This is a genomic window from Hoeflea phototrophica DFL-43 (assembly GCF_000154705.2).
Lineage (GTDB): Bacteria > Pseudomonadota > Alphaproteobacteria > Rhizobiales > Rhizobiaceae > Hoeflea > Hoeflea phototrophica.
The window spans coordinates 396,514-509,929 of the sequence record NZ_CM002917.1 but is presented as its reverse complement, the minus strand read 5'-3'; the positions used below and the strand labels follow the sequence as shown (position 1 = coordinate 509,929).

At 60.0% G+C, this 113,416-nt stretch carries 108 protein-coding genes, 1 tRNA gene and 1 pseudogene (2 of these 110 running past the window's edge); 62 read left to right on the top strand and 48 right to left on the bottom strand.

The features are described 5' to 3' along the window. From HPDFL43_RS02435 to scpA, 6 genes are all read left to right on the top strand, one after another. Positions 1-777: the 3' portion of an Abi-alpha family protein gene (locus HPDFL43_RS02435; RefSeq protein WP_007199975.1), read on the top strand. Its footprint begins 141 nt before the window's first position; the window shows 777 of its 918 coding nt (coding positions 142-918); the start codon falls outside the window, past its left edge; it ends in the stop codon at positions 775-777. A 31-nt stretch (positions 778-808) separates the two neighbouring features. Continuing rightward, positions 809-1,204, top strand: a complete 396-nt coding sequence (locus HPDFL43_RS02430) for a (R)-mandelonitrile lyase (protein WP_040448956.1) — start codon at positions 809-811, stop codon at positions 1,202-1,204. 295 nt (positions 1,205-1,499) lie between these two features. Beyond that, entirely contained in the window at positions 1,500-2,417 is a 918-nt protein-coding gene (gene yghU, locus HPDFL43_RS02425) for a glutathione-dependent disulfide-bond oxidoreductase (RefSeq protein ID WP_007199974.1), read from the top strand. Further along, on the top strand, positions 2,418-2,795 hold the full coding sequence (locus tag HPDFL43_RS02420) for a hypothetical protein (RefSeq protein ID WP_007199973.1): 378 nt from the start codon (positions 2,418-2,420) through the stop codon (positions 2,793-2,795). It abuts the gene before it with no gap. Between the two features lie 170 nt (positions 2,796-2,965). Then, positions 2,966-4,972: an acetyl-CoA carboxylase biotin carboxylase subunit gene (locus HPDFL43_RS02415; protein WP_007199972.1), complete on the top strand. Its 2,007-nt coding sequence runs from the start codon at positions 2,966-2,968 to the stop codon at positions 4,970-4,972. 372 nt (positions 4,973-5,344) lie between these two features. After that, a complete protein-coding gene (gene scpA / locus HPDFL43_RS02410) occupies positions 5,345-7,483 on the top strand; it encodes a methylmalonyl-CoA mutase (protein WP_007199971.1) in 2,139 nt (712 codons plus the stop codon). Positions 7,484-7,501: 18 nt separating this feature from the next. Here scpA and HPDFL43_RS02405 read toward each other — a convergent pair whose 3' ends face one another. Together HPDFL43_RS02405 and HPDFL43_RS02400 are read right to left on the bottom strand one after the other, a co-directional pair. Then, positions 7,502-8,566 carry a dipeptidase gene (locus HPDFL43_RS02405; protein WP_040449539.1) on the bottom strand — a complete coding sequence of 355 codons (1,065 nt, stop codon included), beginning with the start codon at positions 8,564-8,566 and terminating at the stop codon, positions 7,502-7,504. 161 nt (positions 8,567-8,727) lie between these two features. After that, positions 8,728-9,282, bottom strand: coding sequence for a CIA30 family protein (locus HPDFL43_RS02400; protein ID WP_052093143.1), 555 nt, complete (start codon positions 9,280-9,282; stop codon positions 8,728-8,730). Positions 9,283-9,482: 200 nt separating this feature from the next. On the opposite strand from HPDFL43_RS02400, the gene HPDFL43_RS02395 reads away from it, so the two are divergent. Further along, positions 9,483-10,019, top strand: coding sequence for a histidine phosphatase family protein (locus HPDFL43_RS02395; RefSeq protein WP_007199968.1), 537 nt, complete (start codon positions 9,483-9,485; stop codon positions 10,017-10,019). Positions 10,020-10,090: 71 nt separating this feature from the next. Further along, positions 10,091-11,509, top strand: a complete 1,419-nt coding sequence (locus tag HPDFL43_RS02390; protein ID WP_007199967.1) for a 1-acyl-sn-glycerol-3-phosphate acyltransferase — start codon at positions 10,091-10,093, stop codon at positions 11,507-11,509. Between the two features lie 15 nt (positions 11,510-11,524). Here the strand turns inward: HPDFL43_RS02390 and HPDFL43_RS02385 are convergent, their stop codons facing one another. Then, complete coding sequence (locus tag HPDFL43_RS02385; RefSeq protein WP_007199966.1) at positions 11,525-12,475, bottom strand: LysR family transcriptional regulator; 951 nt, start codon at positions 12,473-12,475, stop codon at positions 11,525-11,527. 115 nt (positions 12,476-12,590) lie between these two features. Here HPDFL43_RS02385 and HPDFL43_RS02380 point away from each other — a divergent pair, with 115 nt between their 5' ends. From HPDFL43_RS02380 to HPDFL43_RS02340, 9 genes are all read left to right on the top strand, one after another. Then, positions 12,591-13,664 carry a maleylacetate reductase gene (locus HPDFL43_RS02380; protein ID WP_007199965.1) on the top strand — a complete coding sequence of 358 codons (1,074 nt, stop codon included), beginning with the start codon at positions 12,591-12,593 and terminating at the stop codon, positions 13,662-13,664. A gap of 37 nt (positions 13,665-13,701) precedes the next feature. Then, positions 13,702-14,976 (top strand): ABC transporter substrate-binding protein, encoded by a 1,275-nt coding sequence (locus tag HPDFL43_RS02375; protein ID WP_040449538.1) that lies wholly within the window; start codon positions 13,702-13,704, stop codon positions 14,974-14,976. A gap of 71 nt (positions 14,977-15,047) precedes the next feature. Continuing rightward, the gene (locus tag HPDFL43_RS02370) at positions 15,048-15,767 is read left to right on the top strand and encodes an ABC transporter ATP-binding protein (protein ID WP_007199963.1); all 720 of its coding nucleotides are present in this window, start codon (positions 15,048-15,050) and stop codon (positions 15,765-15,767) included. After that, positions 15,764-16,474 carry an ABC transporter ATP-binding protein gene (locus HPDFL43_RS02365; protein ID WP_007199962.1) on the top strand — a complete coding sequence of 237 codons (711 nt, stop codon included), beginning with the start codon at positions 15,764-15,766 and terminating at the stop codon, positions 16,472-16,474. Before HPDFL43_RS02370 ends, HPDFL43_RS02365 begins: the two co-directional genes overlap by 4 nt. Beyond that, complete coding sequence (locus HPDFL43_RS02360; protein ID WP_007199961.1) at positions 16,471-17,334, top strand: branched-chain amino acid ABC transporter permease; 864 nt, start codon at positions 16,471-16,473, stop codon at positions 17,332-17,334. Before HPDFL43_RS02365 ends, HPDFL43_RS02360 begins: the two co-directional genes overlap by 4 nt. 2 nt (positions 17,335-17,336) lie before the next feature. Continuing rightward, complete coding sequence (locus HPDFL43_RS02355) at positions 17,337-18,422, top strand: branched-chain amino acid ABC transporter permease (protein WP_040448952.1); 1,086 nt, start codon at positions 17,337-17,339, stop codon at positions 18,420-18,422. 3 nt (positions 18,423-18,425) lie between these two features. After that, on the top strand, positions 18,426-20,210 hold the full coding sequence (locus HPDFL43_RS02350; RefSeq protein ID WP_007199959.1) for an FAD-dependent monooxygenase: 1,785 nt from the start codon (positions 18,426-18,428) through the stop codon (positions 20,208-20,210). A 10-nt stretch (positions 20,211-20,220) separates the two neighbouring features. Beyond that, positions 20,221-21,111 carry an intradiol ring-cleavage dioxygenase gene (locus HPDFL43_RS02345; RefSeq protein WP_007199958.1) on the top strand — a complete coding sequence of 297 codons (891 nt, stop codon included), beginning with the start codon at positions 20,221-20,223 and terminating at the stop codon, positions 21,109-21,111. 152 nt (positions 21,112-21,263) lie between these two features. After that, complete coding sequence (locus HPDFL43_RS02340; RefSeq protein WP_007199957.1) at positions 21,264-22,397, top strand: aminotransferase class V-fold PLP-dependent enzyme; 1,134 nt, start codon at positions 21,264-21,266, stop codon at positions 22,395-22,397. A 70-nt stretch (positions 22,398-22,467) separates the two neighbouring features. Here HPDFL43_RS02340 and HPDFL43_RS21570 read toward each other — a convergent pair. The 11 genes and pseudogenes from HPDFL43_RS21570 to HPDFL43_RS02280 all read right to left on the bottom strand — a co-directional run bounded on the left by HPDFL43_RS21570 (position 22,468) and on the right by HPDFL43_RS02280 (position 32,326). Continuing rightward, a pseudogene (locus HPDFL43_RS21570) lies at positions 22,468-23,225 on the bottom strand (IS5 family transposase). Positions 23,226-23,293: 68 nt separating this feature from the next. Then, on the bottom strand, positions 23,294-24,301 hold the full coding sequence (locus tag HPDFL43_RS02325; RefSeq protein ID WP_007199956.1) for a YeiH family protein: 1,008 nt from the start codon (positions 24,299-24,301) through the stop codon (positions 23,294-23,296). 80 nt (positions 24,302-24,381) lie between these two features. Next, positions 24,382-25,563, bottom strand: coding sequence for a UxaA family hydrolase (locus HPDFL43_RS02320; protein WP_007199955.1), 1,182 nt, complete (start codon positions 25,561-25,563; stop codon positions 24,382-24,384). A gap of 11 nt (positions 25,564-25,574) precedes the next feature. After that, a complete protein-coding gene (locus tag HPDFL43_RS02315; RefSeq protein ID WP_007199954.1) occupies positions 25,575-25,862 on the bottom strand; it encodes a UxaA family hydrolase in 288 nt (95 codons plus the stop codon). Positions 25,863-25,902: 40 nt separating this feature from the next. Continuing rightward, positions 25,903-26,898, bottom strand: a complete 996-nt coding sequence (locus tag HPDFL43_RS02310) for an alcohol dehydrogenase catalytic domain-containing protein (protein WP_007199953.1) — start codon at positions 26,896-26,898, stop codon at positions 25,903-25,905. Continuing rightward, the gene (locus HPDFL43_RS02305) at positions 26,895-27,653 is read right to left on the bottom strand and encodes an SDR family NAD(P)-dependent oxidoreductase (RefSeq protein ID WP_007199952.1); all 759 of its coding nucleotides are present in this window, start codon (positions 27,651-27,653) and stop codon (positions 26,895-26,897) included. The genes HPDFL43_RS02310 and HPDFL43_RS02305 overlap by 4 nt, the downstream gene beginning before the upstream one ends. Before the next feature lies 1 nt (position 27,654). After that, positions 27,655-28,971 carry a histidinol dehydrogenase gene (hisD, locus tag HPDFL43_RS02300; RefSeq protein WP_007199951.1) on the bottom strand — a complete coding sequence of 439 codons (1,317 nt, stop codon included), beginning with the start codon at positions 28,969-28,971 and terminating at the stop codon, positions 27,655-27,657. Positions 28,972-28,984: 13 nt separating this feature from the next. Beyond that, a complete protein-coding gene (locus tag HPDFL43_RS02295; protein ID WP_007199950.1) occupies positions 28,985-30,313 on the bottom strand; it encodes a TRAP transporter large permease in 1,329 nt (442 codons plus the stop codon). A gap of 9 nt (positions 30,314-30,322) precedes the next feature. Beyond that, positions 30,323-30,790, bottom strand: coding sequence for a TRAP transporter small permease (locus HPDFL43_RS02290; protein ID WP_007199949.1), 468 nt, complete (start codon positions 30,788-30,790; stop codon positions 30,323-30,325). 157 nt (positions 30,791-30,947) lie between these two features. After that, positions 30,948-32,099, bottom strand: coding sequence for a TRAP transporter substrate-binding protein DctP (gene dctP / locus HPDFL43_RS02285; RefSeq protein WP_007199948.1), 1,152 nt, complete (start codon positions 32,097-32,099; stop codon positions 30,948-30,950). Beyond that, the gene (locus tag HPDFL43_RS02280) at positions 32,096-32,326 is read right to left on the bottom strand and encodes a hypothetical protein (RefSeq protein WP_007199947.1); all 231 of its coding nucleotides are present in this window, start codon (positions 32,324-32,326) and stop codon (positions 32,096-32,098) included. Before HPDFL43_RS02280 ends, dctP begins: the two co-directional genes overlap by 4 nt. Positions 32,327-32,436: 110 nt before the next feature. Between HPDFL43_RS02280 and HPDFL43_RS02275 the strand changes: the two genes are divergently transcribed. Beyond that, positions 32,437-33,456 (top strand): LacI family DNA-binding transcriptional regulator, encoded by a 1,020-nt coding sequence (locus tag HPDFL43_RS02275; protein WP_007199946.1) that lies wholly within the window; start codon positions 32,437-32,439, stop codon positions 33,454-33,456. A 42-nt stretch (positions 33,457-33,498) separates the two neighbouring features. Here the strand turns inward: HPDFL43_RS02275 and HPDFL43_RS02270 are convergent, their stop codons facing one another. Genes HPDFL43_RS02270 through HPDFL43_RS22190 form a run of 3 tightly spaced genes read right to left on the bottom strand, consistent with a single transcriptional unit; the run spans position 33,499 to position 39,324 of the window. After that, entirely contained in the window at positions 33,499-36,870 is a 3,372-nt protein-coding gene (locus HPDFL43_RS02270) for an error-prone DNA polymerase (RefSeq protein ID WP_007199945.1), read from the bottom strand. 29 nt (positions 36,871-36,899) lie between these two features. Beyond that, on the bottom strand, positions 36,900-38,537 hold the full coding sequence (locus HPDFL43_RS02265; protein WP_425348849.1) for a Y-family DNA polymerase: 1,638 nt from the start codon (positions 38,535-38,537) through the stop codon (positions 36,900-36,902). Further along, positions 38,446-39,324: an ImuA family protein gene (locus tag HPDFL43_RS22190; RefSeq protein WP_007199943.1), complete on the bottom strand. Its 879-nt coding sequence runs from the start codon at positions 39,322-39,324 to the stop codon at positions 38,446-38,448. Before HPDFL43_RS22190 ends, HPDFL43_RS02265 begins: the two co-directional genes overlap by 92 nt. A 201-nt stretch (positions 39,325-39,525) precedes the next feature. On the opposite strand from HPDFL43_RS22190, the gene HPDFL43_RS02255 reads away from it, so the two are divergent. The 4 genes from HPDFL43_RS02255 to HPDFL43_RS02240 all read left to right on the top strand — a co-directional run bounded on the left by HPDFL43_RS02255 (position 39,526) and on the right by HPDFL43_RS02240 (position 42,504). Then, the gene (locus HPDFL43_RS02255) at positions 39,526-39,819 is read left to right on the top strand and encodes a ribbon-helix-helix domain-containing protein (RefSeq protein ID WP_040449535.1); all 294 of its coding nucleotides are present in this window, start codon (positions 39,526-39,528) and stop codon (positions 39,817-39,819) included. Between the two features lie 86 nt (positions 39,820-39,905). Beyond that, positions 39,906-40,301: a VOC family protein gene (locus HPDFL43_RS02250; protein ID WP_007199941.1), complete on the top strand. Its 396-nt coding sequence runs from the start codon at positions 39,906-39,908 to the stop codon at positions 40,299-40,301. A gap of 92 nt (positions 40,302-40,393) precedes the next feature. Continuing rightward, complete coding sequence (locus HPDFL43_RS02245; protein WP_040448938.1) at positions 40,394-40,918, top strand: twin-arginine translocation pathway signal; 525 nt, start codon at positions 40,394-40,396, stop codon at positions 40,916-40,918. 14 nt (positions 40,919-40,932) lie between these two features. Further along, complete coding sequence (locus HPDFL43_RS02240; protein ID WP_007199939.1) at positions 40,933-42,504, top strand: GMC family oxidoreductase; 1,572 nt, start codon at positions 40,933-40,935, stop codon at positions 42,502-42,504. An 88-nt stretch (positions 42,505-42,592) separates the two neighbouring features. Here the strand turns inward: HPDFL43_RS02240 and HPDFL43_RS02235 are convergent, their stop codons facing one another. Next, positions 42,593-44,119, bottom strand: a complete 1,527-nt coding sequence (locus tag HPDFL43_RS02235; RefSeq protein WP_007199938.1) for a UxaA family hydrolase — start codon at positions 44,117-44,119, stop codon at positions 42,593-42,595. Positions 44,120-44,238: 119 nt separating this feature from the next. Here HPDFL43_RS02235 and HPDFL43_RS02230 point away from each other — a divergent pair, with 119 nt between their 5' ends. The 3 genes from HPDFL43_RS02230 to HPDFL43_RS02220 are packed head-to-tail and all read left to right on the top strand — an operon-like array spanning position 44,239 to position 46,861. Beyond that, complete coding sequence (locus HPDFL43_RS02230; RefSeq protein WP_007199937.1) at positions 44,239-44,937, top strand: GntR family transcriptional regulator; 699 nt, start codon at positions 44,239-44,241, stop codon at positions 44,935-44,937. 38 nt (positions 44,938-44,975) lie between these two features. Further along, positions 44,976-45,959 (top strand): TIM barrel protein, encoded by a 984-nt coding sequence (locus HPDFL43_RS02225; protein ID WP_007199936.1) that lies wholly within the window; start codon positions 44,976-44,978, stop codon positions 45,957-45,959. Continuing rightward, positions 45,956-46,861 (top strand): ribokinase, encoded by a 906-nt coding sequence (locus tag HPDFL43_RS02220; protein ID WP_007199935.1) that lies wholly within the window; start codon positions 45,956-45,958, stop codon positions 46,859-46,861. The genes HPDFL43_RS02225 and HPDFL43_RS02220 overlap by 4 nt, the downstream gene beginning before the upstream one ends. Here the strand turns inward: HPDFL43_RS02220 and HPDFL43_RS02215 are convergent. Both HPDFL43_RS02215 and HPDFL43_RS02210 read right to left on the bottom strand, forming a co-directional pair. Further along, the gene (locus HPDFL43_RS02215; protein WP_007199934.1) at positions 46,843-47,682 is read right to left on the bottom strand and encodes an amidohydrolase family protein; all 840 of its coding nucleotides are present in this window, start codon (positions 47,680-47,682) and stop codon (positions 46,843-46,845) included. The two genes, HPDFL43_RS02220 and HPDFL43_RS02215, sit on opposite strands and share 19 nt — an antisense overlap. A gap of 13 nt (positions 47,683-47,695) precedes the next feature. After that, a complete protein-coding gene (locus HPDFL43_RS02210; protein ID WP_040449534.1) occupies positions 47,696-48,724 on the bottom strand; it encodes an aldo/keto reductase in 1,029 nt (342 codons plus the stop codon). Between the two features lie 96 nt (positions 48,725-48,820). Between HPDFL43_RS02210 and HPDFL43_RS02205 the strand changes: the two genes are divergently transcribed. The 3 genes from HPDFL43_RS02205 to HPDFL43_RS02195 are packed head-to-tail and all read left to right on the top strand — an operon-like array spanning position 48,821 to position 52,225. Further along, complete coding sequence (locus tag HPDFL43_RS02205; RefSeq protein ID WP_007199932.1) at positions 48,821-49,633, top strand: BtpA/SgcQ family protein; 813 nt, start codon at positions 48,821-48,823, stop codon at positions 49,631-49,633. Further along, positions 49,633-50,730, top strand: coding sequence for a M42 family metallopeptidase (locus HPDFL43_RS02200; protein WP_007199931.1), 1,098 nt, complete (start codon positions 49,633-49,635; stop codon positions 50,728-50,730). Before HPDFL43_RS02205 ends, HPDFL43_RS02200 begins: the two co-directional genes overlap by 1 nt. A gap of 1 nt (position 50,731) precedes the next feature. Continuing rightward, entirely contained in the window at positions 50,732-52,225 is a 1,494-nt protein-coding gene (locus HPDFL43_RS02195; RefSeq protein ID WP_007199930.1) for an FGGY-family carbohydrate kinase, read from the top strand. A gap of 31 nt (positions 52,226-52,256) precedes the next feature. Here HPDFL43_RS02195 and HPDFL43_RS02190 read toward each other — a convergent pair whose 3' ends face one another. From HPDFL43_RS02190 to HPDFL43_RS02180, 3 genes are all read right to left on the bottom strand, one after another. Beyond that, on the bottom strand, positions 52,257-53,162 hold the full coding sequence (locus HPDFL43_RS02190; RefSeq protein WP_040449533.1) for a carbohydrate ABC transporter permease: 906 nt from the start codon (positions 53,160-53,162) through the stop codon (positions 52,257-52,259). 28 nt (positions 53,163-53,190) lie between these two features. Then, positions 53,191-54,297 (bottom strand): carbohydrate ABC transporter permease, encoded by a 1,107-nt coding sequence (locus HPDFL43_RS02185; protein ID WP_007199928.1) that lies wholly within the window; start codon positions 54,295-54,297, stop codon positions 53,191-53,193. 71 nt (positions 54,298-54,368) lie between these two features. Next, positions 54,369-56,000: a substrate-binding domain-containing protein gene (locus HPDFL43_RS02180; RefSeq protein ID WP_040448935.1), complete on the bottom strand. Its 1,632-nt coding sequence runs from the start codon at positions 55,998-56,000 to the stop codon at positions 54,369-54,371. A gap of 252 nt (positions 56,001-56,252) precedes the next feature. Here HPDFL43_RS02180 and HPDFL43_RS02175 point away from each other — a divergent pair, with 252 nt between their 5' ends. From HPDFL43_RS02175 to HPDFL43_RS02140, 8 genes are all read left to right on the top strand, one after another. Then, on the top strand, positions 56,253-57,317 hold the full coding sequence (locus tag HPDFL43_RS02175) for an ABC transporter ATP-binding protein (protein WP_007199926.1): 1,065 nt from the start codon (positions 56,253-56,255) through the stop codon (positions 57,315-57,317). An 80-nt stretch (positions 57,318-57,397) separates the two neighbouring features. After that, positions 57,398-57,850 carry an RbsD/FucU family protein gene (locus HPDFL43_RS02170; protein ID WP_007199925.1) on the top strand — a complete coding sequence of 151 codons (453 nt, stop codon included), beginning with the start codon at positions 57,398-57,400 and terminating at the stop codon, positions 57,848-57,850. 19 nt (positions 57,851-57,869) lie between these two features. Further along, on the top strand, positions 57,870-58,790 hold the full coding sequence (rbsK, locus tag HPDFL43_RS02165; RefSeq protein ID WP_007199924.1) for a ribokinase: 921 nt from the start codon (positions 57,870-57,872) through the stop codon (positions 58,788-58,790). Positions 58,791-59,083: 293 nt separating this feature from the next. After that, positions 59,084-59,944, top strand: a complete 861-nt coding sequence (locus HPDFL43_RS02160) for an FkbM family methyltransferase (protein WP_169743215.1) — start codon at positions 59,084-59,086, stop codon at positions 59,942-59,944. Continuing rightward, on the top strand, positions 59,937-60,842 hold the full coding sequence (locus tag HPDFL43_RS02155; RefSeq protein ID WP_040448931.1) for a glycosyltransferase family 10 domain-containing protein: 906 nt from the start codon (positions 59,937-59,939) through the stop codon (positions 60,840-60,842). Before HPDFL43_RS02160 ends, HPDFL43_RS02155 begins: the two co-directional genes overlap by 8 nt. After that, entirely contained in the window at positions 60,839-61,897 is a 1,059-nt protein-coding gene (gene gmd / locus HPDFL43_RS02150) for a GDP-mannose 4,6-dehydratase (protein WP_007199921.1), read from the top strand. Before HPDFL43_RS02155 ends, gmd begins: the two co-directional genes overlap by 4 nt. Then, the gene (fcl, locus tag HPDFL43_RS02145; RefSeq protein WP_007199920.1) at positions 61,890-62,834 is read left to right on the top strand and encodes a GDP-L-fucose synthase; all 945 of its coding nucleotides are present in this window, start codon (positions 61,890-61,892) and stop codon (positions 62,832-62,834) included. The genes gmd and fcl overlap by 8 nt, the downstream gene beginning before the upstream one ends. Continuing rightward, positions 62,831-63,511, top strand: coding sequence for an FkbM family methyltransferase (locus HPDFL43_RS02140; protein ID WP_007199919.1), 681 nt, complete (start codon positions 62,831-62,833; stop codon positions 63,509-63,511). Before fcl ends, HPDFL43_RS02140 begins: the two co-directional genes overlap by 4 nt. 3 nt (positions 63,512-63,514) lie before the next feature. Here the strand turns inward: HPDFL43_RS02140 and HPDFL43_RS02135 are convergent, their stop codons facing one another. From HPDFL43_RS02135 to HPDFL43_RS02120, 4 genes are all read right to left on the bottom strand, one after another. Then, positions 63,515-64,327: an FkbM family methyltransferase gene (locus tag HPDFL43_RS02135; protein WP_007199918.1), complete on the bottom strand. Its 813-nt coding sequence runs from the start codon at positions 64,325-64,327 to the stop codon at positions 63,515-63,517. Positions 64,328-64,383: 56 nt separating this feature from the next. After that, complete coding sequence (locus HPDFL43_RS02130) at positions 64,384-65,259, bottom strand: alpha-1,2-fucosyltransferase (protein ID WP_040448929.1); 876 nt, start codon at positions 65,257-65,259, stop codon at positions 64,384-64,386. 6 nt (positions 65,260-65,265) lie between these two features. Next, a complete protein-coding gene (locus tag HPDFL43_RS02125) occupies positions 65,266-66,057 on the bottom strand; it encodes an FkbM family methyltransferase (protein ID WP_007199916.1) in 792 nt (263 codons plus the stop codon). Positions 66,058-66,120: 63 nt separating this feature from the next. Then, a complete protein-coding gene (locus tag HPDFL43_RS02120; RefSeq protein WP_040449527.1) occupies positions 66,121-66,873 on the bottom strand; it encodes a glycosyltransferase family 25 protein in 753 nt (250 codons plus the stop codon). 334 nt (positions 66,874-67,207) lie between these two features. On the opposite strand from HPDFL43_RS02120, the gene rfbF reads away from it, so the two are divergent. Genes rfbF through HPDFL43_RS02100 form a run of 4 tightly spaced genes read left to right on the top strand, consistent with a single transcriptional unit; the run spans position 67,208 to position 70,792 of the window. Continuing rightward, on the top strand, positions 67,208-67,975 hold the full coding sequence (gene rfbF / locus HPDFL43_RS02115; protein WP_040448927.1) for a glucose-1-phosphate cytidylyltransferase: 768 nt from the start codon (positions 67,208-67,210) through the stop codon (positions 67,973-67,975). Next, on the top strand, positions 67,972-69,027 hold the full coding sequence (rfbG, locus tag HPDFL43_RS02110) for a CDP-glucose 4,6-dehydratase (RefSeq protein ID WP_040449525.1): 1,056 nt from the start codon (positions 67,972-67,974) through the stop codon (positions 69,025-69,027). Before rfbF ends, rfbG begins: the two co-directional genes overlap by 4 nt. After that, positions 69,024-69,572 carry a dTDP-4-dehydrorhamnose 3,5-epimerase gene (gene rfbC, locus HPDFL43_RS02105; protein ID WP_007199912.1) on the top strand — a complete coding sequence of 183 codons (549 nt, stop codon included), beginning with the start codon at positions 69,024-69,026 and terminating at the stop codon, positions 69,570-69,572. Before rfbG ends, rfbC begins: the two co-directional genes overlap by 4 nt. Further along, on the top strand, positions 69,569-70,792 hold the full coding sequence (locus HPDFL43_RS02100; RefSeq protein WP_040448925.1) for a class I SAM-dependent methyltransferase: 1,224 nt from the start codon (positions 69,569-69,571) through the stop codon (positions 70,790-70,792). Before rfbC ends, HPDFL43_RS02100 begins: the two co-directional genes overlap by 4 nt. Before the next feature lie 71 nt (positions 70,793-70,863). On the opposite strand, the gene HPDFL43_RS02095 is transcribed toward HPDFL43_RS02100, so the two are convergent. Beyond that, positions 70,864-71,625 carry an SDR family NAD(P)-dependent oxidoreductase gene (locus HPDFL43_RS02095; protein ID WP_040449524.1) on the bottom strand — a complete coding sequence of 254 codons (762 nt, stop codon included), beginning with the start codon at positions 71,623-71,625 and terminating at the stop codon, positions 70,864-70,866. 328 nt (positions 71,626-71,953) lie between these two features. Here HPDFL43_RS02095 and glpD point away from each other — a divergent pair, with 328 nt between their 5' ends. From glpD to HPDFL43_RS02060, 7 genes are all read left to right on the top strand, one after another. Continuing rightward, complete coding sequence (gene glpD, locus HPDFL43_RS02090) at positions 71,954-73,471, top strand: glycerol-3-phosphate dehydrogenase (RefSeq protein ID WP_007199908.1); 1,518 nt, start codon at positions 71,954-71,956, stop codon at positions 73,469-73,471. 9 nt (positions 73,472-73,480) lie between these two features. Continuing rightward, a complete protein-coding gene (locus tag HPDFL43_RS02085; protein WP_007199907.1) occupies positions 73,481-74,563 on the top strand; it encodes an ABC transporter ATP-binding protein in 1,083 nt (360 codons plus the stop codon). 9 nt (positions 74,564-74,572) lie between these two features. Next, a complete protein-coding gene (locus tag HPDFL43_RS02080) occupies positions 74,573-75,646 on the top strand; it encodes an ABC transporter ATP-binding protein (protein WP_007199906.1) in 1,074 nt (357 codons plus the stop codon). 2 nt (positions 75,647-75,648) lie between these two features. Continuing rightward, the gene (locus HPDFL43_RS02075; RefSeq protein ID WP_007199905.1) at positions 75,649-76,536 is read left to right on the top strand and encodes a carbohydrate ABC transporter permease; all 888 of its coding nucleotides are present in this window, start codon (positions 75,649-75,651) and stop codon (positions 76,534-76,536) included. Continuing rightward, the gene (locus tag HPDFL43_RS02070) at positions 76,536-77,441 is read left to right on the top strand and encodes a carbohydrate ABC transporter permease (RefSeq protein ID WP_007199904.1); all 906 of its coding nucleotides are present in this window, start codon (positions 76,536-76,538) and stop codon (positions 77,439-77,441) included. Before HPDFL43_RS02075 ends, HPDFL43_RS02070 begins: the two co-directional genes overlap by 1 nt. A gap of 10 nt (positions 77,442-77,451) precedes the next feature. Further along, positions 77,452-77,733 (top strand): DUF2160 domain-containing protein, encoded by a 282-nt coding sequence (locus tag HPDFL43_RS02065; protein WP_040448922.1) that lies wholly within the window; start codon positions 77,452-77,454, stop codon positions 77,731-77,733. A gap of 70 nt (positions 77,734-77,803) precedes the next feature. Beyond that, a complete protein-coding gene (locus HPDFL43_RS02060) occupies positions 77,804-79,522 on the top strand; it encodes an ABC transporter substrate-binding protein (protein ID WP_040448920.1) in 1,719 nt (572 codons plus the stop codon). Between the two features lie 213 nt (positions 79,523-79,735). Here HPDFL43_RS02060 and uxuA read toward each other — a convergent pair whose 3' ends face one another. Beyond that, a complete protein-coding gene (gene uxuA / locus HPDFL43_RS02055; protein WP_007199901.1) occupies positions 79,736-80,965 on the bottom strand; it encodes a mannonate dehydratase in 1,230 nt (409 codons plus the stop codon). Between the two features lie 106 nt (positions 80,966-81,071). On the opposite strand from uxuA, the gene HPDFL43_RS02050 reads away from it, so the two are divergent. From HPDFL43_RS02050 to HPDFL43_RS02030, 5 genes are all read left to right on the top strand, one after another. After that, positions 81,072-81,824, top strand: a complete 753-nt coding sequence (locus HPDFL43_RS02050) for a GntR family transcriptional regulator (RefSeq protein ID WP_007199900.1) — start codon at positions 81,072-81,074, stop codon at positions 81,822-81,824. Next, positions 81,814-82,785, top strand: a complete 972-nt coding sequence (locus HPDFL43_RS02045; protein ID WP_245271089.1) for a TRAP transporter substrate-binding protein — start codon at positions 81,814-81,816, stop codon at positions 82,783-82,785. Before HPDFL43_RS02050 ends, HPDFL43_RS02045 begins: the two co-directional genes overlap by 11 nt. A gap of 68 nt (positions 82,786-82,853) precedes the next feature. Beyond that, the gene (locus tag HPDFL43_RS02040) at positions 82,854-83,360 is read left to right on the top strand and encodes a TRAP transporter small permease (RefSeq protein WP_007199898.1); all 507 of its coding nucleotides are present in this window, start codon (positions 82,854-82,856) and stop codon (positions 83,358-83,360) included. Positions 83,361-83,363: 3 nt separating this feature from the next. Further along, positions 83,364-84,641 carry a TRAP transporter large permease gene (locus HPDFL43_RS02035; RefSeq protein WP_007199897.1) on the top strand — a complete coding sequence of 426 codons (1,278 nt, stop codon included), beginning with the start codon at positions 83,364-83,366 and terminating at the stop codon, positions 84,639-84,641. 7 nt (positions 84,642-84,648) lie between these two features. After that, positions 84,649-85,704 carry an L-idonate 5-dehydrogenase gene (locus tag HPDFL43_RS02030; RefSeq protein WP_007199896.1) on the top strand — a complete coding sequence of 352 codons (1,056 nt, stop codon included), beginning with the start codon at positions 84,649-84,651 and terminating at the stop codon, positions 85,702-85,704. 152 nt (positions 85,705-85,856) lie between these two features. Here HPDFL43_RS02030 and HPDFL43_RS02025 read toward each other — a convergent pair whose 3' ends face one another. The 9 genes from HPDFL43_RS02025 to HPDFL43_RS01990 all read right to left on the bottom strand — a co-directional run bounded on the left by HPDFL43_RS02025 (position 85,857) and on the right by HPDFL43_RS01990 (position 95,196). After that, a complete protein-coding gene (locus HPDFL43_RS02025; RefSeq protein ID WP_007199895.1) occupies positions 85,857-87,410 on the bottom strand; it encodes a malonate--CoA ligase in 1,554 nt (517 codons plus the stop codon). Further along, the gene (locus tag HPDFL43_RS22405) at positions 87,397-87,636 is read right to left on the bottom strand and encodes a hypothetical protein (protein ID WP_210165613.1); all 240 of its coding nucleotides are present in this window, start codon (positions 87,634-87,636) and stop codon (positions 87,397-87,399) included. The genes HPDFL43_RS02025 and HPDFL43_RS22405 overlap by 14 nt, the downstream gene beginning before the upstream one ends. Before the next feature lie 281 nt (positions 87,637-87,917). Continuing rightward, positions 87,918-89,537, bottom strand: a complete 1,620-nt coding sequence (locus HPDFL43_RS02020) for a dihydroxyacetone kinase subunit DhaK (RefSeq protein WP_007199893.1) — start codon at positions 89,535-89,537, stop codon at positions 87,918-87,920. A 72-nt stretch (positions 89,538-89,609) separates the two neighbouring features. Further along, positions 89,610-90,605 (bottom strand): ABC transporter ATP-binding protein, encoded by a 996-nt coding sequence (locus tag HPDFL43_RS02015; protein WP_007199892.1) that lies wholly within the window; start codon positions 90,603-90,605, stop codon positions 89,610-89,612. Next, entirely contained in the window at positions 90,598-91,695 is a 1,098-nt protein-coding gene (locus HPDFL43_RS02010; protein ID WP_007199891.1) for an ABC transporter ATP-binding protein, read from the bottom strand. Before HPDFL43_RS02010 ends, HPDFL43_RS02015 begins: the two co-directional genes overlap by 8 nt. Before the next feature lie 3 nt (positions 91,696-91,698). Further along, the gene (locus HPDFL43_RS02005; RefSeq protein ID WP_007199890.1) at positions 91,699-91,887 is read right to left on the bottom strand and encodes a hypothetical protein; all 189 of its coding nucleotides are present in this window, start codon (positions 91,885-91,887) and stop codon (positions 91,699-91,701) included. Continuing rightward, a complete protein-coding gene (locus tag HPDFL43_RS02000) occupies positions 91,884-92,822 on the bottom strand; it encodes a carbohydrate ABC transporter permease (RefSeq protein WP_007199889.1) in 939 nt (312 codons plus the stop codon). The genes HPDFL43_RS02005 and HPDFL43_RS02000 overlap by 4 nt, the downstream gene beginning before the upstream one ends. Then, complete coding sequence (locus HPDFL43_RS01995; RefSeq protein WP_040448916.1) at positions 92,819-93,766, bottom strand: carbohydrate ABC transporter permease; 948 nt, start codon at positions 93,764-93,766, stop codon at positions 92,819-92,821. Before HPDFL43_RS01995 ends, HPDFL43_RS02000 begins: the two co-directional genes overlap by 4 nt. A gap of 86 nt (positions 93,767-93,852) precedes the next feature. Further along, positions 93,853-95,196 carry an ABC transporter substrate-binding protein gene (locus HPDFL43_RS01990; RefSeq protein WP_007199887.1) on the bottom strand — a complete coding sequence of 448 codons (1,344 nt, stop codon included), beginning with the start codon at positions 95,194-95,196 and terminating at the stop codon, positions 93,853-93,855. A gap of 196 nt (positions 95,197-95,392) precedes the next feature. Between HPDFL43_RS01990 and HPDFL43_RS01985 the strand changes: the two genes are divergently transcribed. Next, on the top strand, positions 95,393-96,412 hold the full coding sequence (locus HPDFL43_RS01985; RefSeq protein ID WP_040448914.1) for a LacI family DNA-binding transcriptional regulator: 1,020 nt from the start codon (positions 95,393-95,395) through the stop codon (positions 96,410-96,412). Between the two features lie 108 nt (positions 96,413-96,520). On the opposite strand, the gene HPDFL43_RS01980 is transcribed toward HPDFL43_RS01985, so the two are convergent. From HPDFL43_RS01980 to HPDFL43_RS01960, 5 genes are all read right to left on the bottom strand, one after another. Beyond that, a tRNA-Arg gene (locus HPDFL43_RS01980) sits at positions 96,521-96,597 on the bottom strand. Between the two features lie 213 nt (positions 96,598-96,810). Then, entirely contained in the window at positions 96,811-98,280 is a 1,470-nt protein-coding gene (locus tag HPDFL43_RS01975) for an ATP-binding protein (RefSeq protein WP_007199885.1), read from the bottom strand. Between the two features lie 22 nt (positions 98,281-98,302). After that, positions 98,303-99,733: a dihydrolipoyl dehydrogenase family protein gene (locus tag HPDFL43_RS01970; protein WP_007199884.1), complete on the bottom strand. Its 1,431-nt coding sequence runs from the start codon at positions 99,731-99,733 to the stop codon at positions 98,303-98,305. Between the two features lie 96 nt (positions 99,734-99,829). Then, positions 99,830-100,582 (bottom strand): TVP38/TMEM64 family protein, encoded by a 753-nt coding sequence (locus HPDFL43_RS01965; RefSeq protein ID WP_007199883.1) that lies wholly within the window; start codon positions 100,580-100,582, stop codon positions 99,830-99,832. A gap of 206 nt (positions 100,583-100,788) precedes the next feature. Further along, the gene (locus HPDFL43_RS01960; protein WP_007199881.1) at positions 100,789-101,598 is read right to left on the bottom strand and encodes a DUF547 domain-containing protein; all 810 of its coding nucleotides are present in this window, start codon (positions 101,596-101,598) and stop codon (positions 100,789-100,791) included. 316 nt (positions 101,599-101,914) lie between these two features. On the opposite strand from HPDFL43_RS01960, the gene rpmH reads away from it, so the two are divergent. From rpmH to yihA, 4 genes are all read left to right on the top strand, one after another. Then, complete coding sequence (gene rpmH / locus HPDFL43_RS21565; RefSeq protein ID WP_007199880.1) at positions 101,915-102,052, top strand: 50S ribosomal protein L34; 138 nt, start codon at positions 101,915-101,917, stop codon at positions 102,050-102,052. 35 nt (positions 102,053-102,087) lie between these two features. Then, a complete protein-coding gene (gene rnpA, locus HPDFL43_RS01955) occupies positions 102,088-102,516 on the top strand; it encodes a ribonuclease P protein component (protein WP_007199879.1) in 429 nt (142 codons plus the stop codon). A 21-nt stretch (positions 102,517-102,537) separates the two neighbouring features. Beyond that, positions 102,538-104,355: a membrane protein insertase YidC gene (gene yidC / locus HPDFL43_RS01950; protein ID WP_007199878.1), complete on the top strand. Its 1,818-nt coding sequence runs from the start codon at positions 102,538-102,540 to the stop codon at positions 104,353-104,355. An 84-nt stretch (positions 104,356-104,439) separates the two neighbouring features. Further along, positions 104,440-105,090, top strand: coding sequence for a ribosome biogenesis GTP-binding protein YihA/YsxC (yihA, locus tag HPDFL43_RS01945; protein WP_040449517.1), 651 nt, complete (start codon positions 104,440-104,442; stop codon positions 105,088-105,090). A 14-nt stretch (positions 105,091-105,104) separates the two neighbouring features. Here yihA and msrB read toward each other — a convergent pair whose 3' ends face one another. Beyond that, a complete protein-coding gene (gene msrB / locus HPDFL43_RS01940; protein WP_007199876.1) occupies positions 105,105-105,614 on the bottom strand; it encodes a peptide-methionine (R)-S-oxide reductase MsrB in 510 nt (169 codons plus the stop codon). Positions 105,615-105,864: 250 nt separating this feature from the next. Here msrB and argB point away from each other — a divergent pair, with 250 nt between their 5' ends. Next, positions 105,865-106,761, top strand: coding sequence for an acetylglutamate kinase (gene argB, locus HPDFL43_RS01935; protein ID WP_007199875.1), 897 nt, complete (start codon positions 105,865-105,867; stop codon positions 106,759-106,761). Positions 106,762-106,927: 166 nt separating this feature from the next. Here argB and HPDFL43_RS01930 read toward each other — a convergent pair whose 3' ends face one another. The 3 genes from HPDFL43_RS01930 to HPDFL43_RS01920 all read right to left on the bottom strand — a co-directional run bounded on the left by HPDFL43_RS01930 (position 106,928) and on the right by HPDFL43_RS01920 (position 109,828). Next, complete coding sequence (locus HPDFL43_RS01930) at positions 106,928-108,244, bottom strand: alpha/beta hydrolase (RefSeq protein ID WP_156970158.1); 1,317 nt, start codon at positions 108,242-108,244, stop codon at positions 106,928-106,930. 72 nt (positions 108,245-108,316) lie between these two features. After that, positions 108,317-109,219, bottom strand: coding sequence for a DMT family transporter (locus HPDFL43_RS01925; RefSeq protein WP_040449514.1), 903 nt, complete (start codon positions 109,217-109,219; stop codon positions 108,317-108,319). Positions 109,220-109,444: 225 nt separating this feature from the next. Then, entirely contained in the window at positions 109,445-109,828 is a 384-nt protein-coding gene (locus tag HPDFL43_RS01920; RefSeq protein ID WP_007199872.1) for a hypothetical protein, read from the bottom strand. 169 nt (positions 109,829-109,997) lie between these two features. Here HPDFL43_RS01920 and HPDFL43_RS01915 point away from each other — a divergent pair, with 169 nt between their 5' ends. Further along, complete coding sequence (locus HPDFL43_RS01915; protein WP_007199871.1) at positions 109,998-110,693, top strand: pyrimidine 5'-nucleotidase; 696 nt, start codon at positions 109,998-110,000, stop codon at positions 110,691-110,693. A gap of 137 nt (positions 110,694-110,830) precedes the next feature. Further along, entirely contained in the window at positions 110,831-111,421 is a 591-nt protein-coding gene (locus tag HPDFL43_RS01910; RefSeq protein ID WP_007199870.1) for an EF-hand domain-containing protein, read from the top strand. A 94-nt stretch (positions 111,422-111,515) separates the two neighbouring features. Here the strand turns inward: HPDFL43_RS01910 and HPDFL43_RS01905 are convergent, their stop codons facing one another. Further along, positions 111,516-112,358 (bottom strand): LOG family protein, encoded by an 843-nt coding sequence (locus tag HPDFL43_RS01905; protein WP_007199869.1) that lies wholly within the window; start codon positions 112,356-112,358, stop codon positions 111,516-111,518. 148 nt (positions 112,359-112,506) lie between these two features. Here HPDFL43_RS01905 and dapD point away from each other — a divergent pair, with 148 nt between their 5' ends. Further along, positions 112,507-113,361, top strand: a complete 855-nt coding sequence (gene dapD, locus HPDFL43_RS01900) for a 2,3,4,5-tetrahydropyridine-2,6-dicarboxylate N-succinyltransferase (RefSeq protein WP_040448911.1) — start codon at positions 112,507-112,509, stop codon at positions 113,359-113,361. A 6-nt stretch (positions 113,362-113,367) separates the two neighbouring features. Further along, positions 113,368-113,416 carry the 5' portion of a DUF805 domain-containing protein gene (locus HPDFL43_RS01895; protein ID WP_084594551.1) on the top strand. It continues 332 nt past the right edge of the window, so only the first 49 of its 381 coding nucleotides appear in the window; it begins with the start codon at positions 113,368-113,370; its stop codon lies beyond the right edge, outside the window.

The following is a 113,416-nucleotide window of genomic DNA, read 5'->3' as shown; positions in this document are numbered from 1 at the left end:
GCTCGAGGCTTGAAAGCAGATCAAATACGCCTTCAACGTGAAGATGTGTTGCTGCAAATAGCCTCAAAAGCGCAATCTAGGCTTGCGCTTGAGGGCCAGCAATCCAAACCGGTCCCCTTAAAATTTCTCGCAAACTTTATGGAGAAAGCGTCCCAAGAAGATATTACTAATGAAGTTTTGGTTGATGCCTGGGCCAACCTGCTAGCAAGCTCTTCATTAAACAACAAAGAAAACCACCTAATTTTTCTAGATATACTGTCTCGACTGGATTCCAAACACGTAGAATTGCTAAATTTTATTTGCTTTGATCCGACCCGCCCTTTGCATTTTGCGGATGCGCCTTATGAGAAACGAGAAACATCATGCTTATATAATTTGAAATTGAAGCTCAAAGAGATTGAAGACAAAAAGGCGTCAGGTGAGATTCTGCTGCATAGCGATTTGGAATCACTAATTGGCGTAGGAGTAGATTTTTTTGATTTTCCAGGAGCAAAAATATCCAACATAGAGATGTATTCTGATGAAGCCGCGGATGGTTCATACTATAAGCCAGAATTAGAATATAAAATAATATTAGACGAATTCCCTGAAAGCATAATTTTTGCTTTGAAATCAATCGGCCTAATAGATGTCGTATCAATCGATATGGACAACCTGCATTCTGACACGCTGGAGTTTGGCTTTTTCCTCCACGCTGCTGTTGTGACACACTTGGGTGCCGAGATGTATGCAACTTGCATAGCTGGGCCGAATTCCTTTGAAAAGAACCAAGAATGACAATCGATTTCCCCACCCAAAGGACCACGCCATGAAGATCACACGCGCCGGAGCGACGGCATCGGACAAAGGGCCGGATGATTACTTCACCGGCGCAGTGCGCCTCGACAAGCTGTTTGCGGCAGAGGCGCCGGGGCGGGTTCAGGGCGCATCGGTGACATTCGAGCCGGGCGCGCGGACGGCCTGGCACACGCATCCGCTGGGGCAGACGATCATCGTGACGTCGGGTCTCGGCCGGGCGCAGCGCGAGGGTGGACCGATCGAGGAGATCCGGCCGGGCGATGTGGTCTGGTTCGAACCCGGCGAGAAACACTGGCATGGCGCCTCGCCCGATGTGGCGATGACGCATCTGGCCATCCAGGAAGCTCTGGACGGTGTTGCGGTGGTCTGGCTCGAGCATGTGAGCGACGCGGATTATGCGGGCTGATATGATGATGTCTGAGATGAGTGCAGTGGCGAACGTATGCGCCACCTCCCCCTTGAGGGGAGGTCGGAGAAGCAAGGCGGACGCGAAGCGGGCGGCGCAGCTGATCCGGGTGGGGGTATGGGCGCGACGTGGGCTCAATGACCCCCCACCCGGATCGCCTGCGCTGCGCTTGTCTCTCCGACCTCCCCTCAAGGGGGAGGTTGACACACCGTACAGCCAATTCCCCTGCTGCAATCGCCTGCAAACTACCTATATTCCGAGGTGAACCTTATCTCACCAACAAGGACCAGATTTCATGACTGATGACACAAAATTCCCGCCCGAGAACAATTTCCCCGCTGGTTATCAGCCGGCGAAAGTATGGGAATGGCAGAAGGGCAATGGCGGCCAGTTTGCCAATATCAACCGGCCGATCGCCGGTGCAACGCATGACAAGGAGCGGCCGGTCGGCAAGCATCCGCTGCAGCTTTATTCGCTGGCAACACCCAATGGCGTGAAGGTGACCGTGATGCTCGAGGAGCTTCTGGCTGCCGGGCATTCGGGCGCGGAATATGACGCCTGGCTGATCAATATCGGCGATGGTGATCAGTTCGGCTCGGGCTTTGTCGAGGCCAATCCGAACTCGAAGATCCCTGCCCTGATGGATCACTCCACACCGGAGCCGACACGGGTGTTCGAAAGCGGCTCGATCCTGATCTATCTCGCGGAGAAATTCGGGGCATTCCTGCCCACCGATCACAAGGCGCGTACGGAAGCCATCAGCTGGCTGATGTGGCAGATGGGCTCAGGCCCGTATCTCGGTGGCGGCTTCGGGCACTTCTATGCCTATGCGCCGATGAAGATCCAGTATGCCATCGACCGCTTCGCCATGGAGGTCAAGCGCCAGCTCGACGTGCTCGACCGGCATCTGGCTGACAATGAATATATGGCTGGCATGGAGTACTCGATTGCCGATATGGCGATCTGGCCCTGGTATGGCCGACTGATCAAAGGCGGAGCCTATGAGGCTGGCGATTACCTCGATGTGACATCCTACAAGAACGTCACCCGCTGGACCGACCAGATCGCTGAGCGCCCGGCCGTTGAGCGTGGCCGCATCGTCAACAAGTCTTTCGGCGAGTTGTCCGAGCAGTTGCATGAGCGCCATGACGCATCGGACTTCGAGCTTCGCACGCAAGACAAGCTCGAAGCCGCAAAAGAAGGTGGGGCATGAATGGCAAAACTGCCTGAAATGACCAAGCATCGTGGGATCCCGTCCGGCCTGCCCGGCACGGGGTTCCAGTTCACCATCCGCCGCGCGAATCCGCGCGGCGTGACGGCGATCATCAAGCGCCAGCGTATGGCGGACCGGACGCCGACGGAGAAGCTCGCCGACACCGCGTTCCTCCACGCGTTGTGGCACAAGTTCGGCGATGAGCCGTTTGAGCGCGGCAATCTCGATGCCGGTCGCATCAGCTGGCTGTTCGGCCGTGAAATCGTGCCGGCCGAAGAGTCTTTTGATCCGCAGTCCTACACGGCGATGCTCCGGATCGACGAGCGCGTGGGGCGGGTGAGTATGCCCGACGCATTCGAGGATGTGCTGGAGGTTTAGGTCGAGCCTCAAGCATCTCGTCATCCTCGAGCTTGACCCGAGGATCCATAACCAGACGAGGCTGTGAGTGGCCGGTGCTGCAGGCACTGAAGTATTGGGTCCTCGGGTCAAGCCCGAGGATGACGACGGTTAGTAACGGGCCGCCGGCCCATCAGCGGGGGAAGAAGTGCATGTTTTCCAAAATCCTCATCGCCAATCGTGGTGAAATCGCCTGCCGGGTGATCAAGACCGCGAAGAAGATGGGCATCAAGACGGTCGCCATCTATTCCGATGCCGACCGCAACGCGATGCATGTGGAGATGGCCGATGAGGCCGTGCATATCGGTCCGCCGCCCGCCAACCAGTCCTATCTGATTGCTGACAAGATCATTGCCGCGTGCAAGCAGACCGGCGCGCAGGCGGTGCACCCCGGTTACGGTTTCCTGTCCGAGCGGGCCTCGTTCTGCGATGCACTGGAGAAGGAGGGGATCGCCTTCATTGGCCCCAAGGTCAAAGCCATCGAGGCGATGGGCGACAAGATCACCTCCAAGAAGATCGCCGCGGAAGCCGGTGTGTCGACCGTGCCCGGCCATATGGGGCTGATCGATGATGAGGCCCACGCGGCGAAGATCGCCGCCGAGATCGGCTATCCGGTGATGATCAAGGCCTCTGCCGGCGGTGGCGGCAAGGGGATGCGGATCGCCTGGAACGACGCCGAGGCGCGCGAGGGCTTTTCCCGCTCGAAATCCGAAGCGGCGAGCTCGTTTGGCGACGACCGGATCTTCATCGAGAAATTCGTCGAAGAGCCACGCCACATCGAGATCCAGTTGATCGCCGACAGCCACGGCAATGCAATCTATCTGGGCGAACGCGAATGTTCGATCCAGCGGCGGAACCAGAAGGTGGTGGAGGAAGCCCCCTCGCCGTTCCTGGATGAGGCGACCCGCAAGGCCATGGGCGAACAGTCGGTGGCACTGGCAAAGGCCGTGGATTACCAGTCGGCTGGCACCGTGGAATTCATCGTCGACAAGCACCGCAAATTTTATTTTCTGGAAATGAACACGCGGTTGCAGGTGGAGCATCCGGTGACGGAACTGATCACCGGCGTCGATCTGGTTGAGCAGATGATCCGGGTCGCCGCCGGTGAAAAACTCCCCTTCAGCCAGGACGATGTGACGCTTGATGGCTGGGCGGTCGAAAGCCGGCTCTATGCCGAGGATCCCTACCGCAACTTCCTGCCCTCGATCGGCCGGCTGACGCGCTACCGGCCGCCGCAGGAAGGCAAGATCGACGGCATCACCATCCGCAATGACACCGGGGTGAGCGAAGGCTCGGAGATCTCGATGTTCTATGATCCGATGATCGCCAAGCTGTGCACCCATGCACCGACCCGGCTCGAAGCGGTCGATGCCATGGCTGACGCGCTGGACCGGTTCGAGGTCGAGGGCATCGGTCACAATCTGCCGTTTCTTTCCGCGCTGATGCAGCATCCGCGCTGGCGCGAGGGACGGCTGTCGACCGGCTTCATTGCCGAGGAGTATCCCGACGGCTTTGCCCCGGTTCCACCCAATGAAGCGACCGTCGAACGCTTTGCCATCGCCGCGCTTCTGCTCAGCCATATCCTGGGCGAGCGCAATGCTCAAATTTCCGGGGCGAGGTTCAGCCAGGCGGAAAAGCGGGCACATGAGGACAAGGTGGTGCGGATCGCGGACAGTGAGATCACCGGCCATATCGACGACACCGACGACGTCTACATGGTGCGGCTGCCGGGCCGGGAACCGCTGGCCGTGATGACCGACTGGACGCCGGGGGCCAAGCTGGCGATCTTCGATATCGACGGGGTTACAAACGCCATCAAGGTCGAACCCGCCGACGCCGGATGGCGATTGCGGCAATTGGGCGTCGACGTGAAGGTACAGGTGTTCAGCCCGCGCGTTGCCGAGCTGGCCCGGCTGATGAAGGAAAAGGTGGCGCCCGATACATCCAGCCTGCTGCTTTGCCCGATGCCGGGCCTGATCGTCTCGATCGCCGTCAATGAGGGCGACGAGGTGCAGGAAGGCCAGACGCTGGCCGTGGTCGAGGCAATGAAGATGGAGAATGTGCTCAAGGCCGAGCGCAAGGGCATCGTCTCGCGCATCCCGGTGAAGGCCGGCGACAGCCTCGCCGTCGACGAGATCATCATGGAGTTTGCCAAGTGAACGCCTTGCTCACGTTGAAACTCCCCTCCCCAACCGGGCGAGCCACGGGTCTCGCCCGTCCTTCGGACCCCCACAAGGGGGAGGGGCAAGGTGCGAGCCGCCGCTTTGTCACTCCTGCTGAAACGTCGGTCCCACGGCAGGTTGAAGATCGTCCGCTGCAAGGGTTACCGGCTCCCCACCTCCCCCTTGAGGGGAGGTCGGCAATTGGCGCGCGGAGCGCGACAGAGCCGGGTGGGGGTGCTTGCGCGCCGCGTCATTCGTCCCCCGTACCCGGAACGAGATTTACCCCCACCCCTAACCCCTCCCCTCAAGGGGGAGGGGGATGGATCGCGCAGTCCGCCATCCTGCCTGGGAGAGGTGAAAGGATCTGACATGACCAAAACCACCCGCGACTGGCTCGATCTCGCCACCAGGGATCTCAAAGGCAAGCCGATCGAGAGCCTGAACACCGAAACGCCCGAAGGCATCACGCTGAAGCCGCTCTATACAGAAGAGGACCTGCCCGAGAGTGCCGCGTCCGAGCTGCCGGGCTTTGCGCCATTCACCCGCGGGGTGCGGGCCACCATGTACACCGGACAGCCCTGGACGATCCGGCAATATGCGGGCTTTTCGACGGCGGAGGAATCCAACGCGTTTTACCGCAAGAACCTCGCGGCCGGTCAGAAAGGCCTGTCGGTGGCCTTCGATCTCGCCACCCACCGGGGCTATGATTCCGACCACCCGCGGGTGACCGGCGATGTCGGCAAGGCCGGTGTGGCAATCGATTCGGTCGAGGACATGAAAATCCTGTTCGACGGCATTCCGCTGGGCGAGATGAGCGTGTCGATGACCATGAACGGCGCCATCATCCCGGTGCTGGCGATGTTCATCGTTGCGGGCGAGGAACAGGGCGTCGAGCGCAAAGCGCTCACCGGCACGGTGCAGAACGACATCCTCAAGGAGTTTATGGTCCGCAACACCTATATCTATTCGCCCGAACCCTCGATGCGTATCGTGGCCGACATCATCGAGTTCACCTCGAAGGAAATGCCCAAATTCAACTCGATCTCGATTTCTGGCTACCACATGCAGGAAGCGGGCGCGACGCTGGCGCAGGAGCTGGCCTATACGCTGGCCGACGGCATGGAATATGTCCGTGCAGCCCAAAGCAAAGGGCTCGATGTCGACGCCTTTGCAGGACGGCTGTCCTTCTTCTTCTGCATCGGCATGAACGTCTTCATGGAAGCGGCGAAACTGCGCGCGGCGCGGCAGATGTGGTCGAAGATCATGACCGACTTCGGCGCCAAGTCGGAGCGCTCGAAGATGCTTCGCACCCATTGCCAGACCTCCGGCGTGTCTCTGACCGAGCAGGACCCTTACAACAATGTGGTCCGGACCGCGTTCGAAGCGATGGCGGCGGTGCTCGGCGGCACCCAGTCGCTGCACACCAATTCGTTTGACGAGGCCATCGCGCTGCCGACGGAGTTCTCTGCCCGCATCGCCCGCAACACCCAGCTCATTCTGGCGCATGAGACGGGCGTTACCAATGTCGTCGATCCGCTTGGCGGCTCTTATTATGTCGAGAAGCTGACGGCTGATCTGGCGGAGAAAGCCTGGGAACTGATCGCCGAGGTCGAGGCGCTCGGCGGCATGACCAAGGCCGTCGAGCAGGGCCTGCCGAAGATGCGGATCGAGGAAGCCGCCGCGCGGCGGCAGGCGCGGATCGACCGGGGTGAGGACGTCATTGTCGGGGTCAACCGGTTCCGGCTGGCCGACGAGCCGCAGGTCGATATTCTCAACATCGATACCGACAAGGTGCGCGCCGGCCAGGTGGCACGACTGAAGAAGATGCGCGACAGCCGCGACCCGAATGCTCACGAAGCCGCGATCGCGGCGCTGGAACAGGTGGCAAAATCCGGCAAGGGCAATCTGCTCTCTGCTGCCGTGGATGCGGCACGGGCACGGGCCTCGCTGGGCGAGATTTCCGACGCGATGGAACGCGGCTTCGGCGGCCGTCACCATGCCGTGACCAAGGTGATCAGCGGGGTCTACGAGAATGTCTATCACGATGATCCGGAGTACCAGGCGATCCAGTCGCGCATCGCGGACTACAAGACTGATAAGGGCCGCGCGCCGCATGTGTTGGTCGCAAAGATGGGCCAGGACGGTCACGACCGCGGCGCCAAGGTGATTGCCACCGCCTTCGCCGACATGGGCTTCAAGGTGGCCCTCACCGACATGTTCGAAACGCCGGCGGAAGTCACCGACAGGGCGATCGCACTCGGCGTCGACGTGGTCGGCGTCTCATCGCTCGCCGCAGGACACAAATCGCTGGTGCCGGAGCTGATCGACCGCCTGAAAGACAAGGGCCGCGCCGACATCCAGGTGGTCGTCGGCGGCGTTATCCCCGAACAGGACTACGCGTTCCTGCGCGAAAAGGGCGTTGCCGAGATTTTCGGGCCTGGCTCGAATGTGCTGGATGCGGCCAATGCCGTGTTGGCGCGGATTTCAGGGCTTAAGCGGAACGTGTAACCCCTCGTAAGCGGGAGCCTATTCGCCCCACGTCCGCTCCAGCAGCGAAGTCCAGTTCTTGCAGGCAATTTTCTCGATCAGCTCTTCGCCGTATTGATGCTTGCGCATCTGCTCTATCAAAACCTGGACGCCGGTGACGTCGCCGATGACGTCGGGGAGGTCGGCGCCGTCGAAATCGGAGCCGAAGCCGACATGGTCTTCGCCGAGCTTTTCGACGAGATGATCGAGGTGGCGCATCACCGGGTCCCAGCCGCAATCGGTTGACTTGCGGCCATCCTCGCGCAGGAACACGGTGGCGTAGTTGAGGCCGACCATGCCGCCGCTCTCGCGGATCATCGCAAGCTGCCGATCGGTGAGGTTGCGGGTTGAACGCGTGACCGCGTGGGCGTTGGAATGGGTGGCGACCAGCGGCGCATCCGTGAGGCTTGCGACATCATTGAAGCCTTTCTCATTGAGATGCGACAGGTCGATCATGATCTTGAGCTCGTTGCAGGCCCTGACCAGGTCCTTGCCGGCTTCGGTCAGGCCGGGTCCGGTGTCCGGATCGCCGGGAAAGCGGAACGGGACGCCGTGGCCGAACACGGTCGGGCGGCTCCACACCGGGCCGAGCGAGCGCAGGCCCATGGCATGGAAAGCGTAGAGTGCGTCGAGATCGGGCCCGATGGCTTCCGCGCCTTCCATATGCATGATCGCGGCAATGGTTCCGTCCGCCATGCAGGCGCGCAGATCAGCGGAGCTGCGGCAGATCCTGAGTGCGCCCTTGGAGGCCCGCTCCATCCACATCAGATGCCCGGCCATCTTAAGGGCCGTGGACTGGGCTTCGCTCGCGTTCATCAGCGCAGGCAGCGGCAGATCATAGGGCGGGTTGTCCATCATTGCCTGGTAATCAGACGCATTCTCGTCATGTGGCGAGGGAATGTAGATGGCAAAGAAACCGCCGGCGAAACCGGCCTGTTGCATCCTCGGCAGATCGAGATGGCCTTCGGTTCCCTGCTCCAGCCAGAGCGTCTTGCGCTGATCCGGCGCCCCCCGCAATCTGAGCAGGAAATCATTGTGACCGTCAAAGAAGGGGGTATCGGCCATGGTGCGAGATCCTTTTTTGTCGCGCAGGGAGACCGGCATGCATGGTCCCGGTTCGCTGTCAGCCATAGTCTTGTCTAGCTGTTTGCTGCGGCGTGGTCCATCTGATCGGCAGGTTTACCAGTGGCAACAGGGACTATGCCTGGCTCACCATAGGTCGCCAGTCAGTAGAAGCCGACTTCACGGATTTCGACGTCGGCCTTGTGATCGCGTCCGAAGGCGACGATGCCGATCGATTTGAGGCTGGAGGCCTTCGGGGTTTTGCCGAGAAAGCGTCCCGAGCGTTCAAAGCTCGCAAGAGGCAACCGCACCTCGCGCCATGCGCCGGTGGTGGAAAAACCTGCCTGGTAATATTGCCAGGGCAGGATCGTGCCGGAGGTTCTCAGATGCACGAAATACCGCTCGCCATTGCCGCGAACCAACAGTCGTACGCCTTGCGCGTCATCCGGCACCGATGCCAATTCGCGGCGGATCTGGATGAACCCGCCATTGTTGGCGGTGCTGACATCGCCGGTGAGCCTGGCATAGGCCTCTGCGCCGCTGCTCTTGAACTCGACCTGCCCGGTTGAGCGACCACCCATCACGGTGTCCGCGACAAAGCGCCAGCGTTGCTCCGGACCGGATTTGAAATCGTCCACGGTGACCTGCCCTCCTGCTGCGAACATGACCGCCGTCAGCGACATCGCAAATACCCCTACAATCAACCTGATGATTTTCATTGCCGCAATGGCTCCATGGTGTCGATGGTTCGGGATCCTGGTGCAGGTCATTCCCTTGCATCTGGGTTTATCAGGGCCGCGCCCTATCTCAGCGTTTGGACAACACACTGACGGGCTGTTCCGGCATCGGCCCACGGCTCGGATCATCCGAGACAACGGCGAAAGTCTACATCGGGATATTGGCGAAAGAGAGTTTGGCAATGCGTTGGTTGATGGTTGTGTTTTTTCTGCTTCCCGGCACCGTGTCGGCCAATGACTGGGCGGCGCTGGAGCAGCCCGGCGCGGTTGCAATCATGCGCCATGCACTGGCACCGGGCACCGGCGATCCGCCGACGTTCCTGGTTGGAGACTGCACGACGCAGCGCAATCTCGATGAGCGCGGCCGGGCGCAGGCCCGCACCATCGGTGAGGCGTTTCGCGGGCGCGGGATCGATTTCGACAAGGTCTTGGCGAGCCAATGGTGCCGGACAAGCGAGACCGCGGAACTGCTCGGACTTGGCGAGGTCATCGAGGAACCCGCGCTCAACTCCTTCTTTCAGGATTTCTCGACGCGCGACAGCCAGACGGCGGATTTGCGCGCGCTGCTTGAGCGCGAACAGGGCCGCCTGATGCTGGTCACACACCAGGTCAATATTTCCGCGCTCACCGGACGGGCCACCCGCTCGGGCGAGGTGCTGGTGATACGGGCCGATGATCAGGGCGTGAAAGTCCTCGGCAGCATCCTGATCGCGCCTTAAAAATCCAACCGGCTGTTTGTCTGGACAATGATCCGCAAGACCTTACTGTCGGCCTGACGGGTGGAGGCCGCATGACGCAGACAATCGAGTTGCCGCTTTGGGTGGTCGTGATCGCCGCCATCTTCGCGATGATTGCCATTGCCGACCGGCTGTTGTCACCAGCCGTGCGCTGGTTCTTCCGGCGCCGGGTCAATCAGGCGATCGATGAGCTCAACACAAGGCTGCAGCTCAAGATCAGGCCATTCGGCACCACCCGCAGGGCCGTTCTGATCGACCGTGTGGTCAATGATCCTCAGGTGGTGGATGCAGTCGCCGAACATTCCCGTGAGACCGGGGAACCGATCCAGGTGGCAATGGCCCGGGCGGCGCGCTATGCCCGCGAAATCGTGCCGATGTTCAATGCCTACGCCTATTTCCGCATTGGCACCCGGCTGGCGCGATGGATCGCAACCGCGCTCTACCGTGTGCGGCTGGGCTACACCAATACCGAAGCGCTTTCCAAGGTAGAGCCGAATTCCTCGGTGGTGTTCGTGATGAACCACCGTTCCAACATGGATTATGTGCTGGTCACCTATCTGGCGTCATCCTCGACGGCGCTCTCCTATGCGGTGGGCGAATGGGCACGGCTGCCGGTGCTGCAAACCCTGATCCGTTTCATGGGCGCCTATTTCATCCGCCGCAATGCCCGAAACACGCTCTATCGGCGGATCCTGGCAACCTATGTCCGGATGGCAACCGAAGCCGGCGTGACCCAGGCCGTTTTTCCCGAGGGCGGCCTCTCACGCGATGGCAGGCTGCGGCCGCCACGGATCGGGCTGATCTCCTACATCGTGTCGGCCCATGACCACGTCTCCCATGATACTGTGTTTATTCCCGTCGGGCTGAATTATGACCGGGTTCTGGAGGACCGGTCGCTGGTGTTCGAAGTTGATCATCAGGCGGCGCCGGTTTCGACCTGGGAGAAATCGACCCGGACGCTGGCCTTTCTGTTTCGCAACCTCAGGCTCCGGATTGCCGGCAAATGGCACCGCTTCGGCTATGCCAGCGTCTCGTTTGGCAATCCGGTTTCGGTTGACCAGTTCCTGGCCGACCATGGGGTTGGCAAATGGGCCGCCCTTGAAGAGGGCGCGCGCGACAGGTTGACCGAGGAACTGGCACATCAGCTGATGCGCTCCATAGGAGGACTGATCCCGGTGCTGCCGGTGTCACTGGTTGCGGTTGCGCTGCTGGAGAGCCCGGATCAGCGGATTGACCGGCTTCACCTCAAAGCACGGGTCGGCGCGCTGATCGACCGGTTGATCGGTGCCGGCATTCACATCCATGTCCCGCGGCAGGACCGGGACTACGAGATTGATGTCGGGTTGCGGATGCTGACCCTGCGCCGGATTGTCACTGAAGAGCCTGACGGCGCATTGGTTATTGCGGACAGGGACCGGCCTTTGGTGTCCTACTACGCCAATGCCATCCAGCACTTGTTCGAGACAATCTGAATTGCGGGCCGCGCCCTACCGGCGCCAGAGCGTGTTTTGCTCATGTTTCATGATGGTGCTGCGCAGGTTGGAAAATTCTGCATCTACGAACCGGCGGAACCGTCGCACCGAGGGCCGCTCGGTTTGCGTCGGGTTCCACATCTGCCCAAGACTTCGTTGCGGGTGATTGATCCTGATCGGCAGTGCGGCAAGTGCCTGCTGACGCCGCTGCATGAACACCACGGAATAGGGAAGAACGGTCAGCGCATCCGAACGGGTCAGAATGTTGGTGATGGAAGCCAGCGTACCGCCGGAGAAACTGACTTTGAAATCGATCATTCCGATGCCTGCCAGAATGCTGCGCAGATCCTGATAGAGCGGGCTATCCACCGGCGGCGCAATCCAGGGGTAGGGAGCGATTTCCGACAGCCGCAAGGACGGCTTTCCAGCCAGAGGATGGGTCGGCGCGCAGGCAATCACGTTGCGGCCATCAAGCAGCGGCGAAAAACTCAGATGTTCAGGCAGGGCACTCACATCCATGGGACAGATCGCGACATCAAGGGCATTGCTTTCAAGCTGACGAGAAAGCTCCGCCGCGTAGGCATAGGATTGCTCAATACGAATGTCGGGAAAGGCGCGTTGGAATTCGGCAATCATGCCTGAAATGACGCCGTCCATGAAATACGGGCTGCCACCAACCCGGACCACGCCGGATTTACCATCGATGTAGCGTCTGACCAGCGCCGAGGCCGCATTGTTGGCGGCAAGAACCTTGCGGCCTTCCACCGCCAGCGCAAGACACAGATCGGTGGGTTGCAGCGGCCGGCGGTTTTTCTCGAACAACCGCCCACCGACCCGCGACTCCAGCATTGCGACTGTTCGCGACACACTGGGCTGAGACTTGCCAAGCGCTTCCGCGCCCTCCGTCAGACCACCATGATCGACAATCGCCGCGATGATTTCGAGATGACGCGCATCCAATTTCATAACGGAAAGCTATATAGTCTTGCAGCAATTGGATCAAGATATCTCCTATACAGTGTTATCTTCCTGTCTGGTCCTGCACGCCTGAGGAGGTGAGCTGCACGGCGGGGGAGGAACAATGTCGCTTTTTCAGGCCAGCTTCGAGGTTCAGAGTGCCGCAGTCCGCGTGCGCTTCGGCGAGGGCATCCGGCGCCAGATCAGCTCTGAGGTCGAGCGCCTGGGTCGCAAACGCGCATTGGTGCTTTCGACCCCTCCGCAAGCCGATGCCGCGATGGAGGTGGCAGCAGATCTCAACGGGCTGGCCGCAGGCATCTTCACAAAGGCGACAATGCACACACCGGTGGACGTGACCGCGGAAGCGCTCGAGCATGCCGGCGCCGTTGAAGCCGATTGCCTGGTCGCACTCGGCGGCGGATCGACGGTCGGGCTGGGCAAGGCCATCGCCTATCAGACCGATCTGCCGCAGATCGTGGTCCCCACCACCTATGCCGGCAGCGAGGCAACGGCAATTCTGGGCCAGACACAGAACGGTGTGAAGACCACCGTCACCGATCCGAGAATCCAGCCCGAAGTCATTCTCTATGATGCCGAGCTGGTGCGCACCCTGCCGGTGGCGATGACCGTGACCAGCGCACTCAATGCGATGGCCCATGCCGCGGAGGCGCTCTATGCGCAAAACCGCAATCCGATGTCGACGATGATCGCCATTGAAGGGCTGAAGGCGTTTGCAGCCGCCCTGCCCCGGGTTCTCGACAATCCGGATGATCTCACTGCGCGGGGCGAAACGCTCTACGGGGCCTGGCTCTGCGGAACCGTGCTGGGACAGGTCGGCATGGCGTTGCATCACAAGCTTTGCCACACCCTTGGCGGTTCCTTCGATCTGCCGCATGCCGAAACCCATGCCGTGGTGCTGCCGCATGCAATCGCATTCAATGCCCGCGCGGTTCCGGATCTGCTGGCACCGGTCACTGAGATCTTTGGTGGTTCCAATCCCGGGCGGGCGCTTTTCGATTTCGCCAAATCCATCGGCTCACCATTGGCACTTCGCGAACTTGGGCTGAAACAGGATGACCTGTCCACGGCCGCCGAACTGGCCACGCGCAAACCCTACTGGAATCCGCAACCGGTCACCCGACCGGCAATCAATGAGCTTTTGCTCGCCGCATGGGCTGGAGGCCCGCCGGCAGCATAGGAAAGAACTCTTTGCCATCAATCACTGGGAGGAAGCCATGATTACTCGTCGTACACTTTTGAAGACATCCGCCGCCACCGGCCTGACGATCGCTGCAGGCGGTCTGGCCGCACCGGCCATTGCACAGGGCGCCAAGATCAAGCTTGGATATGTCAGCCCGCAATCCGGACCGCTGGCAGCGTTTGCCGAAGCCGACAACTTCATCCTGTCCAATTTTGGCGCCACCGAAGTGGCCAAGAATTTCGAGGTCATCGTCAAGGACAGCCAGTCCAATCCGAACCGCGCGGCCGAAGTCGCCAAGGAACTCATCATCGATGACGAAGTCGATATGATCCTTGTCGCATCGACGCCGGAGACCACCAATCCGGTCGCCACGACCGCAGAAGCCGAAGGCGTGCCGGTGATCTCGACCATCGCGCCCTGGCAGCCATGGTTCATCGGCCAGCAGGGAAATCCCGGCGCACCGGACAGCTGGCAGCCGTTTGACTACGCCTATCACTTCTTCTGGGGTCTCGAAGACGTGATCTCGGTGTTCACCGCCATGTGGGCTCAGCTCGACACCAACAAGCAGGTCGGCGGCCTGTTCCCCAATGACGGTGACGGCAATGCCTGGGGCGATGCGAATGTGGGCTTCCCGCCGGTTTTGGAAAAGCTCGGTTACGGTCTGGTTGATCCCGGCCGCTACCAGAACCTGACCGACGATTTCTCGGCGCAGATCAACGCGTTCAAGCAGGGCAATGTTGAAATCGTCACAGGCGTTCCGATCCCACCTGATTTCACCACCTTCTGGAACCAGGCCAAGCAGCAGGGCTTCACACCAAAAGCGGCGTCCATTGGCAAGGCGATCCTGTTCCCGCAGGCCGTCGAGGCGCTGGGTGATGCAGGCAATAACCTTTCCTCGGAAGTGTGGTGGTCTCCGAGCCATCCGTTCAAGTCCTCGCTCAACGGGCTGAGCTCGGGCGAGGTGGCTGCTGCCTACACAGAGTCCACCGGCAAGCAGTGGACCCAGCCAATCGGCTTTGTCCATGCCCTGTTCGAGCTGGCAACCGACGTCATGGGCCGCGTCAGCGATGCGGGCGATGGCGACGCAGTGGCCGAGGCGATCGCAGCCTCGAACCTTCAAACCGTTGTCGGCCCGGTCGCCTTTGACGGCAAAGGTCTGCCGCCATTTGCCGCCAAGAACATCTGCAAGACACCGCTGGTCGGAGGTCAGTGGCGCTTGAAAGACGGCGGCGGCTACGACCTCGTCATCGTCGACAATTCCGACCAACCGTCGATCCCGACGGCTGGCACCATGCAGCCGATCGGCTGATCCCAAGACGGCTGGCCTGGGCGATGTCTTGCCCGGGCCAGCTCCCTTCTTCCCCCAGAGCCGCCGTTCAAATGACCATTCTCGCCCTTAAAAACGTTTCCAAGAGCTTTGGTGCCCTGAAGGTGACAGACAATGTCAGCTTCGAGGTTCCCGAAGGCATGGCGCTCGGCATTATCGGACCCAACGGCGCGGGCAAGTCCACGCTGTTCAACCTGATCACCGGCAACATTGGTGCCGACAGCGGATCAATCGAGTTTCTCGGCCGTGATGTCACCCGTACGCCTGCACGGCAGCGCTGCGTGTCTGGCGTGGGCCGCTCGTTCCAGATCCCGCAACCGTTTTCCAAGCTGACGGTTTACGAAAACCTGCTTGTGGCGGGCACATTCGGGCGCGACAAAAGCGAGGCCGAGGTCGCTCACACATGCGCCATTATTCTTGAGCGGACCGAACTTATTTCAAAAGCCAACGCCCCAGCGGGCGGGCTGTCGCTGCTCGAGCGCAAACGGCTTGAACTGGCCCGTGCCATGGCAACCCATCCGAGACTGTTGCTGCTGGACGAAATCGCGGGCGGTCTTACTGACGCCGAGTGCCAGTCGCTGATCGAGACCATCAAGGCGATCCACGCGGAGGGTGTCACCATCATCTGGATCGAACATGTCCTGCACGCCCTCAATTCGGTTGTCGAGCGGCTGCTTGTTCTTGATTTCGGCAAGGTGATCGGCGTTGGCGATCCCGCCGCGATCATGGAGTCCAAAGAGGTCAAGGAAATCTACCTGGGGATCGAGATATGACAGTGCTCATTGAAACTCGGGACCTGACAGCCCGCTATGGCGATTTCCAGGCCTTGTTCGGCGTGGATCTGACGCTTGGCGAGGGCGAGACCGTGGCAATCATCGGCGCCAACGGCGCAGGCAAGACGACGCTGATGCGCTCGCTCTGCGGAGTCTTGAAGAATGCGCCCGACAGCATCCGCTTCGAGGACCGCGCCATTGGTGACCGGCCTGCAGACGAAATCATGGCAATGGGCATTGCAATGGTGCCGGAAGGGCGAAAACTGTTTCCATCGCTCAGTGTCGAGGAAAACCTCCAGATCGGGGCCTATGGCCGCCAAACCGGTGGGTACTGGTCGCTGGAAACCGTCTACGAACTGTTTCCCGTGCTCAAGGAACGCCGCCGCAATCCCGGCACAGCGCTTTCGGGCGGACAGCAACAGATGGTCGCGATCGGGCGGGCACTGATGAGCAACCCACGGGTGTTGCTATGCGATGAAATCTCGCTCGGGCTCGCGCCGGTGATCATCAAGGATATCTACAAGGCGGTTCCCAAGATCCGTGCATCCGGAGCTTCGATGATCGTGGTCGAGCAGGACATCGGTCAGGCCATGGCGGTGGCCGACCGGGTCTACTGCATGATGGAGGGACGGATCACACTTTCGGGCCGCCCCGGCGAACTGGAGCGCGAAGCCATTCACAACGCCTATTTCGGAGCTGCAGCATGATCTGGGTCGAGACCATCATCCAGGGGATCCTGCTTGGCGGGCTTTATGCTCTGTTCGCCGCTGGATTGTCGCTTGTGTTCGGCATCATGCGGCTGGTCAATCTCGCCCATGGCGACCTGATCGTGCTGGGCGCCTATCTGATCCTGCTCCTGGTCACGCTGACCGGATTGTCACCCTTTGTTGCCGCTGCCGTCGCCATGCCGTTCATGTTCGCGCTCGGTTACGGATTGCAGAAATTCATGCTCAACCGGGTCCTAGGCGACGACATCCTGCCGCCGTTGCTTGTCACATTCGGCCTCTCAGTGGTGTTGCAGAATGCGCTGCTGGAGGGGTTTTCAGCCGACAGCCAGCGCATCCAGTCCGGTCCGCTTTCCACTGCATCAATCGAAGTCGCCGGACTGAACCTCGGCGTCATGCCGCTGCTGACATTCGCTTCCGCACTCGCGGTGATCATCGGGCTCAACCAGCTGTTCTACCGGACTTCGCTCGGCCGGGCGTTCCGCGCCACGTCCGATGACCCGACAACCGCGAGCCTGATGGGCATCAAACCCGCCGGCATCTTTGCCAAGGCCACTGGTATCGCCATGATCATCGTCACCATTGCAGCACTCTATCTCGGCATGCGCTCGAACTTCGATCCGAGCATCGGCCCGGCACGTCTGATCTATGCCTTCGAGGCCGTCATCATCGGTGGCCTGGGCTCGCTTTGGGGAACGCTTGCGGGCGGCGTGATCATCGGTGTGGCTCAGACTGTGGGGGCCGCGATCAATCCCGAATGGCAGATCCTGGCCGGGCACATGGCTTTCCTGATCGTGTTGCTGGTGCGTCCGCGTGGCCTGTTTCCAAGAGCGGTGGATTGATCATGACCAACGCACATTCAGACTATTCGGTTCAGACGCGAACAAAGGCTTCCTCCATCTCGTCGGTTGTGGCGGTTCTCCTCATCGTGCTGGCAATCGCCCTGCCCGCCTTTGCCTCGCGCAGCCTGATCCAGGACATGTTCTTCATCCTCACGATGCTGGTGCTGGCGCAGTTCTGGAACCTGCTTGCCGGCTATGGCGGACTGGTTTCGGTCGGTCAGCAGGCTTTCGTCGGGATCGGTGCCTATGCGATGTTCTCCGTGGTCATCCTGATGGGATTTGATCCGGTTCCCTCGATCCTGATTGCCGGCGTGGCAGCCCTGCTGCTGGCCATACCAACCGCGTTTTTCGCCTTCCGCCTGCAGGGTGCCTATTTCGCCATCGGCACCTGGGTGATTGCCGAAGTGGTGCGACTGCTGGTGGCCCAATGGAAAGCCGTTGGTGGCGGCACAGGCACCTCATTGCCGCGCACAGCCACCCGCGAGATGTGGTTCACGGAGACAATCGAAACCCTGTTTGGTGTTCGCAGTGCCGCCGCACGCGACATTCTCGCCTACTGGCTGGCCGTGGTCCTGGCTGTCGCCACCATCGCCGGGATCTACTGGCTGCTCAGGACCAAGCGGGGCCTGGGACTGGCCGCGGTGCGCGACAACATCGAGGCGGCAAAATCTGTCGGCGTCGATGCCGTTAGGATGAAATGGACCGTGTTTCTGGTCTCGGCTTTCGGCACCGGGATCGCCGGCGGGCTCATCTATATGCAGAAGGCGCGGATTTCGCCGGATGCGGCATTCTCGCTGCAGGACTGGACCGCCTATGTGATCTTCATCGTCGTGATCGGCGGCATGGGCACCATCGAAGGACCGATCCTCGGCGTGCTGGTGTTCTTCATTCTGCAATCGTTGCTGGCCGATTACGGCAGCTGGTACCTGATGGCACTTGGTGTCATCGGCATCACAATCATGCTGTTTGCGCCGCGCGGGCTTTGGGGCCTGTTTTCCGATCGCACAGGCATCGAACTGTTTCCGGTGCGCCGTCGCCTGACTGGCGGCCCCCTATCCAACACACCACCATCATCGAAGGAGGAATAGATCATGGCTGATATCGAAACCGACGTCCTGATCATTGGCACCGGCCCGGCCGGATCGGCTGCGGCGGCGTTGCTGTCGACCTACGGGGTCGAAAACATGGCGATCAACCGCTACCGCTGGCTGGCCAACACACCGCGGGCGCACATCACAAACCAGCGCACCATGGAAGTGCTGCGGGATCTGGGAAAGGATGTCGAGGGCGAGGCCTACATGTTTTGCTCCCACCAGGACCTGATGGGCGAGAACGTGTTCTGCGAAAGCCTGGTCGGCGAGGAAATCGGCAGAATGAAGAGCTGGGGCAACCATCCGCTGTCCAAGGCCGAGCATCAGCTGTCCTCGCCGACGATGATGAACGACCTGCCGCAGACCTACATGGAGCCGCTCCTGTTCAAGACCGCCTGTTCACGCGGCACCCAGGCGCGGATGTCGACCGAATATCTGAGCCACACGCAGGACGCGGAAGGCGTCACCACCACCTGTCTCGACCGGCTGACCGGCAAGGAAATCACAATCCGCTCAAAATATCTGCTTGGCGGAGATGGCGGCAATTCCAAGGTGGCGGAACTGGAGAAGCTGCCATTCGAAGGGCAGATGGGTGTCAGCGGTTCGATGAACATCATCTTCAAGGCCGACCTGAGCAAATATGTCGCCCACCGCCCCTCAGTGCTCTACTGGGTGGTTCAGCCTGGTGCAGATGTCGGCGGCATCGGCATGGGCCTGGTGCGGATGGTCCGGCCCTGGAACGAATGGCTGATCGTCTGGGGCTATGACATCAACGGCCCCGCGCCGGAGGTGAACAATGCCTTTGCCACCAAGGTGGTGCGCGATCTGGTTGGCGACCAGTCGCTGGAACCCGAGATCACCTCGGTGTCGACCTGGACGGTCAACAACATGTACGCGACCCACATGCAGGCGGGCCGGGTCTTCATCATGGGTGACGCCGCGCACCGCCACCCGCCCTCCAACGGCCTTGGTTCCAACACTTCGATCCAGGACGCTTTCAACATCGCCTGGAAACTGGCCGCGGTTCTCAAGGGCCATGCCGGGGCAAGCCTCCTGGATACCTACAGCCAGGAACGCGCACCGGTGGCCAAGCAGATCGTGACCCGCGCCAACCAGTCGATCGGCGAATTCGGCCCGATCTTCGAGGCTCTTGGGCTGACGGAATCAACCGACCCCGAGGTGATGCAGGCCAATATGGACAAGCGTTGTGATGCGACCATGGAAGCCGAGCAGCAGCGTGCGGCCATCCGTGAGGCAATCGCCTTTAAGAAGTACGAGTTCGATGCCCACGGCGTGGAGATGAACCAGCGCTACAAATCCGGAGCGGTGGTGACCGACGGCCAGATGGAGCCTGCCTACGAGCTTGATGCGGAGCTGCACTATCAGCCGACCACATGGCCGGGGGCCCGGCTGCCCCATGCCTGGCTCTATGGCCGCAATGGCGATAAGCACTCGACCCTCGATCTCGTTGGCCAGGGCCGGTTCACCTTGCTGACCGGCTTGAGCGGTGAAGCCTGGGCTGCGGCCGCCGAAAAGGTGGCAAAGGCGATGAGCATCGAACTTGCCGTCCATGTCATCGGGCCGCGCCGCGATATTGTCGACCATCATGGCGACTGGGCCCGCGCCCGGGAAGTCGGAGAAGGCGGCTGTGTGCTGGTGCGTCCGGACCAGCATGTCGCCTGGCGCGCCGAAGATCTCGCTCAGAACCCGGAAGCGGAACTCACCCGGGTGCTTTCAACGATCCTGCACCGCGACAGCGAAGCCGCACGGCAGGCAGCACAGTAAGGAGCATGGCATGGATACGCATGAACAGGGCTTCTTTACAGAAGAGAACTCCGCCGACGTGGTGATCAGCCGCAACGCCAAGGCTGAGAATGCGCGCCTGGCGGAGGTCATGGCGGTGATCACCAAACATCTTCACGCTGCGGTCAAAGAAATTGGGCCGACCCAGGAGGAGTGGTTCGAAGCGATCATGTTCCTCACCCGAACCGGGCAGATGTGCAATGACTGGAGGCAGGAATTCATCCTGCTGTCGGACGTGCTCGGGGTGTCGATGCTGGTCGATGCGGTCAACAACCGCAAACCTACAGGTGCGTCCGAATCGACCGTGCTGGGTCCGTTTCACGTTGAAGATGCTCCGGAACTGCCGATGGGCGCGGATATCTGCCTTGACCAGAAAGGCGATCCAATGCTGGTCAAGGGCCGGATCACGGCAACCGACGGGACACCGATCGACCATGCGAAGATCGATGTCTGGCAGGCCAATGATGAGGGCTTCTACGATGTCCAGCAAAAGGGTATTCAGCCGGACTTCAATCTGCGCGGGGTATTTCGCACCGGAGCTGACGGGACCTACCACTTCAGGGGCGTGAAGCCGAAATACTACCCGATTCCTGATGACGGGCCAGTGGGACAAATGCTCAAGAAACTGGGACGGCATCCCTATCGCCCGGCACACCTGCATTACATTCTCGAGGCCAAGGGCTTTGAAACCCTGGTCACCCATATCTTTGATCCCGATGATCCCTACATCAATTCCGATGCGGTGTTTGGCGTGAAGGAAAGCCTGCTCGCCAAATTCGACTGGATCGAAGACAATGACCGGATTCAGGCCGCCGGGATGGAAGGCCCCTATTACGAGGTTGTCCATGACTTCGTGCTGGTTCCGACTGTTTCCGCTGATTGATTGAAGCCGCGGGACAGCAAAGCGCTCGCTTCGAAGGCAGATCGAGGGCCGCCATGTCCATATTGGCGGCCCGGTTTCGCCTCGTTCATTCTTGACTCCGCTATGCAGGGTTGATCAAACCTAAGAGCAACTCAGGGAGAAGGATCCGAGGCATGAACAAGATAGCATCGCCGGTCGATCCCGACGGTCTTATGGAATTTTCGGTGGTCTTTACGGATCGCTCCCTCAACCACATGTCGAAAGCGTTTCAGGGGGTCATGAACGACCTGAATGCGCTCTTGCGCGAGGTCTACCAGGCCGATGCCGCGGTTATCGTTCCTGGCGGCGGCACCTTCGGCATGGAAGCCGTCGCGCGGCAGTTTGCCGGCGATGCGAAAGTCATGGTGATCCGCAATGGCTGGTTCTCCTATCGCTGGACACAGATCTTCGAAAAGGGTGACATTCCATCGGAGACAACCGTCATCAAGGCGAGCCAGGTCGGCAATGAAAGCACCTCCGCCTTTGCACCGCAGCCTATCGAGACAATCACCGCCAAGATCCGCGAAGAGCGTCCGCAGGTGGTTTTTGCGCCGCATGTGGAAACCTCCGCCGGCGTCATCCTTCCCGATGACTATCTCAAGGCCATCGCTGATGCGGCCCATGATGTGGGGGCGCTGTTCGTGCTCGATTGCATCGCCTCGGGCTGCATCTGGGTCGACATGGTGGCAACCGGCGTCGATGTGCTGATCTCTGCCCCGCAGAAGGGCTGGAGCGCGTCGCCATCGGCCGGGCTGGTGATGCTGAGTGAACGCGGTGTTGCGCGGCTCCTGGAAACCGAGAGCAACAGCTTCGCAGTCGATCTGCGCAAATGGTATGACATCATGCAGGCCTATGTGGATGGCGGGCATGCCTATCATTCGACCATGCCGACCGACGCCCTCACCGTGTTCAGGGACCGGATGGTCGAGACCCGCGACTTCGGGTTTGAGCTTGCCCGAGAGCGCCAGTGGGAGCTTGGAACCAGAGTGCGCGCTTTGCTCGCCGGACGCGGGTTCAAGTCTGTCGCAGCACCCGACTTTGAGGCACCGGGCGTGGTGGTCAGCTACACTGCGGATCCCGAATTCCAGAACGGCAAGAAATTCGTGGCCGAAGGCATGCAGATCGCTGCCGGGGTTCCGCTGATGTGTGACGAGCCGGCCGATTTCCGCACCTTCCGGATAGGATTGTTCGGGCTGGACAAGCTTGGCGATGTCGATGGTACTGTCGCCAAGCTCGAAACCGTGCTGGACACTCTCGACACGGCTTGAGCGGATTGCGAGACGTTGGGTAAGTTTTTACTTACCAATAAAACATCTCGAGTCTAGGGCCTGTGGACAATCATCTTGACGCAATCAGGGTCGCGGCAAGGTTCCAACTGGCTGTGTAGCTACAGTCCGTTTTGTCATAGCGTGTTGCTATGCCTCTGAATTCCTTGATCTTCGCGAAGTAGTTTTCAACCAGATGCCGCCACTTGTAGGCTTCGACATCGTAGTCACGCTGTTGCTTTCGGTTTGATTTCGGTGGGATCACGGCGCTTGCGCCACGCTCATCCAACTCCTCTAGAAGCCAGTTCGCGTCGAATGCTTTATCCGCCATTAGCGCGCCGAAGGAGACATCCCGGATCAGCGGCGCAACGCCTTTCATGTCGTGCGCATGACCCGGCAGCAGCAGAAAGCGGACCAAGTTGCCAAGAGCATCGACGAGTGCAACGATTTTGGTCGTCAGGCCGCCGCGTGAGCGCCCGATGGCCTGAGCCTGAGTCCCCCTTTTGCGCCAGCTGCCTTCTGGTGAACCTGAACAATGGTGCCGTCGATGAGCGCATATTCGAGGTCGGGGTCACCGCTCATGGCTTTGAAAAGACCCTCGAATACTCCCGCCTTCGCCCAGCGGCGAAACCGCCGAAACTGACTGTTCCAATTCCCGAAAGCTGGCGGCAGGTCGCGCCATGGTGAGCCGGTCCGAACGCGCCAAAAAACTGATTCAAGAAACAGCCGATTGTCTCTTGCCGTGGCTCCCGCATCGCTGGCCTTTCCACGCAAATGCGGCTCAAGTCGCTGCCATACATCATCCGTCACCACAAAGCGCTGCTCGTTCATTCAAACCTCCGTTTGGAAAGTTTGAATCAGAAATCAAACCCGATGGGAATCCTGAATGTCCACAGGCCCTAGATACCAACAATTCCTATCGAGACCGCAGCCCAGGCCAGTCCGAGCAGGAACAGCGTTTCAGCCACGATCACGGCGACATGCCGCCAACCAAGGTTGAGCATCGCCTTCATGTTGGTGCGCACGCCGAGTGCCGCGATGGCGATCACTAGCAACCAGGACGATGCATCCACCAGCAATGCAGCCAGTGCGGCCGGGATAAGGCCGGTGCTGTTGGCAATGGTGACAAGGCCGAAGCCGATGACGAACAGCGGCAGACGGACATGGGAGAAACCGCCACTTTCGCGGCCCGCTACAGACAGCGCCACGATGATCAGCACCACCGGCAGCAGCGTGACCCGCAGCAATTTGACAATGGTTGCGGTGTCACCTGCTTCGGTCGAGATCGAGTAGCCGGCGCCAACAACCTGCGCCACATCGTGAACGGTCGCGCCGATCAGGAAGCCACTCTGGGCATCACTCAAGCCCGCCAGACCAAACAGAACCGGATAGATGATCATCGCGATGGTCGACAATGTGGTGACCGCGACCACCGTAAACAGCACATTGCGCTCGGTCTTGTCGTTGGCGGGGATGACGGCAGCGAGCGCCAGTGCCGCCGAGGCGCCGCAGATCGCTACAGCACCACCGGTCAGAATGGCGAAACGCCAGCCGCGCGAGAACAGTTTTGCGCAGACAAATCCAAAACCGATGGTCAGCGCCATCAGGCTGGCAACGGTCAGAAGTCCGGAGGTGCCAATGCCGGCAATGTCGCCAAGCGTGATGCGCGCGCCCAGCAGCACGATGCCCAACCGCAACAATGATTTGGAGGCGAAGACAACACCTTCGCCGGTGTTTTCCTGTTCTGCCATAAAGTTGAAGGCCATGCCGATCAGCAGCGCGAACAACATCACCGGTGCCGCATAGTGCTCGGAGAGAAACTTCGCAGCCGCCGCGATGGTCAGCGCAAGAAGCAGTCCGGGGAACAGTGTTTTCGCGCGCAGTTGCAGGTGAGACAGGGATGCCATGGGCTTGGTGGTCCAATCGTCGGAAATGAAACCGCCCGGACGCTGATGGTCCGGGCGGCCTGTTGTGCGTCGAGTCTCTCTTACGCCGAGCGATAGAGCTTTGTCATTGAGAACTCTCTGTGACCGAGTGCTTCGGCTGCGGTTGCGCGGCCGTTGGAGGTGCGCACGATCATCTCGATGAGGGCGTCGCCGGCCTCGTCGATGGTCATTTCGCGGGTCAGCACGCCAGTCACGTCAACATCGATATGCTCGCTCATGGTCCTGAGCGTGCGCGGGTTGCCCGAGATCTTGACCACCGGCACGATCGGATTGCCCACCACGTTGCCCTGACCGGTCGGGAACGTGTGGATCACCGCACCGCCCGCCGCCATCAGCGTCACGCACTCGGCAGCCGCCGAGGACGAATCCATGAAGTAGAGCCCCTTGCCCGATTTGGGCTCTTCGGCCGGATCAAGGATATCGATGAATTGCGACGTCCGGCCGATCTTCTCGAGATTGCCCAGCGCCTTCTCCTCGATCGTCGTCAGGCCGCCCTCGATATTGCCCTTGGTCGGCTGGCTGTCGGACAAATCATCGGTCTGATGCGCGAAGATGACGTCGTCCTGATAGGCCTTCCACATCTTGTACCAGCGCGCGCCGACCTCCTCGTTGACCGCCCGCTTCTGGCAGATATGCTCGGCGCCGGTGATCTCCGAGGTCTCGCCGAAAAACCCGGTGATGCCCTCGGGCAACAGCTTGTCATACATGTTGCCCACCGTCGGGCAGGAGCTCAAACCCGTCGTCGTGTCGCTCTCGCCGCACTTGGTCGAGACCCAGAGTTCGGAGATCGAGCATTCCTCGCGCTGCATCTCGGTGGCATGGTGCACGAATTCCTTGGCCTTCCAGCCCGCCGCACGGATGGTCTCGAAATCGCCCTTCTGCTCGATCGAGAATTCGGCGACCGGCTTGCCCGTCGCGCGAATGCCGTCGGCGATCCGCTTGGTCCAGCCCGGCTCGATGCCGATCACCACCACGGCCGCAACATTGGGGTTGGCACCCGTGCCGATGATGGTGCGGAAGTGAACCTCGAGATCCTCGCCGAACTGCAGCCGCCCATAGGCGTGCGGGATCGCCATCGTGCCCTTGACGTTGTTGGCAACCGCCTCGCAGGCCGCATTCGAGATGTCGTCGACCGGCAGGATGATCACGTGGTTGCGCACGCCCACACGCCCGTTCTCGCGCCGGTAGCCCATGAATGTCATGTTGGAATATTTCGATGCCATGATGAGAGCTCCTACCAGCGCTTGGTCTTGAGATTGTGGGTGTGGACGTGACCGCCCTTCTCGACGTCGGCGACAAACTTGCCGATGTCCTCGCCATATTTGATCGCCGTGTCGCCCGACTTGATGTCAGACAGCGCGATCTTGTGGCCGATCGGAACATCAGCCTTCGAGACAAGCTCGAAGCTCGAATTGTCATGCGTGACAACGCAAAGCATCTTCGTCCCGGCCGTCAGTCCCTCAACCACAACAACGCCGACATTGTCCTTGTCTTCATGTACCAATAAATGGGGGGCACCCATATCGTGTCTCCTTCTGAGCTTTGGAATGGCCTGATTGAAATCAGGGTTTGAGGATGATCTTCGGGGCTGATGCCCGTCCGTTCAGAATGTCTGCAAAGGCTTCCGCACCACTTTCGAGATCGCGGATTTCAGGCCAGTCGAGCCGGCCCAACCGGCCATCGAAAATGGCCGCTGCGGTCTCGCGAAAATCTTGAGGTGTGTAGGTGTAGGCACCTATGAAGGTGATTTCCTGCAGCGTCATGCGGCGGATATCGAGGCCGCCATCGGCGTCGCCCAGACCGATGTGAACAATGACACCGCCGGGCCGCGCAGCCCGGCTTGCGCTTGCCCGGGTCGCAGCAAAGCCCACGCCGTCAATCACCAGATCGTAGCCGCCGGGTGCCTCCGCGGTAATGGCATCAGGAGAGGCGATGGTGAACGCCCCGGCCGATTTCAACGCCGGCAAGCGACGCGGATTGGCCTCGGATATGGTGACATCACGTGCGCCCTGCGCCGTGAGTGCCAGAGCCGCTCCGAGCCCGATGGCGCCGCCGCCGATCACCAGACAGCGGGCCTCGGCCAGTGGCAGATCGAGAGCAGCCGCACCCAAGCGGACGCCATGCCAGCCGCAGGCAAGCGGCTCGGCCAGACAGGCCTTTTCAAAGGAAACATCGTCCGGCATCTCGACCAGGTTTTCAGTCGGAATGGCAATCAGTTCAGCAAAGGCACCCTGCCGCGGGTCCATCGACAGGATCTGACGATTGGGGCAGAGATTGTTGCGCTCGGAGAGACAGGCGCGGCACTTGCCGCAGGTGGCCAGCGGATTGACCGTCACACGCTTGCCCTGAAGCTGGCCTTCAACAACGACACCCGCGGCCTCGTGTCCCAAAATCAGCGGCGCGGGACGGCGCTCATCATGGCCGAGATAGGCATGCATGTCGGATCCGCAGATGCCGACGGCCTCCACCCGAACCAGGCATTCACCGACCGGCACGACCGGGTCCGGCTCTTGGCGGAAAACCAACTCCCGGGGGGATGTGTAAACCAGCGCTTTCATTTGGCTGTATAGCCTCCGTCGACAAACAGCACCTGCCCGGTGACATAGGCCGAGGCGTCAGAGGCGAGGAACATCAGCGGCCCCTCAAGATCAGCCATTTCACCATTGCGGCCGATGCAGGTGGCGCGGGCATGATGTGAGGAGACGTCCTTGTCGGCAAAGACCGGCCCTGTCAGCTCGGTGGGGAAGAACCCCGGCGCCAGCGCATTGGCAATGATGCCGTCGCGCGACCAGGCTTCCGCCATGGCTCGCGTCAATTGCTCGACACCGCCCTTGGAAGCACCATAGGCAATGCCATTGGCAAAGGCCCGGCGCGACTGAAGAGAAGCGAAATTGATGATCCGCCCCCAGCGTTTCTCACGCATACCGGGCACCAGTGCCTGGGCCAGAAAGAACGGAACCGTGAGATTGAGGTGGATGGTATCGCGCCACCCCTCAGCGGTTACCTTATCCGCCTGCTGGCGCAGATTGAGGCCTGCAGCATTGACCAGTATATCCGGCGCGCCAAATGGATCCGACACGTCAGCGACAAGAGCTTCGAAATCCTGCATGGTTCCAAGATCGGCCGCAATTGCTGCCGTTTCTCCGCCGGCCTCGGCGCGCCAGGCTTCCAGCGCGTCGGCACGGCGCGCCAGGCCGATGACCCTTGCGCCGGCTTTTGCCAGGAAATTGGCCGAAGCACGCCCGAGACCGGAGCTCGCACCAGTTACGAGCGCGACCCTGCCCTCTACGCCAAACACAGATCCGGTTGTCATCTCAGATGTCCTGATCCACGCCCGAAAGATCGAAATTGTCGAGCGGAAAGTATTTGCGCAACCGTATGTCGGCGGTGCGGGCATGGCCCTCCATGCCTTCAAGCCGGGAAATCCGCGCCGTCGCTTCGGCGATCGGCCGGGATCCGTCCCTCGTGGCGCGCTGCCAGGTGACGATCTTCATGAACTTGTGAACAGACAGGCCGCCGGTGTAGCGCGCGGCGCCCGAGGTCGGCAGCACGTGGTTTGTGCCAGATGCCTTGTCGCCAAATGCCACCGTCGTTTCCTCGCCGAGGAAAAGTGAGCCGTAGCAGCTCAGTCGATCAAGCCACCAATCCAGATCAGCGGCCTGAACCGTCAGGTGTTCGGGCGCATAATCATCGGAGGTCCGAGCCATCTCCTCACGGCTGTCGCAGAGGATGACTTCGGCGAAGTCGCGCCAGGCGGCCTCCGCATTGTCACGGTTGACCTGCGGCAGATCGGCAATAAGCCGCGGCACCAGCGCCATCACGGTTTCCGCCAAAGACTTGTCGTCGGTGACCAGCCAGACCGGAGAATTGTAGCCGTGCTCGGCCTGGCCGACGAGATCGGCAGCGACGATTTCCGGGTCGGCATCCTTGTCGGCAAGGATCAGGCTGTCGGTGGGGCCAGCGAACATGTCGATGCCGACGCGGCCGAACAGAATCCGCTTGGCTTCGGCAACAAACTGGTTTCCGGGACCGACGAGAATACCGGCTGGCGGCACATCGAACAGACCGAAGGCCATCGAGGCCACGCCCTGCACTCCGCCCATGGCGAGAATGGTGTCGGCGCCACAGATATCGGCGGTGTAGAGAATGGCTGGATGGACGCCGACATCAGGACGTGGCGGCGAGCAAACGGTGATGTGCTTGCAGCCGGCGACCTTCGCCGTGGTCACGGTCATGATCGCGGAGGCGACATGGCTGTAACGGCCACCGGGGACATAGCAGCCGGCCGATTCGATGGGGATGGTTTTCTGCCCGGCGACGAGACCCGGCACAATCTCGAGCTCGACATCGCCGAGTGTCCCCTTCTGTGCTTCGGCAAACCTGCGCACATTGTCATGCGCAAAGCGGATGTCATCCTTGAGTTTCTGCGGCAGGCTTGCCGCTGCACGCTCGATTTCTTCCCGGGTGACGATGATGTTGCCGGTGTAGCGGTCGAATTTCTCCGCATACTCGCGTGCTGATGCCTCGCCACCGGCTTCGATGGCATCAAGGATCGACTGCACTGTGTCACGGACCGAACCGGAATCTGTGCTTGCGGTTTTTTCTGCTTTCTTGAGATAGATGCGGGACATGGCCGCGGAACTCCTACTGGTAGATTTCGGGCAACAGGGTTGTTGAGAGTGCAGGCACATAGGCAATGATCAGCACTACGAGCAGCATGAAGAATACGAACGGGATCGCTTGCCAGGCTATTTTCAGAATCGACTCACCGGTGATGCCAGACACGACAAACAGGTTGAGACCGAGCGGTGGAGTGATGAAGCCAACTCCGAGCGATGTGATCATCATGATGCAGAACTGGATCTCGTTCATGCCGATGTTGTCGGCCAGTGGTTTGAGGATCGGAGCCAGGATCACGATGTTGGGCGTCGTTTCCATCACGCAGCCGGCAGCGATCAGGATGAAGATCATCAGCAGGATCAGAATGTAGGGATCCTCGCTGATCGATGTGACGGCAGCGACAAAACCCTGCGGCACACCCATGATGGCGAGCGCCTGAGCCAGCGGCAGCGAGAAGGCGATGATTGGCAGGATAACGCCGACCACCTTGGCAGACCCGAGCAACATCGCCGGAAAATCGGACAGTTTCAGCGTTTTGAGGAAGAAGCCCATGATGATGGTGACGATGACGGCGGTGGCGCCAGCCTCGGTGGGTGTCAAACGCCCGGAGAAGATGCCGTAGAAAATGATTCCGGGGACCAGGAACGCGTACCAGCCTGACTTCAGTGTCGTCCCCAGATTGCTGGCCCACTCGGCAAACGTCATTGGTTCGCCGCCTTCATATTTGTAGATGCGGTTGACCACGATGTTGGTGATCAGGATCGAGACCAGGATACAGATCCCGGGAATGAGCGCCGCCAGGAACAGCGTGGAGGCCGAGATGCCGAGCACCAGACCGATGATGATGTAGGCGATCGATGGCGGGATCAGGATGCCGGTACAGGCACCTGCTGCAACCAGGGCACAGGCATAGGGCCGCGGATAGCCGCTTTCCACCAGGCGGCCGATGGTCATCCGGCCCACGGCAGCCGCACCGGCGGCATCGGAACCCGAGATCGCAGCAAACATGCCGCACACCAGAACCGTGGCGGAGCCAAATCCGCCCTTGGTCCAGCAGGTCAGCGCCTCGGCCACATCGAGAAACTTGCGGCTGAGACCGGTGCGGACCAGCACATCGCCGGTCAGGATAAAGAGCGGGATCGCGGTGAGCGCAAAATGGTCAATCCCGTCAAACAGGGATTCGCCGACCAGAGAGAGCGGCAGCGCGCCGGACATGATCAACATGACGATCGCGGCCGAGCCGATTGCGGCCCACACCGGGATGGCCAGCGCGCACAGGATCACAAACAGGATCACCGGCGCATAGAAGTCCCAACCCAGTTCAACCGTATTTAATTGCTGATTCCACAACATGGCTGGTCCTCAATCAAAAAGCTGGTTGCCTTCGAACACCGGCTTGCCGGTTCGAAGCGAGTTGAGATCATGGATGAAGGACTGAATCAGCCGCGCGATGAGAAGTGTGAAACCAATCGGCACCGCCAGCAGGAACCAGACCATGGAAATGCGCAGGCCGTGGCTGACAGAGCCGAATTTCCAGGAGACCGTGACGGTTTCAAAAGACCAGTAGAGTGCAACCAGAGCCACCGACAACATCACAAGATCGCCCAGCATGTAGAGCAACGCCTTCAGTCGCGGCCCGAGGTAATGCATGATGACATCAATGCGGATATGCGCGCGCTCGCGCACCGCAGATGCCGCCCCGATCCAGGCAAGGTAGATGAAGGAATAGCGCACCACTTCCTCGCCCCATATCGATGAGTAGGAAAAGGCTTCCCGCCGTAGAACTTCAACGGCCATCGTCACCACAAGCAGAACGTAGAAGACCAGCAAGGCCCACCGTTCCGCATTCCTGTCCAATGCTCTTAGAAATCCTGGCACGTCTATCCCCTCCTGCGCGACCGCCGGGGCGGCTCCCCGTGGTGCAAGCTGACATGAAAGACTTTCGAGTGGAGCCGGCGCCCCTTAAGGCGCCGGCCAAGATCAAGCGTTACGCGTCGTGGACGTAGTAACGGCCCATGGTGCTTGCGGCTTCGTCAAGCTTGTTGAAGACATCCATCGACCCGGCAAGTTCCACCTTGAAGGAGTCCCAATCAGGCTTCTGATAGCCGCCAACATCTTCCCATTCCGCAAGCTGATCATCGGTCAGCGAATGGAACTCGACACCGGACTTGCGCAACTCAGACATGGCGTAGTTGCGGGCCGCGGGAACCTTGGCGAGGTTCTGCTGCGCGGTAATCTCACCGGCGAACTCGATGCCTTCCTGCACGTCCGCGGGCAGACCGTTGAACCATTCCAGGTTCATCGAGAAGACCTGGCTGTCAGGCACGGCCTGGGTAAAGGTCACATGGCTGAGGATATCCTTGAAGCCGAAGACATAGAGCGCCCCGACGGACGGATCCAGCGCATCGGCAACACCCTGCTTGATGGCAGAGGGGGTTTCGCCCCAAGCCACCGGCGTCGGGTTCGCGCCGACCATACGGTAGTATTGCTGCAACATCGCCGAGCCGGGTACGCGGAACTTGACGCCTGCCATGTCAGCCGGCGACATGACCACATTGCCACCCTTGCGCACGGCGACGACACGGGGGTCGATCACAATGTAGAAAAGGGGCTTGAAACCAGCCGCCTCAATCTTCGGATGGACTTCCGACTTCCAGGTGTCGGACGTTACCAGATTGACGAATTTCTGGTTGGCGCCGCAGAAATACGGCAGGTTGATCAGGTCGGCAGCAGGCGCGAAAGGCGCGAAGTTGGACAGCGAATGCTGTGCCGCCTGAATAGTACCGCCCTGAACCTTCTGCACGAGAGCGCCACCGGCGCCGAGCTGGCCGCCAGGTGCAAGCCGGACATAGACCTTGCCGTTTGTGGCGTTCTGGATGTTTTCCTTCAGGTCCAGCTGCATGATGGGATAGCTGCGGGATGCACCGAGAATATAGGCGGTGGCAATGGTCATGACGTGCTCGGCCGCAGCCTCGCGCTCACTCTCTTCCTTGGCGGTCTGCGCCACGGCCTGATCCGACCACAGCGTGCCCGCGGCACCAGCCACCATTGCGACGGTGAATGCACCGGCCCCGGTCAGCTTGAGAAAATTGCGCCTCTCGATCGAAGCCACTTCATTCTGAATTGTCTTGTCATTCATCGGGTTTCCTCCTCCCCATTCGTGATTGAATTCTCACCGGCCTTGTTGTGCGCTTCTATGAAGAGCAGACCGGCGACAAAGAAACTGCAGGAGAGCGCAAGCGTCGCCGCCTGCGCAACATCGGACAGGAATTCGGCGCGGAAAAATGCGCCAGCAACCACGTCGACCGAAAAGACGGTCGCACACAGCCCGGATACCCAGAATGCCAATTTTCCTGATCGTGTCATGACCCCTCCCAAGGCTCCAACAAGATCAGTGTAAGCGCTTACATGGTGATGCGCAAGCGCTTACAGTGTCCATTGCGCATTTTCTTCGTATAGTGCCGCCAGGAGCATTGATGAGCGAATTTGCCAGACCAACACTTGATGATGTGGCCAGGGCGGCTGGGGTGTCGACGGCAACGGTTTCGCGTTGTCTCAATTCCCCGAACCAGGTGATCCCAGCCACGCGGCAACGCGTCATGGAGGCGGTTCAATCCTTGGGCTACACGCCCGACTTTGGCGGACGTGCGCTCGCCTCACGGCGCACCAACACGGTTGGCGCCATCATCCCGACTATGGAAAACGCCATCTTTGCGCGCGGTCTGCAATCTTTCCAGGAAGCGCTGACCAAAGCAGGCAAGACCTTGCTGGTGGCCTCATCCGGATACGATCCGGCGCGCGAGCGCGAGCAGATGGAAGCGCTGATCAGCCGTGGCGCCGACGGACTTCTGCTGATCGGCTCCGCCCGGCCGGAGGCAAGCATCGAGTATCTGCGCCGCCGCGGCGTACCCTATATCGGGGCCTGGAACCTTGGTGGACCGGATGGATATTTCGTGGGTTTCGACAATGCTGCTGCAGCCGCGAAACTGACCGAAATGGTGATTGCGAAGGGCCACCAGCGCATTGCCATGATCGGTGGCATCTCCGACATGAATGACCGTGCTGCCGCCCGTATCCTTGGTGTGCGGCAAACCATAGCAGCAGCAGGGATCGGCGATGGTTCGCTTCGGGTGATTGAGGCGCCATATGCGTTTCAGAACGGGGCTGACGCCTTTGGTGCGCTGATGGAAACAAGCCCGCGCCCGACGGTCGTGATGTGCGGCAATGATGTGCTTGCCGTTGGCGCCTTGCAGAAGGCACGCGAGATGGGGCTGCGTGTTCCGCAGGATGTGTCGATCACCGGGTTTGACGACATCGACATTTCCGCCGTCGTCGATCCGGGGCTGACCACTGTGCGGGTGCCGCACAGGCGCATGGGTGAAGCGGCGGCGGAGATGCTGCTCCGGCTGATCAACAAGGAGACAGTCGAGCGGCAAGTGGAAATTCCAACTGCGATTATCGAACGCGGAACTTTGGGGCCGCCACCTGCCGCGTAAGAAACCGGCAAGCTGAACGTCCAGTTACGCCGTAGATGCCTCTCAATGGAAATTGCGGCCCTTGGGCAGTGCCTGAATTGCGGTGCGAGACGTTGCCAGTTGCTCGTAGTCGCGGCGCAGTTCCGGCGCATCGCGGATCAACCGGACGATCTTGGCGGCAGGCTTTCGCTCCTGCGCCCTTGTGTCCTCAATCGGGCGGCGGACCTCATCGGCATTGGCGAGGCCGCCCATCTGGTCGGCCATGTCGGAAATCTGCGCCATTGCCGGGGTCAGGTCTTCAAGTTCATCGGCCACCACATGAATGACGCCCTCCTCATTCTGCAGCTTGCCGCGCACGCCGACGCAGCGGCTTCCAAGTACGATGGCGCGAAATTTCTCGAACACCTTGGGCCAGACGATGATGTTGGCGACACCGGTCTCGTCTTCGATGGTTTCAAACACCACACCCTTGGCCGAGCCCGGTCGCTGCCTGACCAGCACCAGGCCCGCAACCTTGACCCTGACGCCGCTGCGGATCCCGGCCAGATCCATATTGTGCCTGAAGCCCGAGCGGGCGAGGTTGGCACGCAGGAACGAAATCGGATGGGCCTTCAGTGAAAAGGACAGCGACTGGTAATCATTGATCACCTGCTCGCCCAGCGGCATCGGCGGCAGATCAATGTCAGGTTCGCGTTGCAGGTTGCTTGTGTCAGCGATGGCGAACAAAGGCAGCCGCTCGGCGCTCGAAAGCGGATCGAGCGCCTTGACCGCCCAAATGGCATCACGGCGCTCAAGCCCGATGGAGCGGAAACAATCAGCCTCGGCCAATTGCTCGATGGCGCGCCGCGACAGGCCCGAGCGCATCCACAGATCGCGCACGCTGTCATAGCCACGCCCGCGCTTGTCGACCAGCATTGCCGCATCCGCCTTGCCGAATCCCTTGACCTGCCTCAACCCCAGCCGCACCGCATGGCTGTGCTTCATGACATCTGCCATGTCGTGATGGCGCTGTGAGACCGGCTGCGGGTTCGCATCCGGCTCTAGTAGAGCGTCCCAGCTTGAAAAATTGATGTCGACGGGCCTGATTTCGACACCATGCTCGCGGGCGTCGCGGATCAGTTGCGCCGGGGCATAGAACCCCATCGGCTGGGAGTTGAGAATGGCGGCGCAAAACACATCCGGATAATGGCACTTGAGCCAGCAGGAAACATAGACCAGCAGGGCGAAGCTTGCGGCATGGCTTTCTGGAAAGCCATATTCGCCAAACCCCTCGATCTGGCGGAAGCAATGCTCGGCGAACTCGCGCTCATAGCCATTTCTGAGCATGCCCTCGACCATCTTCTTCTGGAATGAGCCGATGGTACCGACCCGGCGAAACGTGGCCATGGCGCGGCGCAGCTTGTCGGCCTCGCCCGGCGAAAAACCACCGGCGACGATGGCAATGTTCATCGCCTGCTCCTGAAACAGTGGCACGCCGAGCGTCTTGCCAAGCACTGCCTCAAGTTCCGGCTTGGGAAAGGAGACCGGCTCCCTGCCCTGTCTCCGGCGCAAGTAAGGATGCACCATATCGCCCTGGATCGGCCCGGGACGGACGATCGCCACCTCGATCACAAGATCATAATAGCAGCGCGGCCTGAGCCGCGGCAGCATCGACATCTGCGCCCGGCTTTCGATCTGGAAGACGCCAATCGTGTCAGCGCGGCAGATCATGTCATAGGTGGCACGGTCGCCATCAGGCAATGAGGCGAGCGTTTCACGGCGGCCATAATGGGTGTCGAGAAAATCGAAGGCCTTGCGGATGCAGGTCAGCATGCCGAGCGCCAGGACATCGATCTTGAGCATGCCGAGGCTTTCGAGATCATCCTTGTCCCACTCGACAATGGTGCGGTCCTCCATCGCCGCATTCTCGATCGGGATCAGTGAGGAGAGCTTGTCGCGGGTGATGACAAAGCCGCCGACATGCTGGGAGAGGTGGCGCGGGAAGCCGGTGATCTGGCTTGCCAGATCCAGCATCTGCGCCAGATGCTTGTCGGCGGGATCTAGCCCCGCGCGGCGCGCATCTTCGGGATCAACCTCGCGTGACCAGCCGCCCCATTTGGTGCCGGAGATGGCGGCGATGGCATCGTTGGACAGGCCAAACACCTTTCCCACCTCACGGATTGCCGAGCGCGCCCGGTAGGTGATCACAGTGGCCGCCAGCCCGGCCCGGTCGCGACCGTATTTTTCGTAGATGTACTGGATCACCTCCTCGCGCCGCTCATGCTCGAAATCGACATCGATGTCGGGCGGCTCGTTGCGCTCCTCAGAGATGAAACGTTCGAACAGCAGATCAACCTTGCCGGGGTTCACCTCGGTGATTTCGAGACAATAACAGACGGCTGAATTGGCGGCCGAGCCGCGCCCCTGGCAGAGGATATCTTGCGAGCGGGCAAAGCGGACAATGTCATAGACGGTGAGAAAATAGGGCGCATAATCGAGTTTGCGGATCAGCCGCAGCTCATGGGCGATGGCCTTGAGCACTTTCTCAGGGGTGCCGTCGGGATAGCGTTTCTTCAGCCCGATGGCGGTGAGTCTCTCGAGTGCCTCCTGCGCTGGCAGCGGCTCGGAGCTAAGTGCCTCGAACAAGGGCGCGTCGGGATATTGATAGCGCAATTCATCCAGCGAGAAGCAGATGCGGGCGAACAGTTTTGCTGCTTGCGCCACAGCCTGCTCATAGCCCTTGAACAGATGCAGCATCTCGGCATGGGAGCGCAGATGCCGCTCGGCATTGGGCTTGAGACGGGTGCCAATCGTGGCCAGGGTCTCGCGCTCGCGGATGCAGGTCAGCACATCCTGCAACGGCCGACGCTCAGGCGCGTGATACAGCACGTCGCCAATCGCCACCAACGGCACATCATGGGTCTGTGCCAATCGGGCAATGGCAGCCATGTGGCGCTGATCATCCGGCCCGTGATGACGGGTCAGCGCGAGATGGAGATGATCAGGGAAGGCTGTGCGCAACCGCTCCAGCACCGGGGGCAAGGCCTTCATCCGGTCACTCCCGGCAGCGGGCGGCACCAGGGCCATCAGCAGCCCGCGGCCATGGGCGAGGCAATCCTCAAGCGTGAGATGACATTCGCCCTTGGGCGCGCGGCGTTTGCCCAGGGTCAGCAGCTCACACAGATTTCCGTAAGCCGCACGATCCTCGGGCCAGACCAGAATGTCGGGCGTTCCATCCATGAAGACGAGCCGGCACCCGACCGCGAAGGCAAGCCCCGCTTCCTTCGCCGCCATATGACCGCGCACCACGCCAGCCAGCGAATTGCGGTCGGTGAGCGCTATCCCGCCAAGTCCCAGCCGCGCGGCCTGCACCACCAGCTCCTCGGTGTGCGACGCGCCGCGCAGAAAGGAGAAATTGCTGGCGGCGGCGAGCTCGACATAGGCCGGGTCCGGCATCGGGGCATTCCGGGTTGGCGGGCTGTTCCTCATGCAAACAGCCCGTGCATGTACCAGGCTGGTTCATTGGTTTCGCGCCCGTAAAGCCCGTGCCGGAACATCCAGAACCGGTAGCCCTGACGGTCCTCGACACGGAAGTAATCGCGGGTGCGCGCACCGCGCCCGTCGCGCCACCATTCGCAGGCGATACGCTCGGGCCCTTGGGCGCGCGCCACCTCATAGGCCACGCCACGCCAGCGGAACCTGAGCGGCGGGCCATCGGGGACCTCGGCGATGGTGCTGAGCAGTTCGGGCCGGTCAAACAGGATCAGCGGCCGGGTGATGAGCGGATCGGGCTCCACCTGATCGGGCAGCAGCTCCATGGCCAGCGCGGTGGCATGGGCACCTGACCAGCGGCCGGAGCCGTTTCCCGGACCGCCGTTGAGACGGGCAACCTGTATGCGGGCGAAGCTGCGCTCGGGGATATGGGTGTCGGCCATGACGAAGCGTTGCACCCGGTCGAGGCCAAGCCTTGCGCCGAGCCGGTCGACCAGTGCGTCATGGCCCTCGCTCGCCCTGCCGCCCGCGACCATATCGCCCTGCGCCGCCTCGAACGGATCGGCGTGCAGGATATCGAGCCGGATCAGGTCGAAGCCAAAGCCAGCATCGAGATCCTCATGCAGCCCGGCGAGGCGTTCGGCAAACAATCGCTCGATCATGCGGGCGTCGCGCAGAGGCCGTGCCGTCTGCACCTCAAGGGCTGCGACATGGCCATCAACTCGGAACAGCCGAAGCCGGCAGCGGCGGATGCCGAGACCACGGCGCTCGAGCGGCTCGATCATGGCGGCGGCAAGCGCACTGATGACATGAGTGACCGCATCATGATGGGTCACGGGATCGGCGAAACGGCGCTCGGTGGAAAGCTCTGCCACCGGCATAAGAGGCGAGATGGCTTCCGTCTCCCGGCCCAGCGCCTGATCGAGCCGCTGCATCAGCCCGGCGCCGAAGCGGGCGGCGAGCGGTGCGCGCGGCAGGCTGGTGATGCAGCCGATGGTCTTGAGCCCGACGCGCCCGAGCGAGGCGACCAGCGCGGGTTGAAGCCGCAGGCCACTCAGGCTCAAAGGCAGGATCGCCTCGCCATGGCTGTCCTCGGAAATGATCCTGGCTGCACCATGGCGCGCCATCGCCCAGGCCGCGCCCGGCGTGTCGGCCAGGCACAGCCTTGCGTGAAAGCCCTGGGCCAGAAGCCGGGCTTCGAGGTCAGCGACGAGGGCTGCCTCACCGCCCATGAGATGGGCGCATCCGGTGATGTCCATGAACAGGCCATGGTCACCTCCAACGCCCGTCTCCCTCTCCGCATCCGGATTGGCCCCGAGCCCGACCAGTGGTGTGTAACGTTCGCACCAGCTTGCAATCCGAAGCAACGCGGCATGATCGGCGTCAGCATCGGCCTGATGGCAATCGAGATCGTGGACCAGTGCGCGGGCATCGCTGAGCGACTGCCCCTTGCGGATGCCATGTGCGCGAGCACGGCTGTCGAGCGCAAGAATGCGAATGGCGTTCTTGACCGTGCCGGTAACGACGAGAGGCTGCGTCTCAGGATGCGCGTCCGAAATCCTGTCGGTGATCCAGGACTTGCCCCATCGCAGCCGCTGGATCCTGTCGGTTGGCAGATGGGTGAAGGCGATGGAGAGAAACCGCTGGCGGTGCGTTTTGGATGTCGGGATGGTCTGCGGCATGGTCAAACACTCGGGTCTTGGGGTTCCAGGCTAAAAGCCAGTGGCCGGTGCGTCCGGCGCGGTTTCGTTCCAGCGTGAGGGACAGCCGCATTGCCCCCACGCGCTTGTGATCAAGTTCATCCACCCCTGAAACATGCGACTGCACCCGCCAACGCGTCACTGCCGCCGTTGCCTCCTCCTCCCCGCTCTGTCGCAGGACCAGCGCCAGCACCCCTTTTTCGCGCGCCCGCAGCATCAGCCGCCGCGTTGCCGTGATGTCGAACCGCGCCGGGTTGCCCCTTATGTGAAACACCATTGCCGCAAGACCGGCACAGCCCGCCGCCTCGTCAGCCGCCCACATTGCGCCCTGCAGATCGCGCGGTTCGACAAGCGTCAGCGCCGAAGGATCAAGCCCGTACTGGGCGAGGCCCGCGGGAAACAGTCCGCCGCCATCGCCACGGGCTGCGGGATCATTGACCCAGACGATCCTGCCCGCGCCGCTGTGCGTGTTCGCGGATGCGCGCGCCGCAAGCCCGAGCGCAAATCCCGCTCCAGCGCCAATGTCGCGGGCAAGAGCACAGCGCAGCTCATGCAGCCCGCCACAGGCGAGCCCGCCCTCCAGGCAGCGGTCGGCACCGGCAGCCCCCAGAGCCAGCTGCGAGGCCTGAAACACGGCTTGAGAGTGGCCGTGTGCGGACTGCGCGCTGTTGTGCGCCTGCAAAATATCTGTCGCGGCCCGCAGCCGTGCAAGGTCCATGTCACACCTTAATGTTCTTGTTATGTTCTAATAAACGACGAATCCAGGGTGAGAGTCAATCGGCTGTTTGAAGTCAGGCCAGATCACTTTCCGCCAACAGCACTTGGCAACAGCACTTGGCAAATGCACCCCGACTGTTTCACAATCAACAACTGGCGGGAGGAACGCTTCAATGATCAAGCCGCCAAGGAGGAGAAAAACATGTGCAAGATGTTCGCAGGTCAGGACCCGACACGGTATGAGCAGGTCACTCGGCGACTCCGACTCAATGGTCAAAGCACGTCAATTCGTCTTGAACGAACCTTCTGGGGCATTCTGGACGAACTGGCAGATTCCCAGGGCATGACGACCCCGGTGTTCATGTCCAAACTGCATTCTGAAGTGCTGGAACTGCATGGCGAACCGAAAAATTTCGCATCGCTGCTGCGCTGCTGCTGTCTCGTTTACCTAGAGAACAACAGCATGAACAGCGATCAGCTGATCGCTGCGGAGTAACCCACAGCCGTAGTATACAACTACTACCCACATCGCCTCAAACGGTTGCAGACTGTCATAAAGTCTGAAACCACACGGGAGCGACCATGGCCAAGGCCATTCACAGCATGATCCGCGTGCTCGATGAAGCGCGCTCTGTCGAATTTTACAAAACCGCGTTCGGTCTGGACATCGCCGACCGGCTGGATTTCGACAATTTCACCCTCATCTATCTCAGCAATTCTGAGACAGGTTTCGAGCTTGAGTTGACTGTCAACAAAGGCAGGACCGAACCCTATGATCTGGGCGACGGCTATGGGCATCTGGCGTTTTCGGTCGACGACGTCAACAGCGAGCATGCACGTCTGACCAAGCTCAACTTGAACCCGCGCAAACTTGTTGACTTTGCCCCAGCCGGCGAGGTGATTGCGCGTTTCTTCTTCATCGCCGACCCGGACGGGTACCAGATCGAAGTGCTTCAACGCGCCGGACGCTATCTCTAGCCGGAATGCCGCGCTGAATCGGAGGTTGAAGACTTGCCGGGAGGAGGTTCCGGCAACCAAGGCAGCACAGACGCCACCAAGGGAGGAAAACCATGACTACTCAATCCAAGCAGCAAGGGATGACCCGCCGTCAGCTCTTGTCGCGATCAATCGCGGCGGGGGCGACATTTGTCGTTGGCCCCAACTTTATCGCCGGGATCAATGCGGCCTGGGCGATGGAAACCACGGCACTCAAGCCAGCCTCGATGGCAACGCTGATCCAGATGGCGCGCGACATCTACCCGCATGACCAGGTGGCCGATGAGTTCTACGCCCTTGCGGTCAAGGGCTACGACACTGTGGATGCTGCGCCGGATATCGAAGCCGGCATTGCGGCACTGGATGCCGCAGCACGCGGCAAGGGGCACGCCTCCTACATCGACACCGGCTGGGAGCGCGATCGCGTCGACATTCTTCGCAATATAGAAGGCAGCGCCTTCTTCCAGCGCATTCGCGGCGGTCTTGTCACCGGCCTCTACAACCAGAAAGCCGTCTGGCCGCTGTTTGGCTATGAGGGTGAGAGTTACAGCCAGGGCGGTTACATCGACCGCGGCTTTGACGACATCAACTGGATTTGAGGGAGGGGCAGGACATGGTTGCAAAGTTTGAACTGAATGACGATTCGGTCGTCGTTGTCATCGGCACCGGCGCCGGCGGAGGCGTGGTCGCCAATGAACTGGCCCAGAAGGGCGTCAAGGTCGTCGCTCTCGAAGCCGGCGGGCGCTATCTGCCGGAAGACTACATCAATGACGAGTGGGAGAGTTTTGGGCAGTTGGCCTGGCTCGATGCCCGCTCGACCTCCGGCGACTGGCGTGTTGCCAAGGATTTCTCCGGATTACCCGCCTGGATCGTCAAGGCGGTTGGCGGGACCACGACCCACTGGGCCGGCGCCTCGTTGCGCTTTCAGGCCCATGAATTCAAGACCAAGACAACCTATGGCGATGTTCAGGGTGCCAATCTGCTCGACTGGCCGATCGACCTGGCGGAAATGGAACCCTGGTACGAAAAGGCCGAGACCAAGCTCGGCGTGACCCGCACCGGCGATCGTGCCGGTCTTCCCGGCAACAACAATTTCAAAGTGTTTGAAGCCGGCGCGAAGGCTTTGGGATACAAGGAAGTCCATACCGGCCGGATGGCGATCAACTCCGCTGATTATGATGACCGCCTGGCCTGTCAGCAAACCGGTTTCTGCTTCCAGGGATGTAAATGGGGCGCCAAATGGTCGGCGGCCTACACCGACATTCCACGCGGCGAAGCCACCGGCAATCTCGAGGTCCGCGAGCGGGCGCATGTGCTGAAAATCGAGCATGACGACAGCGGCAAGGTGACAGGCGTGCTGTATGCCGACAGGGACGGAAACCAGCAACTGCAAAAGGCGAGAATCGTCTGCGTTGCGGGCAACTCGATCGAAAGCCCGAGGCTGCTTCTCAATTCCGCCTCCGCGATGTTCCCGGACGGACTTGCCAACTCTTCGGGACAGGTTGGACGCAACTACATGCGCCACATGACCGGATCGGTCTATGCCGTCTTTGACAAACCGGTGAAGATGTGGCGCGGAACCACCATGGCCGGAATCGTGCAGGATGAATCCCGTCATGATCCGTCACGGGGCTTTGTCGGCGGCTATGAACTTGAAACCCTGGCACTCGGCCTGCCCTTTATGGCGGCATTCCTAGATCCAGGCGGATGGGGTCGTGAATTCACCACCGCGCTTGACTCCTACGAGAACATGGCCGGGTTGTGGATTGTCGGTGAAGACATGCCGCAGGAAACCAACCGGATCACGCTCAACCATGATCTGAAGGACCAATATGGCCTGCCGGCGCCAAATGTTCATTTCGATGATCATCCTAACGACAAGGCGATGCGCGCCCATGCCTACAAGCAAGGCATGGCAATCTATGATGCGGTTGGCGCCACCCGAACGTTTCCAACCCCGCCCTACCCGTCGACCCACAATCTGGGAACCAACCGGATGTCGGAAAACGCGCGTGACGGCGTCGTCAACAAATGGGGCCAGACCCATGACATCGCCAATCTGTTCATCTCGGACGGATCGCAGTTCACCACCGGTGCCGCGGAAAATCCGACGCTGACAATTGTTGCGCTGGCGATCCGCCAGGCCGACCATATCGCAAAGGAAATGAGCGCCGGAATTCTCTGACGCCTCCATTGCACACCTGCAAAGCGGCGCCCTTCGGAGCGCCGTTTTCAATTGAGCTGTCAAATGTGAAAATAAGTGTCGCCCGGCGCTACATCACTGCGCCCATCTGCCAGGGGACGAATTCCGCGCCGCCAAAGCCCAGTTCCTCGCTTTTGGTTTGCTCGCCGGAAGCCACGCGGAGAAACAGCTCGAAAATCTCGCGGCCCTTGTCCTCCAGGCTGACACCCTCGCTGACGATGTCGCCGCAATTGAGGTCCATGTCTTCCGACATCCGGCTGTACATTTCCGAATTGGTGGCAAGCTTGATGCAGGGTGTCGGCTTGTAGCCCGAGACCGATCCGCGCCCGGTGGTAAAAACCACCAGATTGGCGCCCGAGGCAATCTGTCCGGTCACCGAACAGGGGTCATAGCCTGGGCTGTCCATGAACACGAACCCGCGCTCTGTCACCGGCTCAGCGAATTTGTAGACCTGGGTCAAAGGCGCCGTGCCACCCTTGGCCACCGCGCCAAGTGATTTCTCCAGGATCGTGGTGAGACCGCCCTTCTTGTTGCCAGGCGAAGGATTGTTGTCCATCTGACCGCCATTGCGGGCGGTGTACTCCTCCCACCAGTGAATCCGCTCAACGATCTTCGCGCCCACCTGAGGTGTCACCGCGCGGCGGGTGAGCAGGTGCTCGGCACCATAGATCTCCGAGGTTTCCGACAGAATGGTGGTGCCGCCATGGGCAACCAGCATGTCCGACGCCGCGCCCAGTGCCGGATTGGCGGTGATGCCGGAATAGCCGTCGGAGCCGCCGCATTGCATGCCCACCATCAGATGTTCGAGGCCGGCGGGCGCACGAGCGCTCTTGTTGGCGGCCGCAGCCATCTCCTTGAGTTGCTCCAAAGCGCGCTCGATGGTCTTGCGGGTGCCGCCTGATTGCTGGATCGTCATGTAGCGGAAATTGCTATCGGTCCGCATCCGGCCGCGGCCCACCAGATCGGGCACCTGCATCACCTCGCAGCCAAGCCCCAAGAGCAGGATGCCGGCGAAATTGGGATTGCGGGCATAGCCCTGAAGCGTGCGGAACAGGGTGTCATAGCCTTCGTCGTTGCCTGACATGCCACACCCCGTGCCGTGCACAATCGGCACCACGCCATCGACATTCTCAAACTCCGACAACCAGCCCTGCTTTTCCACCGCCTCAGCGATGAAGCGCGCCACCGAGCCCGAACAGTTCACCGAAGTCAAAATGCCGAGATAATTGCGGGTGCCGACCGATCCGTCCGCCCGGTGATAACCCATGAAATGGCGTTGCTCCGCCGGTACGGACAAGGGGTGGACCTGGGTTGAAAAAGCGTAGTCCGCGCCATGGCCGCCCATGCCGAGATTGTGGACATGCACATGCTCTCCGGGCGCAATGGCGGATGTGGCAACGCCGATGGTCTGGCCATAGCGAACAATTTTCTCGCCGAGGGCGATGTCGCGAATGGCGATCTTGTGGCCGCGCGCCACCGCCTGTGACAATGGCCGATCAAGATCCGGCAGCTGCACGCCGGTTTCGAGATCCTTGAGCGCAATGACAATATTATCATCAGGGTTTAGGCGAATCGCCGCGTTGAGTTGAGTTGTCATAGTCCGGTCCGTCTGTATAAGGGGCGAAAGTGGCAAACCGTGCATCGGCTTGACACGTTCAACCTTCCATCTAACATGTTAGAATGCTACACGCTAAGGATAATCCACTGCGAGAATCCATGAATCCACGACCTGCCCTGCCGCGCCTTGACGAGTTTCCGGGGTCGCTTGCCCAAAAGGTCTACATGTCGCTCAAGCAGGCGATCCTGTCGCTGACCTTCCGGCCGGGCGAAATCATGCAGAAACCCGAGATCTGCGCCGAGCTCGGCGTGTCGCGGTCACCGGTTGCCGAAGCCGTGGCGCGGCTGTCCGCCGAGGGCCTGGTCAATGTGGTGCCACAGGCTGGCACATTCGTCGCCAAGTTCTCGATGAACGAGATCCGGGAAGGCGCTTTCCTGCGCGAGGCGCTGGAACTGGCGGCCATCGAGGTTGTCGCCAAGACGATCGCCGAGGAGCAACTGGTGTTGCTCAGGCGCAATCTCAGGATCCAGCAAGCCCTGATGGAGGATGGCGACATCGCCGGCTTCTATCAGATGGACGCCAAGATGCATGAGCTGATCCTGTCGTTCACCAACTACAAGCGGCTGGCCGTGCTGGCGGACACCGCCTGGGTTCATGTCAATCGCGCCCGGCAGCTTAACCTGCCCGCGCCAGGACGTATCGAAGCCACGCTCGAGGAACACAAGGCAATCGTCGCCGCTCTTGAAGCCCATGATCCGGAAGCCGCACGGGCGGCCACACAGTATCATCTGAGCCAACTGATCACGTTTCTTGAGCCGCTGGTCCATTCGCATCCGGAATTGTTCGACAACAGCTAATGGCGTGACCACTGCACCGCCGTCCTGAAAGGACCATCATGCCCGACCTGCCCAATCGCCCGCGCTACGCCGCCAGGCTCAATGCTTTCAAGACCGGGCTGGATGGCAAGCCAACCGCAGCGGACATGATTGCCCGCGCCGCCCAGGTGAAGGGGCTGGATGCCGCAGATCTCAATTACCCCGACCATTTCGCAGATCACTCGCCACAGGCGCTGTCGGAAATCCTGTCCGGAAACGGCATGGCGCTCAACGGGCTGGCGATGCGCTATTACACCGATCCGGGCTTCCGGCTCGGCGCCTTCACCAACCCGGATCCGAAGGTACGTCAGGCGGCGCTCGACATTACCAAACGCGGGCTGGATGCGCTTGCTGCAATGGGCGGCAAGGTGATGACCTTGTGGATGGGACAGGACGGTGTCGATTACTCGTTCCAGGGTGATTACGTCAGGATGTGGGACGATACGATTTCGGCGGTCCAGGCCGTCGCAGACCACAATCGCGATCTCGAGGTCGCCATCGAATACAAACCCAACGAGCCGCGTGCCTACGCGCTGATGCCCGACATCGGCACCACGCTGCTGGCAATCCGTGAAGCCAACCGGCCAAATCTTGGCGTCACGCTGGATTTCGCCCATGTGCTTTATGCCGACGAAATTCCGGCCCATTCAGCCCGGCTTATCGAGCGGCACTCGAAGCTTCTGGGCGTGCACCTGAATGACGGCTACGGCAAGCGTGATGACGGGCTGATGGTCGGCTCGGTTCATCCGGTGCAGACTGTGGAGCTGTTCGTCGAGCTTGATCGCATGGGCTATGACGGGGTGATCTATTTCGACACCTTCCCCGATCATGGCGGGCTTGACCCCTGCGCCGAGGCCCGCGCCAACATCATGATGGCCGAGCGGCTGAGAGCCGTCGCATCGAGCCTGACGGACAATGCCGATTTGGCGGAAGCCATCGCCCGGCAGGACGCAACTGCGTCTCTCGGCTTTGTCGCGAACGCGCTTTACGGACCGCAGAAGTGAGCGTCTTTGTCTGCGGATCGCTGCATTATGATGTGGTGGTCGACGCGCCCCATCTGCCAAGGCTCGATGAGACGGTCGCGGGAGCTGCAGTCAACTACATCATGGGCGGCAAGGGCGGCAATCAGGCGGTTGCGGCGGCGCGCATGGGGGCAAGGACCGCGTTCGCAGGACGGATTGGCGATGACCCGTCCGGCGCAGCATTGCTCAAGGGCCTGATGGATGCGGGCGTCGAGACAGGCCAGGTGCAACGCGACAGCGGCGCATCGGGAATGAGTGTCGCCATCGTCGAGCCGGATGGCGGCTATGGCGCGGTGATCGTTTCGGCGGCCAACCTCAACGTAGACCCTGGCCTGATCGACATGCCCGCCGATGCAAACGTCGTGCTGCTGCAGAATGAAGTGCCCGAAGCGGTCAATCTTGCTGTGGCGCTCAAGGGCCGAAGCATCGGTGCAAGCGTCGTGCTGAATGCCGCGCCGGCCCGCCCGATGGGACCGGAGCTGCTGGGCGTGATCGACATTCTGGTGGTCAACCGTGTCGAAGCAGCGGATCTCCTGGCCATCACGGAAGCCAACCTTGATCCGCTTGCAGCGGCGCAGGCCCTGACCAAGCTGGGACCGCGCTCGGTAATTGTGACCCTGGGGGGCGGTGGTCTCGTTCTCCATGACGGAGGCACGGCGGTGCACCATCCGGGGCATCGGGTCGTTGTGGTGTCGACCCATGGGGCGGGAGATGCGTTTCTGGGCGCTCTGGCGGCCGCCCATTCTCGTGGTGAAGGCCTTGCGGAAGCGGCGCGCTTTGGTCAGGCCGCAGCGGCGTTGCACGTGTCGACGCCCATCGCTCAGCGCGACGCCATCACCCGCCAAAAGGCCGACGCGCTGATGGCTCAGCCATCGATCCGGTAGAAGCGTGCCGCCGTGCCGCCATAGATTTCGGTCTTTTCTGACGCGGTGAGCCCGATCGTGAGAGCTTCGGCTGCGGTGTGCCAGGCCTCATAGCTTGCTGCCAGGCGGCAGACCGGCCAGTCCGAGCCCCACATCACCCGATCAGCACCAAAGGCCGAAACAACATGATCGGCATAGGGTTTGAGATCCTCAACGATCCAGCCCGGGTTGGCCTCTGTGACCAACGCCGAGAACTTGCAGCAGGTTCTGGTTTCCTGAGCCAGGCGTGCCATACCGTCGGCCCAGAAGCGAAAATTGTCCGCGGAGTGATCGCGGATCTGCGGCTTCATGCAATGATCGATGACCGCTCTCATGTCCGGATAGCGTTTGAGGATGGTCAGGAAATTGTCGAGATGTGGCGGAAAGCCGAGCGCGTCGAAAGTCAGATCGAGTTCGCAAATCGCGCGGAAGGCCCATTGGACATCGTCCCTGAGCATCCAGTTCACATCCGGAATGTCCTGGATCATCGGGCGCACGCCCTTGAATTTCGGATGTTTCGACAAGCGTTTGAGCACTTCGAGATCAGCAGGGTTTTCGAAGTCCACCCAGCCAACGACACCGGCGACGAAGGGCGTGGCATCGGCTATGCCGAGCATGTATTCGGTCTCGTGCACGGTGGCGGCAGCCTGCACCAGGATGGTGGCGTCGATACCGTAGTCCGCCAGATGCGGCATGAGGTCAGCCGGCGCGTAGGGACGCGCCAGGATCTCATTGTCCATCGGCATCCAGTCGTAGTCACCGCGGGCAGGGTTCCAGAAATGCTGATGCGCGTCGATCTTCATGCTTCCGCCCCCTCTATGCCATGACCGGCGAATCTTCCCTCATCAGACCTTCGGATTTCAGATCAGCCCAGAGCGTCGGCGGAATTTTGGCGGTGGCAGCGGCCAGATTGGCCTCGACTTCCCAGACCCCCTGCCCGCCAGGAATCACCGACACCACCGCCGGGTGACTGAGCGGGAACTGAAAGGCTGCATCGACCATGCGCACCTTGTGCCGGTTGCAGACGGCCTCGATGCGGGCGACCTGATCAAGAATGTGCTGCGGTGCCGGATCATAATTGTAAAACGCACCAGGTTTGGGGCCTGTGGCGAGCACCCCTGAATTGTAAGGCCCGCCGATGATGATGCCGATGCCGCGTTCGCGCGCCAGAGGCAGGAAGCTCTCAAGCGCTTCCTGCTCAAGCAATGTGTAGCGCCCGGCCAGCAGGAACAGATCGAAATCGCCGCGCTCTGTCATCCACTGACAGGGCTGCCATTCATTGACGCCGGCGCCAAAGGCCTTGATCACGCCCTGATCGCGCAATGACATCAGTGCCTTGTATCCACCGTCCATCAGCTCCTTGAGCTTGACGTCGAGCGCTTCCTGGCTGCCATGGTTGAAGATGTCGAGATCGTGGGCAAACAGGATGTCGACCCGGTCAACACCCAAACGCTCCAGCGAGAATTCAAGCGAGCGCATCACCCCGTCATAGGTGAAGTCATAGACTTCTTTGCGCGCCGGCACATCGAAGAATTTGCCGATGCAATCGCGTTCTTCGCCCTGTTGGCAGGTTCGCAACAACCGCCCTATCTTGGTCGACAGCACATAGTCGTCGCGGGGTTTGTCGCGCAGGAAGCGGTTCAGCCGGGTCTCCGACAGACCAAGACCATAAAGCGGCGCGGTGTCGAAATAGCGTACGCCCAGATCCCAGGCCCGGCTCAGAACCGCCTGTGCCTCATCATCACTGATGGTCTTGTAAAGATTGCCAAGAGGTGCCGTCCCGAAACCCAGTTCGGTGAATGTCAGCCCGCCGTTACCAAGCCGATCCCAATGTCGTGTCTTCAATTGCATCTGCGCCTCCCTGCCTGCTAACATGCTAGTATATTTGCTGATCGGCTGCATAGTCCTGTTTCATCAAATGCGGCTTTGGGGGGAAGTGGATTGAAAAACTTTAAGCGCGTTTTCGGATCCGGCAAGCCGGTCATTGGCATGGTTCACCTTGGCGCCTTGCCGGGCTCTCCGCTTCACGACCGCGAGGCCGGGCTTGAAGGGCTGGTTGCCGCCGCTCGCGCCGATCTTGTGGCGCTTCAGGCTGCCGGATTTGACGCCGTCATGTTCGGCAATGAGAACGACCGGCCCTACGAATTTGACGTCGATACCGCATCGACGGCCACCATGGCCTATGTCATCGGGCAATTGCGCAACGAGATCACGGCTCCCTTCGGCGTCAATGTGCTGTGGGATCCGATGAGCTCGATCGCGCTTGCCGCCGCCACCGGTGCGCAGTTCGTGCGCGAAATCTTCACCGGAACCTATGCCAGCGACATGGGTCCCTGGACGCCGGATGCCGGCAAGGCGATGCGCTACCGGGATCGTCTGTGCCGGGGCGACCTTGCCATGCTCTACAATGTCTCGGCAGAGTTTGCCGACAGCCTCGACCGGCGGCCGCTTGCCGACCGGGCCCGCAGTGCCGTGTTCTCCTCTATCCCGGATGCGGTGCTGGTGTCCGGCCAGATCACCGGCGAAGCCGCGGCCCTGTCCGATCTTGAAGCCGTCAAGAAGGCGTTGCCCGACACGCCGGTGCTGGCCAATACAGGTGTCAAGCACGCCACCATCGCCGATGTGCTTGCGGTCGCGGATGGCTGTGTCATAGGTTCGGCGCTGAAGATCGACGGCGACACCTGGAAGGCGATTGATCCCAATCGCGCCCAGGACCTGATGGACCGGGCCCGAGCTGCACGGGGTGGTGTGTGATGCGGCAACAGTTGCGTGAAGATCTTTACGATCTGATGATGACGCCGGGCCTTTCCGGCCATGAGGAGCGGGTGGCAAAGTTGATCCGATCAAGGCTCTCGGACGCTGGCGTTGCAAGCCGGGTGGACCGGATGGGCAATGTGATCGCCAGCTTTAACGGCGATCTGGCGATCCCTTCGGTGATGATCTTCACTCACATGGACCAGCTCGGCTTCTTTGTGCGCAAGATCGAGAATGACGGGTTGATCCGGGTCGAGCGCATGGGTGGCGTGTCGGAACGCGCGATGGCTGCGCAGGCGGTGACACTCTGCGTGGGCGAAGGCCGGGACGTGCCGGGCATCATCATGAACAAGGCGCATCACGCGACCTCACCGGATGAGAAATACAAGGTGGTGACAACGCCGGATATCCGGATCGACACCGGTCATGGTTCAAAGCAGGCAGTGGAAGCGGCGGGGGTGAAGATCGGGACGCCGGTGGTCTATCAACCGCGGATCTTCGAGCTGGCAGGCGACCGGGTGGCAGGAACCTCGGTCGATGACCGGGCCGGATGCGCGGCCCTTATCGAGATCGCGCGCGGCCTTGCCAAGCGTGAAGGGACAGGGCCGACAGTGCATGTGGTCTTCAGCGTGCAGGAAGAGTTCAATCTGCGCGGCGCGCTGGTGGCGGCTCAGGCGCTCAAACCCGACATCGCGATCCAGATCGACCTGATGCTTGCCACCGATACGCCGGATATGGCTGAGCGCGGCGAGATGCGGCTTGGCGGTGGCCCCGGTATCAGCCTTTATTCATTTCATGGCCGCGGCACGCTTAACGGGGTGATCCCGCATCCGGCAATGGTTAGGCTCTTCGAACAGACCGCCGAGGATCTGGCAATGCCGTTGCAGCGCTCGGCGCAGGTCGGCGTATTGACCGATCTGTCCTATGTCCAACTGGTGGGAGAAGGCGTCGCCTCCATCGATATCGGCTTTCCAATGCGGCATTCGCATTCGGCGGTTGAATGCTGCGACCTGGGCGATGTCGAAGCCATGACCCGGCTCGCGCTTGCCGCAATCGCCGGTATAGGCCCCGACTTCAAGCTGACCCGGGAGATCTGAGATGGGCTACACGCTGGGTGTTGATATCGGCACGTTCGAATCCAAGGGCGTGCTGGTGGAGGATGGCGGGCGGATCGTTGCGCAGGCCGCGCGGCCGCACGAGATGATCGTGCCGCGGCCAGGCTGGGCCGAACACCGTGCGGAAGAAGACTGGTGGGGCGACTTCGTTTTCATCACCAGAAAGCTGATCGCTGACAGTGGCGTTGACGCGTCGGAGATCCGTGCGGTCGCGACTTCGGCGATCGGGCCCTGCATGCTGCCGGTCGATCGGGATGGCGCGCCACTGATCAACGGCGTGCTTTATGGTGTCGATACCAGAGCGGCGCGCGAGATCGAGGACCTCAATGCCGAAATTGGCGCCGACGCAATTCTTGAGCGCTGCGGCAATGCACTGACCTCGCAATCGGTCGGACCCAAGATCCTGTGGTTCAAGCGCAACCATCCAGAGCTTTGGGCGAAGACCGCCAAGATTCTCAATTCCACCAGCTATATGACCTACCGGCTCACCGGGACCTATGCGATCGACCATTACACGGCCGCAAATTTCTCGCCGATCTATGACATTGCAAGGCAGGACTGGTGTTTCGATCTTTGCGATTTCTGCCCACCGGAGCTGCTGCCGAAACTGATGTGGTCGACCGAAATTGCAGGCCATGTCACGGAAGCCGCCGCCCTTGAAACCGGGCTGGCGCCGGGAACGCCGGTAACCTGCGGCACCATAGATGCAGCGGCGGAAGCCGTCAGTGTCGGCGTGCGGCAACCGGGCGACATGATGATGATGTATGGCTCAACCATCTTCATCATTCTGCTTTCCGACAAACCCCTGTCCGACGCGCGGCTGTGGCATGCGCCCTGGCTGTTCCCCGGTGAGCACGCTGCAATGGCGGGGCTTGCCACATCGGGCACTCTGACTCACTGGTTCCGTGACCGGTTCGCCCGCGAGCTTTCACGCGATGAGGCCTTCGGGGTGCTGGCAAAGGAGGCCGAGGCCTCGCCGCCCGGAGCGAAGGGATTGATCTGCCTGCCCTATTTTTCGGGCGAACGAACACCCATCCATGACACGAATGCCAAGGGCACATTTTTCGGTCTCGATCTCACCCATGACCGGGGCGACATGTACCGCGCCGTGCTCGAGGGCATAGCCTCGGCCACAAGGCACATCGCCGACACCTATGCCGAGGCCGGGCAACGGCCGGCGCGAGTGCTGGCGGTGGGCGGTGGAACCAGAAACCGTCCGTGGCTCAAGGCCACTTCGGATCTTTCCGGCCTCGACCAGATCGTCTGCAGCGTAACCACCGGCGCTTCTTATGGTGACGCCTTTCTGGCAGCACTCGCAATAGGGCAGGCACAGCCGGACGATATGGCGACGTGGAACCCAGTGGGAGAAATCGTCAAGGCCGAGAACCACGCGGCCTACGCGCGGCAATATCCATTGTTCCTCAGGCTCTATGAACAGACAAAGGTCATCATGGCCGAGTTGGGGCGCGTGGAGTAAGCCGGAGTCTCCGGCTGTCTGAGGCCACTCCCTACTTCACCGCACCGGCGGCCATGCCCTTGATGATGTAGCGCTCGAGCAGGATGCCGATGGCGATAAGCGGCAAGATCGCGGCAAACGACAGGGCTGCCATGGACCACCAGCTGATGCCCTGGCTGCCGGTCTGACTGGCCACCATCACCGGCAGGGTGTTGGCGTGGGTCGAGGTCAGCAGGGCTGCGAAGAAATATTCGTTCCAGGTCAGCACCAGCGACAGGATGAAGGCCGCGACCATTCCCGGAAGCGCAATCGGCATGACGATGGTGGCGAAAGCGCCCCAGATTGACAATCCATCAACCAGGGCCGCCTCTTCAAGCTCCTTGGGAATGCCGGCGAACTGATCACGCATGATCCAGATCACGATCGGCAGCACGGTGAGCGTGTAGAGCAGGATCAGCCCGATGCGGGTGTCGAGCAGCGCCAGTGATTTGTAGAGCACAAGGAATGGCAGCGCCAGAACCACCGGCGGCAGGATCAGCTGGCTCAAAAAGAAGAACGAGATGTCGGAGTTGCGCATGAAGCCGAAGCGGTAGGAAAACCTCGACAGGCCGTAGGCTGCAAGCGAGCCAAGAAAGACTGCAAGTGCGGAGGCCGAGAGCGAGGTGATCACCGAATTGTAGAAGCGCTTGAGGAACTCCTCACGCACCGTGGATTCGGCATTGATCGTGTCGGGTGACAGGCCGAGCGATTTCCAGCCCAGCCATTTGGGCTGGAAATCCCAGAACGGGATCAGGTTTCCGCGCATCACGTCAGGCGCCATCTTGAACGAGGTGGTGATGGTCCAGTAGATCGGAAACAGGCAGATGATCGCCCAGAGGATCAGCACGCTGTAAACCGCAAAGCGGCCGGAGAACCATTTGACCTTGTGGCCAAGGTCGGCCGGGCTGTCGTGGAATATCTGCTGGCTCACTGTTTTCCCTCCCCGGTCAATAGCGCGGCCGCGCCCAGCGGTCAGTGAGTTTCATCACGATGGTGATCGCAATCACGATCAGCACCAGATAGACCATCGCCAACAGCGTTCCGTAACCGACATTGGAGCGGTCGCGGTATTCCCGGAAAATGAAGCTGGTGACACTGTCGGTGGCGCCGCCGGGACCGCCTGCAGTGACATTGATAATGATGTCGGCAAGTTTGAGTTTGAAGATGATGCGGATCAGGATCACGGTTATCGAGACCGGCAGCATCAGCGGGAAAGTGACTTCCCAGAACCCACGCCAGGATCTCGCCCCATCCACCTTCGCCGCTTCCTGGATGTCCCTGGGGATCGCCTGAAGTCCGGCCAGAATCATGATCATCATGAAGGGAATGTAGGTCCAGGCATCCATCACCATGATGGTGAAGCGCGCCATCTCCGGCGAGCCGAAGAAGGAGGGCGAGGCCCAACCCAGTTCGCGCGCAAGCCGGGCAATCGGGCCGAAGCGGATCTCCATCATCGATTTGCCGATCATCCAGCTCACCGCCACCGGCGAGAGCATCAGCGGCATCAGGAAGGCGACACGGAAGAATTTGCGGGCGTGGATCTGCGAGTTGAGCAGAAGTGCAAGCCCGAAGGCGATGGCATATTCAACGATGATCGCCAGCGTGTAGCGCACCATGTTGGCCATTGCATTCCAGTAGAAATCATCGGTCCACATCTGGCGGATGTTGTCGAGACCGTTGAACGTCCGGCCCGTCGGCGATGACAGGTTCCAGTCTGAGAAGGCGATTACCAGCCCGAACAGCAGCGGAAACACCACCATCGAGATCACGAACAGTGCCGCGGGCAGAACGAAAAGCACGCGCTTTCCGCGTTCGCCGCGGATCAGCACCTGGCCCCAGCACAGGCAGATCGCCCAGAGCACATAGGCATAGAGCGTCGGCCGCCAGGTGGAGAAGCCGAAGTCGGCATATCCGGTTTCCTGAAGGGTCTGCACGAGTGCGACCACGGCCAGGAAGCCCGCCGACCCCCAAATCATGGCACGGCCGAGCGCAATCCTGCGATCGGTGAGATTGTCGGTTGTGACAACGTGAAGGAAATCGCCCTGCTCAGCCAACTGCGCATGCCCCGTATTTCATGAAATACGCCGGCGGCTCGCACCGCCGGCGTCATTTTCAGACTGGCGGACTACATGCCCAACGAGGCCTTGTAGAGCGCGATCTGGCTTTCCCGGCCGATCTGGTCGGTGATCTTCTCCCAGGCGGCAGCAATCGCATCCGCGGTTTCCTGAGCCGAGCCATACTGTCCGGCAAAGCCCTTGGCCAGTTCGTCCTCGGCCACGGAATAGTACTGGAAGATGCCGGGGATTCGCGGCTCAATCGCAGCGTTGGGGTGGTTGTAGCTGTCGCGGTTTGAACCGAGATAGTCTTCAACAAAGGCCCGGTCGTAACCTGCCGCTTCCCACTCCTCGTAGTTGAAGTGGCTGTTGCGGTAGGGCTGGAAGCCGGACGGATAGGCGGACGTCCAGAGCGACAGATCCTTGCCGCCGAGATGGGCTGCAGCCGACCAGGCTGCCTTGCGCTTCTTCTCGTCTCCCGAGACCCGGCTGGTGACATAAACACCCCAGCCGATGTAAGCCATGCTTGGCGCCTCGTTCATTTCCTCTTCCCATGCTCCGGAGCGCCAGTTGTAGCGGCGCTCAGAGGCAGGGTTGATGCCGAAGCCAACCACATCGCCGACCACCGAAGTGTCGGAGGTGCGTGCCGACGAGCCCACATCGCCCCACCACATCAGCATCGAACCGGTTCCGGCGAGGAACTGGCTGAAGGCCGTGGTGCCGGGGTCGGCGTTGATCTGGTCAGCCGGATAGGCGCCTTCCGTTGCGATCAGGTCCATGACGTCCTGGAACGCCTGCACCCAACCGGGATTGTTGACCAGCGGCTTCATCGTGTCCGGCTCAAACAACCAGGCTGCCTCATCAGGATGCTTCACATAGGCCGTTGCGCGGTTGGCGACGAAATAGAAGCCGAAACCGCCCCAGCCCTTGAGCGGGTCAAGATAGCCGTGGGCAGGCAGACCGGTCAGCGGGTCGGTCTTGCCAGCAAGATCCTTGGTGACGGCATTGATCTGCTGCCAAGTCTTCGGCACTTCGGCACCGCCGATGCCGCCTTCACCGAAATAGTCGGTGCGGTAGGCAAATGTGTGGCAGTCGCCATCGATGGTGACCCGGTAGGTCTTGCCATCCCAGGTGCCCACCGGCGCCTTGAGATAGCCCACCAAATCGTCGGCTTCAATCTGTTCGGCCACCCAGTCCGGCATCTCGTCGAGAAGGCCGCGTCCGGCAGTATCACCCTCGAACGGTGCGCCCATTTCCAGGATGTCGAAATCCACCGTGCCGGTGGCGATCGACTGCTGCAGACGCGCGTTGTAATCGGCCTGTGCAAGATCGATCCAGTTGATCTTGGCGCCCGTGTAGGCTTCCCAAGGCTTCAGGAAGCCGCGGAACAGGAAGTTGTGAAGATTCTGGTTGTTGAGACCCATGAAGGTCAGCTCTACACCTTCGAACTCACCTTCTGCGACATTTGCCTTGGTTGTGGCCAGGCACAATTCACCGACCTTCTGCCAATCGGCATCGGTCGGAGATCCCGCACCCACGCCGGGTATCTTCAGGATTTCCGCGCGGATATTGTCCTGCGCAGCGGCGGTTTTCACGCCAAGTCCACCCAATGCGGCCATGCTGCCAACTGCAGCCGTGCCCTGAAGCAGTCGGCGGCGGCTCATCGCCACCCGGACTGCATGTTCGTACAAATCAACTTTCATGAAACACCTCCCAAGCGTTATCCGCTCCTCCAGCGGTCCGGGCCAGGGAGGCTGCCCGACCACGATCTTGGTCGTTTAACGCCTTGATTGTCCCAACACCCGGGTCCGGATGTGCCGGACAGAATGAAAACATTTCAGCCTTCAACCAAGCTGTCAAGCATCTAACATGCTAGTATGACTAGATGATGGACAGAGCCCTGAACCTGCGTTACCACTTGGCCAAACAGTGTCAGTGTAAACAGAGGGGGCGGCATGGCAGACGTCAGGATCGAGAAACTCTACAAGGCCTACGGGTCGGTGGAAGTCATCCACGGTGTTGATGTCGATATTCCGGATGGCCGGTTTGTTGTGCTTGTGGGGCCCTCTGGCTGTGGCAAATCGACCTTGTTGCGGATGCTGGCCGGCCTCGAAGGCGTGACGGACGGCACGATCAGCATCGGCGGACGGGTGGTCAACAATCTACCGCCTGCCGAACGCAACATCGCCATGGTGTTTCAGAATTACGCGCTGTATCCGCATAAGACGGTGGCCGCAAATATGGGATTTGCGCTCAAGATGCAGCGCATGGAGAAAGCTGAAATCGATCAGCGGGTCGCCACTGCGGCCGAGATCCTCGGCCTCAAACCCTATCTCAAACGCTATCCACGCGAACTCTCGGGCGGCCAGCGCCAGCGCGTTGCCATGGGCCGGGCGATTGTGCGCGAACCACAAGTGTTCCTGTTCGACGAGCCGCTGTCCAATCTCGACGCCAAGCTCAGAGTGCAAATGCGCACCGAAATCCGCGAGTTGCATCAACGGCTGTCGACAACGACTGTCTATGTCACCCATGACCAGATCGAAGCCATGACCATGGCCGACCAGATCGTGGTCATGCGCGACGGGCATATCTCGCAGCAGGGTGCGCCGCTGGAGCTTTATGACCGGCCTGCCAACATGTTTGTCGCTGGCTTCATCGGCTCTCCGTCGATGAACCTGATCGAGGGCGTGGTTGAACACAAGGACGGGCAGCCGTTCGTCGTGGCAGAAGGCGTTTCGCTTGAAGCGCCGAACATGGACGGGCTTGATGAAGGCCGCAGGATAACCTTCGGAATCCGTCCGGAGCACCTGCTTCTCGATGATACCGGCTTTGAGGCAAAGGTGGCTGTGGTCGAGCCGACCGGGTCGGAAACCCATCTGGTTCTGCGTGCGGCGGGCCGCGAAATCATCGTGGTTCTGAGGGAGCGCAGGTCCATTAGGCCAGGCGACACGATCAGGCTGCGCCCCCAGGCCGAGATGGCGCACCTGTTTGACACGGGCACGGGATTGCGGCTCGAATGACGACTTGAACAACGACCGGCCGGATCGCATGATCCGGTGAGGAGATGGCGGACCGAAACAGCCACGCAAGGGAGGACACTATGCTCAAGGGACTTGATCCGCGACTGAATGCGGAAGTGCTTTATGCGCTTCGTGCAATGGGTCACGGGGACACACTGATTATCGCCGACACGAATTTCCCATCCGATTCGATCGCCCGCCAGACGGTGATCGGCGATCTGTTGCGCATGGACAATCTGACCGCCGGGCAGGCCGCAGAAGCGGTGCTTTCGGTGCTGCCGCTCGATACATTTGTCGATGATTTCGCCGGACGCATGGAGATTGTCGGCAATCCGGACGAGGTGCCTCCAGTGCAGATGGAAGTGCAGCAGGCGATCAATGCGGCGGAAGGCACCCCACGGCCAATGGTCAGCATCGAGCGTTTTGCCTTCTACGATCTGGCCAAGCAGGCCTATGCGGTGATCCAGACCGGGGAACGGCGGTTCTATGGCTGCTTCATGTTCCGCAAGGGCGTGATCCCGCCGGACGCCTAGGAACAGGAAACATACTGCCATGTCGAAAGTCGTTGTCCTCGGCGTGTTCGTTGCCGACACCGCCTACCGCGCCGCCCGCGCACCGCGCATGGGTGAAACCATCATGGGTGAGAACTTTGCGCTCGGGCCGGGCGGCAAGGGCTCGAACCAGGCTGTGGCTGCGGCCAGGGCCGGAGTGGAAACCCATTTCATCAGCAGGTTGGGGCGCGACACATTCGCAGACATGGCGCTGCAAACCTGGAAACAGGCCGGCGTGACCGCTGCCATCACCAAGCATGACGACAGCTATACCGGTGCGGCCTACATCTTTGTCGAGGCGCAGACCGGAGACAACGCCATCATCGTCTGCCCCGGCGTGGCCGGGCAGATCTCGCCTGGCGATATCGAGGCACGATCAGATCTCATCGGCAGCGCCTCGGTGTTCGTCACCCAGCTCGAACAGCCGTTGGATGCCGCCTACAGAGCGCTGGAAATCGCCCGGTCCAGCGGCGTGCAGACCATTCTCAACCCGGCCCCCGCCGCTAAGCTGCCGAACGGCATGCTGGGATTGTGCGATTACGTGACACCTAATGAAACCGAGGCAGAAGCGCTGACCGGCCTTGCGGTCACAACGCTCGAGGAAGCCTCTCTGGCGGCTCAGAAGCTGATTGCAATGGGCGCGAAGGCCGCGGTGATCACGCTCGGCGAGAAGGGCGCGCTCTATCATGCGGGCGGCCAGAGCGTTCATGTGCCTGCGTTCAACGCCGGGCCGGTCAAGGAAACAACCGGCGCGGGCGACGCGTTCAATGGCGGCTTTGCCGCAGCTCTTGCCCGCGGTCTCGATCCGGTTTCGGCCGTCCGTTACGGCTGCGCCACCGCCTCGATCTCGGTCACCCGCGCCGGAACCGCACCGGCAATGCCGTCCTCCGCGGAAATCGATGCGCTTCTCGCCAAGGCCTGAAGCCAAATCTTAGGCCGGCGCCGGCAACTTCGACACCGATAACGCTGACAGTTAGACAGTTTTTCCACTCTCGCCGGGCGTCAGGCTTTACAGCGGCGGTAGGGTCGCGCAATAGAAGGATGCCACCGGGACGACAACATTTTGTGGAACGGGGCAATCGCAACCGGGGCGCAGATTTTGGCTGGAACACACTTAGAAAAGACCTTGTCAGCGAACCCATCTGCCAGGCAGATCATGACATGGACAGCCTGTGGCGCAAAGAAAGGCGTACCGAACAACCTTCAGGTGCGGTCATGAACGGATCGGACTGGAAGCCGCTAGACCAGGGCAGATGGGTCGCAAAAGGTGCCGCAGCGCCCGAACTTGAGAACCGTCGGGCGAACCCGCTCCAGCGGTGGATGATCGCTTTCACCCGCGCCACACCGCTGCGCCGAGGTGTTTTCCGCGCATCCATCAGCCGGCTGGTGTTCCTACTGGGCGGAAACAAGGCGTTTGATGTCGGGTTCCGTGACGTGGTGTTCCGGCTCGAAGGTGGCCGAAACCTGATCGAATACGGCATCCTGCTTAATCCTACATACAATGCCGAAGATATTGATTTTCTGCTGGGCGGCCTTTCTGATGGCGGCGTAGCTGTCGACATCGGATGCAACATTGGGCTTTACAGCCTACCATTGGCGGCCGCGACCGGTCCGAATGGGAGATGCGTGGCCATCGATGCAAATCCGTTGATGATCGAGAGGCTGAAGCGCAACGCGTCACTCAGCGGGCTGAACAATGTGACTGCCCTCGCTTCAGCTGTCAGCGATCGGGATGGTTCGGGTCAATTGACGGTGCGCAAGAATGACGACGCCATTGTCGCGTTGGAGGAAACCGGTGACGGGCCGATTCCGGTCCGGCGGCTTGCATCGCTACTCGAAGAGGCGAGTATCACGCGCGTAGATGTGCTCAAGATCGACATCGAAGGCCATGAGGACAAGGCGCTACCACCGTTCTTGGATAGCATTGATCGGTCGATGCTGCCACGCCGGATTGTAATCGAGTATCCAGAGCCCGGGTCTGATTATCCTCAGTGCGCTGCGGCGTTCGCGCGCCATGGCTATCACCTCACCGGCCGCACGCGCAACAATTCGCTCTACAGGCTTGATGATGACTGAAACGGTCTGCCGCGAAAGCGAGGCCCCGGTTGTCGCGATCATCCCCTATGGTACCAAGCTAAGCCCGCGCCTGGCAAACATGAGCCTTGATGATCTCTCGTGGCCGATCGGTCGACCTGCGCGGCTTCAGCACGGAACCGTCGCAAACATGGGGCCGAACGATCACATCATTTGCTATGTGAGCTCTCAGCTGCTCTACATGCCTCGGCCCGGCGTACGCGCTCAGGTCTCAGTCATGGTGGTCGAACCGGAGGCTGTACATGGTCGCAATATGGCATGGCTGAAGGTATTGTGGTGGAGGTTCTTTAGGGTTCTGAGCTGCAATCCCAGGCTGCTCGCACGGCTCCCGAATGGAGAACGCTACCTTTTTGGCTCCACATGGGTGCCGGAATACCGTGATCTTAGTATCGAAAAGACCTCAATGATCTCGCTGATTGCCTCGGGCAAGACCTATTATCCAGGCCACAAGCTGCGCCATCAGGTGGTCGCCTGGATCCGCGAGAAAGGGGTAGATGCGGAGATCCTGGGGCGCGGCTATGCACCGTTTGACCAAAAATCCGACGGCCTTGCGCCCTACCGCTATTCCGTGATCATCGAGAATGTGCGCGAGCCGGGCTATTTCACCGAAAAACTGATCGATTGCCTGCTATGCGAAACCGTTCCAATCTATTGGGGTGCGCAGGATATCGATCAGATTTTCGAGCCGGGCGGCATGCTGATCTGCGATTCACTTGAAGATATAAAGACAGCTATTGGAACTACGTCTGAAGCGGATTACCGCGCGCGCCTTGAATTTGTTGCCAAGAACAAGGAAAAGGCTGCCAGCTACGCCAATCATGAAGAAGCGGCGGCACGCATAGTGCAAACCGCCGCCCGAAGGAAAACGTCTCAATCATGACCCAGAATTCTTCACCCAAGGTCGCCCTTATTACCGGTGTAACAGGACAGGATGGTGCTTATCTCTCCGAATTCCTGTTGTCCAAGGGGTACCAGGTGCATGGCATCAAGCGGCGGACATCACTGTTCAACACCGCTCGGATCGATCATCTTTTTGATGGCGAATACGGCCGCTCGGGCCAGTTTGTATTGCATCACGGCGACATGACGGATTCCTCCTCGCTCACCCATATCCTGCAGCAGACCAAGCCGGACGAGGTCTATAATCTGGCCGCGCAGAGCCATGTCGCTGTTTCGTTCGAGGAGCCGGAGTATACCGCAAACTCCGATGCGCTGGGCACGTTGCGGCTGCTCGAGGCCATCCGCATTTTGGGTCTTGCCGACAAGAGCAAATTCTACCAGGCTTCAACCTCTGAGCTCTACGGGCTTGTGCAGGAAACGCCACAGACTGAACGCACGCCGTTCTATCCGCGCTCTCCTTATGGCGTGGCCAAGCTTTATGCCTATTGGATCACGGTGAACTACCGTGAGGCCTACGGGCTCTATGCCTGCAACGGCATACTCTTCAACCATGAAAGCCCGCTGCGCGGAGAGACCTTCGTGACCCGCAAGATCACCCGGGCTTTGGCGCGCATCAAGCTGGGCCAGCAGGATGTTCTCAAACTGGGCAATCTAGACGCGCTGCGCGATTGGGGCCACGCGCGCGACTACGTCGAGATGCAATGGCTGATGTTGCAGCAGGACGAGCCGGAGGATTTCGTCATCGCCACCGGCGTTCAATATTCGGTGCGCGACTTTGTACTGGCCGCTGCCCAGGCCCTTGGCATGACCATCAATTTCGAAGGTCAAGGCGTTGACGAAGTTGGCCGCGATCCCTCAGGCAAGGTCATTGTGTCAGTCGATCCGCGCTATTTCCGCCCCACAGAGGTAGAGACCCTGTTGGGCGACGCCTCCAAGGCCAAGCAGAAGCTCGGCTGGACACCGCTGACGTCCTTCCCAGATCTGGTTGCCGAGATGGCGGAAGCCGATCTCAAGGAGGCTGAGAAGAATGGGTGACAGGCGCTATTCACTGTCAGGCAAGCGGATCTATGTCGCCGGTCATAACGGCATGGTGGGATCCGCCATCGCCCGTCGGCTTGCACGCGAAAACTGCGCAGTTCTCACGGCAACGCGTTCCGAACTCGATCTTGTCAATCAGAGTGCGGTCGAAGCCTGGTTTGCAGACAACAAACCCGATGCAGTGTTTCTTGCCGCAGCCAAGGTCGGTGGCATACTGGCCAATGACACACTGCCCGCCAATTTTCTCTATGAGAACCTGATGATCGAGGCCAATATTATTCAGGCCGCACACCACAACAAGGTCGAGAAACTGCTGTTTTTGGGCTCTTCCTGCATCTATCCCAAATTTGCCAACCAGCCGATTGCTGAAGATCAATTGCTGACTGGCCCGCTGGAGCCAACCAATGAGTGGTACGCCGTGGCCAAGATCGCCGGTATCAAGCTCTGCCAGGCCTATCGCAAGCAACATGGCGCGGATTTCATATCGGCCATGCCAACCAACCTCTATGGAACCGGTGACAATTACGACCTGGCCACCAGCCATGTGCTGCCAGCGCTGATCCGCAAGGTATACGAGGCAAAAGCCGCAGCCGCGCCGTCAATCACGCTGTGGGGCAGCGGCACGCCGCTTCGCGAATTCATGCATGCCGATGATTGCGCCGATGCTCTTGTTTTCCTCATGCAGCATTACTCCGGCCATGACCACGTCAATGTCGGCAGCGGCCAAGAAGTGACGATCCGCGATCTTGCGCTGATGATCGCACGGGCGTCTGGTTACGTAGGTTCAATAGATCTTGATCCTTCAAAGCCCGACGGTACGCCGCGCAAGCTCATGGATTCAACCCGCCTTGGGGCCATGGGCTGGCAACCGGCAATCGCACTTGAGGTCGGCATTGCCAGAACAGTGGCAGAATTTCGGAACATTGCAGCATGAACATTCTGCGGTATCTTTTGATGCGCGGCCGTACATTGCGCAACAAGACAGTTGTCCATGTCGGCGCCCACTATGGCGAAGAAGCCGAACACTATCAGAACTGGGGCGCAGCTACCGTGGTTTGGTTTGAGGCGGCGCCCGATATCTTTGCTGCCCTGCAAACCCACCTCGCGAGCATGGAGCAAAAACCTCGAAGCCTGTTCTGCCGGCTGACAGGTCAAAAACGCACACGGCACATCGCGGTCAGGGCGCTTGTCGGCGGGGTAGACGGCGGCACGGCCGAATTCCACCTGTTTGACAATGACGGCTCTTCCAATTCAATTTTCAAGATGAAGCGAGGCGAAAACGAGCGCTTTCCGCAAGTCCGCGAAACCGGTGAGGTACTGGAACTGCCGATGCGGACGCTAGATGCAGCTCTTGATGATGTGGGCATTCCTCCCGAAACAATTGATGTTCTGGTGCTTGATGTACAGGGCGCAGAACTCATGTGTCTTCAAGGCGCCAAGCGCACGCTTGCCGCGATCGACTACCTCGAAAGCGAAGTCTCTGTAGAGCCCGTTTATGAGGGCGGCGTTCTGTTGTCCGAACTTGAGCCGTGGCTTGAGGAGCATGGTTTCAAGCGAGCGACGGCGGTGCGAAAGAACCACATGAACGCGATCTACAGGAAGATGGGATAACACTCAGCCTGGCAGCTGAACACGCTCTTCCACATACCAATCATCATACAACGACACTTCCGGCAGAACGCGGCGGTAACCAGCGGCGACCAGAAGGTCGCAGATGGGCTGCCGGTTGGCGGTATAATTGTGCTCAACGGTAATGACTGCCGGGCGCCAGCGCTTTATGTCAAAGGCCCTGAGTATGTCGAGCTCGCTACCTTCGGTATCGATTGACAGATAGTCAAACTTTTCCGGGGCGTTGTGCTGCTCCAACATGTCGTTGAGCGAGATTGTTTCGACTTCGTAGGTCTTGGCCCCCCGACGATGCCGTGCGTGATTGTCTGCACTTTCGAACTGGGTCAGCGTGGACAATTCACGTGAGACACTCTCCGAAAATGTTAGACGCTCACCGCTACGAGCCCAGACACATCGTGTTTCAGTTATTATGCCTGGCCGGTTCTTGCGCAAGTCTTCATGCCAGCTTGTGGCCGGTTCAGCGCAAATTCCGGTCCAGCCGAAATTGTTTTCAAGGGCATAGCTGTTGGAAAGTGCAACACCATTGGTTGCCCCAAAATCACAGAAATATCCATCCCGTTTCCCGCCGAGTGCCCAATGCACGAACGCGTCCTGAAAAATTTGCGAGTGTGAAAGAGCACCAAAGGAAATGGCGTATAAAAGAAACGCCTTGATTTGCGGATCCGGTTCAGCAAGCGCCTTGTTTCTGACTTTGGTCAGATCAAGCACAAGTCTGAAATGCTTCGAAGAATAGGGGCCGTGGCGTTTCTCTCCCCGTAAGCGGCTGAGAAACGCCTTGAAGGCATAGTCAAGTTGCATGATTCGGGACCCCATTGGCTTAGTTGGCCCACGTTTGGCGCATCAATCCGCCCGGGTCAATCGCCCAGCCGCAACCAGCCCGGTGGTGTGATATCGGGATTGGACAGTTTGGGGTCGGCAAACCATCTTTTAGGTGCCACCACAATCTTGTCCAGCGAAGGATTAAGCCAGGCACCCCACCAGGAGAAGGTAGAATTGACGATTATGTTGTGGTCGCAAAGGCTCATCAGACGCAGGTCCTCAAAGGCCGTCTTGCCATCATTGATGGCCACGGTGACGAGGTTTGCATCCATCCTCATGTTGTTGCGGACCCAGTCTGGATCGTCGGAAAACAGATAGACAACGGGATCGCTACCGGAACGCGCGCGGATTTCACCGAGGGCCCGCCCGTAGTAACCGAGATCCGGCGCACCATGGGTGGAGCGAGCCTTGGCAGATGTCAGATAATCTCCGCGCCGGATATGCATCGAGACCGAGGGAGCGCTCTGGATGCGCTCGGCCATGGAGGCGTTTTCGCCGCTGATAGCCTGCCTGAATGACAAATCCTTCCAAAGGATTGACGCGATGTCCTCAAAATATTTCTGGGATTGGAAATAGCCGTGCAGATAGCAGTCGGCCTCAATCGTCTCGATCCGAGCGTTGTAGCCAAGGTCCTGCTCACGCACAAAGCGCGGTGACCGACCAAACTTGCGCCACCAGGCGTAAGCCAGCGGCCGGTTCTTGCCGGGCGGCAGCTCGCTGCTGTTGGCGACCTTCGCCTGGATCGAAAAATGCCCAAGATCGTACTGAAACGGATTGGAACTGGTGAACTCACGGGTGTCGAGCAGCAGTTCCGAGCCGGTGCGCAAGGCAACTGCACGGCCGACCGCATACTGGAAAAGCTGATTGCCAAGCCCGCCATGCATACGGGAGATCACACGCCGGACTGTCATAAAAGCCTACCCCTTCCGCCGGATAGCAACATAATTCGTCGTCGAGAACTGCTCGTTGAACTCGCGATAACGCGTGACCGGATTGAGCCTGCCTCCAGGTCCGATAATGTGGAGCGCATAGCCGCGATGATCAAAGAAATCGAAAAAATCCTTGAAGAAGGTCCGTGTATCGATGTTGCAGCCGCCGAATTCGAACTGGACGACAGCAATCTTTCGCTGATCAAGCAACGACAATCCGCCCCTGAGCACATCGAGCTCATGGCCCTCGACATCAATTTTGAGCAGATCGATCGAGGAAACACCCTTCTCAACGCAATAATGATCGAGCGTTTCGACCCGTATTGTTTCGCTCAGGTCCATAGTGAGTCCGATATAGGTGAGGTCCCGCTTGGTCATTGAAGCAAGACCGGTAATGCCGGCATTCTTGTAGAGCGTCGCCTCACCTGCTTCTGCACCAAGCGCAACCGGGTTGATGCTGAGGCTTTTGAGACCGGCAATTGCCGGTCCAAGCCTTTCCAGATGTTTGGCTGAGGGCTCGAACACATGGACTTCGGCATCAGGCCACATCTGCTTAGCGGCCAGCGTCCATTCGCCGATATTGGCGCCGACATCGAAAAGCAAAGGGGCACTGGTGTTTACACCCGCCTGGGAAAGGGCCGCGGCCACGGCCTTCATTTCACCAGACTTGGCGACAATCCCACCATGGCCCAGACCGGCAGACTTCATCAGCCGCCGGGCCAGCGAAAGCGCGAGGCCGGAGGGTATAAAGGCAGCAATGACGTTATCAATGGCGGACATGAGCGGCTGGATATCCCATTCCGCCTGGCCGGTCCAGCCACCGCAGGAACCAGTCGTCGCTATTCATTCCGGAGGCTGGTCGTGACGTCTCGAAAGCGCTGAAACACGGGCACGGTAAATCGGCCGCAACAGCTCTCGCCGCAGCCGCTGGCGCCACGGCACATTGCGGGCCTGGATCGTGGTGCCGCCGATATCTGCCGCCTTGTCGCGGACGCCCGACGGGACCGCAATCAACGGCCTCAGCCCGGTCACCCAGTGCAGTTGCACATGGCCATCAATCGGCCGGTCGAACCGTCCGGTCTGCGCCAACAGCCGTTCAGCCGCAGAGCGCGAATAGAGTGTGCAGGAGGCTCTTAGAGGAATGATCATCGGGCGGGCGAGAACCACTGCGTCAGTGGAGGCAATAAGCGGGCCTGGCTCAGCAATCCTGCGCACCTGAAACTGTACGATGCCATGGGCGGAGACGTGTTCCCGGGCGAACTCCAGTGCTGTGGCAAACACATCCGCATCGATTTCAACATCGTCCTCGATCACCAGCCCTGCGTCACGTCCGCAAGCGACAATTGCCTGCCAGGCCTTGCGGTGGCTCAGGAAGCAACCGACCTCGCCGGCCGTCATCTCGAAGGGATAATGCGGGGCATGCATGCTCTTGCGTGAATAGACAGCATCGATTTCGGCCTCGGACATCGCCCGCCCGTCAACTGCGTCGAGTACCCGTGCCGGCACCGGGCAGGCCTTAAGCAAGTGATCGACCTGCGGCCGCCGTGCCGTGGCACGGGCCAGGTGAATGATAAATGCCTCAATGTCACCGTTCATGTTCATGCTGTTCTTAAGCGCCCTTGCTGGCCCACGCGCATCAAAAGCCTGCGCTGACCCTCCAGCGGTGGCGCCTGCAAGACCCCATGGGAATGCCGAGCGTTGTTGTAAACGACCGGCTTTGATCACGGCAAGGGCCAATCAGGCCCGTTTGTCGGTTGATAACCCTCCTCCATCGCGCGCATCGGCCTGCTTGACGTTGCGGATGGACGATGGCTGGTGCATTTTCCAGTCGAACAAGCCAAATCGGTGCGACTCAGTCAGCCTGGCACTGCCATTTTGAGAGGATCAAAGCCCGAGGGCAGCTCGGATCGGGGGAACACGTGTCGTGTCATTGAAAGCAGTCATACTGGCCGGAGGCCTTGGAACGCGGATCAGTGAAGAGTCGCATCTCAGGCCGAAACCGATGATCGAGATCGGTGGCAAACCCATCCTGTGGCACATCATGAAGATCTATGGTGCGCACAACATCACTGAATTCGTCATCTGCTGTGGCTACAAGGGCTATCTGATCAAGGAATATTTCGCCAACTACTTCCTGCATATGTCGGATGTGACGATCGACCTGTCCCAGAACTCGATGGAGGTGCACCAGCGCTACGCCGATCCCTGGAAGGTGACACTGGTCGACACCGGGGCCGAAACCCAGACCGGTGGCCGTCTGCGCCGTGTACGCGATCACCTCGATGACACTTTCTGCCTGACCTATGGCGACGGCGTAACCGATCTCAACATCTCCGACGTGGTGGATTTTCACCGCAAGCAGAACGTCCAGGCGACGATCACCGCTGTACAGCCGACCGGGCGCTTCGGAGCATTGGAGATTGAGCAGGACCGGGCAACGGAGTTTCTGGAGAAACCGCGCGGCGACGGGCGTTGGGTCAGTGGCGGGTTCTTTGTCTGCGAACCGTCGATCATCGACCGGATCTCCGGGGACGACGTCGTCCTGGAGGGTGCACCGATGGAAACTCTTGCTGCAGACAATCAATTGGCGGTCTGGAAGCACAGGGGCTTCTGGGCCTCCATGGACACGCTCCGCGATAAGGAAAGCCTGGAACGGCAATGGGCGAGCGAACGGCCGCCTTGGAAAATCTGGGCATGACAGACTTCTGGAAAGACCGCCGGGTGCTGGTTACCGGGCACACCGGCTTCAAGGGAAGCTGGCTGTCACTCTGGCTGACAAAAATGGGTGCAGATGTCTACGGATTGGCGCTGGCGCCGGACACTGATCCCAACCTGTTTGACCTGATGAACCTCGAAACCCGGCTTGATCACGGACTTGGCGACATCCGCGACGGGCCAACGGTCTTGCGGCGGGTCGAGCAGGTCAGACCCGAAGTCGTTTTTCACCTTGCCGCCCAATCGCTGGTGTTGCGCTCCTATGAAGCACCGGTTGAGACCTGGCAAACCAATGTGGGCGGCACCTTGCATCTGCTTGATGCGCTGCGGCAGGGCGGCAGGTCGGCAACCGTCATCGTGATAACCACCGACAAGGTCTACGAGAACCGGGAGTGGGAGTATCCTTACCGCGAGACAGACCCGCTTGGTGGCCATGATCTCTACAGTTCGTCCAAGGCGGCAACGGAAATCCTGGTCCAGAGCTGGCGCGATTCCTATGCCGCGGAGGGCAAGTTGCGGCTGGCGACGGCGCGTGCAGGAAACGTGATTGGCGGGGGTGACTATTCAGAAAACCGGATTGTGCCCGATATCATCAGGGCGCTTGAAGCCGGCAAGACCATTGACGTACGCAACCCGTCCGCCGTGCGGCCATGGCAGCATGTGCTCGAGCCGCTGTCGGGATACCTCCGGTTGGCCGAGATGCTCCACGGCGACAGCGCCCATGACCGGGCCTATAATTTCGGCCCGGCGGCGGACAATTTGCGGACGGTGATGGATCTGGCAAAGCGGGCGCTGGACGCTTGGCCTGGAGCCGCGGCAGATCAATGGCGCGATGTTTCGGACACAAAGGCACCGCATGAAGCCGGTCTGCTGGCAGTTGCCAGTGACCTTGCCCGACAACATCTGGGCTGGTCCGCGCAATGGCCTTTCGAGATCGCCGTTGACCAAACGATCGGCTGGTACCATGCCGTCCGGAATGGAGCCTCACCACTCGACATCAGCCTCGCACAGATCGCGGACTTCGAAGCAGGATGATCTTTTCCGCCCTTTCCATCGAAGGCGCTTTTCGCATTGATCCAGAACGGATCGGTGACGAGCGCGGCTCATTCGCCCGGATGTTCTGCACCAGTGAATTTTCCGCGCATGGTCTGGCCACGAGCTGGGCACAGATGAATGTCTCGCACAGCGCACGTGTCGGCACGTTGCGTGGCCTGCATTTTCAACGCCCGCCGGCTGCGGAGGCCAAGCTGGTGCGTTGCCTCAAGGGAGCAATGTTCGATGTCCTGGTTGACCTCAGATCTGGATCTCCGGGCTTCGGGCAATGGACCTCGGTCGAACTGACACCCGAAAGCGGCGCGATGGTCTATGTTCCCGAGGGCGTGGCGCATGGCTTCCAGACGCTGTTGCCGGACACCGAAGTGCTCTACTGCCATTCGGTGCCCTATCAGCGCGAGCATGAGGGTGGATTGCGCTTTGACGACGAGAGCGTGGGCGTGGCATGGCCGCTGCCAGTCTCGACGCTCTCGGAACGCGACAAGGCACATCCCGGGCTGCTTGCGCTGGATCCGGTCACGCCATGAAATGCCGTCATTGCCATGCTCCACTGACACAGTGCTTTGTCGACCTTGGCAGCGCGCCACCCTCCAATGCCTATCTGTCCGAGCCGGATTTGCAAAAGCCGGAAACCTGTTACCCGTTGCGCGTTCTGGTCTGCGGCGAATGCCATCTGGTGCAAACCGAGGACTATGTGGCGGAAGACACCGTTTTTGATGCCGATTACGCCTATTTCTCCTCCACGTCACGCAGCTGGCTGGCGCACGCGCAGGCCTATTGCGAGAAAGTAACCGCGCGGTTCGGACTAAACCCCGACAGCTTTGTGATCGAGGTTGCCTCCAATGACGGCTATCTGTTGCGCAACTTCGTCGAACACGGCATTCCCTGTCTGGGGATTGAGCCAACCGCAAGTACGGCGGCGGCGGCCGAAGCCATCGGCGTGCCCACGCTGCAAGCGTTTTTCGGCGCCGAGCTTGCCGCCAGGCTGGTGCAGGAAGGCCGACAGGCTGACCTGATCGCCGGCAACAATGTCTTTGCCCATGTGCCCGACATCAATGATTTTACAGCTGGGCTCGCGCGCGCTCTGAAGCCCGGCGGCGTGGTCACGCTCGAGTTTCCGCATCTGATGCGGCTTGTGGAGTTCAGCCAGTTCGACACCATCTATCACGAGCATTTTTCCTATCTCTCGCTGATGGTGGTGGCGCGGATCTTTGCACAAGCCGGCTTGCGCATTTTCGACGTTGATGAATTGCCGACTCACGGCGGCAGCCTCCGGGTCTATGGCTGCCATTCCGGGGCGAGCCATGTCGAAGCGCCGGCCGTGAACGCCGTTCTGGCCGAGGAAACCAGGCGCGGAATGGCAACTGCTGACTACTATGAAGGTTTTCAGGCCAAGACCGAGGCGGTCAGGAACGGACTCATCGAGTTTCTGCTGACGGCCAGACGGGAGGGTCGAAGCGTGGCGGGCTACGGTGCAGCGGCCAAGGGTAACACATTGCTCAACTATGCCGGCATCAAGCCCGATCTGCTGCCTTTCATCTGCGACGCGGCAGCGGCGAAAATCGGCAAGTTCATGCCCGGCAGTCATATCCCGATACTCGATCCCGCCGTTCTTGAGAGCCGGCGGCCCGATTATCTGATCATCCTGCCGTGGAACATCGCCCAAGAGGTGCGCTCCCAGAACGCGCATCTGGCGGCAAAAGGCACCAGGTTCGTCGTCGCGGTGCCCGAACTAATCATTATGTAAGTGGTGACGTACGTAAAATTCGAACGCACAAGCGGCGCAGGAGATCCTGTGCAAAGGCCAACCAAGCCACATCAAGCGATCAGTTGTCCGCCATTGATCTCGAGAACCTGCCCGGTGATGTAACCTGACAGCTGATTGCTTGCCAAAAACACGAAGGCCGGTGCGCAGTCTTCCGGAGTGCCCAGCCTCTTGAGCGGAATTGCACTCTTCGTACCTTCGAGCTTCTGTTTGGACGAATATCTTTCGTGAAACTCGGTATCGATCGTGCCGGGCGAAATTGCATTGGCGCGAATGCCGTCAGGTGCAAGTTCGCGGGCCAGCGCCTTGGTGTAGGTTGAAACAAAGGCCTTGGTTGCGCTGTATATGGACGAACCGGGGCTGCCGCCGGTTTTAGCGGATATGGAAACGGTGTTGATGATAGACGCATCTTCCGCCTCGCGAAGCTTTGGCAGCAGGCCGCGGCACACCATGACAACTGCGGTCTGATTGAGCATGACCAGATCGTCATATTGTTGATCTGTCAGGTCGCCTGCAGGAAACCTGCCATGCATCGTCCCCGCATTGTTGATCAACACATCGATGGTCCCGGTTCTTGCGGCCACCTCTTCAACGAAGCTGCCGATTTCAGACCGGCTGAGAAAATCCGCCTCGATGGCTTCAATTGCAGTATCTGAAAACTTCGTGGCGGTTCCGGCCCGCCCGCTGTGGACGATGACACGGGCACCGAGCTTCGCAAAGACATTGGCCACGCAAAACCCGATGCCGCGGCCTGCGCCGGTTATGACGACGGTCTTGTCCTTGAAAAGGTCCCTGGAAAAACCTGTCTGATGCATGGCGACCTCGGAGAATTTGAACGGAATCGGCCCGAAAAGTGGCTCAATCAGGATCATTTGTAGTGATCGTTCAAGTGAACGCAACGCGAAAGCTACGAAATTTTCGCATTCGACTTGCAGATGGTGCGAGGCGATCACCGTATGAAGCATCGACTCCCTGCCCAATTAAAATGCGCGCCCAATTTAAGGGCATCACCAAGCGGTTGCCTCTGATCTTGAGATGCAACCATCATCTTCGAGCGATTTCGTTTGACATTCGAATAATCTTCGCTTTCATTGGGCTCAGGTTTCGCTTTGGAGGAAGCGGCGCCGGTTCCGGGAGGGTTTCTTGTCTGAGATTTACGATATCTTCGTTGTTGGCGGAGGGATTAATGGGTGCGGCATTGCGCGTGATGCGGCAGGCCGTGGCTATTCCGTTTGCCTGGCCGAGATGAGCGACCTGGGCTCCGGAACCTCCTCCTGGTCCACCAAGCTTATTCATGGCGGACTTCGTTATCTCGAGCACTATGAATTCCGCCTCGTTCGCGAAGCGCTGATCGAGCGCGAAGTTTTGCTGAACATGGCGCCCCACATCATCTGGCCACTGCGCTTTGTGCTGCCGCACCACAAGGGCATGAGGCCGGCATGGCTGCTGCGCCTTGGATTGTTCTTGTACGACCATCTGGGCGGGCGGAAGATTTTGCCTGCGACCAAGGTGCTTGATCTGAGACGCGACGCCGCCGGCGGACCGCTGAAAGACCAGTTCACCAAGGCCTTCGAGTATTCGGATTGCTGGGTCAATGACGCGCGCCTGGTTGTGCTCAATGCCATGGATGCAAAGGCAAAGGGCGCGGAGATTTTCACACGCACCAAGGTTGTGTCGGCGAAGAAGGCCAGCGACCTGTGGGAGATCGATCTCCAGGCCGCGGATACCGGGGTCACGCGCCGGGTTTCTGCAAGGCTGATTGTCAATGCCGGCGGGCCATGGGTTGACGACATTCTAAGGGCGTCAATGGGTGAGAACCAGGCTCGCAACGTTCGCCTGGTCCAGGGCAGCCACATCGTCGTTCGCAAGAAGTTCGCGCATCCGAAGGCCTATTTTTTCCAGAATTCGGATGAGCGGATCTTTTTCGCGATCCCCTATGAGCAGGATTACACGCTGATCGGCACGACGGATCAGGATTACAAGGGTGACCCGTCCGATGTGAAAATATCGGATCAGGAGATCGCCTATCTTTGCGCTGGCGCCAGCCAGTATTTCAAAGAACCTGTCACCCGGGACGATATCGTCTGGACCTATTCGGGTGTGCGTCCGCTCTATGATGACGGCGCCTCCAAGGCGCAGGAGGCAACCCGAGATTATGTCTTGCGCACGGATGGCGCTGCAGGGCCGAAGGTCATCAACATCTTCGGCGGCAAGATCACCACATACCGGCGGCTGGCGGAATCGATGCTGGCAAAGGTGGAAGAGGCGATCGGCAGCAAGGGCGTGCCCTGGACGAAGGCAAGCGTACTGCCAGGCGGCGAGTTCGGTGTCTCGGGATTTTCTGATCTTCTTTCAAAAGTGCACTCTCACTATCCGTTTCTTGAGACATCCCACAGTGAGCGCCTTGTACGCTCCTATGGTTTGAAAGCCCTTGAAATTCTCGGCGAGGCAAAGTCCCATGTGGATCTGGGCGAAGAGTTCGGTCATGGATTGACCGAGGCGGAAGTGCGTTACCTGATGAAGAACGAATGGGCTCAAACTGCTGCCGATGTGGTGTGGCGCAGAAGCAAGCTTGGCATTCGTTTCACACCGGAACAGACTGACCGTCTCGACGCCTTCATGCGTGAGCACAAGCAACTGCAGAATTTTGCAGCGGAGTAGGAATTGTAAATGCTGGAAATGAAAAACGTCAGCAAGAAGGTCGGCAGAAGCCAGCACATCGGCGATGTGTCGATGACGCTTGAGAGGGGCTCGGTGAACATTCTGCTCGGCCCGACCTTGTCCGGCAAGACTTCGCTGATGCGCCTGATGGCAGGGCTTGATCGTCCCACATCGGGCCAGATCCTGATGAATGGAACCAATGTCGTTGGCATGCCGGTTCAAAAGCGCAATGTCGCGATGGTGTACCAGCAGTTCATCAATTATCCGGCCATGACGGTTTATGAAAACATCGCCTCCCCGATGCGGGTCGCTGGAGTTGATGGCGCCACGATAGACCGCCGCGTGCGTGAAGCCGCAGACCTGATGAAACTGTCCCCCTATCTGGACCGGACCCCACTGAACCTTTCCGGCGGCCAGCAGCAGCGCACAGCCTTGGCACGGGCGCTGGTCAAGGATGCCGAGCTTGTGCTGCTCGATGAGCCTTTGGCCAATCTGGACTACAAGTTGCGCGAAGAACTCAGGGTGGAGCTGCCGAAGATTTTTGCCGAGACCGGTGCGATCTTTGTCTATGCCACAACCGAACCGCAGGAGGCCCTGTTGCTGGGCGGCAAGACCGCAACCCTGCATGAGGGACGGGTCACGCAGTTCGATCAGACGATCGATGTCTACAACCGGCCATCCGATCTGCTGACAGCGCAGACATTCTCGGATCCGCCTATGAATGTTCTGCCGGTTCGCAAGTCGGGCTCGGAGTTTGTCTTCAACGCCAACCGCATCGACGTTCCCGACGCCGTCGCAAGTCTTCAGGATGGTGACTACACGATTGGCGTAAGACCGCACCACATGTCGTTGCACCAGCCCCAAGGCAAATCAATGAAGCTTGAATGCACAGTTTCCACCACGGAGATAACGGGCTCGGAGAGCTTCATTCATCTTCAAAGCAAGGGCATTCACATGGTTGCGCTGATGCATGGCGTTCATCGTGTCGAGATCGGGGACGACATTCCCGCCTATCTCGACCAGGACCATCTGTTTGTCTTCGATCACAACAAGAACCTGGTTTCCGCCCCAGGTTCCGATCGTCAGAATTGAGGTCCGGTCATGGCAAGCATCACTCTCGACAAACTGGCCCATTCCTATTCTGCAAACCCCAAGACGGACGCGGATTTTGCGCTCAAGGAAATCGACTACCAGTGGGAAGACGGCGGAGCCTACGCGCTGCTGGGACCTTCGGGTTGCGGCAAGACGACCTTGCTCAACATCATTTCAGGCCTGCTCGTGCCCTCAAAGGGTCATATCAAGTTCGACGGTCAGGACGTCACCCACTTGCAGCCTGAAGAGCGCAACATCGCCCAGGTATTTCAGTTTCCGGTCATCTACGACACCATGACGGTGCGTCAGAACCTGGCCTTTCCGCTGATCAATCGTCGTGTGCCGCAGGATGAAATCACCCAGCGCGTCAATGACATGATTGAAGTCCTCGACCTCTCCGACAAGGCAGATCGACGCGCGCGTGGCCTGACGGCGGATGAGAAGCAGAAGATTTCGCTCGGACGCGGACTGGTGCGTTACGATGTCAATGCAATCCTGTTCGATGAGCCGCTGACGGTTATCGATCCTCACATGAAATGGCAGCTGCGTACCAAGCTCAAGGACCTGCACCGGCAACTTGGCCACACCATGATCTACGTGACCCACGACCAGACCGAGGCGCTTACCTTCGCCGACAAGGTGGTGGTAATGTATGAAGGTGAAGTGGTTCAGATCGGAACGCCCGAAGAGTTGTTCAACGAGCCCGCCCATACCTTTGTAGGTTACTTCATCGGCTCGCCGGGGATGAATGTCATTCCGTGCGAGATCAATGGCAAAACCGCAAATGTGGGCAACATCCAGATTGAGCTTCCAGCTGGCTACAAAACCACGAGCGCCAAAACCGAACTGGGCGTTCGTCCGGAATTTGTCTCCCTGTCATCCGACAAGAACGGCCTTCCCGTTCAAATCGATGCCGTCGAAAACATCGGCCGTTTCAAGATCGTGCGGGCCAATCTGCAGGGCCATTCGATCAATGCACTGCTGAAAGAGAATGAGGAAGTGCCCGCCGATCCGACGCTGAGCTTCGAAACGGCCAGGATCAATGTGTACGAGAATTCCCACCTGGTCAGAGCGGGAGCCTGAGGATGGATAAGCCCTATAACAACAAGGCCTGGCTGTTCGTCATTCCGGTGTTCGTGCTGGTGGCGCTCAGCGCCATCATTCCGATCATGACGGTGATCAACTATTCGTTCCAGGACACCTTCGGCAACAACCAGTTCTTCTGGGCCGGCACCGAGTGGTTTCAGGATGTCCTGAGATCGGACCGGTTCTGGGATGCGCTGGCGCGAAACCTGCTGTTCTCCTTCATCATCCTGTCGATTGAGATCCCGCTGGGGATCGCGATTGCGCTGACCATGCCGAAGAAGGGAGTCTGGGTTCCCGTCTGCCTTGTTCTCATGGCTCTGCCGCTGCTTATTCCGTGGAATGTGGTCGGAACGATCTGGCAGATCTTCGGCCGCGCAGACATCGGTCTCTTGGGCTACGCGCTCGATCAGCTTGGCATTGAATACAACTATGCCAGCAATGTTTTCGACGCCTGGGCCACCATCATCCTGATGGATGTCTGGCACTGGACGAGCCTTGTGGTGCTGTTGTGCTATGCTGGTCTGGTTTCCATTCCGGAAGCCTATTATCAGGCCGCAAAAATCGACGGCGCGTCGAAATGGTCGGTCTTCCGTTACATCCAGCTGCCGAAGATCCGTGGCGTCCTGATCATCGCCTTCCTGCTGCGGTTCATGGATTCGTTCATGATCTACACCGAACCGTTCGTCTTGACCGGTGGTGGGCCGGGCAACTCCACGACATTCATGTCGATCGATCTCGTGAAGCAGGCAATCGGACAGTTTGACCTCGGGCCGGCCGCCGCAATGTCGCTGGTCTACCAGCTGATCGTTCTCACGGTTTGCTACGTCTTCTTCACGGTCATGAGCAATGTCGGTGTCGATAAACCAGATGCGAGGGTGGAAGACTAATGACCAGTCAAACCAACCACTCCGGTGTGAATGAGGCTCGGATGAACCAGCGTGCCAATGTGATCGACACTTCCAATGTGCGGGCCAGCAATCGTTTTGCGAAAAAGAGCATCTCGCGCTGGCTGGTGCCCGGTCTCTACATTTTCTTCCTGATGCTGCCGATTTACTGGCTGATCAATATGAGCTTCAAGACCAATCAGGAGATCCTGTCGACGTTCACGCTGTTTCCGGCAGAGCCTACGCTGCACAATTACGCCGTGATCTTCACCGACGCGTCCTGGTACTCGGGCTATATCAACTCGCTGATCTATGTTGGAATGAACACAGTGATTTCGATCAGCGTGGCATTGCCGGCCGCTTACGCCTTCTCGCGATACCGGTTCCTGGGCGACAAGCACATGTTCTTCTGGCTGCTGTCAAACCGGATGGCGCCTGCGGCTGTGTTTGTGCTGCCGTTCTTCCAGCTCTATTCGGCATTCGGTCTGATCGACACCCACATCGCCGTCGCCCTCGCCCACTGCCTGTTTAATGTGCCGCTGGCGGTCTGGATCCTGGAGGGCTTCATGTCCGGCGTGCCCAAGGAGATCGATGAGACCGCCTATATCGACGGCTATTCGTTCCCGAAGTTCTTCGTGAAGATCTTCATGCCGCTGATTGCATCAGGCATCGGGGTCGCCGCCTTCTTCTGCTTCATGTTCTCATGGGTAGAGTTGCTGATTGCGCGAACGCTGACCACCACGGACGCCAAACCGATCGCGGCGATCATGACGCGCACGGTCGGAGCCTCCGGTGTCGATTGGGGCGTGCTGGCCGCCGCAGGGGTACTGACCATCATCCCGGGCGCATTGGTGATCTATTTTGTTCGCAACTACATCGCCAAGGGCTTTGCCCTGGGCCGGGTATAGGAGGAAGATCATGGACTTGTCATGGATGGCCTGGACCGTGCCCACTATGCTGTTTTGGGTGTGCCTTGTCGGGCTCTTGGTCGGCATGGGCGTCTGGGAATACTTCTCGCCGGGCGGAAATCCGCGGGTGGGAATCCTGCGCTTCGAGACAACCCGGGGCGACCGTCTCTTCATATCGCTGCTTGGCAGCGCCTTTATCCATCTCGCATGGCTGGGTCTGGTCGGACCCAACCTGTGGTGGGCACTTGGACTCTCACTGGTCTACGCCGTTGGTGTTTTCCGAACAGTTTGATTCCAAACCAAATGGAGATGCGGATCTTCCGCATTTCTTGAACTCGCATGATCTTTAAAGGGAGGATAATATGCGAAATCTACTACTGAACACGACGGCATGTGCCGCAATCATGTTGGCGACGGGCTCGGCCCATGCTGACATGGCTGCCGCGGAAAAATTCCTGGCGGAGGAAATCGGCGGACTTTCGGTTCTCTCGGAAGCCGAACAGAAGGCCGAGATGGAGTTCTTCATCAACGCCGCCAAGCCATTCGCCGGCATGGAAATCAAGGTGGTGTCGGAAACCATCGCCACGCATGAATATGAATCCAAGGTTCTTGCACCTGCATTCACGGCGATCACCGGCATCCAGGTCACCCATGACCTGATCGGCGAAGGCGATGTGGTTGAAAAGCTGCAGACCCAGATGCAGTCGGGCGAGAACATATATGACGGCTACGTCAACGACTCCGACCTGATCGGCACCCACTGGCGCTACCAGCAGGTCCGCAACCTGACCGACTGGATGGCCGGCGAAGGCGCTGACGTGACCAGCCCGACCCTCGATGTCGAGGATTTCATCGGAACGTCCTTCACCACCGGACCGGACGGCAAGCTCTACCAGCTTCCGACACAGCAGTTCGCGAACCTCTACTGGTTCCGCTATGACTGGTTCAACGACGAAAAGAACAAGGCCGACTTCAAGGCCGAGTACGGCTACGATCTCGGCGTTCCGGTCAACTGGTCGGCTTATGAAGACATTGCTGCGTTCTTCACCAACCGCGACCTCTCGCATCTCGGCGTTGAAGGCACCGTCTATGGCAACATGGACTACGGCAAGAAGGACCCCTCGCTCGGCTGGCGCTACACCGATGCGTGGATGTCGATGGCCGGCATGGGCGACGTTGGCGAGCCCAACGGCCTTCCGGTCGACGAGTGGGGCATTCGTGTGAACGAGAACTCACAGCCTGTCGGTTCATGCGTGACCCGTGGTGGTGCGACCAACTCTCCTGCCGCAGTCTATGCGGTTGAGAAGGCCATCGACTGGCTCAAGAACTACTCCCCGCCAGAAGCCGCAGGCATGACCTTCGGTGAAGCCGGCCCGATCCCTGCACAGGGCAATGTCGCCCAGCAGATGTTCTGGTACACTGCCTTTACCGCGGCTACCGTTGAGCCGGGCCTTCCGGTGATGAACGAAGATGGCACGCCGAAATGGCGCATGGCACCTTCGCCGCATGGTGTCTACTGGAAGGAAGGTCAGAAGGTCGGCTATCAGGACGCCGGTTCCTGGACGCTGATGCAGTCGACCCCGGTCGATCGTGCCAAGGCCGCCTGGCTTTACGCACAGTTCGTCACTTCCAAGACGGTCGATCTGAAGAAGTCCGATGTCGGTCTCACCTTCATCCGTGAGTCCACCATCAATTCGGATCACTTCACCGAGCGTGCCGACAAGCTTGGCGGTCTGATCGAGTTCTACCGTTCGCCTGCGCGCGTTCAGTGGTCCCCGACCGGCACCAATGTTCCTGACTATCCGAAGCTGGCTCAGCTGTGGTGGCAGAACATCGGTGACGCTATGTCCGGCGCCAAGACCGCCCAGGAAGCCCTCGACAGCCTCTGCGAAGCGCAGGAGAAGGTCATGGAGCGTCTTGAGCGAGCAGGCGTTCAGGGTGACATCGGCCCGAAGATGAACGAGCCGCAGGACGCGTCCTACTGGCTGGAGCAGCCGGGTGCGCCTTATCCGAAGCTCGAAAACGAAGATGAGACACCGCAAACCGTGTCTTATGACGAGCTGATCAAGAGCTGGCAGTAAGGTTCTGCGGAACTTTCTGATAGCCAGCTGAACATGGGGGCCAGAACACACCGTTCTGGCCCCTTTCTTTTGCTCGGTGCCGATCGAAAGCAAGCAGACCCAGGATGCTCATGCGGTAGGGTGCCCGAAAAGGTTCCCTACCCAATGATCAGGCGCGCTGAACTGTGATTTGCCGGGCTGCAACAGCTCTTCGCATTCTTTCTTGTCTGCGGTTCAGGCCGTGTGTGTTGCCGGAGCGGTTACAATCCCGCGCTCAAGACCGGCGATCAGACCACGCAGTTCGGCTAGCCCCTTGAGCCGCCCAATCGACGGGTAACCGGGTTGAGCCCGGCGATTGAGATCGTCGAGAATGTCCTGGCCGTGATCCGGCCGGAACGGGATTGACCAGTCGGCCCGCCCCTCAGCCTTGCGGCGAGCCTCTTCGCGCAGCACGGTGGCGACCAGTTCGACCATGTCGGTGTCTCCGGCGAGATGCTCATCCTCAAAGAACGAGACCTGAATACCATCTCCCTCGCGCTTGACGTTGCGCAGGTGCAAGAAGTGAACCCGAGAGCCGAGCCGCTCCATCATGCCGGGCAGATCATTGTCAGGCCGGGCACCGAGCGATCCCGAGCACAAGGTGATGCCATTGGCGGGACTGTCGACCGCCTGCATCAGTTCGGCATAATGCGCCTCTGTCGACATCACCCGCGGCAGGCCCAGCAGCGGAACCGGCGGGTCGTCGGGGTGGCAGCACAGCCGAAGCCCGAGTTCTTGCGCGACGGGCACCACCTGCTCCAGGAAATCAACCAGATGCGAGCGCAGCCGGGTTTCGCTGATCTGGGCATATTCGGCGATGTGTGTGCGCACGTCTTCGAGCGTGAAATTCTCTGCCGCACCCGGCAGACCGAACACTACATTCTTGGCGAGCTCTTCCCGCCTCCCCGGGCTCATGGATGCAAACCGCTCTGCCGCAGCCTCGCACAGGGACCCGCCGAACTCCGATTTGGCACCGGGGCGTTGCAGGATGTGGATGTCAAAAGCTGCAAAATCGACAAGGTCGAAGCGCATGCAGGTCGCACCATTGGGCCGGTGCCATGCCAGATCCGTGCGCGTCCAATCCAGAACCGGCATGAAGTTGTAGCAGATCACTTCAATTCCGGCTTCGGCGAGATGATGAAGGCTTTGCTTGTAGGCGGACACGTGATCGCGCCAGGCACCCTTCTGCTTCTTGATGTCCTCTGACACCGGCAGGCTTTCGACCACATCCCATTCCAGGCCGGAAGGAGAACCATCCGTCTTGGTGGCAATCTCGCGCTGGCGCTGGGCAATCTCCGCCGGCGACCAGACAGACCCGGTCGGGACATGATGCAAGGCTGACACGATCCCCTGCACCCCGGCCTGAAGTGTGTCGTCAATGGATACAAGGTCGCGCGGTCCAAACCACCGCCATGTCTGTTTCATATCAAGTCCTCCCAGTCCGCCGAGTCAGTCATGTATTGCTTCTACCAGTCAATAGGGTTGCTGACTAGCATACTTGTATGGTAGTTGTCGCTCAGGAGGAAGCGAAATGAACATCGGTCGCATCACGACAACCATGCTCGACCCGGCGGCGCCGATCACGCCGCAGGTCTATGCACGTTTGCGCGACGCAATCATCCGAAATCAGTTCGCTCCCGGCGACAGGATCTCCGAAAGCGAGATCGCGCGGGCCTATGCGGTCAGCCGCCAACCGGTGCGCGAGGCCTTTATCAAACTGGCGAGCGAGGGCTTGCTGGCGATCCTGCCGCAGCGCGGCACAATCATCACCAAAATCAGCTACGCAGCGGTTCTTGATGCGCGGTTCCTGCGTGAGGCGATCGAAGCCGACATCGTGCAGATCCTCGCCGCAGCGCCCGACCGGATGCTGGTGCGTGAGTTGAAGAGCCAGCTCAAAGCCCAGAAAAAAGTGGCCAGCACTGTGATTGAGGATTTCATCGTGCTCGATGAGCGCTTTCACCGCACCCTGGCTGGCGCGGCCGGAAAGGGCGGAACCTGGAAGCTGATCGAAGGCCTCAAGTCCCAGATGGACCGTGTCCGCTTTTTGTCTCTTGGCCACTTCCCGGTCGAGAAGCTGATCGCGCAGCACACATCGATCGTCAATTGCATCGAGACGGGAAATCGCACTCGCGCCAATCAGGCGATCCGCCACCATCTTCGCGAAGTTCTGATCGACCTGCCCCAGATCCTTGCCGCAAGCCCAGAGTTTTTCGAATTGCCGGAAGGGGAGATCCCCAAACCGGTCAATGCACCCATCCAAGGAGGAGAAGACCATGATGTTTAACTGGAAGAAAACCCTTTTGGCGGCAACCGTCGCCACGCTGACCGCCATGCCAGCGCTGGCACAGGAAATGACCCTGAAGCTCGGCCATCTCGCCAATGAGGAAAACCCCTGGCATCTGGCATCGGTGAAGTTTGGTGAGGAGCTTTCCGCCCTGACCGATGGCCGCATTGCCGTGGAGGTCTTCCCCAATGAATCCCTGGGCAAGGAGATCGACCTGATCAATGGCATGCAGCTCGGCACGGTGGACATGACCATCACCGGAGAATCGCTGCAGAACTGGGCGCCCAAGGCGGCACTCCTGGCTGTCCCCTATGCCTTCAAGACCATTGATGACATGGATGCCTTCGCTTCCGGCCCGGTCGGCGAAGACATCAAGGCACAGATCGTTGAGAAGGCCCAGATCCGGCCGATTGCCTATTTTGCCCGCGGTGCCCGCGATCTGACTTCAAACCGCCCGATCACCACACCAGCGGATCTGCAGGGACTGAAGATGCGCGTACCAAACGTGCCGCTTTTTGTGGATGTGTGGAAAGCGCTTGGCGCCAACCCCGGTCCGATGGCTTTCTCCGAAGTGTTCACCTCGCTGCAGAACGGCACCATCGAATCCCAGGAAAATCCGCTGGCGCTGATCCGCTCGGCAAGCTTCTACGAAGTGCAGAGCCATGTGAACCTGACCGATCACGTCCGTTCCTGGATCTATCTCACCATCGCGGAATCGACCTGGAACAAGCTGTCTGCCGAAGACCAGGCTGCAGTGATGGAAGCCGCAGCGCGGGCTCAGGCCTATGAGCGTGAACTCTTCAACAAGAGCCTTGCCGACGACCGCGCCTTCCTCGAAAGCAAGGGCATGACCTTTGTTGAGGTCGATGCGGCTGCATTCCAGGCCGCCGCCAAGGACGCTGTCCTCGCAAACGTCAATGACGAGATCAAGCCGATCGTCGAGACGCTGTTCGCACAGTAAACCTCCCAAGCAACGATCCGGCGCCGCCTGAGCGGCGCCGGCTTCCCGTTTCAGATTAGGCACGTCCCTTGCAAACTGCAGACAAGATCTCCCGCATCATCACCCGCATTGCCCAATGGGGGACCGGCGTATCGTTTTCCGTGCTGATCGCGACGGTGTTGCTCCAGGTGGCAGGCCGGCTGACCGACAGCTCGCCGGTCTGGACGGAAGAGCTGACCCGTTACGCACTGCTTTTCACTGTCGCCTTCGGCACCGGCCTGGCCTTTCGCACCGGAAGCCTGGTCAATGTCGATATTGTCTGCGAGGCGCTGCCCGGCCGCTGGCCCTGGCTGCTTCGGCTGCTGGCCGCCCTCGCCACCGCGGGACTGGCGATTTACCTTTTGCCCCATGCCTGGCGCTATGTCTCCATCGGCAAGATGCAAACCTCCCCCGCGCTCGGGGTGCGGATGGACCTTGTTCACCTGACCGTCTTTGTCATGCTGCTGCTGCTTGCCGTCTTCGCCGTGCTGCGGGTGGTGGGCATGCTCACCGGCGCTGAAGACGGAACACCCGATCATGCCGAAGAGGAAGCCTGAGTCATGGAAGTTGCGGTCCTCTTTGCGATCTTTATCGGCGGCCTGATCGTGGGCATTCCTGTCGCCATCACGCTTGGCCTGTCCTCGCTGGCCTACATTTTGCTGGCAGGCATTCCGCCCGTCGTCATGCCGCAAAAGATGTATGCCGGCATGGATGTGTTCGTGTTGCTGTCGATCCCCGGCTTTATCCTGGCCGGCAATCTGATGAACCAGGGTGGCATCACCACCCGCATCATCCGCTTTGCCAATTCGATTGTCGGCTGGATCCGCGGCGGCCTGGGCCTGACCAACATCTCGGCCTCGATGCTGTTTGGCGGCATCACAGGCACCGCCGTCGCCGATGCGGCCTCGATCGGGGGCGTGATGATCCCCGGGATGAAGAAGGCCGGTTATCCCGCAGACTTCTCCGCCGCCGTTACTGCTGCATCGTCCACTGTCGGGCCGATCATTCCGCCTTCTGTGCCGATGATCATTGTTGGTGCACTGTCGGGCATTTCCGTTGGCCAGATGTTTCTGGCCGGCGCGGTGCCCGGGATCATGATGGGGCTGGCGATGATGATCACCGCCTATGTGATTTCCGTGCGCAAGGGCTTTCCGCGCCAGTCCTGGCAGGGCGTGGGCGAGGTGGTGCGCTCCTTCGGCGGCGCCTTCTGGGCGCTGGCGATGACATTTCTGATCATCTACGGCCTGCTCTCGGGCCTCGCCACACCAACGGAAACGGCGGTTGTGGCCAGTGTCTATGCTTTTGTCGTCGGCGCCTTCATCTACCGCGAACTGCCACTGCGCAAACTGCCCGGTATCATAGTTGAAAGCGCTGTCGCCTCCGCAGGCATCCTGGCGCTGGTCGGCTTTGCAAATGTCTTTGGCTGGATTCTCGTCTCCGAGCGCATCCCGCAGGCTCTTGCCGATGCCGTGTTGTCGATCACCGACAACCCGATCCTGGTGATCCTCCTGATCAACATTCTGCTCTTGTTTGTGGGCATGTTCATGGAGACGATTGCGGCTCTGATCATTCTGTTCGTGCCGCTCTTGTCGCTGGCCACCGCGGTCGGGATCGAGCCGCTGCATTTCGCCACCTTCGCCGTGCTCAACCTGATGATCGGGCTGACGACGCCGCCGGTCGGCGTGTGCCTATTTGTCTGCGCAGGCATCGCACGGCTGCCGCTGGCTCCGGTGGTGGTGGCGATCATGCCGTTCCTGCTCACCAACATCACGGTGCTGCTGCTGGTTTCCTATATCCCGGCTCTGGCCACATGGCTTCCCTCCCTGCTTACCCCTTGAGGCCCTCATGAAAACCCGTGTTTGCCGGCTCTACGGCCAAAACGATCTTCGCATTGAAACCGACGACGTCGCAGCTCCGCAGGAGGGTGAGGTGCTGCTGGCGATCGCCGCCGGCGGAATTTGCGGGTCGGACATGCATTATGTCTCCGATGGCGGCATCGGCACGATCCGTGTGCGCGAGCCGATCATTCTTGGCCACGAGGCTTCCGGCCAGGTGCTTTCCATTGGCCCCGGCGTTACGGGACTGGCCGCTGGTGATGGCGTCGCGATCAACCCGAGCCGGCCTTGCGGAACCTGCGGCTACTGCGCGGAAGGCCTGCCGATGCATTGCCTCGAGATGCGCTTCAGCGGCTCGGCAATGCGCCTGCCCCACGAACAAGGCCTGTTTCGCGACAAGATCATTGTCCAGGCCGAGCAATGCATCCGACTCCCGCAAGGCGCTGATCTGGGGGCTGTCGCCTGCGCGGAACCGCTGGCGGTCTGCCTTCACGCAGCCAGGATGGCGGGAGAGATTGCCGGCAAGCGGGTGCTCGTCACAGGCGCCGGTCCCATCGGCACTCTGTGCGCGGCAATTGCCGCCAACGCAGGGGCTGCGGAAGTTGTGGTCACCGACCTTGAAGATGCCGTGCTCGACGTGGCGCGCCAGATGGGCGCCACCCACACCATCAATGTCGCCCGCGATGGCGCCGAGATGGAACGCTATGGCGCCGACAAGGGCCATTTCCACCTGGCCTTCGAATGCTCTGCGGCCGCACCTGCGATCAAGAGCGCGGTGGCCGCATTGCGTCCGCGCGGCGTGCTGGTCCAGGTGGGCGTGGCGGGTGACACGCCGATGCCGGTCAACGCGCTTGTCGGCAAGGAAATCCGCCTGCAGGGCACGCACCGCTTTCATGAAGAGTTTGCCGAGGCCGTCGAGGCCATCACCACAGGCCGCATTGATGTCCGGCCGATGATCACCGGACGTTATCCGCTGGACCAGGCCACCGTAGCCTTTGCCGCCGCCGGTGACCGGTCGCGCTCGGTCAAGGTTCACCTCGAGTTCGCAGGCCCCGCCGACGGCTGAACTGGCCCTCGATTTCTGCAGGGACGGTTTTGATTTGGTGATGCCTGCCGACCGCGAGACGCCAATGGTCTCTCATGGTGCCGCCTTCGGGCACGAATCCGCTCAACACGAAACGGCAGATGCGTCAGCCGTTTGGCCATTGCCTCCCCGTTTCAGGCTGAGAACAGCGCCTTGTAGGTGTCGCGCAGAACGTTCTTCTGAACTTTGCCCATCGTGTTGCGTGGCAGTTCATCGAGAACAACGATGCGCTTGGGTTGCTTGAAGCGGGCGATCTTCGACTGGATGCTTTCCATAATTCCAGCCTCATCAAGCTTCGCGGCCGGCTTGGGCACCAGCACCGCCACCACCGCTTCGCCGAAATCAGGATGGGGCACGCCGATGACAGCGGATTCGAGAACACCCTCGTCCTCGTCGAGCAGCAGCTCCAGTTCCTTGGGATAGATGTTATAGCCGCCGGAAATGATCAGGTCCTTGGAGCGCCCGACGATCTGAACATAACCATCAACATCAATGACACCGACATCACCGGTAATGAAGAAGCCGTCCTCGCGGAATTCCTCCCTGGTCTTTTCCGGCATCTGCCAGTAGCCGGAAAACACGTTCGGACCCTTGACCTCGATGATGCCGATTTCGCCCTGAGGCAACGCCTTTCCGGTCTCGGCATCGACGATGCGCAGGTCGACGCCAGGCAGCGGAAAACCAACCGTGCCAGCCCGCCGTTCGCCGTCATAGGGGTTGGAGGTGTTCATGTTGGTTTCTGTCATGCCATAGCGTTCGAGAATGCGATGGCCGGTGCACTGTTCGAACTGCACATGGGTTTCGGCCAGCAGCGGAGCGCTGCCGGAAACGAACAGACGCATGTGCTTGACCAGGTCGGCAGTGAAACCCGGCTCATCAAGCAGCCGCGTGTAGAAGGTCGGCACACCCATCAGGCTGGTGGCGCCGGGAATGTTTGTGATGATCGTCTCGGCGCTAAAGCCGGACAGGAAGATCAGTGAGGCGCCGGCGCTCAAGGTCACATTGGTGGCCACGAACAGACCGTGAGTGTGAAAGATCGGCAGCGCGTGCAGAAGCACATCATCCTTGGTGAAGTGCCAGACATCGGCAAGGGTTTCGGCATTGGACACCAGATTGGCATGGCTCAGCATCGCGCCTTTCGAACGCCCGGTGGTGCCGGAGGTGTAGAGTATGGCGGCGAGGTCGTCGGCCGACCTTGAAACGGTGTCGAACACGGTGGGCGCGGCAAGCCCGGCGTCGGGAAGCGAGCCGGCGCTGGTCTCATGATTCTGCCAGACCCCCATGGTTTCAAGCCCGATGCCAAGGCTGGACGTCAACGCCTCATAGTCGGCGCGTTTTTTCGGGTCGCAGACAAAGATGCGTGGCGTGGCGTTGCCCAGGAAATACTCGATCTCCACCGGTGTGTAGCCTGTGTTGAGTGGCAGGAAGACGGCGCCGGCACGGACCACGGCGAGATAGAGCATGATGGATTCGATGGATTTCGGCACCTGCACGGCGACCCGGTCGCCGGGGTTGACGCCCAGGCCCACCAGCACATTGGCGAAACGGCCGGAGACCTCCTCGACATCGCCATAGGAATATCGGCGACCATCCTCGGGGAGCGTCGCAAACAGAGCGTTTCGGCCTTCTGCTGAAGCCAGTTTGGCGGCGAGCAAACTGTCAAAAAGATAGTTGTCAGCCATTTTCATTTCCTGCCATTGCTGTTTGCGGCCGCCGCACCGGCCAGCGTACCTGCTTCGATGGAGGTAAAGACCGTGTGGTTCCCGGCGCCCTCTCGTGGAACCGACTGATTTTCCTGAGATCGCAAAGACAATTCACCATCACCCCGCAAGACTGACGCACGCTGTTTTCCAACAGGTCGGCACCGGTACGGATATCATACTCCATCGCGCAATTCTTGAAATGGAAACGCATCACCAGATCCCGAGACAGCCATAGCAGCTCCTCTAGTTGACCAGATAATGGCCTGCTCGTTGACGCAGCCATTGTAGCTGGTTCTTGGGCCCGCCAAGTTCGCCCGATTGCATCGCATCCTCGACATCATCGGCATTCGGCTGATTACAGCGGGCTGCTATAACCAGCGGCCAAAACCCGGAACAGGCGACAGGGTGACAATTCGATTGGCCTCGAGCCTACCGCTCGAGAGACCTGAAACAGGCGCCGGGGCCGCAAGTGCTCTTGTGGCCTTACGCCGCTCAGCCCCGCAAATGCTCAAACAGGCGGGCAACGGCTTCCGCACCGGGATCGGTGTGACCCTCAAGCTGCTGCGCATTGATATAGGCCGCACGGCCGGCATTTGCCTTGATCATGGTCGAGGTATGGTCCGCACCGGCCCGGGCAGCCTTCGCTGCCGCGGCGAGGCTTTCGTCCAGCGCGTCGAGGGCCGGATGAAGCGCATCCACCATGGTCCGGTCGCCAAGGTCCGCGCCGCCGATTTCCTGCATCCTCGCAAGGCCGGCCTTCAGCGCTCCGGTCATGGACAGACCGCTCGATGCGGCGTCGCCTGCGGCGGCGAAGAAGATCGCCAGCAACACGCCTGAAGACCCGCCCATGGTCTGGCTGAGCTCCTGGCCAAGGGCGCGATAGAGCTGGGTGTGATCCGCCAGCGGAAGCGTGTCCATCGACGCGATCAAGGCGTGGGCCGCCCCTGCAAGCGTCGAGCCGGTGTCGCCATCGCCGGATTTTGCATCCAGCACATTGAGATCGCTTTCGCATGCGATCAGGATCTCGCAGCATTGGGTCAGAAATGTCCGCGTTTCAGCATGCTCGGAAGCAAGCGGTTTGATCGGCGCCAGGCCGTCTGGCAGATTGAGCACCGTGACCGGGGCAATCCCGGCAACTCCGGGCCAGGCCGCAAGCGAGGTTGGCTCAGATAGGGCTTGCAGGTCTTCATTGGTGGCCGGATAAACCGAAACGGAGAAGCCACGCATGTCCAGTGAGGTGACCATTGCGGCCGGGCCGATGATCCATTTCAGTTTTCCAGCGATCTCTGATCTTGCCAGTTCATTGGCCAGGACGGCCATTTCAAGCACAGATGTTCCGCCGAGATTGTTGAGCAACGCCACGTGACTGCCAGCCCCCATATGCGAGGCAAGCTTGGCGCAGACGGCATCCATCGCCTGTCGGGCATCGGTGTACTGAATCTGCTCGACACCGGCTTCGCCATGGATGCCAAGGCCCAGTTCGGCCATGCCTTTGGGGATGCGGGCTTCCTTGGGAGAACCCGGAACCGTGCAGGTGTCGAGCGACATGCCGATCGTCTTTGTGCCAGCGATGACGTTTTCGACGCGGGCGGTGATCTCATCGAGGCTGGCGCCCGCTTCGGCCATCGCACCGGCGATCTTGTGCACGAAGAGGGTGCCGGCCACGCCGCGTGCCTGCGGCAGATCCGGCAGAGCCACATCGTCATCGACAACAACCATGCTGACATCAAGACCAAAGGCCTTGGCACGCTCGGCCGCCAATCCGAAATTCAGCCGGTCGCCGGTGTAGTTCTTGACGATCAGCAGACACCCGGCAGGTCCAGTCACAGCCAGAATGCCCGCCAGAACGGCGTCCACAGAAGGGGACGCAAACACATCGCCGCAGACTGCGGCGGTCAGCAATCCCGCACCGACAAATCCCGCATGCGCAGGCTCATGGCCGGAACCGCCGCCCGAGACCAGCGCCACCTTCGACTTGTCCCAATCATTGCGCACCACAACCCGGATGTGCGGATACCCATCCAATCGGGCAAGCTTGCCTCCGGATGTCGCGACAATACCATCAACGGCATCGGTGACGATGCTTTCCTTCTGGTTCATAAACTGGGTCATTGAATGGTCCTCCGGGTGTTTATTCAGACAACGGTTGAAAGCGTCTTCCGTTTGAAAAGGAGCGGGGCCGGACTAAGCAATCCGGTCGCCCAGCGCATCGAAATAGAATGGCTTCTCAGGCCGTATCTTCACCGTGTCGCCTTCGCTTAGTTCTGTGTGCGCATCGGTCACAGTCACCAGGTCATGGCTCTTGAAACTGAGATGCAATCGCGTCTGGTCGCCGAGATGTTCGACACGGGTCACCAGGCTGTCTTCGCCCTCGCCTTGGACAATCTGTTCCGGTCGCAGGCCGATCTTGTCGGCATTGCCGGGCGCGCCGCCAAATAGCGAGGCCGGCAGGATGTTGACCCTGGGCTGGCCGAGGCGGCTTGCGGCGTAGATGCTGACCGGGTTCTCATAGATCTCCCGCGGGCTGCCGAACTGCACCAGCTTGCCGCGGTCGAGAACGCCAACATGGGTCGCCATGGTCATCGCTTCGATCTGGTCGTGGGTCACATACAAAAGCGTCGCGCCGGAATTGGATTGAATGCGCTTCAACTCGATGCGCAGATCGGCACGCAGTTTGGCGTCCAGCGAACTCAGGGGCTCGTCCATCAGGTAGATTGCGGGTGTCCGGACCAGGGCTCGTCCGATGGAAACCCGCTGCATCTCGCCACCGGAGAGGGCGGTCGCCTTGTTGTCGAGCTTGTGGGAGATCTGCAGGACCTCGGCGACTTCCTTGATCTTGCGCGCGATCTCATCGGCGGGTGTCTTAAGAAGCGGCGACTTGAGCGGGAATTCCAGATTCTCGCGCACGGTGAGATGCGGATAGAGCGAGTACTGCTGGAAGACCATGGCCACGTTGCGCTGAGCCGGAGTGAGCCCCGCCATTGACTGGCCACCGATCAGGATTTCTCCGGAATCCGGTTTGTCGAGGCCCGATATCATTCGCAGGGTGGTCGTCTTGCCCGCACCTGTCGGCCCCAGCAGAACGACAAACGACCCATCGGGAACGGTCATGCTGACATTGTCGAGCGCCACATCCGCGCCGAAGCGCTTGGTCACATCTTTCAGAACGACTTCAGCCATGTCGCAGGACCTCCTGATTGGCCTGTGACAACAAGGCCTGGCCCGTCTCGACATTGAAGATCGATAGTGTGCGGGAATCGAATTCCAGGCCTGGCATTTCGCCAACCGTGACAGGCTGCGCCGCGCTCATCCGGGACTTGATGGTTCCGTTCGGGGTGGCGATGGTCACGATCTGGGTGGTGCCGAGATACTCGGTCGCAAGCACTTCCCCCTTGTAGCTGCTTGAATCGGAGAACCGGACATGCTCGGGCCGCACGCCGAGCGCGAGCTTGCCCCTGGCACCTTCGAGCAAAGGCGGGATCGAAAAGTCGCTGCCATGTATATGAATGCTGGTCTGATTGGTGTCGAGCGCACCTTCGAACTCAAGGAAGTTCATCGCGGGTGAGCCCAGAAATCCGGCGACGAACATCGTTGACGGCCAGTCGTAGATCTCCTGCGGCCGGCCGAACTGCTCGACCACGCCGTGGTTCATCACCACGATCTTGTCGCCCATCTGCATGGCTTCGAGCTGATCGTGGGTCACATAGACCGTCGTCGCACCCATGCGATCGTGCAGCGCGCGCAACTCTTCGGACATGCGCTCACGGAACTCGGCATCGAGCGCGCCAAGCGGCTCGTCCATGAAGAAGGCCTTGGGATCGCGCACGATGGCGCGGCCCAGCGCGACACGCTGACGGTCACCGCCCGACAGGCCGCCTACTGGGCGGTGGAGGATATCCGTGATCCCCAATATCTCGGCCACTTCCGCGACCTTCTTCTTCACCTGGGCCCTGGGCATGCCCTGGCTCACAAGCGGATAGGAGATGTTCTTGCCGACATTCATGTGCGGGTAGAGCGCGAACATCTGGAACACGAAGGCAATGTCGCGCTGGCTGGCGGGCTTCATGCCCACCTCTTCGCCGTCGATGTAGATTTCCCCGCTGGTGGGCAATTCGAGCCCGGCCATCATCCGCAGGGTGGTGGTCTTGCCACAGCCCGACGGTCCCAGCAGCATGAAGAATTCGCCGTCCTCGATGGTGAAGGTCGAGGATTTGACCGCCGTGAAGGTCCCGAAGTCCTTGCGCACATTCTTAATCATGATCTGCGCCATGGGTTACTCCGGAAAATGGCTGACGATGATAAACATCACCGTGCCGACAAGTGTGACGATGAAGGAATAGCTGAACAGCCACAGCACGAAGGGCTGCATCAGCATGACCACACCCAAGGCAATCAGAACCGACGCCAGCATTTCCCAGGAACCCCGCCTGAAGCGGAGCAGGCCGTTGATGAAATTTGTCATTTGCGCACCGCGCCGAAGGTGATGCCGCGAAGCAGGTGCTTGCGCAACAGGATTGTAAACACCATCACAGGGACCAGGAAGATCGTTGCGCCTGCCGCGACAGCCGGCCAATCCTGACCGCCAACGCCGATGATCGTGGGGATGAAGGGCGGCGCGGTCTGCGCCGTGCCCGATGTCAGAAGCACGGCAAGCGCATATTCGTTCCAGGCAAAGATCAGGCAGAAGATGGCAGTCGATGCGATCCCGGTTGCCGCCTGCGGCAGGACCACCTTGTAGAACGCCTGGAACCGGGTGTAACCATCGATCAGGGCCGCTTCCTCATACTCGATCGGGATCTCGTCAATGAAGCCGTTGATCAGCCAGACCGCCAGCGACAGGTTGATCGCGGTGTAGAGCAGGATCATGCCCGCATGGGTGTCATTGAGCCCGAGATTCCTGAACATCAGGAAGATCGGAATGGCGACCGCAATCGGCGGCATCATCCGGGTGGAGAGAATGAAGAACAGCAGATCGTCTTTCAGCGGAACCTTGAACCGCGAGAAGGCATAGGCTGCCGCGGTTCCCAGTACGATCGCGAAGAATGTCGACCCGAAGCCGATGATGACCGAATTGAAGAAGCGCTCGGAATAACGCGAGGCACCGACAATCGTATTGCCCTTTTCGCGCACCAGCTGCTCGTACCAGGGCAGATCCTCGCGCGGCTCCTCGGCCATGTCATTGCTCAGCCGGGTTTGGGTTGTGAACACATTCACATAGCCCTCAACCGTCGGCTCGAACAGGATCTTGGGCGGGTATGCGATGGAGTCGGTGGACGATTTGAAGCCTGTTGCAACAATCCAGAGCAGCGGCAGCATGGTGATCAGCGCATAGCCAACGACCAGGATGCCGGCGACCCATTTTTGCCGTGTAGACGGCTCGGTGACGGAAAAGCTCATCTCTGTTTCACCTTGTTGAGCGCCTTCACGTAGATGGACGCCAGTCCAAACACCGTGACGAAGAGAATGACAGCGTAGGCGGAGGAATAACCCGTCCGCCATTTCTCGAAAGCTTCGCGCTTGAGATCGATGGATGTCAGCGTGGTCGTGTTGCCAGGCCCGCCACCGGTCAGTTGCACGACCAGGTCAAACATCTTGAAATTCTCGATGCCGCGGAACAGCACGGCCAGCATCAGGAACGGCAGGATCATCGGGATCGTGATGGTCCAGAACTGCCGCCATTTGCTGGCGCGGTCGCACTCCGCCGCTTCATAGATGCTGTCGGGAATGGATCTCAGTCCGGCAAGACAGATCAGCATGACGAAGGGCGTCCACATCCAGGTGTCAACGATGACGATGGCCCAGGGTGCGAGAGACACCTCGCCGATCATGGAAAAGCTCGAAGGATCGGCGCCGGTGACAAAGCCGACGATGTAATTGAACAGGCCGATTTGCGGCTGATAGAGGAAGGTCCAGAAATTGCCGACCACAGCGGGCGACAGCATCATCGGGAAGACGATGATCGTGGTCCAGAGATCGTTGCCGCGGAATTTCTTGTTGATGAGATAGGCAAGTGTAAAGCCGATCAGGACCTGGCAGACAATGGTCCAGATCAGGAAATGCGCGGTTGCCTGCATCGTGATCCAGACATCCGGATCGCCCAGGATTCGCTCATAGTTTCGCAATCCCACCCATTCGATGGCATTGTTCGGGCGGTTCACCCGAAAATTGGTGAAGCTCAGATAAATGGTCCAGATCAGCGGGAAAATGTTGATCGCCAAAAGGATGAAAATTGTCGGAGCAACAAAGATCCAGGCGATTGCCCTGTCGGAAAGCCCCTTTACCTTTTTCGCCATAACGGGCGGGGTAGCCCGGGCTGCTCGGTCTATTACAGTTTCTGCCATTGCTTTCACCTAGTCCCCACATGCGAGGCCGAAACACCCTGGTTCCGGCCTCGCGACCCTGTGGGAGGAGTACACGGGGTTAAGGCTTACTTCTTGCCCTCATCTTCAAAGACTTCATCCCAGTCCTTGACCAGTCCGTCCAAGGCTTCCTTTGCGGTGCCATTGCCAGCCACAACATAGTTGTGAATGCGCTCCTGCATCGGCAGCAGCAGGGATGCGTAGGCAGGTTCGGCCCAGAAGTCCTTCACGATCGCCATGGAGTCGAGGAACGTCTGCGCGAAAGGCTGGCTGCTGGCGAAACCGGGATCTTCGACAACCGCACGCATCGCGGATGCGCCGCCCACGTCCCACCATTTCTGCTGGACGTCCTTTTGCGCAAACCACTTGATGTATTCCAGTGCCGCGTCCTTGTTGTCGGAATTGGCAACAACGGAGATGCCCTGGCCACCGAGCTGGGCGTACTGACCTGCGGGACCCGCCGGATTGGCAAAATAGCCTGACTTGCCACCGCCGACATTCGGATCAGCTTCCACGCCCGGCCAGATGAACGCGAAGTTCATCTGCATGGCGACCTGTCCGGATTTGTAAGCGTCGATGTTCTGGGACATGTAGGCGTCGGACGCGCCAGGAGGCGTGCAGCAATCATACAGGGCCTTGTAGTATTCGAGACCTTCGATTGCGCCGGCTGAGTTCACGAACCCTTCCAGATCGTAGGGCTTGTCCGGGTTTTCATACAGGAAGCCGTAATTGTAGAGCGCGTTGGTCACACCCATGGTGATGCCTTCCGAGCCGCGTTCGGTGTAGATGGCCGCGCCATAGACAGTCTTGCCGTCGATTTCACGGCCCTGGAAGAACTCGCCGATGTCCTTGAGTTCCGCAAGGTTCTTCGGCACGTCGAGATCGCGGCCGTACTTCTCCTTGAACTCGGCCTGCAGTTCAGGACGCTCGAACCAGTCCTTGCGATAGGTCCAGCCAACCACGTCGGCATAGGCGGGCAGCGCATAGTAGTTCGGAGTATTCTTCGGCCATTCCGCATAACCGGTCACGGTCGCGGGAAGAAAGTCATCCATCTTGATGCCTTCCTGGTCGAAGAAGTCATTCAATTTGACATACTGGCCGTTCTCGGCAGCGCCACCGATCCACTGGCTGTCACCGATCAGCAGGTCGCAAAGCTTGCCACCGGAATTCAGCTCATTGAGCATGCGGTCGGCAAAGTTGGGCCAGGGAACGAATTCAAAGCTCATATTGTGGCCGGACTGGGCCTCGAAATCCTTGCTCATTTCGACAAGGGCGTTGGCCGGATCCCAGGCCGCCCAGCAAAGGGTCAAGTCCGCAGCCTGCGCGGACGTCGTGGTTAGCGTCGCACCAGCAAAACCCGCGCCGAACAGCAGACCGATGGTGGCAGCAGAATTCATCATCCTGTTTTTCATGACTGGTATTCCTCCCATTTAACACCCCCGCCAGAATGACGGGATCTCTCCTGTTAAGAACCGTAATGAGGTGCGCACCTCATTGCAAGGTTTTTTTGAGGTGCGCACCTCAAAAGTTGATTTCCTGCTCATTTTGTTGAACAAATCAGCTCAAGCCGTTCGTGGCGAATCCATTTGATCGGGACATTTGAGGCAGATGAGACCAACAGCAAAAGACTTGGCGGTTGAAGCGGGGGTTAGCCTCGCGACCATTGACCGGGTCTTGAACGGTCGCCCCGGCGTCAGGCCGCGGACAGTCACAAAGGTCAACGAAGCCATTGAGAGAATTGGCTTTGTCCGCAACCTTGCGGCGGTCAATCTGGCGCGCAAGAAAAGCTACCAGTTCCGCTTTCTGCTCCCCGATCATGGCGACCAGTTTCTTGATGTCCTGGTCAAGCACATCGAAGAGGCCAAGAAATCCTTTGTCGATGAATTGGCGGATGTCGCGGCCACTCGGCTGCCTGTCGACGATCCCTACAAGCTGGCGGCCTATCTGGGTGGGCTTGATGCGGAGACGACACAGGGCATTGCCATCATGGCGCCGGAGTCACCCCAGGTTCGCGATGCAATCAACCGGCTGCTGGAGCGCGGCATTGAGGTGGTTCAGTTTCTGGCGGGCCAGCCAAAGGCCGGCAGCCATGATTTCGTCGGGATCAACAATCACGCCGCGGGCGCCACCGCAGCGCAGCTGATCGGGCGTTTTTCGGGTGGCCGGAAGGGCAAGATCCTTGTTGTCTCCGAGACCATGCAGGCGCATGACAGCATTGAACGGCGGCTTGGCTTCGATGAGGTCATCAATCGCGAATATCCCGGACTGCTGCCGCTGCCATCGGTGGAAACGCGCGGTGACACAGCGAGAACAAGACGCATTTTCGAAACTGTTTTCGCCAACCATCCTGATATTACGGGCCTCTATGTGATGAGTGCCGAAGCCCGCATTCCTGTTGGCGAAATAGCAAGGGTCGCCACAAAGCCGCTGGTGAAGATTGTTCACGAACGCACCCCCTTTACCGAAGCCGCGCTCAGAAACGGCGACATTGATGCCGTGATTGCGCAAAATTCCGGGCACCTGGTGAGAAGCGCCATCCGAATCCTCAAGGCCCGCAACGATCAACGAATTCCATTGGCTTCGCAGGAAAAAATCCGAATCGAGATCCTGATCAAAGAAAACCTTTGACCCCCGGAGCCCTGCTTCGATTCAGGCGCTTCACTGACCTTCTACATGGCCGAACAGCTTGGCGCTCGGCACGCCTGTTCTCAAACCGCTGATTTTCTGAAGCCAAAATGGCGCGCCCGAAAGGATTCGAACCTCTGACCCCCAGATTCGTAGTCTGGTGCTCTATCCAGCTGAGCTACGGGCGCGCAAGTGGCAAGCGGCATTCGCTTGCGAGGCGTTCTCCTAAAACGGACTGCGGGGGATTGCAAGCGGGTTTGGTGAAAAAAGCGGCCAAGGCAAAATTCGCTGGCCCTGTGGCACGGTGCTTCCGATTGGGTGCGCCGCATTGAAGGGCTTTGCAAATGTACTTGTGCGTTTGGCGTTCAGGTGAACACATTCGAACGCGCGCTATCCTGGCCTCAGGCGCGTGCCCGGAAAGTGTCGAGCGGCAGGGGCTGATCGGGCAGTTCAATCAGGAAGGCGGTGCCCCGGGCAACGCTCTCATCAATCATGATCGAGCCGCCATGGGCCAGAATCAATTCCCGCGCGATTGCAAGGCCCAGGCCGGTCCCACCGGAACGGGCCGATCCCTTGAACGGCTTGAACAGATGCGCCCGGGCCTGGGCGGGAAGACCAGGGCCGGTGTCGGACACGCGGATCTGGACCACCGAGCCTGTGCGGATGGCCGATATCACGATGCGCCGCACCAGCGCCGCATCATCGCTTGGATCAGCCGCCAATGCCTGGGCTGCATTGCGCACCAGATTGTATATGACCCGGAACATCTGCTCGCTGTCGGCCTCGATTTCGAGATCCGGGTTCACCTCAAGCACGAAACTGATGCCGCCCTCGAATTCTTCTGCAACGATGTCATGGACCTCGTTTGCCAGCGCCGACACATTGATGAAGCGGCGCTTTGGTTTAGCTTCGCGGGCCTTGCCATAGGCCAGAACCTCGCCCGAATAGCCGACAGCGCGGTCGATGGTGCGCAGCAGCTTGGGCGCGAAGCGCTTGACCAGCGGATCATCGACCATAGACAGCCGGTCGGACATCAGCTGCGCGGAGGTGAGGATGTTGCGCATATCGTGATTGATCTTGGAGACCGCCAGGCCGAGATCGGCCAGGTGGCGCTGTTCCTTGAGTGTCTGTTGCAGCCGCGCCTGCATGTCCGCCAGATGGCCCTCGGCAACGCCGAGTTCGTCTCCAACCTGACGCGGCACGATGATCCGTCCGGGGTTTTCCGGGTCTTCTGAAAAGGCCTGCATGTTGTCGGTCATGCGCTTGACGGGCCGGATCATGATGCGGTTGATGGCGAAAAACACCAGGCCCGCGGTGATGATGGAAATCAGCACAGACAGGAAAAAGACATTGCGGCCATAGATCAGCATGGCATGGCGCAGCGGCTGATCCTCAAGCACCAGATCGATGATCATGTCCGGGTTGTCGGCAACCGGCCCATAGACCCGGATCACCCGGTCGCCGCCAAACAGAATCGTGTCAAAGGCGTCGGTGAGCGCCTGCAGCACCGTGGTCTCGGAAAGATTGTACTGATGCGTGACCATCGGCAGGGTGTCGACCGAGGCGATCATTCGCGACATGCCGTCCTTGCGCAGTGCAATGGCCTTGGTCCCGGTCGCCATCAAGGTGTCGTTCTGGATGATCTGCGGCAGCGACAGCTCATTGATGCCCTCGATCACCACCGCAGCGGCAGCGGCGGTGTTGAGGCGGTCCTCCAGCCAGCGCACCCTCTGATTGGCCACCGAAGGGACAAATATCAGCACCTCGGCGATCATGACGAACAGGATAGTGAGCCACAAAAGCTTGGAGGACAGGCTTGTTGCCCTGGGTTGGCGCAGCGGGCCGCGCCCTTTCTCTTCGGTATCCGCCATTCCCTCTCCTCCCCGTTCCCCCTCAGCCGAAGCGCCTGAGGAAACGCACGATCCAACGCACGAACGGTTTGCGGGTCATCGGTGTATAATAGGTGATCGCGGCCCGTTTTCCAATCTCGGCCATTGTCGGATAGGGCGGCACATAGCCGCGAACATCCTTGAGCTTCATGCCATTGGCGATGGCCAGCGCCCACATGTTGATCATCTCACCAGCGCCGGCGCCGGCAATGGAGACGCCCAGAATCCGTGCCTTTCGATCGACCACCATCTTGATCAGGCCCGTGGTCTTGCGCTCGGACTGGGCGCGATCGTTCTCCGCATAGGGCCAGCGCAGCACGGAGATGCGGCCGCGATGGCGCTTGGCCGCTTCCTCCTCGGTCAGGCCCACATGGGCCAGTTCGGGATCGGTGTAGGTGGCCCAGGGGATGATGTCGCGGTTCTCCTTGGCCGGGGCGCGGAACAGGATCTGCTGCACCACCAGGCCCGCATGGTAGCCCGCGACATGGGTGAACTGCAGCCCTCCGGCCACATCGCCAATGGCATAGACGCGGCTGTTGGAGCTGCGCAGGTTGGCGCCGACCTTGATGCCGCGGCGATCGTGCTCGATCCCGGCCTTGTCCAGTCCAAGGCCCTCGACATTGGCGAGGCGGCCCGCGGCCACAAGCAGGTCGGAACCGTCGACATGGCCAGCTCCGCTTTCGCTCTCATAATGGACCCGGACACCGGTCTTGCCGCGCTTCTCGACCAGGGTCACCTTGGAACCTTCAAGGACCGCCACGCCTTCGGCCCGGATATTGTCGAGCACGATGGCGGCGAGTTCCGGATCATCCTTGCCCAGCGCCTTCAAACCCTCGATCACGGTGACCTCGGCCCCCAGACGCCGATGGGCCTGGGCCATTTCCATGCCGATCGGGCCGCCGCCGATCACAATGAGATGTTTTGGCGCGCGGGTGCGTTCGAACAGGGTCTCGTTGGTCAGATAGTCGACGGTATCAAGTCCGGGAATCGGCGGCACGAAAGCCGAGGACCCGGTGGCGATCACGAAACGGCGGGCGCGGATTTCGGTATCTCCGGCAACCACCGTGGACTTGTCGGTGAAATGCGCCGCGGACTCAATCACATTGACGCCCATGGCGCGAAACCGCTCGACGGAATCATTGGGGGCAATGGCGCCGATGACGGAATGGATGTGCTTGTGCACCTTGCGGAAATCGACCTTGGCCTCGCCGGCCAAGACCCCGAATTGCGGCGCCTCGGCGATGGCATGGGCGTGCTTGCCCGCCGCGATCATCGCCTTTGACGGCACGCAGCCATAGTTGAGGCAGTCGCCGCCCATCTTGCCCTTCTCGATGAGAACCACTTCGACACCGAAAGCAGCAGCGGCAGCGGCCACTGAAAGGCCGCCGGAGCCGCCGCCAATTACGCAAATGTCTGGTGTCAATCGGGTGGTCATGGGATGGTTCTTTCAAATCAAGGGAAAGCTCAATGAGATGCCGGGGCCTGTTTCGCTGCCCGCAAGCGGATTGATGCTGAACACGCAGTCCGTCTGTTACGCAGCCGGCGAGCGGCCCCGAACTTTGCGAACAATGGTGGGGATCGCAGCAACAATTGCAAGCCCGGCAAAGGCGAAGGTGATTTCGGGCGTCACCAGATCACTGATCGAAACTTCACGGCCTGCCGCGGCTGCCGAAACAATGACGCTGTCGAGACCCTGGCCGAGCCAGGCATAGGCGAAGGTCCCCGGCAGAATTCCGAGAAAGGTCGCCGCCACATAGGTGCGCAGCTTGATGTCGAAAAATGCCGGCGCAATGTTCATGATGAAAAACGGAAACACAGGTGCTAGACGCAGCACAAAAAGATATCCGAAGGCATCCTTGGCGAACCCCTCGGCAAGCTTGGCGGCAAACGGCCCTGCACGTTTTCGCAGGACATCACCGAATGCGGACTTGGCTGCCAGGAAGATTGCGGCGGCCCCGATGGTCGCAGCAATCGCAGTCAGTGCACCGCCAAGCAGCCACCCGAACAGGAAGCCTGCGAAGATCGTCAGGATGGACGCCGCCGGGAACGAGAAAGCCACGGCAAGTGCATAGGCGACAACGAAGCCGATGGCCGATCCTACCTGGTTCTCGGCAACATAGGCCTTGAGGGTCTCGCGCTGCTCGGCCAGGGCCTGGAGCGAAAGATAGTCCTGCAAACCGGCGGCATAGCCCGCGGCGAGACCGGCGGCGACCACTCCAAGCGGCAGGAATTTACGCCAGACCGGTTTGCCGGTGGCTTGCGCGACGTCTTCTTTGTTGGCCATGGCTGATTCCAATTGGCTTGACGGGGAATGGACAGTCATCGGCTTTCTCCGGTTTCAGATCGGCGACATGACGCGGCCGATGCTCCTGAAATCTGGCTAGAGACTCGCTCCAACAAAGGCCAATGACAATTCCTCCCCAATTCCCAAACTCGCGTGAGAAACACGCGCCCCTCATTCACACGGCTGTGAGCACCGCGTTGCAACACCTATACCGCGTTGATGCCCCAGTCATACTCATAGCCTGAAATTCGCGCATCTGCGATCAGCGCGGCCTTGTCGGGTGACGCGAGACTCATCCAATGGCTCTTGAGCTTGCCCTTGCCGCCGAAATCGCCTGCGTACCAGGAATAGATCTTGGAGGCGGTGATGCGGCCCTTGCTGACACTGACCCCGCGCGGATGATTGACGTAATCGACCCCGGTTTGCCTGAGCAATTGATTGATATTGGCGCCGGTGTAGGCGCTGGTGGCCAGGTTGGGGCAGGAATAGGAGGCGCAGTTCAGTCCGTAATGGGACATCGGATCATTGAACAGCGCCCGGACAATCTCGTGCTCGACATCATCAAGCGACAACTCGGTTGCATTGACGCTCATCAGCTTGGCTTTCCAGGGGCCGGAGCCGAACAGGAACGACCCACCCAGATTGATCTTCTTGATAGAGGTCACCGGATAGGCCTCGGCGACCACTTCGAGGGTCTTGGCATTGTAGAGATTGATCCAGTAGGCGTGCGCTTCATCGCGCGACAAAGACACCGGATTGACGGCCTGGAGTGCGGCCAGGTATGCCCTGAGCGCACTCAGCTGTGATTTGACGCCGCGATAGTCGACCCGGTTGTAGCCCTCGGCATCGGGCTTCACGAAAGCTTTCAGCAGAGCATCATAGGCCGAGTGATCAACACGGCCCTGCCCCGCAGGCCTGAAGCCGGTCAGCGCCGCGGTGGCGGGCAACGGCCCGAGAACAGGAGCGGCGGCTAGGCTTGCCAAGCCAACAATGATGGAACGGCGGTCAAAATCCATGGCGATGGGCGTCCTTTCATCCGGCGAGGGTCAGGTCGCTTAAGATCCGACCCGTCTATGCGAACACCTTGCGCAGCCACGCGGCTGTGACAAGTCAGACAGCTTGCGTGTCACCGGCTTGTGAACGGAAGTGACCGCGCAACCATGTTCGACGCCGTCGCCGTTCACACCTGGCGATGCATTGACTTTCGGGCTCGATTGCGACTATACCCGCCCGTCCGTGGAAGCTTTCCGGTTTCCGGGAGCATTTAATTGCGGACGGATTATCCAAACGCCTACGTACCAAGAAGGGCCGCACACCGCGGTGTTAAAATAAATGCCAAAGCGTACTTACCAACCCTCCAAGCTTGTTCGCAAGCGGCGTCACGGCTTCCGTGCACGCATGGCAACCAAGGGCGGCCGCAAGGTCATCCAGGCTCGCCGCGCCCGTGGGCGCAATCGTCTGTCGGCCTGATCGCTGACGACTGGCCCGCGAAGGAAGATGATCGCGTGGCGCAAGACGACCCCACCACCAAGAAACCCGGGCGGCTCAAAAACCGGCCGGATTTCCTCGCTGTCCAAAAGGGCACTCGGCTGCGCGGTCCCTTCTTTCTGCTTGAAACCCTGGACCGCGGCCTCGCCGACAAAGCACCCCGGATCGGTTACACCGTAACCAAGAAGCAGGGCAATGCGGTCGAGAGAAACCGCATGCGCCGCAGGCTGCGTGAAGCGGTGCGACATCTGGCAGGGGTTCCATTCAGGCCCGGACATGACTATGTGGTGGTCGCGCGGCGAGACACGCTGAAGGCACCCTTCGACCGGCTGGTTCAAGCCCTGAGCGAACGGGTCCAGGACAGCGTCACCTCACCGCGGCCCAGACACAAGCGCTCAGCTTCTAAGCCGCGCGCCAAGGACAACACCAGAACGCCAGGCGCGTAAGCCGGCCACCAGGAATGAGTGATGGAAACCAACCGTAATTATTTCGTCGCAATTCTCTTGTCGGTGCTTGTTCTTATTGGCTGGCAATATCTCTATGTTTCCCCGAAGATCGAGCGCGAGCGCGAAGCTGCGCAGGCTCTTCAGGCCGAGCAGGCGGCCACCCAGCCGGGCGCAACCGGCGCTGGTACGACGACCCCGGGCGCCGTCAGCGGCTCCGCACCCGGTGGTGAGACGGCAATGCCCGGCGTGGTCGCGCCCGAAACCGGCCTGTCGCGCGAGGATGCGCTTGCCCAGTCGGAACGGATTGCCATCGATACGCCGGCACTGAGCGGTTCGATCAACCTGACCGGTGCGCGGATCGACGACCTGCTTTTGAGCGAATACCGCGAGACGATTGATCCCGAGAGCCCCAATATCCGGCTGTTCAGCCCGGCGCAGCAGGCAGACGGCTATTTCGCGGAAGTCGGCTTCATTGCTGACGCGGACTCAGGCCCTGCGCCCGGACCAGACACGGTCTGGAGTGCGGCGCCCGGACAGACGCTGACGCAAGGCTCACCTGTAACCCTGACCTACGACAATGGGGCGGGCCTGCTGTTTACCCGCAAGATCTCTGTTGACGATCATTTCCTGTTTCAGTTCGAAGATACGATCTCCAATTCGTCGAGCCAGACTGCGTCTGTCGCCGGCTATGGCCGGGTGACACGGTTCTTCCGCCCCCAGACAGCTGGTATCTATGTGCTGCATGAAGGCCTGATCGGCGTGATCGGCGAAGAGGGCTTGCAGGAAATCGACTACTCCGATGTCGAGGAAACCCCGATCTTGGCTCAGCCCAAAGCCACTGCCGGCTGGATGGGCATTACCGACAAGTACTGGGCTGCAGCCCTTGTGCCGCCGCAGGGTGCGGGCTTCGACACGCGGTTTGCACATTTCACCGATGGCCGCGCACGCTATCAGGCCGACTTCCGCACCGACGCCCAGGCAATTGCCGCAGGCGGCAGCGTGACCTCGACCACACTGGTGTTTGCCGGCGCCAAGGAAGTGCCGATCATCGAGGGTTATGAAAGCCAGTTCAACATCCTGAATTTCGACCTGATGATCGACTGGGGCTGGTTCTACTTCATCACCAAGCCGATGTTCTGGATGATCGACTTTCTGTTCAAGTTGCTGGGCAATTTCGGTCTCGCCATTCTGGCAACGACCGTCATCGTCAAGCTCATCTTCTTCCCGCTTGCCAACAAGTCCTACGTCTCCATGGCGAACATGAAGAAGGTGCAGCCCAAGCTTGAAGAGCTCAAGGCCAAGCATGGCGACGACCGCATGGCGCTGCAGCAGGGCATGATGGAGCTCTACAAGAAAGAGAAGATCAACCCGGTGGCAGGCTGCTGGCCGGTGCTGTTGCAGATCCCGGTGTTCTTCGCGCTCTACAAGGTGCTCTATGTCACCATCGAGATGCGGCACGCGCCGTTCTTCGGCTGGATCCAGGACCTGTCTGCGCCGGATCCGACCTCGCTGTTCAACCTGTTTGGCCTGCTGCCATATGATGTCCCGGGCTTCCTGCTGATCGGCGTCTGGCCGTTGATCATGGGCATCACCATGTTCCTGCAGATGCGGATGAACCCGACACCGCCGGATCCGACACAGGCGATGATTTTCACCTGGATGCCGGTGGTGTTCACCTTCATGCTGGCGACCTTCCCTGCCGGTCTGGTGATCTACTGGGCCTGGAACAACACATTGTCGATCCTGCAGCAGGGCTTCATCATGAAGCGCCAGGGCGCAAAGATCGAGCTGTGGGACAATCTCATGGCTCTGTTCAAGCCCAAAGACAAGCAGACCTAACCTGTGTCGCGCTCGATTGGATGCGCGGCGCCTTAGAAAAGGAAGGTGGCCGGAACGATGACCACACTGTCAGCAGATCCGGCCATGCAGGCGGCACGAGAGCTTTCGGCCACGCTTTTCGCAAAGCCTTGGGTTTTCATCCGCGGCGTGCCGTCACTGAAATTCCTGCCGCCGGAAGGCCCACCGGAAATCGCATTCGCGGGCCGCTCGAATGTTGGCAAATCCTCGCTGATCAACGCGCTTGTGGGCGCGAAGGGTCTGGCGAGAACCTCCAACACGCCGGGCCGAACCCAGGAGCTGAACTACTTCGTCCCGGGCGGCTACTCCGGAGCCGAAGATGACCTGCCACCCATGGCTCTGGTCGACATGCCGGGCTATGGCTATGCCAAGGCCCCCAAGGAGCAGGTCGATCTCTGGACCAAGCTTGTATTCGACTACATGCGCGGACGCTCAACCCTGAAACGGGTCTATCTGCTGATCGATTCCCGCCACGGCATCAAGAAGAACGACGAGGAGGTCATGGACCTGCTCGACAAGGCAGCGATGTCTTATCAGGTGGTCTTGACCAAGACCGACAAGATCAAGGAAGCGGGCGTGCCCCGGCTGATCGGCGAGACACTGAACAAGCTCAAGCGGCGGCCTGCGGCCTATCCGGAGGTGCTTGCCACCTCGTCGGAAAAAGCCAACGGCGTTGACGATCTCAGGATCGCCATCGCCCTGGCAATCACCGTTTAGAGCCGAGCGCGCGATCAGCTGCTCTGATCAGCCGCCGGATTGAAGCTCAGCGCAAAACCGTTGATGCAATGGCGCTTGCCGGTCGGTGGCGGGCCATCGTCAAAGATATGGCCGAAATGCCCACCGCAGCGCCGGCAGTGCACTTCCGTGTAGACACCGAACAGGGTCCGGTCGGGTTTGGTGCGTACGGCATCTGCTTCCGCTTCCCAGAAACTCGGCCAGCCGGTGCCGCTGTCATACTTCGTCTGAGATGAATAGACCGGCAGATCGCAGCCCGCGCAATGGTACATGCCCTTGCGCTTTTCATTGTTGAGCGCGCTGGTGAAGGGCCGCTCGGTGTCTTCTTCCCGCAGAATTCCATACTGCTTCGGCGTCAGTCTGGCGCGCCATTGCTCCTCGCTCAATGTGAATTCGAACTCGGATGCATTGGCGGGCAGCAGCCCGCGACCAAACACCGACAGTGCCAGTCCAGTAGCGCTGGTGGCCAGCAAGGCACGACGGCCCAGTGCCTTTGTCATCTTCATGAGCTTTCTCCTCGTCATGACTGGAAGCTAATGCAGCAAGCCTGAAAAGGCCAAGCACAAGACTTCACTTGGGCGTGACGAGCCGGTGAACCGGATCAATCGTCGCGAAAATAGCTCTTTGGTTTCAGTCCAGATTGAAGAAAGCCGTCTTTGCCGCTAAACAGCGCTCGGGATTAAACAACACAGGCGAGCAGCCCTTCAGCATCGGACCCGATGCCGGGCGCTGGTGCCGCAACGGGACGACGCGCCAATGTCAGACACCACCAGCGAAAATGCTGCCACTCAAGCTCGCCTGCTCGCCGAGGCGCTGCCCTTCATGCAGCGCTATGAGAACAAAACAGTGGTGGTCAAATATGGCGGCCATGCCATGGGTGATGCCGGTCTGGGCAAGGCGTTCGCGCAGGATATAGCGCTGTTGAAGCAGTCGGGAGTCAATCCGATCGTGGTGCATGGCGGCGGCCCGCAGATCGCGGCGATGCTTGCCAAGATGGGGATCGAGTCAAAATTCGAAGGCGGATTGCGGGTCACCGACGAGAAGACCGTCGCAATCGTAGAGATGGTGCTGGCGGGTTCGATCAACAAGGAAATCGTCGCGCTGATCAATGCCGAGGGCGAATGGGCGATCGGACTGTGTGGCAAGGACGGCAACATGGTCTATGCCGAGAAAGCCCACAAGACCATGACCGACCCCGATTCCAACATCGAGCGCGTGCTTGATCTGGGCTTTGTCGGCGAACCGGTGGAAGTCGACCGCACCCTGCTCGACCTTCTAGCCAAGTCAGAGATGATCCCGGTGCTGGCTCCGGTCGCGCCTGGCCGCGACGGACACACCTACAATATCAATGCAGACACCTTTGCCGGCGCCATCGCGGGAGCGGTGGAGGCTTCACGACTGCTGTTCCTCACCGATGTGCCGGGCGTTCTCGACAAGCAGGGCAAGCTGATTGACGAGCTGACCGTCTCCGAGGCCCGGGCGCTGATCGCCGACGGCACGATCTCGGGCGGCATGATCCCCAAGGTGGAGACCTGTATCGAGGCTATCGAGAGGGGCGTGAAGGGCGTGGTCATTCTCAATGGCAAGACGCCACATGCGGTGCTGCTCGAGCTGTTCACCGCACATGGCGCGGGAACGCTGCTGGTCCCTTAATGCATGTCTTAAGCTCTTGAATTCAGTTGATAGACAACGAACACGCATTTTTTGACAGCCTGCGAATCCAATCCAATGGTCGGCTCTCAAGACGAGAAAGCAAAAAAACGTCTGCCAGCTTACCGTTTTGGGTGCGTCGCCAGCTTCCGGTCAGGCATGAGGGGCTTCAGGGGCAGCTCGTTACCCGCGGATTGCATTCATTCGCCCCGGGAAGAGTCCCGGAGAGGTTCGGAGTCAGGCCGGCGGCGCCTATCCCTTGGCCAAATCGCCTGGTTTGCGCATTGAGGGCATCGCGGGATTGCGGGTCGAGAATGGCAATCGGAGCCGTGATAGCAGCACCCGCAACTGAGCCAATGGCGTTTGAAAGGGTCATCGTTGATGCGCCCAGTTCCGTGCCAAGGCTAACTTCCGTGTTGGTGACTTCCTGGCCATCGATGAGACGCTGACCCAAGAGCCTCACCACTTCCGGACTTTCCGCAAACTTGGAATGGTTGAGCCCGTCACTGACCTTCAGTGCAGACAGATCGAAAACCGTAATCCCAGCGCTCTCGAGGCCGTCACGGTAGACCGGATTGCTGATATCGATCTGGCCAAGTCTGTCAATGTTGCCGGAAATCCTGCGGGACAAGGTCAAGGCCCGGTCGTCCTTGGACACGAACACCGTGAATTTGGGCCGCTTTGGACCCATGTCGACGATTTGCTGTTTGAAGACGTCAACATCAAGATCAGGTGAAGCCAGGATGACATCGGAGATTTTTGGAGGAATTGCACCATGGCGGATGGCCATCTGCCGCAGCGCTTCCACTGTCAGCCAGGTGCCCATGGAGTGAGCCAGAATGGTGATTTCCTTGATCTCGGGGACAGCCACCGCACCAGTCAGCAAGGCTTCAAGCGCAGACCGGGAATAGTTTGTGCTCTCCTTGTCGTACCCATAGTCGAACACGGAGCCGCGGGAAGGCCAGGTGAACATAACTGGTGTGGCATCGGTTTGGCTGTCATGAGCGATCTGGGCATAGCGGTAAACCGCATCTTCATAGCGTGTGTTGAAGCCGTGGACAAACAACAGCACGCGCCCGTTGGCAGACTTGTTGCGCTGGTACCAGGCCTTCACCTCGTCGACGGTATGAAACTGATTGGCTGAAATCGTGGCAAAATCCCGCGACGGGTCTGGTGGCATCTTCTTGGGCCACTGCACCTCGCCGATCTTGCGGTTCCGGTCCGGCGGGATGGACACGACAAGCTCATTGAAATCGATCTGAGTACCGCGCTCACCGCTATAGAGCAGGCCCGGATTGTCCGATGGTGCGCGTGTTGTGGCGACCAGGATCGAGAGTTCGGTAGCATCGGGATCTGTCTGAGCGATGGGGACCAGCACACCTTGAAGCGGACCGGCGCAACCGGCCATAAACAACAACAGTGAAGCTGCTGCAGCTCGTTTGAGGGGATTGCCCCATCGCTTTTGTGCCTCGGTCGAATTTTGCATCGGCACAGATAATCCCGGGGCTTCAGAGGTCAAGATGGCGGTTTCCACGCTGTTCCGCTTCGGCATGACAGATCACACCAGCAACAGCACGAGTATGCCTGCTACAATGAGGATACAGCCAGAAATTTCAAGTCTGTTGACGTGTTCGCGGAAAATCAGCACTGAGGAGGCGAAGGTGAAGATCATCTCGATCTGGGCCAGAGCCTTGACCGCGGCGGCGGTTTGCAGGGTCATCGCCATGAACCAGCCGAAGGAGGCACTGGCCCCAACCAGGCCAACCAGCGCCGAAATTTTCCATGCGGCACGGATGCGCCCGAGCTCATCCGGTTCCCGCAACCGCATGAAGATCAGCATCACGCAGGTCTGCAGGAAAATCGCGGCAAGCAAGGTGACTGCCGCCTGCATCATGAAATTGGGGCCACCGAGCGACAATGATGCGGCGCGGTAACTGACCGCCGCAAGGCCGAAGGCCGCACCAGAGACCAGTCCAAGGGCGGCGGTGCGCGAAAACACCGAACGGATCAGCGCCGCAGCATTAGTTGCTGAGCGCGCCACCGATATCAAAACCACGCCGACAAGGCTGATCGCAATCGCAAGCACTGTCGCGGAGCTGAGACGGTCTCCCAGAAAGATCAGTCCGAAAACGGCGGCCTGCGCCGGCTCGGTGCGCGAATAGGCAGTGCCAACGGTGAAATTGCGGTGGCCAAACATCTGGATCAGCAGCGCCTGACCGGCGATCTGGGCGAGCCCGCCCAACGTGACCCAGATAAGGAAGGCAGGCGTAGGTGCCGGCAGCCGGTCGCCCATCACCACGACAAGCAGGACAACAAACCCCAGCGCAAAGGGCAGACCGAAGCCAAAGCGCACGAAGGTGGCACCGGTGGTGCCCATCACGCCCTTGAGATGCTTCTGAAGAACCGAGCGTATGTTCTGAAGGAACGCCGCCGTAATGGTGATAAGGACCCAGGTTTCCATGTCGAACCGCATTTGCAGCGCGTTGCCCGCACACCAACCCGGCTCGATCATGCCCGTGCGAGGAACATTGGTCCGCAAGACCACGGCATTCTGCCGGGAAGCTGGGGTCAGTCCGGCAAGCGCCTGTGAACCGAGCACCATCCATAGGCGCTTTGGCCGGTGTTTGACAATGCAATGAGGGTGTTAAACGAACAGACTGGCCTTTGGGGCAGGCTCATCCCGGCTTCAGGCAAACCCTTGAAGCGGTCTCGCGATGGGGGCATCTGCCGGCGCGGGAGTCTCGCATTCGACCTCACCTGCCAATTGCTCGGACTCCACCGTTTGCTGAGCCTGCTGAAGCTCCAGATGAATCGCGAAGAGCTGACGCCGGGCTTCGGCAAGATCAGCATCGGCCCGGTGCAGCTTGTCGACCTGGTCCAGAATGAAAAGCGTTACTGGAACTGTCAGCACAAGAGCGCAGATCGAGGCGGCCACCAAGGGCCTGAGTGTGAGTCCGCCCTCAAGCCACAGCAAGAAAGCGGCGGTTGACAACAGCGACACGGATACCGCTGCAGCGGCGACCTTGGCCACCTTGCCTATCCTTGATGCCTGAGCGCCGTCCAACGACATGGCCTTCTTCCCTTGAACGAGCCAAACGACTTGACCCCTGATGAGAGAAGCCTAGGTCACAAGCCTTGCCATCCGGTTTAGCTTCAACACCAATTTTGTGTTAATCCGTCACCCAACAATTCAGCCCCCCGACAGCAACCCACTCCGCACCGTTCAATCAGGATCCTGCATGACCCTTCCCGCCGCTGCCGACTTCGCCCATGTGACCGAATGGGTGTTTGATCTCGACAACACCCTCTACCCGCGTCACACCGACTTGTTCTCGCAGATCGACAAGAAGATGACGCAGTTCGTGCGCGAGCTTCTGGATCTCGAACATGACGCAGCGCGCGCCCTGCAGAAGAAGTATTACCGCGAGCACGGCACCACATTGCAGGGGCTGATGCTGCATCACGGCATCGACCCCAACGACTTTCTCGAGAAAGTGCATGATATCGACTACTCCTGGGTCAAGCCGGATCCGGAACTGGGCAACGCGATCCGGGCACTGCCGGGCCGCAAATTCATCTTCACCAATGGCGACACTCCACATGCCGAACGCACAGCGGCGGCTCTGGGGATTCTCGACCATTTCGACGAAATCTTCGACATCGTTGCCGCGGACCTGAAGCCCAAACCGGCGCCTGAAACCTATGACCGGTTTCTCGCCCGGCACGGCGTGCACAGCGACCGGGCGGCCATGTTCGAGGATCTGCCGCGCAATCTCGTCGCCCCGCATCAACTGGGTATGCGCACGGTGCTGATCGTGCCGAGAAACATCGATGTGGTGCTTGACGAGGTCTGGGAACACGAGGGCAAGGACGGCGCTCATATCCATCACATCACCGACGATCTGACCGCTTTCTTGAAGGCTGCGACGGCCTGACGGGCGCCGGATCAGCCACGGCGGTTCGCCAACCTTTCCAAGATTTAATCTACATTACAGGGCTTTAAGTGGCGGTCACGGGTGGCAACACGCACATTGGGGCGGCAAACAGATATCCCCAATCAAGGACCTCCCAGATGAAAAAGACCCTACTCACCACACTCGCCGCCATCATGGCTGCTTCCGTCGCCGTTCCGGCAATCGCCGCGCAGCAGAGCAAGGGGCACCATGGTGGCCCGCGGATCGAGCGCATCATCGAGCGCTTTGATGCGAACGGCAATGGCGCGATCGAACGCGAGGAAATCTCGGCACATCGCACAGCCATGTTCAACAGTGTCGATGCCGATCAGTCCGGAACGCTCAGTGAGGACGAACTGGCCGCACTGGCTGAAGTCCGCCGCGCCGAACGCGACCAGGCGCGCGAAGAGATGCGTGCCGAGCGCAAGAAGGAACGCGAAGAGCGCCGCGCCGAACGGCACGGCAAACGTGGCGAAGGCAAGATGGGCCGGGAGCATGCGGGCCGTGGTGACGGTAAACGCGGCGAAGGCCGGGGCATGGGACGCCATGGCGGACCAAGCATCGAGCGGCTTGATGCAGACAACAATGGCGAAGTCAGCGCTGAAGAGTTTGCAGCAGTGGAAACAAGGATGTTCGAACGGTTCGACCGCAATGGCGACGACAAAATCGATGTGACTGATTTCTATCGCAACAAGGCCGGCAAGAACTAAGCCTCGAGGCTGATTGGCAAATCATCTCAATCAAAATGGCCGATCCGGATTCTCAAATCCGGGCCGGCTTTTTCATTCGATCAGATCTTTGCGTCTACAACCCGTAATGACGCTCTATGATCGCCCAGGCCTCATCTGCCGTGTCGACAAACCTCAGAAGGTCCAGGTCCTCGGGTGCGATCGTTCCGAAATCCGCGAGCGCCTGAAAATCGACAATCGAATTCCAGAACTCCGACCCGAACAGAATCAGCGGCACGTGCTCCATGCGTTTGGTCTGGATCAGGGTGAGCGATTCGAACAGCTCATCAAGCGTGCCAAAGCCGCCCGGGAAAATCGTGATGGCCTTGGCCCGCATCAGGAAATGCATCTTGCGGATGGCAAAATAGTGGAAGTTCAGGCTCAACTCAGGTGTCACATAGGCGTTGGGCGCCTGTTCGTGCGGCAGCACCACATTGAGCCCGATGGATTTGGCGCCGACATCGTGGGCACCGCGATTGCCTGCTTCCATCACGCCCGGACCGCCACCGGTAACGACAACGAACTCCCGCGCCTCCTTGGACTGCGAATGGGTTGAGCACAGCCGCGCAAAGCTCCGGGCTTCCTCATAATACTTCGCCGCGGCGGTAAGGTTCTTTGCCTGGGTCTCGTTCTTGGCAGCCCAGGGCGCCTTGCCCGGCTCGGGGATCCGCGCACCGCCAAACATGACGACGGTCGAGCGGATGCCCGCTTCAGTCAGTATCATTTCAGGTTTGAGCAGCTCCAGCTGCAACCGCACGGGCCTGAGTTCGTCGCGGCACAGAAAATCATCATCTGCATAGGCCAGACGGTAGGACGGCGAGGTGGATTGCGGTGTTTTGGGTTGCCGCTCGGCCCGTCGACGGTCTTCGCGGCTGTCTGAAAGCGGGTCCCAGATCTGGTCGGTTCGGTCAGCATTCATCTCAAAGTCCCCATTTCGTCGCTCCCAACAGCACCGGAATTGACCCCGCGGCCCGGCTCGCTTAGGAGAAGTGCATTGGCGCAGGCGGTCTGGCTCCCTGCGCTTTGTTTAGCCCACACTAGACGTCGAACCTTAAGGAATCGCCACGATGAAGCATGATATGGCAGCGCTTGCCTCCACCATCGAAACTGCCTTTGACAACAGGGACTCGGTCTCTGTTTCGACACGCGGCGAGGTCCGCGAGGCCGTTGACGAAGCGCTCAATCTGCTTGATCGCGGCGAGGCGCGGGTGGCTGTGCGCGGCGATGACGGCACGTGGACAGTCAATCAATGGCTCAAGAAAGCGGTGCTTCTGTCGTTCCGGCTCAACCCGATGGAAATCATCAAGGGCGGTCCCGGCGACGCGGTCTGGTGGGACAAGGTGCCATCCAAGTTCGAGGGCTGGAGCGCCAATGAATTTGAACGCTCAGGCTTCCGTGCGGTGCCAGGCTCAATCGTCCGGCGCGGCTCGTTCATCGGCAAGAACGTTGTTCTGATGCCCTCATTCGTCAATCTCGGCGCCTATGTCGATGAGGGCTCGATGGTTGACGGCTGGGCCACGGTCGGCTCCTGCGCGCAGATTGGCAAGAATGTGCATCTGTCGGGCGGCGTCGGCATCGGCGGCGTGCTGGAGCCGTTGCAGGCCGGCCCCACGATCATTGAGGACAATTGCTTCATCGGCGCGCGCTCCGAAGTGGTCGAAGGCTGCATTGTGCGCGAAGGCTCGGTGCTGGGGATGGGCGTCTACATCGGCAAGTCAACCCGCATCGTCAACCGCATGACCGGCGAGATCGGCTATGGCGAGGTTCCGCCCTATTCGGTGGTAGTGGCAGGTTCCATGCCGTCATCTGGCACCATGGGCAACGGCGCGACCGCGCCAAACCTCTATTGTGCGGTCATCGTCAAAACAGTCGACGCTCAAACCCGCTCGAAGACCGGCATCAACGAACTGCTTCGGGACTGAGCACGAATGGCTCTGCGCCCCGTACCCGGAATGCGCTGGCTGCTGTTCAGCGTGT

Bases quoted from the DNA above. Each gene is read 5' to 3' on its own strand.
- HPDFL43_RS01970 (WP_007199884.1), bottom strand. From the start codon at position 99,733: ATGACCACCCGATTGACACCAGACATTTGCGTAATTGGCGGCGGCTCC.
- HPDFL43_RS02050 (WP_007199900.1), top strand. From the start codon at position 81,072: ATGAACATCGGTCGCATCACGACAACCATGCTCGACCCGGCGGCGCCG.
- HPDFL43_RS01905 (WP_007199869.1), bottom strand. From the start codon at position 112,358: ATGAATGCTGACCGAACCGACCAGATCTGGGACCCGCTTTCAGACAGC.
- HPDFL43_RS01915 (WP_007199871.1), top strand. From the start codon at position 109,998: ATGACCCTTCCCGCCGCTGCCGACTTCGCCCATGTGACCGAATGGGTG.
- HPDFL43_RS02370 (WP_007199963.1), top strand. From the start codon at position 15,048: ATGACCATTCTCGCCCTTAAAAACGTTTCCAAGAGCTTTGGTGCCCTG.
- HPDFL43_RS02420 (WP_007199973.1), top strand. From the start codon at position 2,418: ATGGCAAAACTGCCTGAAATGACCAAGCATCGTGGGATCCCGTCCGGC.
- fcl (WP_007199920.1), top strand. From the start codon at position 61,890: ATGGGTGACAGGCGCTATTCACTGTCAGGCAAGCGGATCTATGTCGCC.
- rfbC (WP_007199912.1), top strand. From the start codon at position 69,024: ATGATCTTTTCCGCCCTTTCCATCGAAGGCGCTTTTCGCATTGATCCA.
- HPDFL43_RS02130 (WP_040448929.1), bottom strand. From the start codon at position 65,259: ATGACAGTCCGGCGTGTGATCTCCCGTATGCATGGCGGGCTTGGCAAT.
- HPDFL43_RS02235 (WP_007199938.1), bottom strand. From the start codon at position 44,119: ATGACAACTCAACTCAACGCGGCGATTCGCCTAAACCCTGATGATAAT.
- rfbG (WP_040449525.1), top strand. From the start codon at position 67,972: ATGACAGACTTCTGGAAAGACCGCCGGGTGCTGGTTACCGGGCACACC.
- HPDFL43_RS01960 (WP_007199881.1), bottom strand. From the start codon at position 101,598: ATGGATTTTGACCGCCGTTCCATCATTGTTGGCTTGGCAAGCCTAGCC.
- HPDFL43_RS02360 (WP_007199961.1), top strand. From the start codon at position 16,471: ATGATCTGGGTCGAGACCATCATCCAGGGGATCCTGCTTGGCGGGCTT.
- HPDFL43_RS02255 (WP_040449535.1), top strand. From the start codon at position 39,526: ATGTGCAAGATGTTCGCAGGTCAGGACCCGACACGGTATGAGCAGGTC.
- HPDFL43_RS02310 (WP_007199953.1), bottom strand. From the start codon at position 26,898: ATGAAAGCGCTGGTTTACACATCCCCCCGGGAGTTGGTTTTCCGCCAA.
- HPDFL43_RS02125 (WP_007199916.1), bottom strand. From the start codon at position 66,057: ATGTCCGCCATTGATAACGTCATTGCTGCCTTTATACCCTCCGGCCTC.
- HPDFL43_RS02135 (WP_007199918.1), bottom strand. From the start codon at position 64,327: ATGCAACTTGACTATGCCTTCAAGGCGTTTCTCAGCCGCTTACGGGGA.
- HPDFL43_RS02030 (WP_007199896.1), top strand. From the start codon at position 84,649: ATGAAAACCCGTGTTTGCCGGCTCTACGGCCAAAACGATCTTCGCATT.
- HPDFL43_RS02120 (WP_040449527.1), bottom strand. From the start codon at position 66,873: ATGAACGGTGACATTGAGGCATTTATCATTCACCTGGCCCGTGCCACG.
- HPDFL43_RS02215 (WP_007199934.1), bottom strand. From the start codon at position 47,682: ATGAAGATCGACGCGCATCAGCATTTCTGGAACCCTGCCCGCGGTGAC.
- uxuA (WP_007199901.1), bottom strand. From the start codon at position 80,965: ATGAAACAGACATGGCGGTGGTTTGGACCGCGCGACCTTGTATCCATT.
- HPDFL43_RS02170 (WP_007199925.1), top strand. From the start codon at position 57,398: ATGCTCAAGGGACTTGATCCGCGACTGAATGCGGAAGTGCTTTATGCG.
- HPDFL43_RS02405 (WP_040449539.1), bottom strand. From the start codon at position 8,566: ATGGCCGATACCCCCTTCTTTGACGGTCACAATGATTTCCTGCTCAGA.
- HPDFL43_RS02400 (WP_052093143.1), bottom strand. From the start codon at position 9,282: ATGAAAATCATCAGGTTGATTGTAGGGGTATTTGCGATGTCGCTGACG.
- HPDFL43_RS02320 (WP_007199955.1), bottom strand. From the start codon at position 25,563: ATGGCATCGAAATATTCCAACATGACATTCATGGGCTACCGGCGCGAG.
- HPDFL43_RS02305 (WP_007199952.1), bottom strand. From the start codon at position 27,653: ATGACAACCGGATCTGTGTTTGGCGTAGAGGGCAGGGTCGCGCTCGTA.
- HPDFL43_RS01965 (WP_007199883.1), bottom strand. From the start codon at position 100,582: ATGGCCAACAAAGAAGACGTCGCGCAAGCCACCGGCAAACCGGTCTGG.
- yidC (WP_007199878.1), top strand. From the start codon at position 102,538: ATGGAAACCAACCGTAATTATTTCGTCGCAATTCTCTTGTCGGTGCTT.
- HPDFL43_RS02100 (WP_040448925.1), top strand. From the start codon at position 69,569: ATGAAATGCCGTCATTGCCATGCTCCACTGACACAGTGCTTTGTCGAC.
- HPDFL43_RS02080 (WP_007199906.1), top strand. From the start codon at position 74,573: ATGGCAAGCATCACTCTCGACAAACTGGCCCATTCCTATTCTGCAAAC.
- HPDFL43_RS02230 (WP_007199937.1), top strand. From the start codon at position 44,239: ATGAATCCACGACCTGCCCTGCCGCGCCTTGACGAGTTTCCGGGGTCG.
- argB (WP_007199875.1), top strand. From the start codon at position 105,865: ATGTCAGACACCACCAGCGAAAATGCTGCCACTCAAGCTCGCCTGCTC.
- HPDFL43_RS02065 (WP_040448922.1), top strand. From the start codon at position 77,452: ATGGACTTGTCATGGATGGCCTGGACCGTGCCCACTATGCTGTTTTGG.
- hisD (WP_007199951.1), bottom strand. From the start codon at position 28,971: ATGTCCCGCATCTATCTCAAGAAAGCAGAAAAAACCGCAAGCACAGAT.
- HPDFL43_RS01995 (WP_040448916.1), bottom strand. From the start codon at position 93,766: ATGGCAGAAACTGTAATAGACCGAGCAGCCCGGGCTACCCCGCCCGTT.
- HPDFL43_RS02350 (WP_007199959.1), top strand. From the start codon at position 18,426: ATGGCTGATATCGAAACCGACGTCCTGATCATTGGCACCGGCCCGGCC.
- HPDFL43_RS02140 (WP_007199919.1), top strand. From the start codon at position 62,831: ATGAACATTCTGCGGTATCTTTTGATGCGCGGCCGTACATTGCGCAAC.
- HPDFL43_RS02075 (WP_007199905.1), top strand. From the start codon at position 75,649: ATGGATAAGCCCTATAACAACAAGGCCTGGCTGTTCGTCATTCCGGTG.
- HPDFL43_RS02295 (WP_007199950.1), bottom strand. From the start codon at position 30,313: ATGTTGTGGAATCAGCAATTAAATACGGTTGAACTGGGTTGGGACTTC.
- HPDFL43_RS02060 (WP_040448920.1), top strand. From the start codon at position 77,804: ATGCGAAATCTACTACTGAACACGACGGCATGTGCCGCAATCATGTTG.
- HPDFL43_RS02195 (WP_007199930.1), top strand. From the start codon at position 50,732: ATGGGCTACACGCTGGGTGTTGATATCGGCACGTTCGAATCCAAGGGC.
- dapD (WP_040448911.1), top strand. From the start codon at position 112,507: ATGAAGCATGATATGGCAGCGCTTGCCTCCACCATCGAAACTGCCTTT.
- HPDFL43_RS02380 (WP_007199965.1), top strand. From the start codon at position 12,591: ATGTCGCTTTTTCAGGCCAGCTTCGAGGTTCAGAGTGCCGCAGTCCGC.
- HPDFL43_RS22190 (WP_007199943.1), bottom strand. From the start codon at position 39,324: ATGGACCTTGCACGGCTGCGGGCCGCGACAGATATTTTGCAGGCGCAC.
- HPDFL43_RS02340 (WP_007199957.1), top strand. From the start codon at position 21,264: ATGAACAAGATAGCATCGCCGGTCGATCCCGACGGTCTTATGGAATTT.
- HPDFL43_RS02355 (WP_040448952.1), top strand. From the start codon at position 17,337: ATGACCAACGCACATTCAGACTATTCGGTTCAGACGCGAACAAAGGCT.
- HPDFL43_RS02315 (WP_007199954.1), bottom strand. From the start codon at position 25,862: ATGGGTGCCCCCCATTTATTGGTACATGAAGACAAGGACAATGTCGGC.
- HPDFL43_RS02245 (WP_040448938.1), top strand. From the start codon at position 40,394: ATGACTACTCAATCCAAGCAGCAAGGGATGACCCGCCGTCAGCTCTTG.
- rbsK (WP_007199924.1), top strand. From the start codon at position 57,870: ATGTCGAAAGTCGTTGTCCTCGGCGTGTTCGTTGCCGACACCGCCTAC.
- HPDFL43_RS02045 (WP_245271089.1), top strand. From the start codon at position 81,814: ATGATGTTTAACTGGAAGAAAACCCTTTTGGCGGCAACCGTCGCCACG.
- HPDFL43_RS02390 (WP_007199967.1), top strand. From the start codon at position 10,091: ATGACGCAGACAATCGAGTTGCCGCTTTGGGTGGTCGTGATCGCCGCC.
- HPDFL43_RS02005 (WP_007199890.1), bottom strand. From the start codon at position 91,887: ATGACAAATTTCATCAACGGCCTGCTCCGCTTCAGGCGGGGTTCCTGG.
- scpA (WP_007199971.1), top strand. From the start codon at position 5,345: ATGACCAAAACCACCCGCGACTGGCTCGATCTCGCCACCAGGGATCTC.
- HPDFL43_RS02225 (WP_007199936.1), top strand. From the start codon at position 44,976: ATGCCCGACCTGCCCAATCGCCCGCGCTACGCCGCCAGGCTCAATGCT.
- HPDFL43_RS02020 (WP_007199893.1), bottom strand. From the start codon at position 89,537: ATGACCCAGTTTATGAACCAGAAGGAAAGCATCGTCACCGATGCCGTT.
- rpmH (WP_007199880.1), top strand. From the start codon at position 101,915: ATGCCAAAGCGTACTTACCAACCCTCCAAGCTTGTTCGCAAGCGGCGT.
- HPDFL43_RS02385 (WP_007199966.1), bottom strand. From the start codon at position 12,475: ATGAAATTGGATGCGCGTCATCTCGAAATCATCGCGGCGATTGTCGAT.
- HPDFL43_RS02070 (WP_007199904.1), top strand. From the start codon at position 76,536: ATGACCAGTCAAACCAACCACTCCGGTGTGAATGAGGCTCGGATGAAC.
- HPDFL43_RS02375 (WP_040449538.1), top strand. From the start codon at position 13,702: ATGATTACTCGTCGTACACTTTTGAAGACATCCGCCGCCACCGGCCTG.
- yghU (WP_007199974.1), top strand. From the start codon at position 1,500: ATGACTGATGACACAAAATTCCCGCCCGAGAACAATTTCCCCGCTGGT.
- HPDFL43_RS02160 (WP_169743215.1), top strand. From the start codon at position 59,084: ATGAACGGATCGGACTGGAAGCCGCTAGACCAGGGCAGATGGGTCGCA.
- HPDFL43_RS01930 (WP_156970158.1), bottom strand. From the start codon at position 108,244: ATGCAAAATTCGACCGAGGCACAAAAGCGATGGGGCAATCCCCTCAAA.
- HPDFL43_RS02325 (WP_007199956.1), bottom strand. From the start codon at position 24,301: ATGGCATCCCTGTCTCACCTGCAACTGCGCGCGAAAACACTGTTCCCC.
- HPDFL43_RS02270 (WP_007199945.1), bottom strand. From the start codon at position 36,870: ATGCCGGACCCGGCCTATGTCGAGCTCGCCGCCGCCAGCAATTTCTCC.
- HPDFL43_RS01990 (WP_007199887.1), bottom strand. From the start codon at position 95,196: ATGAAAAACAGGATGATGAATTCTGCTGCCACCATCGGTCTGCTGTTC.
- HPDFL43_RS02430 (WP_040448956.1), top strand. From the start codon at position 809: ATGAAGATCACACGCGCCGGAGCGACGGCATCGGACAAAGGGCCGGAT.
- HPDFL43_RS02095 (WP_040449524.1), bottom strand. From the start codon at position 71,625: ATGCATCAGACAGGTTTTTCCAGGGACCTTTTCAAGGACAAGACCGTC.
- HPDFL43_RS01975 (WP_007199885.1), bottom strand. From the start codon at position 98,280: ATGGCGGATACCGAAGAGAAAGGGCGCGGCCCGCTGCGCCAACCCAGG.
- HPDFL43_RS02280 (WP_007199947.1), bottom strand. From the start codon at position 32,326: ATGACACGATCAGGAAAATTGGCATTCTGGGTATCCGGGCTGTGTGCG.
- HPDFL43_RS01910 (WP_007199870.1), top strand. From the start codon at position 110,831: ATGAAAAAGACCCTACTCACCACACTCGCCGCCATCATGGCTGCTTCC.
- HPDFL43_RS02415 (WP_007199972.1), top strand. From the start codon at position 2,966: ATGTTTTCCAAAATCCTCATCGCCAATCGTGGTGAAATCGCCTGCCGG.
- HPDFL43_RS02175 (WP_007199926.1), top strand. From the start codon at position 56,253: ATGGCAGACGTCAGGATCGAGAAACTCTACAAGGCCTACGGGTCGGTG.
- gmd (WP_007199921.1), top strand. From the start codon at position 60,839: ATGACCCAGAATTCTTCACCCAAGGTCGCCCTTATTACCGGTGTAACA.
- HPDFL43_RS02015 (WP_007199892.1), bottom strand. From the start codon at position 90,605: ATGGCTGAAGTCGTTCTGAAAGATGTGACCAAGCGCTTCGGCGCGGAT.
- HPDFL43_RS02085 (WP_007199907.1), top strand. From the start codon at position 73,481: ATGCTGGAAATGAAAAACGTCAGCAAGAAGGTCGGCAGAAGCCAGCAC.
- HPDFL43_RS02025 (WP_007199895.1), bottom strand. From the start codon at position 87,410: ATGAAAATGGCTGACAACTATCTTTTTGACAGTTTGCTCGCCGCCAAA.
- HPDFL43_RS02365 (WP_007199962.1), top strand. From the start codon at position 15,764: ATGACAGTGCTCATTGAAACTCGGGACCTGACAGCCCGCTATGGCGAT.
- HPDFL43_RS02250 (WP_007199941.1), top strand. From the start codon at position 39,906: ATGGCCAAGGCCATTCACAGCATGATCCGCGTGCTCGATGAAGCGCGC.
- HPDFL43_RS02275 (WP_007199946.1), top strand. From the start codon at position 32,437: ATGAGCGAATTTGCCAGACCAACACTTGATGATGTGGCCAGGGCGGCT.
- HPDFL43_RS02010 (WP_007199891.1), bottom strand. From the start codon at position 91,695: ATGGCGCAGATCATGATTAAGAATGTGCGCAAGGACTTCGGGACCTTC.
- HPDFL43_RS02240 (WP_007199939.1), top strand. From the start codon at position 40,933: ATGGTTGCAAAGTTTGAACTGAATGACGATTCGGTCGTCGTTGTCATC.
- HPDFL43_RS01925 (WP_040449514.1), bottom strand. From the start codon at position 109,219: ATGGAAACCTGGGTCCTTATCACCATTACGGCGGCGTTCCTTCAGAAC.
- HPDFL43_RS02200 (WP_007199931.1), top strand. From the start codon at position 49,633: ATGCGGCAACAGTTGCGTGAAGATCTTTACGATCTGATGATGACGCCG.
- HPDFL43_RS02000 (WP_007199889.1), bottom strand. From the start codon at position 92,822: ATGAGCTTTTCCGTCACCGAGCCGTCTACACGGCAAAAATGGGTCGCC.
- HPDFL43_RS01985 (WP_040448914.1), top strand. From the start codon at position 95,393: ATGAGACCAACAGCAAAAGACTTGGCGGTTGAAGCGGGGGTTAGCCTC.
- HPDFL43_RS02395 (WP_007199968.1), top strand. From the start codon at position 9,483: ATGCGTTGGTTGATGGTTGTGTTTTTTCTGCTTCCCGGCACCGTGTCG.
- HPDFL43_RS02155 (WP_040448931.1), top strand. From the start codon at position 59,937: ATGACTGAAACGGTCTGCCGCGAAAGCGAGGCCCCGGTTGTCGCGATC.
- HPDFL43_RS01920 (WP_007199872.1), bottom strand. From the start codon at position 109,828: ATGTCGTTGGACGGCGCTCAGGCATCAAGGATAGGCAAGGTGGCCAAG.
- HPDFL43_RS02180 (WP_040448935.1), bottom strand. From the start codon at position 56,000: ATGAAAGTTGATTTGTACGAACATGCAGTCCGGGTGGCGATGAGCCGC.
- msrB (WP_007199876.1), bottom strand. From the start codon at position 105,614: ATGAAGATGACAAAGGCACTGGGCCGTCGTGCCTTGCTGGCCACCAGC.
- HPDFL43_RS22405 (WP_210165613.1), bottom strand. From the start codon at position 87,636: ATGCGTTTCCATTTCAAGAATTGCGCGATGGAGTATGATATCCGTACC.
- HPDFL43_RS02035 (WP_007199897.1), top strand. From the start codon at position 83,364: ATGGAAGTTGCGGTCCTCTTTGCGATCTTTATCGGCGGCCTGATCGTG.
- HPDFL43_RS02345 (WP_007199958.1), top strand. From the start codon at position 20,221: ATGGATACGCATGAACAGGGCTTCTTTACAGAAGAGAACTCCGCCGAC.
- dctP (WP_007199948.1), bottom strand. From the start codon at position 32,099: ATGAATGACAAGACAATTCAGAATGAAGTGGCTTCGATCGAGAGGCGC.
- yihA (WP_040449517.1), top strand. From the start codon at position 104,440: ATGCAGGCGGCACGAGAGCTTTCGGCCACGCTTTTCGCAAAGCCTTGG.